This window comes from Pedobacter miscanthi, from assembly GCF_032678605.1.
GTDB lineage: Bacteria > Bacteroidota > Bacteroidia > Sphingobacteriales > Sphingobacteriaceae > Pedobacter > Pedobacter miscanthi_A.
In genome coordinates this window covers 1-104,463 of record NZ_JAVTSU010000023.1, presented here as the reverse complement: position 1 = coordinate 104,463, position 104,463 = coordinate 1, and the positions used below count along the sequence as shown (strand labels likewise).

The following is a 104,463-nucleotide window of genomic DNA, read 5'->3' as shown; positions in this document are numbered from 1 at the left end:
CCTGAAAAACGGCTGAAAAGTTGTGGTAGGCAGTATGATTATGGGGCAAGGTTCTATGATCCAGTGATTGGCAGATGGAATGCGATTGATCCGCTGGCGGAAGTTTATAGAAAATGGTCGCCATATAATTACGCAATGAATAGCCCAATCAATTTTATAGATCCTGATGGGATGTCTACAGAAGATTGGATGAAAGAACATGGTGTTACATCGGACGATATGATAACCATCTATCAAGCGCCTGCTACGGCGCAAACACAGTCAGGAAATGAAGTTTCATGCTGTGAAATCAAACCAGCTCCTATAGTCAAGAGTAACACTTTTGTAAATAAAAATGGCGAATTAGTTAAGGCAGGGGGTAAGCTTGCAGCAGGGATGTTAGAACTGCTTGGTTATATTACTATAAAACTTTTTTCTTCTAATGATAATCCGGGAGAAAGCCTTCAGCTGGCTTACAACAGTGCCGCTAAGTATAATTTTAGAAACGCCGAAGCAAACCAAGGTTTGTTTAATGAGCTTATGAGGAATGGCTACAGAGCACCAGGCGCTGACGAAGAAGAAGATGATAAATATATATATCGTGGCGGCGCACCGACAAACTCAAATCTTACTCCTCGGCTTACAGATTTGGATGGATTATCAACTTTTACAACCGCGGCTCAGGCAAAAGCGAAATTAGGTGTTAAGATTGTAACTAAGATTAGTGTCAATTCTTTACGAAATCTAGGTTTACAGGTAGACTATAAGGGTAGTCATGCATCAATAAGACCTGCCACCGCTAAGGAATTAGCAGAATGGTCTGCTACAAAAGCAGGGTTAGCAGAAGGGGGAAATACTCACATAAATACAAAAAAAGTACAAGCATCAGTAAGAGGTATTGAATAGATATGAAAAATAAGGATTTTATTCCAACTAGCATTTATGATATTGCGGCAGTTGAACGCCTAAAACATTTACGATTTGAGTCAGTTAAGGAAGATGTTCCAGCATTATTAGAATGGTTGCAAGATACGCACTGGGATGTGGCTGAAGGTATTGCCAATTATTTGGTGCCCCATGTTAATGAGATCAAACAAGAATTATTGTTTATACTTAACTCCAATGATGGTATGTGGAAGTATTTTGTTATTTATATATTGATTGCACGTTCGCAGGATAAACTTGACCCGGCATTAATAGAAGTTTTAAGAAGGATTGCTGAACATCCATCAGATATTGATGCAGAAGATGCCGTTGATGAAGCGGCAAAGGATATACTCATGAATGAATTTTTATGTGGTTAGAAGTCAAGTGTGATGCCATTTTTTACAAAACAGTTATTCTACGATGCCGCAAGGCAGAAGTTGGACAAGAGCCATCAATTGGTCTTAGCGTTTCGCTAAGACCAAATTTAACAAAGTCCCGCAGTTTAAAAAGAGGGCACTGAAAAAGTTCCTTGTAAAAAATGTCGTATTAAACATTGAGAAAAACGGCAGATAAGGCCTCTTAGAATTGTCTAATTGCGAAATAAAATTTAGGAGATTGCGAATATCACAAAGAAAAGGGCTTATGGAATAAAATATTCATAAGCCCTTTTTCAATGGGTAGTTTTTCAGTGCCCTCTCTAAAAATTGCCAGGCTTTGTTGTTCTGTAGCAATCCAAATTTAAGAAGTCTTGCTTTAATGGCTCTATAAGTCCTGGAGTGGAGTTTGGCAAGCTGGGTAATCTTGATGCCTTCGGCGAAACGTTCTGCAAGCAATTCATCTTCTTCTTCATTTCATACCAAACCCTGATTACCTTTCTCGGCGAGGGGCTTCGAGGTGAATAATGGCAAAGAATAGTGTTCTGATAATTTCAGGCTGGTTGTATGGGCTATGGGCGGGGGACACTTCTCTGGTTACGGGATCGGTGCCGGCGACTAGCGCCTGGACCTTCTCTAGCCCAAGGTTACGTGTTTATCACTCTAACGCATAGCGTTCGCTTGTGCTTAAAATAGTATATAAAGGGGCTGTATTTACCTACAAAAATGCCCCAAATAGTGTCTAACTTTTTGGCGGCGGTGTGATGAAATGATTATCCTCTTTTTTGTCAGTGTATTTGTTTGGATTTTTAGGTTTTTTTTGCACTTGAGTTCTGATGTCAGTTCTTAGTGAGCTTTATTTGAATATTTTAGCTAAAATTCATATATTTACTAATAGCATTTGCAGCTAAAATGTATGTTGAAAAAAGGTGCGTCATTCGGGGAGTCGAATTACAAAACCAGCCAAGATATTGTTTTATCGCTGATTTTCGGACTAAGTTCGAATCCCAGCGGGATCACAAAAAGCCTCACAGAAATGTGGGGCTTTTTGCATTCAATACCTATTCTATATCAACTATCAATTGTTAAAAGGTTACAACATTCAATTGTTCGCTCATGCACACTTCCTGTTCGATAATGGACGTTTTGGTTGGTGATTAAATTAAAAATACTTTCTTTTTAGAATGTATGGTGTGTTTTTTCTTCTTGGCACGTCATTGGTGATGCCCTGTGTAGTTATATTTGTTTAACGGATAAACGATCGCTGCCATGTTCAGTCTCAATTTAAAAATTGCTTTACGTAACCTTTGGAGAAATAAGATTTTCTCAGTAATCAACATTGTTGGTTTGGCTGTTGGTTTATCTGCTTGTTTGCTTTTATTGTTATATGTAAACTATGAAATGAATTTCGACCGTCATTTTAAAGATGCAGATAAAATCTATCAGGTGATGACCAATTTTCAGGATGCATCAGGGAAAATTACCAGTACAAGTGGCGTACCCGGAAACGGAATCGCAATGGCCATAAAATCAAAAATACCAGAGGTTGATGCCATTACGCGGATAGGTGGGGGAGATAACTCGCTTATAGCCAGCGGACAAAGAAGTTTTAAAAAGACAGATTTGTTTGGTGATCCTGAGATTCTGAAAGTTTTCAATTATGATTTTATCGTTGGTAATCCGGTTACTGCTTTAAATACACCGAATTCGATTGTATTAACAGCAAACATGGCCAAACTATTATTTGGTACCACAGATGTACTGAATAAAACAGTGAGGTATAAGGATGCTTTCAATTTAAAAGTGACGGGTGTAATGAACGATTTACCTTCCAATACTACATTGCGCTTTGATTATTTAATGCCGTGGTCTTTTTTTGCCAGTATAAATCCTGATGTTAAAAATCCTGGATGGGGTAATTTTAGCTTTCTGGCGATAGCAAGGGTGAATAAACCGGTACTTATTAAGCAAATTAATGCTAAAGTAGAAAAACTCTTTAATGAAAATTACAAGGAGCAAAAAAATCAGAATTTTTTGTTTCCTTTCGCAGATCTGCATTTGCATGGCGAATTTAAAAATGGCAAAAGTGTGGGTGGCGATGTCGAACGCATTTATCTTTTTGTAGCCCTGGCCTTTGGTATTTTGCTTGTTGCCTGTATCAATTTTATGAATATGGCTACCGCTAAGTCAGAGCGGAGGGCAAAAGAGGTTGGCATCAAAAAAACCATTGGCGCAACAAGAGTATCTTTGGTGCTACAGTTCCTTACCGAAGCCATGGTGCTGGTGGTAGTGGCTATTTTATTTGCTGTGGTAATTGTTGAAGTTACCCTGCCCATTTTTAATAATTTGTTGGATATCGAGATTGTAATAGGCTATACCAATATAGGCTATTGGATCGGTATTTTAGGTGTCGCAATGCTTACCGGTCTGCTCTCAGGGTTATATCCGGCATTTTTTCTTTCTTCGTTTAACCCCGTTCAAAATTTAAAAAAGAAAGCAGCAAGATCAAAACTCATTCCTATAAATTTGAGGCAGGTGCTGGTAGTCAGCCAGTTTTGTTTTGCCATCATGTTGATCATTTCTACCCTGGTGATTTATAAACAAATGCAGTTTATTAAAAACAGGCCAATAGGATATAATACCAGTCTGCTTGCAGAAATGGCGCAGGATGGTGATCTGTTTAGTAAATTTGACCTGTTTAAAACAGAGGTAATAAAAAGTGGTGCTGCTGTAGAAGTTAACCAGACTTCGCAAAGTATGACCCAGGTGGGCAATTGGTTTTATGGACTAAAATGGCCTGGAATGGAAGAAAAAGGAAAAGAGATTGTATTTAACCGGCTTCAAACCCAATACGATTTTGTAAAAACCAGCGGTGTGCAATTATTGACCGGAAGGGATTTCTCCAGAGATTTTGCTTCTGATAGTGCCGCAATTATGTTAAGCAGCAGCGCCGTAAAAGTAATGCAGCTAAAAAATCCGCTGGGGAAAATGCTTGATTTATTTGGAAATAAAACTAAAGTGATTGGTGTTTTCAAAGATTTTTTGTGGGATTCTCCTTATCATTCCGGTAAGCCGATGGTTATTAATTTTAGTAAAAAGGAAGGTGGCAACATCAATTTCAGGCTAAATCCTAATAACAGTTTGAGTAAAAATGTGACGCTGATTTCGGCAATTTCCAAAAACATCAATCCGAAATATCCGGTAGATATTAAGTTTGTAAACGATTTATTTACAAAGAAACTGCAATCAGAAAAAATCCTGGGGATCCTGGCCAATCTGTTTGGTGGTATAGCGGTATTAATCTCCTGCATGGGACTTTATGGTTTAGTGGCCTATAGCGCAGAACAACGAACCAAAGAGTTTGGTGTTCGCCGTGTACTAGGTGCCTCAGTGAGCAGTATTATGCAGCTGCTTTCGGTATCGTTTTTAAAAATGGTATTGATTGCAGCATTTATTGGTGTGCCGTTAGCATATTACCTCATGAATAAATGGCTTTCCGGTTTTGAATTCAGAACAACTATATCATTCTCAATAATATTAATCTCCATACTAGGAACTGCAATTGTTGCCTTTTTAACGGTGGGTTTTCAAGCATATAAAGCAGCAATAGCCAACCCGGTTGAAGCCTTGAAGTATGAGTAAATTAAAAGGACGTTAACCATGTAAGAGATTAATTTTAAGGTTCTTATGTGGTTTTAATTGTTGACTAATGTAAAGGTTACCTTTTAGCAAATTGAGTATTTTATCCAAATCATGACATTCCAAACAAAGTAATATTGGCATTTTGAACAAAGCATCGCGTTGATGGAGTAATTATTTTTGTTGAGTATTAAAAACAATAAAAAAATGAAAAATAACAATTACAACGGTGCATTACAACAACCTATCGGATCGGGGTTTAACGCAACCTCAACAACAACTGATGTTATAAAAGGTATTCATCTTAAAGGAAAAACGGCAATCATTACCGGTGGTTACGCCGGTATCGGTTTAGAAACCACTAAAACATTGATAGAGGCAGGAGCTACGGTGGTTGTACCAGCGCGCGACATTGAAAAAGCCAGAAAAAACCTTGCAGGATTGGTTAATGTAGAAGTTGAAACCATGGATTTAATGGATTTTAACTCCATTAAAACTTTTGCAGAGAAATTTTTAGTCAGTGGCCGCCCGCTCGATCTCCTGATCAATAATGCGGGCATTATGTGGGTACCATTGCGCAGGGATGCTCGCGGTTATGAATCACAGCTGTCTACCAATCATTTAGGCCATTTTCAGTTAACAGCCGGGTTATGGTCCGCATTAAAAAAAGCAACTGGTGCAAGGGTAGTCAATGTATCCTCTTACGGACATCAGATTGCTTCATTTAATTTCGATGATCCTAATTTCGAAAAACAAGAATACCAGACCCTGGTAGGCTACGGGCAATCAAAATCAGCTAATAACCTGTTTGCTGTAGAACTTGATGCACGCGGGTCGGAATCTGGTATCCGTGCATATTCATTGCATCCAGGTTCTGTTAACCATACCGACCTGGGTAGGGAAGCCCCTATGGAACTTTACCAGCAAATGGGTACGCATGATGTTAATGGCAATATTTTCCCGGAAGTGGAAAAGAAGTTAAAAACACTTCAACAAGGTGCTGCTACTACGGTTTGGTGTGCAACAAGCCCTTTATTAAATGACATTGGTGGTGTTTATTGTGAAGATGCCGACATTGCTGAGCTTGATTTAGGGAATATCGAACATCTTATTTCCGAACCATCTACTTTGCGTGGGGTAAGACCATATGCTGTAGATCAAGAAAACGCAAAACGCCTTTGGGATTTAAGTGAGAAAATGACTGGCATAACATTTAATGCAGATTAATTAAAATCAATTATTTGTATTTTAGCGACAATGGAATTTCAGACAAAATACATCACACCCGAAATTAAACTTTCCTGTTATGAAGATAAATTGTTTAAAACAGAAGTGGTGTTTGATAACCATATGCTGATTTGGTTTATATCAGGCGAAACTAAAATTATAGAGGCCGATAAGGAACATGTATTTACTGCCGGCGATATTTTTTTGATCCCCAGGAATCAATTAGCCACCATTATCAATTATCCAAAAGACGGGCAACCGCATAAAACAGTGGTGATGCATTTGTCGGCCAAACGTTTAAGAGATTTTTATGCGAACATAACACTTAAACCACAAGTACAGGTATCGCAGAAAATTTTGAGTTTTAGTCATCATCCTTTACTCAAAAGCTGTTTGGCATCTCTTATACCATATTTCGATGTTCAGGAATCTTTTCCTGAACATATTGCGGCAATGAAAATTAATGAAGCAATTAACATCCTGCGTTTTATTGATGAAGGAATTGATCATGTACTGGCCGATTTTCAGGAACCCGGTAAAATCGATCTGGTCGACTTTATGGAAAAGAATTTTATGTTCAATATGCCTCTTGAAAAGTTCGGTTACCTGATTGGACGTAGCCTATCTACTTTTAACCGCGATTTTAGAAAATCCTTTAACCTTTCGCCGCAGAAATGGCTGACTAAAAAAAGATTGGAACTGGCACATTATAAGTTAAGAGAAAAGCGCAAAAAACCTGTTGAAGTTTATATGGAATCGGGCTTTGAAGACCTTTCGCATTTTTCTTTTGCTTTTAAAAAAGAATTTGGATATGCACCTTCCGCCCTGATAAAATGAGGTTGTGCAATAGAATGGTCGCCATTGCTTCGTCGGCTGAAAAAGCCTTCTCGCAATGGCGATTTATCGAGGAATATTGCCATCATAGAATTCCGCTGTCACTCATATTAATTTTGAAGAAATAAATTAATCCTCGGGATGACAATTCTATATTTATGATACAAACTCATCTCATTCCTGTATTTTTATTCTGCTGGTCAGCTCTCTTTCTTCTTAAGCCAGGCAACCTGTTGGTTACTATCATGTGGCTTACCAATTATATTTTTATATAAATCAGGTTTTCTGGCCTCGATATACCTGTACCCTCCGGCATCTGTAAGTTTGTCGGAGCTTAATTCTGCTATTACAAATTCGTTGCTCAACGCTCTGCATTCGGCTGAAGTTGTGTAGTTAAGTTTTCTTCGTTCCACTGCAAAAACGGATCTTTTAAATGAAAAACAATACCCGGGTTAACGTCAGAAAACATACGGTAGGATTGCGCAGTACTGATTTTTTGGTCTATAATTAAATAATGTTTAACCAAACCCTTAAGTAAATCCTGAGGAGGTAACTGCATACGTAAATAAATGTAAGAGAATAAAAGAGAGACAAATCGTTTAATGCAATATAATTGTGCCTGTAGAAATAAGGTATATCTTTGCGGCTGGCACATTTAAGTATTTAAAGTTCACGAAGCATTTTCTTGATAATTTTAACTGTTTAATGGTCAAAATGATTTTCTAAATGATACAATAAATGGATTCTACCCAGTTTTACGAACGCCTAAGTCAGCAATTAACGGTTTTACCCCAAGTTAGGCTAATTGCTTTCGGATTAGATATATGTGAAAGACTTTTGCCTGATTATATTGAGTTTAATCAAGAATTTAATTGGGGAAATCCTGAAATTTTAAAAGAATCCATCCAATACATCAAAAATTCGACTTCGGGTTCGATTGATCAAGAAAAAGTAAATCAGCTTTTAAGCAACCTGGAAGAAGTTTTACCTGATACCGAAGAATTTACCGATCCTTTAGGAAGTTATGCCCTGAATGCTGGCTGTGCCATATTCGAGCTATTGGAATATCTGATCGATCCGGAGACTGACCATTTAATGAACATTAGCAGTGTAATTACAGATACCATCGACTTTAAGCTGAGTGAGTTAGCAAGTGATTTAAGTGAAGAAGAAATACTAAAACACCCCGAAATGATTAAAGAATGGAATTATCAGCTAGAAATAAGTAAATAAGCTAGCTGATAAAGGTTTCATCACAGTATTCTTATTATTTCTTCTTCGATTCAAAACCGTAAAGGCCTTTTTGATATAGGTATGAGGCCATTTGGTAATTCGATATCGCCTCGTTAATCAATTGCTGATCTGCTGGCAAGGCTACTGCACTTCCTGTGGTAAAATCAGGTTTATAAGTTGCTGCTTTCTTGTTAGGATCAAGAATCACCAGTTTGTTGTTTTTAATGTAGCCCAAACTTTGGTAAGTGCTGATAAAAGCACGTTCATCACGCTCATTCATCTTAAATACGTCCTGTCCGAAAAATTTACTGTCGTAACTGAAATTCAGGTAACCCAAAATAGTGGGGCCGATATCGATCTGTGCAGTAAGTTTTTCAAATTTGCCAGGCGTGATGTGCCCCGGGCTGTAAAAAATCATCGGGATATGGTATTTATCTACAGGTAATTCTACTTTACCCGCGCTAGAGGCACAATGATCGGCTACAATAATAAACAAGGTGTTAGAAAACCATGGTTTCTGTTTGGCCTCGCGGATGAATTTTCCGATTGCATAATCGGTATATTTAACTGCACCTTCTCTGCCTGTGTGCGATGGAATATCAATCCTTCCATCAGGATAGGTGTAAGGACGGTGGTTAGAAACCGTCATAATCTGTGCGAAAAATGGCTTGTTATTTTTGTAATCTTTATCCAGTTCACGTAGTGATAAGGTAAAAAGGTCCTCATCAGCCACACCCCAGATGTTGGAATAATGGATTTCTGAATCCTGAAGTGCGCTTCTATCTGTTACCTCATAACCATTATTAGAGAAAAATTCGTTCATGTTATCGAAATAACCATAACCGCCATAAATAAACCTGCTGTTATAACCTTTTGAGCGGAATACGCTGCCCAAGGTAAACAGGTTTTTATTATCCGGACGTTTAACAATCGATTGACCCGGGGTAGGTGGGATGCAAAGCGAAAGTGCTTCTAAACCACGTACTGTCCGCGTTCCCGAAGCATATAAATTATTAAAAAGCAATCCTTCTTTAGCCAGTGAATCGAGTTGTGGCGTAATGTGTTGTGTATTGCCAAAAGTACCTAAAAACTCGGCGCTCAAACTTTCCACACTGATCAGTACCACGTTCATTTTATTTTCGGCACCTACATTGCTGATCGTTCTTGAAGTATTTTTAAATCTACCGTTTTTAGTAGCATCTTCTTGAAGCAGATGACTGAGGATAGATTCAGCATTTTTAATGGGAAGTGTTTTATAAAAAGTATTGTAATCAAGCTGGTTATTCCAGAAAGCAAAGCCAAAATCGTACATCCCATTACCTGAAAGTTCGTTCACATATTGATTTTTGCTCAGGTATTTTAATTTATGGCTCACACAGAAATAGGTAAAAACTGGCAGGCATAGAAGAATCAATGCGATTTTTGTACGTTTACCAAATGTGCTTTTAACAGTAGTTGATTGTGTAATGTAATTTCTTAACAAGTAAATAACCAGGGCGGTAATAATTACCAAACCTATCATAATACTATTGATGGGGTACGACTGACGGATATTTCCAATCACTTCAGTAGTGTAAACCAGATAATCAACAGCTATAAAGTTGTAACGTACTGAAAACTCTTCCCAAAAGAACCATTCTGAAATGGCATTGAAAATAAGGCTGAAAACAACAAAGAAGAAATAAATAAACAATAATACCCTGTTGAATTTACGGGCATGCCACTTTGAAGGAAGCAACCATAAATAGATTACAATCGGAATTACTGCAAAAGATGCAGCAGCAAGATCGTAAAACAAACCAATGATGAAAATTTTGAGGAGGTTTAGTACCGACCAATCAACAGAAGTTGCACTATAAATCAATAAGGAAAGTCTGGTTAATAAAGATATGCCGCATAACAGTACGGTAACTAAAAAAACCGGACCGAATCTGTTGTTTAGTAATTTATTTGTTTTGGCTTTAATGCTCATAGTTAATGATGAATCCAAAGTTTTGACTTAGCTGCCTTACTTTGTATCAGTAAAGGGCGAAGGTAAGGTTCAATTCTGAAGGAATTCTGAAGGTTTGGTTAGCGCTTAAAGATATTAATAAGTTGTTAACTTTAGGGATAAAAGTTAGTTACGCTTCAATATTTGATGTACGGTTAAATTCTGTAGCAATTCTGAAGTTGTGAATGTAACGCCCTTTTTATCTAAAAATATCATGATGTTGGTAACATATAAATGCTGGCAGAAACCTGTATCTTCAGATTTAGGTTTTAAACGGGTGTAGAAAAGCATATTTTTATCGCTATGAAAATTTTAGTCATCGAAGACGAACAGGCTTTATTAGAAAGTATTCTGGCTTATTTTACAGGGGAGGGGAATATTTGCGAACATGCTTCTGATTTTGCTACTGCCAGCGAGAAAATATCACTCTATAACTACGATTGCATTCTTTTAGATTTAGGATTGCCTGGAGGCGAAGGACTTGAATTATTAACCAAGCTTAAACAGCTGAAGAAAAGAGAAGGGGTACTGATTATTTCTGCAAGGCACTCTTTAGATGATAAACTGGCCGGCCTCGATCTTGGTGCCGATGATTACCTGGTAAAACCTTTTCACTTATCAGAACTTAAGGCCCGGGTAAGTGCCATTATCCGCAGAAAGAATTTTGACGGCGACAATGTGATTGTTTTTAATGAAATCACTGTAGATGTATCGGCGATGAAAGTTGCCATTAAAGGAAAACCTGTAAATCTTACTAAAAAAGAATATGATCTGCTGGTGTATTTTCTTTCTAACCGCAATAAGGTAGTAACCAAAAATGCAATGGCTGAACACCTTTGGGGCGATGAAATGGATTTATCGGATGATTTTGATTTTATTTATACCCACGTTAAAAATCTCCGTAAAAAACTGCTCCAAGCCGGGGCCGCCGATTATCTTCGGTCTGTTTATGGCATTGGTTATAAATTTGGTGAGATATGAAACTATCCAACCGTTATAACCGCGTAAATATTTTAACTTCTATTGTAGTGCTGATCATTACAGGGGTTATTTATTATGTGGTGATCCATTTTATTTTAACAGAAAAACTGGATCGTGATTTGGCAGTAGAAGAAAACGAAATCAGCCAATATGTACGTACTTTTAATAAACTACCTTTACCGGCCAGTTACCTCGATCAGCAGATTTCTTATAAAAACCTCAACGGGGCAATTCCCGAACGCGAATTTTTATATACCAGTTACTATAATCCCAAAGAACAGGAGAACGAACCGGGTAGAAGTTTAATTACCATTGTACAGCTAAATGGAAAAGCCATTGAAGTCACCATTACCAAATCAAGGGTTGAATCGGAAGACCTGGTAAGGATTATTTTGTTCATTACCCTTGGCATTACCATCGTGTTACTTTTATCATTATTATTAATTAACCGCTTTGTATTAAACAGGCTTTGGCGGCCTTTTTATTCAATTTTAAACCGCATGAAAGCTTTTGAGGTAACCCGGATGGATACCATTGAGCACGAACCGACTAAAATTGATGAATTTAACGAGCTTAGTAAATCGGTAAATGCCATGGCCGAAAGGGTAAGGCAGGATTATAAGGAACTGAAAAGTTTTACCGATAATGCTTCGCATGAAATGATGACGCCACTGGCTGTAATTAATTCTAAATTAGATTCTTTATTGCAAACAGAATCGTTTACGGCACAGCAAGGCGCTTTACTGGAAGATATTTATCATGCTACCGGCCGCTTATCGAGGTTGCACCAGTCTTTACTGTTGTTGGCCAAAATAGAAAATAACCTGATCCCCGATTTTCAAACCATCGAACTTAAAGAAATGGTAGAGGCAAAAGGCCGCCAGTTTCAGGAGCTTTTTGAAAAAGATGGATTAGTGTTTACCGAAAAGTTAGCACCCGTAGAAATTAAAATGAGCCGGTACCTGGCCGATATCCTGCTGAACAACCTGTTTAGCAATGCGGTAAGGCACAATATTGCTGGCGGATATATCCATGTAGAATTAAACCAAAAAGCTTTAATGGTTGCTAATTCGGGAAAAATACGTCAATTTCAAACCAAAGTTTTCGACCGCTTTTCAAAATCAGCAGAATCAGAAGGTATGGGCTTAGGCCTGGCCATTACCAAACAGATTTGTAATTTGTATGGCTTCCGGATCGATTACCAGGAATTAAACGGCGAGCATATTTTTACTGTTTATGTTGAAAGTAATGGTTAGGTTGTTTAAAAGTAAGAATCACTCGGCAAAATTAATTCCACCTGTTCTAGTTTCTTCAAAAATTTCCTTAAAATCGTTGATGCGGTAATAATTTTGTTTTTCAAATTCCTTTTGATAAACTTCTTCATTTAATTTTGTGAAAAACTGGTAAGTTTGATAATTATCAAGTTGAGCTAACTTCTCTGCATTATAGGCTATTTTTCCTAAGATTTCAGCTTTTTGAGAAAAGGTAATATCTGGATTTTCGGTTATAACCTTTTTTAGTTCAATAATTTTAACTGATAAATTGTCTAAAAAATCATGTCTGTTTTTCTCATCATAAGTAACTAAATTAAATACTTCTTGATGGAATACGACTTTTCCATCGCATTTATAATTCCATAATATTTTAGAAAGCTCTTGTCCAACTTTAAGGTTTTTGGATAACACAAATGATAATAATTTTTTATCCTGAACATAGCCGAAAATCTTTACCAGATCATTTAAAAATTTAATATCGTTAAACTTTAACCATGCAAAACTTGCTTTATCATCATTGAATAAATACTTATTACGATTTACTAACGTAAGAATGTTCTTTTCTCTTTCTATAGTGAGTTCTTTTAAATTGTCTTTCCATTGTGATGCTCGGACTTTTGTATTCTCTACCGCATCATAAACTTCAATATCTTTTTTCTCGTATTCTAATATTTCAGGATAGAGTTTTAAATAATCCAAAACTTGTGGAAGTGCATAAAAATCGGTTATGAACTGTTGTCGTTTTATAATGTAAAGGAATTGTGCATCAGCAGTGTGTGGAACATAGATTAGTTTCTTGTTACATTTATTGTCATTATATGTCTCCAGTTTAATATATTCATTTTTTGAACTTGGATTAATATTCCTGTCAAAAATTTCTTCAACTTTCTGATTAAATAGTTTTGTGTCAATTTTTTTATAGCCATTGTTATTTAATATACTAGCTTCTATTAAAACAAGTGCATTTAGATCTTTCTCACCGTAGTCATCGAACCCACCATAAGATTGATCATTGCCAGATTTTATCTGCTCTATTAAAATTGGCCTAATATTTAAATCTATCATTGTGTTTTTTTTATTGGTGTGTTTTTTTTCTTGACAAGAAAAAAGAATTACTGCAAACGAGAGAAGCAAAGCGATTTTTTTTTTTTTTTTTTTTTTTTTTTTTTTCATTTTGTGATTTTTTAGTTATCTTTTTCTCCAATGGTAGTTTTTATTGATGATAATCCGATTTTTTTATTGGCATCATCAATATTATTGTAATTATCTGGGTTGGTTAATTTGTCAATTTCTTTGATTGCATATCCTATTGGTTTGAAAAAACCTCTGAATTTTTTATATATTTTAGTTCCATTTTTCTTTTTGTAACTAAAAAAAGCATTTTCGGAACAATCATATTGAGATACCTTAATCATTTTATTTTGATTTCCTCCCAACACAGCATAGATTTTATCGCCTCGTAATTTACCGTATACAAAAGTTACGTGCCCTTTACCTGTTGTTATATTTCCTTGTGAATCACAATCAGAAAAAGTTGCAATAGCGCCATAAAAAGCTTCACATTTCTCAACCGTTTTATGGTTTATAAATGATTCCGAGCCAGGTGAATGCGGGGTTTCAAATTTTGGATCGCTGCTTTCTAAACACCAATAAGCAAATGAAGAACACCATGCATCCTCAACATTTGAATAACTAGCTCCAACTTTATGATAAATAGATACCCTACTTTGAATTATACCCTGGTTTTTACCTCCATAAAGTTGTGCTTCATTAATTACAGTTTTCATCCATGGTGCCCTTTTGCCAATTAATCCTTTCGGTTCTTCTTCTGTAATATTTTCACATCTACCCCACAAGTGTTACATGTCATCCAGTCGCATGGATCAGAGGTACAGGTACATACGCCTATTTTATATCTGATACATATCGATATGTTTCCATTGGGCGTTAAGATTAGTTCCTCGGCTACCGACATTAATTTTTCCCTTGAGCCGGAGGATGCCTTTGAAGATTTGTTTGCTGAAATATGTCGCGGAAAGGACAGTTTTTTAATAGGTTTTCCGTTCCAGTCACTCACGTAGACTTCACCATGATAAGTATACCTCGATCCATAAAGCCATAGAGAATCCGGTTGCAGAAATACCCATTCGGCATGTATCTGCTGAAAGCTGTCTCTGTACATCAATAGATAGTTCAATGAACTCATTGGTAGCACATCTTTTTTTGCGCCAACCACTGCAAGGGCCTGGTTAAAGTCTATCGGGATTTTTACAGATATCCCATTCGAGATCATCATTTGTTGGCTTTTTCCCAGATGGGCTGTTTGTTGTTCCTTACATCATCAAGTGTAAGTATTTTAGTATCTTGGACTCCCGAACCATACCCATGAGTTTTTTCGATTTTGCCAGCTGTTTTAGATTTGGCATCGAAGTACTGTTTAGCCTCGACAATAGAAAGCTCATTTTGAATATCGTTTGAATTTGGCTGTAATAGTTCCTTTTTACAGCCTTGTACCAAGGTCAGGCACATTAGAATTAAGCAAGCTATCGCTTTGCCTTTAAAGAGTGTTAATTTTTTCATTGTTTGGTTAGTTTTGTTATACCTAGGCAAAACTGAAGCTGATGTTGTTGGTGTTAAATTGTAAATAATTTTTTTTAGTGCGTTAAGTTATTATAGTTGCTTCTTATCGCCATATAGCCATTTTTGATAATCAATTTTTTTAAAAGAACTATCTAATTTTAGGTTGGCTAAATAGAATAAGTTTGGGGAAAGGGGGCATACTGCTTTTAGCTGTGGAATACTTCTACATGTTTTTAAATTAGTTAACATAAAAAACTCATATTAAATTAAGTTTTCATAGTTTTTAAACTCTCCATTAATAAGCCAGCCTTTCAAAAATCATTTTATTTCTTTAAAAATGGTTTAAACCGAATGGCAAAATAAACATGTGGTTTAGGCTTAATTAAAATGTGTAATATAAAAATTAGTCAATCGTTTGCGCTGATATTTATGTTGTTTTGCTCATTTGCTTGTTCTACTTTTAAAAATACAAATCAACAAAACCCAGCAAAACCACCATAAATGCGTAGCCATTTGTTTAAAAAAATACTTCTTATAGGGCTGTTATTTAGCCTATCCATTAATGGCTGGGCACAAAAGGCAACAACTTTTGTCATTGGTGCCGAAGCTTTTGAGCTTAATGGCAAACCATATGTAATCCGTTGTGGCGAGATGCATTTTGCCCGTATACCTAAAGCAGAGTGGAAACAGCGTTTGCAAATGGCCAAAGCTATGGGCTTAAATACGGTATGCGCTTATTTATTTTGGAACATGCATGAAAAACAGCCCGATCAGTTTACATGGGCAGGGCAAAGCGATGCTGCGGAGTTTTGTAAACTAGCCAAAGAGGTTGGTTTATATGTAATATTAAGGCCAGGGCCATATTCTTGTGCCGAATGGGAATTCGGTGGTTTCCCCTGGTGGCTGCTTAAAGATAAAAACATCCGTTTGCGCACACAATATCCATACTTTTTAGAAAGATCGAAAAAATACCTGTTAGAAGTAGGTAAACAGCTCGCTCCTTTACAGGTTACCAATGGCGGTAACATTATTATGGTGCAGGTAGAAAATGAATACGGCAGTTATGGCAACGATAAAGATTATATGAACATCATTAAAGCCGATTTAAAAGAAGCTGGCTTTACTGTTCCTCTGTTTCATTGCGATGGCCCGTCGCAGTTAAAAAATGATCATCCTGATGATTTATTTGCGGTGGTAAACTTTGGTAGCGGTCCCGAAGCCAATTTTAAGGCTTTGAGGGCTATACAACCCACCGGGCCATTAATGTGCGGCGAATATTATCCCGGCTGGTTTGACAGCTGGGGCAGGCCTCACCACCAAGGCGATACCCAACGTATAGTAAATGAACTAAAATATATGCTCGATCAAAAAGCATCTTTTAGTATTTATATGGCACATGGCGGTACAAGTTTTGGTACCTATAGCGGTGCCAATGCACCGCCTTATTTACCACAAACCAGTAGTTACGATTACGATGCACCTATTGATGAGGCAGGTAACGCCACTGGGAAATTTTATGCCATCCGTAAGCTCTTTGGAAATTACCTTCAGGAAGGAGAGGTACTGCCCGATGTACCTGCGGCAAACAAGATCCAGAAATTACAGCCCGTTACATTTTCATCAATAGCGCTGCTTACTAAAAATCTCCCTAAACCTGTATTGGCGGATACAGCCATGTTAATGGAAGATTTAGATCAGGATTTTGGTTGTGTTTTGTACGAAACAGCATTAGCCGCAGGCAAAAAAACGACTCTGGTTTTTAAAGATATTCATGATTATGCCCTGGTGTACATCGATGGAAAAAAGATAGGTGAGTTAGACAGAAGAAAGAATAAGTTCAGCATAGAAATTCCCGCCCGGACAACTAAAAGTACCCTCAGGATTTTGGTTGAAGCTACCGGCAGGGTAAACTACGGCTACCAAATGCACGATAGAAAAGGAATACACGGTGCGGTATACCTATCAGAAAACGGAAAACAGACAGCTTTAAAGGGTTGGAAAAATTACCCGGTCAGGATGGGGGAAGTAAATATTCCGTTGCGTTACGAAAAACTTAACAATCAGCCTGCAGTTACAGCTTTTTATAAGGGAAGTTTTAGCGCAGATAAATTGGAAGATACTTATCTCGACATGAGCAAGTGGAATAAGGGATTAGTTTGGTTAAATGGAATGTGCCTGGGCAGATACTGGAATATCGGCCCTACACAAACCATGTTGGTGCCAGGTAGCTGGCTCAAAAAAGGTAAAAATGAAGTGCTTGTTTTTGATCTTTTTGGTGCTGAAAAACCAACATTAGGCTTTTTAGACAAACCCATTCTTGATGTTGTGAATGAAAAACAGCCCGAACTACACCGCAAAGCTAACCAGAAATGGGTTTCGGAAGCACAGCAACCTTACGCTGAAGGCAGTTTTGCAAACGACAATAAATGGCAAACAGTAAGTTTTAAGCCCGTAACCGCGAGGTATTTCTGCTTAGAAGCGCTATCGGAACAAAAAGGACAACCATATACCTCCATTGCGGAAATTGTACTGATTGATGATAAAGGCAATGAAATTCCACGTAGCGATTGGAAAATTGTTTTTGCCGATAGCGAAGAGCTAGGTAGTGATGATGGAAATGCGGCCAATGTTTTCGACCTGCAGTTTACCAGCATATGGCATACCCAATGGGAAGATAAATCACCAAAACCACCACATCAGATTGTAATCGATCTGGGCAAAAACTACATTATTAAAGAATTAAAACTCTTGCCAAGGCAGGATAATGCAAACGGAAGGATTAAAGATTACAGGTTATATTTTAACCAAACACCTTTTAAAAATCTTTAGCTTAAAAATAGCGATTAAAATGCTGTAGATGAAGCGGTTTTGTGGTAGAAAAAGGGCGAAATAATAGCTAGTAAAACGTTTGTTCAAAAATAACCGGATCAATTAAAAAATTAAACAATAAATTATTAAACAACACAAATGGAACGTAGAGATTTTATCAAAAATGGTGCATTTACGGCTGCTGGTTTAACCATCCTGCCAACCGGAAGTTTATTTGCATCATCAGACAGTGGAAAAGTAAGATTAGGCTATATTGGTGTAGGTGCCCGTGGAATGAGCCATATCTCTGAAGGTGCGCTAAGAGACGATGTAGAAATTGTTGCAATTTGCGATACCCAGGAAAGCTCACTTAAAGTTTGTCGTAATTTTATTGCTAAAAAAGGCCGTCCTGCTGCAACCGAATACACTGGTGGCGTAGATGCTTATAAAAAACTGTTAGATCGTAAAGATATCGATGCCGTAATTATCGCCACGCCATGGCAGTTTCACAGAGACCAGGCGGTTGATGCCATGAAAGCAGGTAAATATGTAGGCTGCGAAGTAATTGCAGGTTTAACTGTTCAGGATCACTGGGATATTGTAAATACTTCCGAAAAAACCGGAATGCCTTATATGACTTTGGAGAACGTTTGTTACCGCAGAGATGTTATGGCTGCTTTAAACATGGTTAGACAAGGGCTTTTTGGTGAGCTAGTGCACCTCGAAGGTGGTTATCAGCACAATTTAAGAAACGTACTTTTTAATAATGGTAAAGATTATTATGGCGGTGGGGTAGAGTATGGACCAAAAGCTTTAAGTGAGGCCCAATGGCGTACTCAGTTCAACATCGATCAGGATGGCGATTTATATCCAACCCACGGTGTAGGGCCGTTAATGCAATACACCAACATTAACAGGGGAAATAGTTTTACCAGTTTGGTATCCTTCAGCTCTAAAGCCAAAGGATTAGCAGCCTATGTAGAAGAAATGTCTCCAGGCCACCCAAATGCTAAAATCAATTATAAAAACGGTGATGTAACCACTACAATGATCAACTGTGCAAACGGCGAAACCGTATTGTTAAGTCACGATACACACTTGCCACGCCCTTATTCCATTGGTTTCAGGGTACAGGGAACAAAAGGATTATGGATGGATGTAAACAAATCTGTTTATATCGATCACAAATCGAAAAAAGACGATGTATGGGATCCGGCTCAGGAATGGTTTGCTAAATACGATCACCCACTTTGGAAAAAATACGAAGCGGAAGCTGTAGGTGCTGGTCACGGTGGTATGGACTGGTTTGTGTTTAACGGTTTTATTCAGGCCGTAAAACAGAAAAAACAAACGCCGATTGATGTTTACGATTCAGTTACCATGAGCGTAATTACACCACTTTCTACCAAATCGTTAAAAGAAGGAAATATGCCACAAAAATTCCCTGATTTTACCAAAGGAAAATGGAAAGACCGTAAAAATACTTTCGCTTTAGACGATAGCGGCTTTTAGTCTCGGCTGCGGGTAGTGCCTTAAAGCCTGCCCGCATATTTTAAAACGCAACTTTATCCAGGTATATCAATGTTGGTTGGCCTGGAACAATTTTCATTCAAATATATTAACATCTTATGTTTCAAGAAGTCTTAGGTGCTTATGGACTTAACGTAGAAAAATTTAAAATTGAACCTTTCGGCTCGGGTTTAATTAACCATACCTGGAAAGCTTACAGTGAAGAAGTAGCCTATATTTTACAGGAGGTAAATACTGAGGTTTTTCGTCAGCCTCAAAATATTGCCCAAAATATTGAGACGATAAAGAAATACCTGGATCAAACTGCGCCGAAGTATTTATTTGTTGCGCCAATATCCACATCTAATGGGGATGATTTTGTAGTTCTGGACGATCATTTTTACCGGATTTTCCCTTTTGTCGAAAACTCTTGCTCAATTGATTTTGTGCACCATCCCGAGCAGGCTTATCACGCTGCAAAGCAGTTTGGTAAATTTACCAGGATGTTAGGGGCCTTCAATGTGAAAAAGCTAAAGCCAACTATCGAAGATTTTCATAATCTGCCCTTGCGTGTAGAGCAGTTTAAAACTGCTTTGGAACAAGCCTCAGCCGAAAAAATTAAAGAAGCAAAATTTGCGATAGAAGAAATTATCAGACATTACGATATTGAAGAACAATACGGACACATGGTAGATAGCGGCGCACTTAACCTGCGTGTGGTGCACCATGATACCAAAATTAGTAATGTGCTTCTGCAGATAGATACCGGGGTAGGTTTATGTGTAATAGACCTGGATACCGTGATGCCTGGTTACTTTATCAGTGATGTAGGGGATATGATGAGAACTTATCTATCTGAAGCTAACGAAGAAGAAAAAGATTTTAGCAAAATAGCCATCAGAGAGGATGTATTTGCCGCCATACATAAGGGGTACATGGAAGAAATGGACCAGGTTTTAAGTTTTACTGAAAAACAGTTTTTTATTTATGCCGGTAAATTTATGATTTATATGCAGGCAGTAAGGTTTATAGCTGATTTTTTAAATGGCGATACTTACTACAAAACTAATTATGCAGACCATAACCTGGTTAGGGGGCTAAACCAGATAGATTTATTAAATAAATATATCGCAAAAGAGCCTGGATTTGAAGAGGTTATTACTAAAATAAATCAGGATCGGGTAAGCAATTCTAAAACAATATTAAACTGATAAGGTAAAGGTAAGGTGTTCGGTTTTTATGCTTCATCGTTTGGGCTGGACATCCTTTTTACCTTTATTGCCAATAATTATTGTTATTAAGGGGAGACCACAGATACAAAACGAAGTGCCGCTGTTTTTTTGATGTGCATGGGATTGTGCAAAAGGCTCACTGCCGGATTGACAAAAAGCTTTGGGTACTTTGGCGCTTTTAATCCCGATGAAAAATCGGGACTTGAACACCGTTAAAAAACAATATTAACTGTGAAAAACTACCTTGCCGCCGCGGTACAGAGCGGTAGAATAATTTTATATCATTTCTACACCCGGCTTAATATGTAATTAATTGTGAACGTAACATGGCTAACTGACGTGCTAAACTTCAATACTTTAAGTAGCTAAACCCTTTGTTCTCTTCCAATCTGATCAAAATACTCTTCCTCATCGTAATCAAAATTGCTTGATTTATTAATCTTAAATACCCAGTATTTCATTAATGGATAATTAAAGCCATAAGAAACAATACTGTCGATCAATAATCTCCCGATTTTATAATCTACATTTAAGCTTTGGTGTAACAAATAAGTGCCTCCTGATTTTAGTGAAATACTGCCCAAAACTACCGTGAAAAAGCGAATGAGTTGCCCCCTTGCAGAACTGCAATAATCATCATTACTTTTAAATGCCCAAAACCGGTTGATACAAAAGTTAACAATGCCGCCGATAGTACCCGAAATTAAGATTGAAATGGTAAAATGGATATGAAGCCATTCCGTTAAAAGTACCATTAAGCCATAATCGGTTACCCCACCAGAAAATGCCGATACCTGGGCTTTTAAAAAAAGTTTTACCGATGCCCAGTTGATCATGCTTTTTCCTCCCTGTCTTTAGCATCACCCGCTTTTAAAAGCTTAAAAGTATCCTTAATGTTGATCGTCAATAATAAAGCTACCACTGCAACCGCAAAATAGGTAATGCTGCCTTCAAACAAGGTTTCGGAGATCAGAATCAACGAAATGATGACGCGCAGTTCAGTTGGCCCTAAATGGCCGGAATCAATCTGGTAATGTCCGGTTATTTTGTAGCGAAGCTGACTAATGATCATCGACCAGCCATAAAGCACTACAAACAAGAAGGCAAAAATCTGGGTGAGTCCTTCAGCATAAAAATAATAGCCAAAACCGATGAGGATGATGCTGAGCCAATCCATAATAATATCCAGTGCAAAACCGTACCATTTTCTGGGTATTTCACGATAGTAAGCCAATCTGCCATCCAGCGAATCGCCAAGCCAGTTAATGCCGAAACCCAAAATACCAATCAGTAAATAGTTTCTGTTGTAAAAATGAGCCAAAATGAATGCGGTAAACACCAGTAGCGATCCAAACATCCCTATCCCCGTCATAATATTAGGTGAAATCCAATTTGGAACTTTTTTCAATAAGAAAAGAATCAGGCTTTGTTCTCCTTTACGTAAAATGTTGGTCCGTTCCCGATCTGCAAATACCCTTTTGCCCTTGCTATGGTCTTCGTTCTTTTTAATATGAGCCTCCAATTTATGCCCCAACCAATATTACCCCAAAAAGTATAGCGGTTTCCGGCCGGTAAAATTTTAAACTGATTTTCTTAGGTATCGCCTTCGAAAAATCGGTAATTCGCTTTAGTTTCCCTGATCTGACCAGGTAACTGATTAATAACACAAATAACATCTATTTATTTTACAATTCCTGCAAAGCGCTGGTAAAACACCGTCGGACTATTCTCATTTTTTGGCGCATACTTACCTGCAATAATCGGTACATAAATTACACGTCTTCTGCTTTCTTCCCCCCGAACGGCAGATTCTGCAACCCGGTGCCACAATCTGCCATCATGTATGGTTAAATCTCCTGCTTCGGGCAGTATCGATACTTCTGCTGCATCTGGTTTATTATCAAGGAAATATTTCTTGCGGAACAACATCTGGTAGATGCTTTGTTTGTGCGTACCCGGAATAATCTTTAATCCACCATTTTCTGGCTTTAAGGTGCTTAAATGGATACCTACATTCAGCATCGGATTTAGTTTTGCCCCATAAAAAATATCTCTCAAACCATCAGTATGCCAACCCATTTTGCTGAATTTACTCTCAGGTCCGTTAATGTAGTGGTTAAACACCATGCCGTCTTTTTCTTCGGTACCCAAACGTGCACCATCTCCTGCCAGTTGAAGCAGGGCATTAAAACGCGGATCGAGCAATAGGCCACTTAGCGTTTGGTGTTGCTGATTAATAAAAGCAAAACGCTGTACAATTGCCGAGCCATCAAGATCTTTCCCATATTTAATCGGTACGCCATTTATTTTTTTAATATCTTGTTCAATCCATTTCTGTTCTACCTGTTTAGAGGCATTAATAATGGAAGAAACAGTTTCGGGTTTGATAAAATTCTTGAAATGGATGAAGCCGTGGGTATTGAAAAAATCAAGTTGCTGCTCGGTTAATTGATCGGATAGGGTAAAGGTTGGATACGATGTGGCCATTGTAGAAAAAATTAAAGGTTAAGAAAAGGATAAGTTGAAAATAGATTTATGCGCAACAACAGCACATCCGCATTGGCGAGTGGTTCGGTACTGAAGGAAAATAAAACGGATTAGTTTTATTCGACATAGTCTATAGAATTAGTAGTATTTAATACAAACGTAACATATTTTTAATATTCCAAAGAATTTAATTAGAAATATTTGAAAATAATTTCTTTCTGTTGGTAATTGAGATCATTTTTGCGCTGTAGATATTTCCGTAGCAAAGAAATTTCATCATCTCGAGCGCATTGGAGAGATCTTTTAACCATGCAATTTCGTTTAGACTTCTATACACTTGTATTTCTTTAAATGGTTAAAAACTTTTCAATGCCAGATGGTAACATCTGATATCATAAATCAAACTCTGAGCCTTCGGACTTTACTACGTTTTGTAAATCCCTGCTGCTATTTTCTCAATAAATTGCTTTGGTAAAATGCGGTTGGCATACACACTGATGATATTGGTAAAGCCAGGAATAATCTCCGATTTTTTCGCAAACATTCCTTTAACCGCAATTTCGGCTACTTCATCTGGTTGCATGTTAAATTTTTCAGCCATTTTATTAAAAGCATCCAAACCCGCACGGTGTGCAAAGCCCGTATCAACCGGCCCCGGGCTTAAACAACTAACAGAAACCCTACCACCTTTAAGTTCGAACCTTAAGGCCCGTGTAAACGATAAAATATAGGCTTTAGTTGCCGAATAAATAGCCAATGTAGGTACTGCCTGGTAAGCTGCAGTGCTTGCAACATTCAGGATATAGGCTTTTTCCTCTTTTAAAAGTACCGGAAGCAATAAATGGCACATCGAAGTAACGGTATTCATATTTAACTGGCACATTTCTAATTGCGCAGCTAAATCCAGTTCGGCAAATTTTCCCCATAACCCATATCCTGCATTGTTGATCAGGATATGAAGCTGATAATTGTTTTTCTTTATCCAATCCAATACCATTTTTGGCGCATCTGGAATGCTTAAATCAATTGGCAGGATATCAACCTCAACACCATACTGACTTTTGATTTCGCTTTGCAGAATGCTTAATTCGTCACCCGAACGGGCAATCAGGAGCAGATTGATTTTTCTTTTAGCCAGGGCAATGGCCATCGATTTACCAATACCCTTACTGGCACCGGTAATCAGCGCGTATTTTGTCGTTATATCTGCCATGCTTATTTAATATCTATAAGGTTTGGCACAAATATCAAATAAAATCGGCTTTTGATCTTATTTTATTTCAAATGCACTGTGACCACGAATTATTAGCATCTTTTTAGAATTATTATCCTTAACCAGTCTAAATAATGTTAAATTTGACAAAATTTTAAGCTTTATGAAGCAATCAATACGGCCAACACACATTTTTAAGATCTTATTTGTCGCATTTTTTAAAGAATATGCGCTTAACTGATGAAAAACAGAAATTTTAAAAATGTTGTCAGGAATATTCACCTTTGGTTAGGTTTAACTACCGGTTTAGTAGTCATCATCATCAGCATTACCGGGGCACTTTATATATTTGAAGAAGAAATCAGGGATTTTACCCAAAAAGATTTCCGATATGTAACCGTTCAGCAAAAACCTTTTATAGGTTTAGCGCAAATTATTTCAAATTTCGAAAAACTTTCGCCAAAAGATCAGCTAAGGTTAATCCGGATTGAAGATGCCATACCGAATGCAACGGTAGAAATTACTTCTAAAAAAGCCGCTGTTTATTACTTTAACCCCTACGATGCTTCTTTAGTAAAAAAAGGAAAAGAAGACTGGCTGGAAGTGGTTGAACATATTCATACTTCATTGTTATTGGGTAAAACCGGTGAGTTTATCATGCAGTGGTCGGTGGTTATTTTTGTAATTATGCTTGTTACCGGCCTGGTACTCTGGTTCCCCGGACAAATGCGTTTATTAAAACAATCGTTAAGCATCAAAAGAAAAGCTTCTTTTAAACGCTTCAATTACGACCTGCATAATGTATTGGGTTTTTACGCATCCATTGTACTTTTGATTACGGCCCTAAGCGGTTTATATTTTGCTTTTAAAGGAGTGAAAAATGCCGCAAGTTTTTTTACAGGTAGTAAACTAGGTCAGGGGAAGGCAATTGTTATGGCTAAACCCTTACAAATCGATTCGTTACCTGTACGCTACAATAAAATTTATACAGAGGCCAAAGCCAAATATCCTGGTGCAGTTTCAAGCAATTTTTCACTGCGTGGTAAAGGAGAATTGCGGTTAAGGATGATTTATCCTTACCGTTGGGCACGCAACCAGAATACTTTTTTCTACGATGCAGCTACAGGGCTAATGATCAGGGCTAAATTATATCAAAATTTTAATGGTGCCGATTTGATTGAGGCCACCAATTACGATTTGCATACCGGCAGGCTTTTGGGCTTGCCGAATAAAATTGTTTCTTTTTTAGCCGCTTTGATTGCAGCAAGTTTGCCCGTTACCGGCTTTATCATCTGGTGGAAGAAAAGGAAAAAGCCCAGAAAAACAAAAGCTTAGTTTATCCAGTTGGAGGCAATCGTGTAAAAGGGTTAACAGGTTAATATTTGGCTTAATTCTGATAATTACAAATCATCCTGATCCGTCTTTTTTTGCAATTTTTGATCTTTATTTAATAAAGATACACCAGCAAATGAAGCATAACGTCAACCTTTATTTATCTATAATTTTGTTACTGTGTTTAGGTTTAAATAGCTATGCTCAGAAAATTATAATCAGTACCGGTCATTCGGCCCTGGTATACCATGTAAATAAACAAAAACAGTTAGAGCAAACTTATTTTGGTGAAAAACTTCAGGATTCTGCAGCTTACAGAAATGCAAATACGTACGAGTTGCCAGCCCTTGCAACAGGAGGCGCTACTTATTTACAGGAGCCTGCCCTCGAGGTAAGCCATGCCGATGGCAATATGTCATTGCAGCTGGAATTTGTATCAACAACCGTTAAAACGGAAGATAATTTAACTGAAACGGTTATCCGTTTGAAAGATCCTGCCTATAATTTTTTTGTAAACCTGCACTACAAAGCCTACCAAAAGGAAAATATAATCGAAACCTGGAATGTGATCGATAACCAGGAAAAAGGAGATGTAATACTACACCGCTATGCTTCTGCATTTTTAAATTTTCCGGGGGCTACCAACTATCTTACCCGTTTTAATGGCGATTGGGGAATGGAAGCGCAGATGGAAGAATTTTTATTGCCAAATGGACTTTACAGCATACAATCAAAGCTTGGGGTTAAAACAGTTGAAAATGGCTTGTCGTCTTTTATGCTGTCTAAACAAAAGCTTGATGATGAAAACCAGGGGGAAGTATTTGGCGGTTCGCTGGCCTGGAGCGGTAATTTTAACCTCCAGTTTGAAACATTTAAAAATAATTCGCGAATGGGCGACGCATTAAAGGTAATTTGTGGTATTAATGCCTACGCTTCAGATTATCGCCTCAAAAACAAAGAAAATTTAACCACCCCTCATTTTATTTTTACCTACACCAAAGGCGGTCAAGGCCAGATGAGTCGTAACTTTCATCATTGGGCCATTAAATACGGTATCTGGAAAGGTGAGCAACGCAGGCAAACCTTACTGAACAATTGGGAGGCAACTTATTTTAAGTTTAACCAGGATACTTTGGTGAATTTGTTCGACGGGGCAAAAAAATTAGGTGTCGATCTGTTTTTGCTCGATGATGGCTGGTTTGCTAATAAATATCCACGTGATAATGATAAGGCTGGCCTTGGCGATTGGGAAGTGAATAAAAGGAAATTATCCAATGGCATTGGCTATCTCGTAAAAGAAGCTCAAAACAAACAAATTAACTTTGGTATCTGGATCGAACCCGAAATGGTAAACCCCAAAAGCGAACTGTATGAAAAACATCCCGATTGGGTATTAAAAGCACCAAACCGGCCCGAAGATCTTCAGCGGACGCAGCTGGTGCTCGACGTCACCAATCCGAAAGTACAGAACTTTGTATTTGGGGTAATCGATAATTTGATGAAAGAAGCACCGGGTATTACTTATATGAAATGGGATTGTAACCGGACCATGAGCAATCCGTACAGTGTTTTTATGGGTAAGAATCAGGAGTCCATGTTTGTTAAATATACTCAGGGCCTTTATCATGTATTGGATTTGGTAAGGGCAAAATACCCTGATCTAGAACTGATGCTGTGTGCAAGCGGCGGGGCAAGGGTAGAGTATGGTGCCATGAAATATTTTAATGAATTTTGGGCCAGCGACAATACCAGCCCTTTCGACAGGATAAAAATACAGTGGGGATATTCTTATTTCTTTCCGGCACTTACTATTTGCAATCACGTTACCGAGTGGGGCAAACAATCCATAAAATATAAACTGGATGTGGCCATGTCTGGTAAAATGGGCTTTGATGTACAGGTGAAAAAAATGAGCGTGAAAGATCTTGAATTGAGCAAAATTTCCTTAGAGAATTACAAAAGACTGCAACCTGTAATTAACTATGGAGATTTATACCGTTTGGTATCGCCTTATCTTACCAACAGTGCCTCTTTAATGTATGTAGATAGTACGATGAACAAAGCGGTGTTGTTTGCCTATAATTTAACCGTTAGCGAAGCGCAAAATTATCCTATATTAATTTTAAAAGGTTTAGACCCTAAAAAGAAATATAAAATTAAAGAAATTAATTTATTGCCGGGCACCAAGCCAAAGTGCGCGGATGATGCGCAGGTTTACACGGGGGAAAGCTTGATGAATACAGGTTTAAAATGGTATTTAAACCGTAGCGAAACCAGTTCGGTGCTCGAGCTGGAGGCTATTTAGCAAATATATACCTCTTAAATAAGCTGTTCCGCATAGTCTTTAAGCTGGTTCAGGCCTGATTGGCAAAACGCCTGTTGCATGGTTAAATCCAGAGCTGAAACAGGTTCAAAGATTTCGGTAAGTGTAACCGGGCTGCTTCCTGTAAAGGTAATTGTTGTTTTTCTGCCATCATCCAGCGTGTAAGAAATGCTTTTATGTTCTATAATTTCGGTGTAAATTCCTTTAAAATTAAATTTTTCACTACCGTCTTTTTTTACCATCACATACAAAAAACCACCTCCTATAGTCAGGTTGTTTTCAATTTTTAAATTTACCCATTCTCCTGATGGGGCATTCCATTTGAAGATGTGTTCGGGCTCATTCCACACTTCCCATACCAGGGCAATGGGTTGGTTAATCGTAATACTGGCCGTTAATAAATTTGCGTGATCCATATTATTTTTATTATAGCATAAAATTACGGTTGTTATGCTACTTTTAGGTGGCTATTGAAGACATAAAACAGGGTGATTCGGGTATATTAATCAATTCCTTATTATCGCGGTTTTTAAAAAAAAAGATATTCCTTTTGGTTGTATTGCCGGTATTATTTTTATGATTTTTCGTTCTCTAAAGTCCTTAATCTATATTTTAGAGGCGGTAGGCTTTAATAAGTTTATTTGAAGCAGAATTAGCCTGAAATGCCAATTTGTTGGCAGTATAATTGTTAAAAAATGGAATCCTGTGTTTTTCCCGGCACAGGCTTACTCCAAAAATGATAGTCGGAAATGTCAGAAATACGAAATTACGATGCAGAATTCTGTGGAAATCTGCCCATACACCACATTAACTCTATTCAGGACTATGGATACCTGCTTGTTCTGGATAATAAAACACTGAACATTATTCAGGTCAGCGAAAACCTGAGTATCATTACTGAGCAAACACCAGCACAAATCATTAATAAACATTTGTCAACCTGGTTTAGCCAACAGGATATAGAAAATATTACCAGACTGATTAAAGGTGATGCGAAAGACAGGATCCCGTTAAATCTGGTATTTGAAAATGATGGCAAACAATTGCTATTTGATGGCTTGATTCACATCAAAAACGATTATTCCCTGTTGGAAATAGAATTGGCATCAAAAGAAGGGCAAAAAAGTTTTTCAGCTGTTTTTCAGGAAGTAAGGCAGTTTATATCTGCAATGGAAAATGCTTCAACTTTAACCGAAGTTTGTAATGTAGCCATTAAACAATTGCGTAAAGTTTCGGGTTTTGATGGAGTTAGGATGTACCAATTTGACGAAAACTGGAATGGGACGGTGGTTGCCGAAGACATTTCGGGCGCTTTAGAAAGTTACCTCGGGCAAACTTTTCCAGCCTCTGATGTACCTAAACAAGCAAGGGCACTTTACCTTAAAAATCCCTTCAGGCTGATCTCAAACCGGGAATATCAACCGGTTCGATTATATCCGGTAATAAATCCCTTAACCAATGCATTTATCGATCTTTCTGACTGCAATTTACGTGGCGTAGCCTCGGTACATTTAGAATATATGCAGAATATGAATGTAAGCGCATCCATGTCGATCAGGGTTATGCGTGAAGGCAAACTTTGGGGATTAATTTCCTGCCACCACATTAGCCCTAACTACCCGACTGTAGATATGCGTTACATTTTCGAATGGCTTTCGGTAGAAATATCAAATAGGATTGCCGCCATTTTAAATCAGGAAGATTATAACCAATCAGCCACCAGGTTAGCAAAACGAACAACTATTACTGATTTTATTTATGCTAAAGATGATATTATCGAAGGATTACTGGATGACCAAAACCTAAACATCCTTTCTTTGTTTAATGCTGGTGGTGCAGTTGTAAAAATAGGTAACCGTACCGAGTACCGGGGCGAAATTCCGGATAAAAGCGAAATTTATAACCTGATGCTCTGGCTTGAAGGGAAAGAAATTGAAAAGGTTTTTGCCAGTAGCCACCTTAGCGAACTATATGAGGAAGCCAAAGCTTACGAAAAAATTGGAAGTGGTATTTTGGTCATCCCCGTTGATGGCCGGAGCGGCGATTATGTAATTTGTTTCCGGCCGGAGGTAATACGGCAGATTAAATGGGGCGGAGATCCCGAGCAGGTGATCAATTTTGATCAGGATGGGAAAAATTATCATCCACGAAACTCCTTTAAACTTTGGCTGCAAACAGTTTATGGCCAGTCTTTAAACTGGAGCCAAAACGAGCTTGAAATAGCCGAATCGTTAAGGAATTTTATATTTGAATTTAGAACAAAGCAACTTTATAATTAACCTGATGGAAAAAAAGCAGGAAAAGGAGGATCTGGTATTGAACAAGCGTTACGATAAATACATCGTGGCCGTTGGTGCTTCTGCCGGTGGGTTAGAGGCTATTCACGAATTTTTCGACCACATGCCCGCAAACTCGAGTTTTTCTTTTGTGGTAATCCAGCATTTATCTTCAGATTATAAAAGTTTACTGGTCGAACTGGTGGGCAAACATACCCACATGAAGGTTTTTGAAGCGGCAAATGATATGGCCATTCAGCAGGATTGCGTATATATTATTCCCAATAATAAATTAATGACCTTGGTAAAGGGGCGGCTAAAACTGGCAGATAAATCGCAGATTAAAGCACCTAATACCGCAATTGATCATTTTTTACATACCCTGGCCAAAGATAAAAAAGAGAAAGCCATCGCCATTATCCTATCCGGAACGGGCACCGATGGCACCAAAGGCATACAGAGCATTAAAGAAAATGGCGGAATGGTGATTGTTCAGGATCCTGCTTCTGCCAAATTTGATGGAATGCCCAATTCGGCCATTGCATCAGGTAATGCAGATCATGTAATGATCCCTTCTCGTATGCAGGAAGAACTTTTTAGTTACGTAAACGAAGAGCCTGTTAAAGTACTCGAAAACGGTAAAGTAAATGAAGAACTGCTCGACGAAGTATTTAAGCTGGTGCACACCAGCAGCGGGAACGATTTTAACCTGTATAAAACCCCAACCATCATCAGGCGTATTGGCCGGAGGATGAACGAAAGGGGAATTAAAAAGTTAGACCGTTATGTAGCCTTTTTGCGCGAAAATGCAAACGAGGTGAAAATTTTAGCGCAGGATTTTTTAATCGGAGTAACCAAGTTTTTTAGAGATGAACAGGCCTTTGCACAGCTTAACGAATATGCCCTGCAGGATATTGTAGACCGGAAAGAAGATGGCGATGTAATTAAAATCTGGATCTGCGCCTGCAGCACCGGTGAAGAAGCGTATTCTGTTGCCGCAATGGTAAACGATTGTGTAGACCGTTCGGGTAAAAACATCGAGATTAAAATATTTGCTTCCGATATCGATGAAAAAAGTATCGAAATTGCTTCCAAAGGGCAATATCCGCTTTCAGTGAAAAAAGAAATCCCGGTTAAATTGTTCAAAAGATATTTTGTACAGGAAGGTAAATACATCAGCGTGGTATCCAGTTTGCGTAAACAGGTGGTATTTGCCAAACACGATGTAATTAAATCGCCGCCATTTATTAAAAACGACCTGGTTACCTGCCGGAATATGCTGATTTATGTAAACAGCATCCTTCAGGAAAAAATACTGTCGATATTCCATTTTTCACTTTTGCCAAACGGTTACCTGTTTCTCGGATCGAGCGAAACGGCTTCTTCCATGAAAGCTGGCTTAACGGAAATTTCGGGTAAATCGAAAATCTATCAAAAGACCGGAAAAATCAATTATTCTACCTACAATACTTACAATACAGGTGCCAGAACAGCTACTGGTATAGATCGGAAAAAAGGAAGTACCACCGAAACGATACAAAGTCCGCTCGAAAAACGCCTGGCTGATTTTCTTTCATCAGATCTGGGTTATGTAGCTGTATTTATTGATAAAGCATATATTATGCAGGATGCTGTTGGCGATTACCGTCAATATTTATCGCTGCCCGAACAAAGTATTGAGCTGAATATATTAAAAATGGTGCCAAGAGAGGTATCTGTGGTAATTAACACCGGGTTGAGAAAAGCCTGGAAGGAAAACAAAAAGGTTCAGTTAAAAAAAATACGTTTTAAGAATAATGCATTTGTAAATATTGCTGTTATACCTTCCGATCCAGCAAATACCAATGGTTTTACCATGGTTGTTTTTGCCGAGCATGTGTTAGAAGTGGTTGCCGGCAAAGATGAGTTTGCTCTGCCTGGTTTCCATGATGCTACGCAAGCCGAATACGTGTTTGAACTGGAAGCAGAACTGAACGAAACGCGTTCGAACCTGCAGATGGCGGTTGAAGAAATGGAGACCACCAACGAAGAACTCCAATCCAGCAACGAAGAATTACTTTCGGCTAATGAAGAGCTGCAATCCAGCAATGAAGAATTGCAATCCCTCAATGAAGAACTTCATACCTTAAATACCGAGCATCAGCTTAAAATTAAGGAACTTATTGAGCTGAATGACGACCTGGACAACTATTTCAGGAGCACCGATATCGGGCAGGTATTTCTTGATGCCGGAATGGTTATCCGGAAATTTAATCCTGCGGCAATCAGTATGGTTAACCTGATTGAAGCCGATATTGGTCGTTCAATTGAACACATTTCGAATAATATTAAAGCCGAAAACCTTACCGGCGATATCAGAAAAGTATTATTAAACGCCCATATTATTGAAAAAGAGGTTCAGTTAAAGAACAATACCCGATGCCTGATGCGTATTATGCCTTATTTAAGGAAAGATAAGCGGGCAGATGGCGTGGTGATCTCTTTTGTGGATATTTCTAAAATTACCGAACTTAATAACATCATCAGTGGTGTTTTTAATGCCAGTTTAAACGGGATTTTAGCTTTCAGGGCAGTAAGGGATGCCAAACACTTTATTGTAGATTTCGAATGCAGCACTTATAACGACTCGGCGTTACATATTTTAAAGAAAAATAAAAACGAATTAACAGGTGCAAGGCTGGTTAAAATGATACCAGAACTTGCGGTGAGTAATCTTTTTAATAAATATGTTGGCGTAGTAGAGAATGGGAAAGTGCTCGAAACGGAACTTCAGTTTTCTAAAGAACAGTGGTGCCAGCTTATTGCGGTAAAAATGTCGGATGGTTTCGTAGCTACTTTGACTGATATCAGTCAGCAAAAACTTGCAGAGCAAAAACTGAAAAAAAATTATAACGAACTTTTAGGTGCACGCGAAAACCTGCGCCAGCTTAATGCCGAGCTGGAGTTAAAGGTAAAAGAGCGTACCATGAAACTCTCTGAAAGTGAAGAACGTTTTAATCTGGTTTCGCATGCCACCAACGATACCATCTGGGATTGGAATTTAGCCAATAATACCATGTGGCGGAGTGATAACTTTACCATTATGTTTGGTTATGCAAAAGATGCCCATACCGAGAATATTGCGTTTTGGTTTGATAAAATCCATCCGGACGACCGTGAACGTGTAAAAACCAGTGTTTACGACGCCGTTAACCATAACGAAACGCAGTGGACATCGCAGTATCGTTTACAAAAAGCCGATGGTAGTTACGCCACCTTGCTCGATCGTGGAAGCATTTTGTTAGACGATTTGAAAACCCCATACCGTATGGTAGGTTCTATCGTGGATATCTCAAAACTGGTAGATACTGAAGTAAGATTAAATTCGACAGAACGTAAATTCAGAAAGATTTTCGAATCCAATGTCATCGGAATCTTATTCAGTAATACCGAAACAGGTAGAATAGATGATGCAAATGATATTTTCTTAAAATTATTAGGTTATACAAGGGCTGATTTCGAAAACGGAAATATCGATTGGATGCACCTTACACCCGAAGCTTTTATGCCGATTAGCAAAATATCGGCAAAACTGTTAAAAGAAGAAGGTTTTTGTCCGCCATTCGAAAAGCAATACCTCAATAAAGCAGGTGTTCCTATTGATGTATTGGTTGGCTCTGCCTTACTCGATGAAGAGGTGCCAAATGGAGCTGTAACTTATGTAATCGATATCAGCAAACAGAAACATACCGAGAAAAAACGTGGGGAACTGCAAAAACTGATTAAAAAACAACAGGACGAGTTCAATAGTATTTTTAAAAATGCCCCTGCTTTAATTACTATTCGGAGGGGAAAAGGGCTTAAATATGAATTCGTGAACGAAGCCTTTAAAACTTTTGATGGTGGAACAGATTATATCGGTCGTTCAAGGATTGGGAATGGCTCTAAATTCGAATCCCCCGAACTGCTGGAAATTGAAAATCGGGTAATACAAACTGGCGAAACTTATGTCGCCAACGCTTACCGCATCGATCAGTTAAATAAAGCAACCGGTACATCTGTAGAAAAGTGGTTCGATATGATTTTAAACCCAGTGTTTTCTGATAAAGGTGTAATCGATGGAATTGCTTTCTTTGGTTTCGAGGTAACCGATTTAATGAAAGCACAACAGGCCACAAAAGAACTCATGCACCGTAAGGATGAATTTATGAGTATTGCCAGTCACGAGTTGAAAACACCCATCACCAGCATTAAAGGCTTTTTACAGTTCGCTTTGAGGATGGCTGAACAACAGAAGTTCGAAAAAATCCATGAATTTGTAGATAAAGCAAACCGGCAGATTGGAAAATTGACGGAACTGGTAGAAGATTTGCTTGATGTAACCAAGATACAGGCAGGGAAAATGACTTTTAACTTCTCTGATTTCAATATTGCCGGAGTAATTGAAGATGCTATTGATGGTTTACAGGAGAGCATGCACGGACATCGTATTGTACAGGAAATAACCGATGTAGAGGTACATGCCGATCGTAACCGGATTGAACAGGTATTGAGCAATTTTATCTCAAACGCCATTAAGTATTCGCCCGATGCTAATAAAATTGTGGTGCGTGCAAAAGCAGAAGGTAAACACTTGCTGGTTTCGGTGCAGGATTACGGTATTGGTATTCCTCAGGATAAATCGCAGTTTGTATTCGACCGCTTCTTTAGGGTAGAAGCCTCATCGCATAGTTTTTCGGGACTAGGCCTCGGCTTATATATCTCTGCCGAAATTGTAGAAAGGCATGGTGGCCAAATTGGCGTAAACAGTAAGGAAGGCGAAGGATCTGAATTTTGGTTTAGAATTCCATTGAAGGAAAAATAGTTGATCAGGCTTCTTTATATTAAGATTGTCATCCTTGAGGGATAATTTATGGTATAAAAATCAATATTTGTAAAAGGCAGATTTAGCGAATTGATAAGCCTTCAAAAATCGTCTCTGCCAGAAGGCTTTTAACCGACAGCCCGTCACGATTTTCCGGAAAGCAATCTTAAAACGATCGCATGTAGCGTGCGCTTTAAGATTGCTTTATTGTTCCTTCTCGCCATGGCGGCCATTCTATTGGAATCTGTCAATGATAGCCTGGTCGAAGGATCTTTTATCTCTTTTTTGAATTTTTAGCGTATGATAATCCAGACAAAGCAAACAAAATGTGCTTAATCATTGTATTTATAATTCCTCTAACACGGGAGTAATTGGAAATGGGGTAAACATGGATGTGGATACCCCTTTTCTGTTTGTACAACATTTAAATACTAAAACTGTTTAGTTCATTTTATTCAGTATCTTATTTTTTACTCTCTCAGGTTGTGTATTAATCTCAACTATTTTGGTGTAAGTGTGTTCTTTTACCATGGATGATAGGGCGAATTTAATATTAGGTATTGTTTTTTTGTTGGCGGGAGTTTTTGTATTCTATATTATTTTCAGGCCTGATAGGGAAAAGAGAAGATAGATTTTTATCATTAAGGTTAATCGTAATTATTCACTTCTTATTGTTTGACCATGAGAAGTGAAGATCATTAAGGTTTTATTGATAGAGGCAATTGGTTATTGAAAATTGATCCATTGGTTATTAATAATCCATCCTCCGTTTTCCATCTTACCCCTTCCATTTTTTTACCTGTCTCCGAACTTCAAACCCGACTATTTCCGTATTCTTGTAAGAAAAAATACAATGGAGAAACCGCTTATCAATATTACCTACTGCCCTAAATGTGGCTGGATGTTGCGTTCGGCCTACATGGCACAGGAAATTTTAACCACTTTTGTTGATGAAGTGAAAGGGGTGACCTTATTGCCAAGCGAGATTTCAGGTGTATTTACCATAACGATAAACGATAAATTGATATTCGATCGGAAACAGATGCAGCGATTTCCGGAGATTAAAGAATTAAAACAGCTTATCCGTGATGAGGTAAACCCATCAATGAATCTTGGTCATTCTGATCTGAAGCAACCGTAATACAGCTCATTACCTTAAAGCCAAAATCAGTTTCCCCGATTTTATCCTGAAATAATAAATTAAAGAGGTTTTGTGCTTTAAAATTTCAATACTTTTAATCGTACCAGAACTGCCGAATGTATCTGAGATAACATCGCCAACTTTTAGTTGCTCTAATCGATGTATAGGGGTTAATGCATCAATAAGTGTCATAAACAAAATTAAACCAGGAAAGATACTTTGGATAGCATTTTTGTGTCAATATAATATTTCACGTTTATGTGTAATAAAACATCATACACTTATATTCGCTAAGGGAATTGTTTTTAACAAAAAAAGCTGGACCATTTAATTGATCCAGCTTTTTATAGGTGTTATTTGTGCTTACTTCTGCACTTTAATTTCTGTTCTACGGTTTAAAATTCTGCCTTCGTCGGTATCATTCGGGCTGATTGGGTTTTTATCGCCATGACCAACAATGGTAAAGTTATCGCCTTTTAAACCTGCATTAACAAAGTAAGATTTTACTGAATTTGCACGGTCGATTGAAAGCGACATGTTGTGCTCTGGCGTTCCTTCAGCAGATGAATACCCATTCAGAATAAATTTAGTATCCGGCGATTTTTTCATTTCCGATACCGCTTTATCTAAAATTGCAAACGAAGAAGTTTTAAGTACGAACGAATTAAACTCGAACTGGATGTTATCTAAATTAAAATTTGGTTTTTCAACTGGAGCTGGTTTTTCTGGTTCAGGCTCAGGAGCTGGTTTTTTCTCTTCAACAGGTGGCGCTGGCTTCTCAACAGGTGCCGGAGCCGGTTTTGCTACCAGTTTTTTGGTTTTACAAGAGTACATAGTAAGCGTACCTAAAGCAATAAGCGTAGTAAACAGGAGATTTTTGGTAATGTTCATGTTTTAAAATTAATTTAAGTTTATTGTGTGTTTGTTGCCCAAACATACTAATAAATGATTATACGTATAACGGTGTTTTTTTTAAGAAGTTATATTTTGACAATTAATCATTCATGCTTTACCCGTAATTTTAATGTAGTTTCTGCCTAACTTATTTTAAATCAGCACCGTTTTAATGCGGTTTTCTTCAAACATATTTCCATCAATTTTCTTTATCTATTATAAAATATAGATATGGATCGTTTTAAAAACAAAGTAGCTTTAATTACCGGGAGCAGTCAGGGCATAGGTGCTGCATGTGCCTTAAGATTAGCAAAAGAAGGCTGTAATATTATTTTAAATGGACACAAATTTGATGAAAGAGGTGAAAAACTGATTGCGCAGATCGAAAAAATGGGACAAAAAGCCTCTTTTTTAGCTGCTGATTTAAGCAAGGCCAAAGAAGCTATTAAACTGGTAAACGATGCAGTTGCTGAGTTTGGACAGCTGGACATCCTGATTAATAATGCTGGCATAGAAAAAAAGGCCGATTTTTGGAAAGTAACAGAAGAAGATTATGATCTGGTAATGGATACCAACTTAAAAGGTGTTTTTTTCGGGACCCAGTCTTTCGTAAATTATTGCCGGGAGCATAAAATTGCAGGTACGGTAATTAACATGAGCTCCGTGCATGAAGAAATTGTATTCCCGCACTTTGCAGCTTATTGTGCTAGTAAAGGTGCGTTAAAAATGCTCACCAGAAACCTGGCCACAGAATTGGCTCCATTTAATATCCGGATTAATAATGTTGCCCCCGGAGCCGTTTCTACGCCAATTAACCAGGATTTGTTAAACAATAAGGAGCAGCTGGAAAAAGTGTTGCAAAATATTCCGTTAAGAAGAATGGGCAAAGTAGAGGATGTAGCCGCTGTGGTGGCTTTCCTGGCTTCTGATGATGCGGCCTATGTAACTGGTTCAACTTATTTTGTTGATGGAGGTTTAACCTATCATTACGAGGAACAATAGGTTAATGGGTTGTGCGACTGAGTTGTTTGTTTAATTCTACGGCCGCGCTGATTAATGCAAGATGCGTAAAGGCTTGGGGGAAATTACCCAGGTGTTCACCTTTTCTGCCCAGTTCTTCACTAAACAATAAAAGGTGATTGGAATAACCGATCATCTTTTCGAAGTTTTCTACCGCACGTTCCAGTTCTCCGCTTTTCGCCAATGCTTCGATAAACCAGAACGAACACATGTTAAAAGTGCCTTCTTCACCTTCAAGACCGTCAATTTTGGTCATGCCGTTTTTATAACGGTAAACCAACACATCCAGCAACAGCTCTTTGTCGATAACTTTCATGGTAGAAAGCCAACGCGGTTCTAATGGTGATATGAAATGTGTTAAGGGCATCAGCAAAGCGCTGGCATCTACATGTGTAGCACCTTTATACTGTACCCATGCGCCCAGTTTCCCGTTCCAGAAATGATGGTAAATATCTTCGTAAATTTCACTGCGGATCTTGTGCCACTCACTTTCGGGGTAGGGGAAAGATCGGTTTTCAGCAATTTTAATTGCCCTGTCCATCGCAACCCAACACATCAGACGCGTATGTAAAAATTCCTTTTTTTCGTTCCTGATCTCCCAGATGCCGTGATCGGGTTTTTTCCATTGTTTAATCACACACTGCACCTGCTTTTCAATTAAAGTCCAGAATTCGTAAGTAATCGGTTTGTGCGATTTGTTGTAAATATATACCGTGTCTATCAATTCGCCATAAATATCTATTTGTAACTGGCTTGCGGCTTCGTTGCCAATGCGCACAGGTTTCGAGGCACGGTAACCTTCAAACTGATTGGCTTCTACTTCTTTTATTTTTGCATTGCCATCAATCTGATACACCAACTGCAAATCCACTTTCTGGCAAAGGTTAAATATCCAGTCCATAAAGGCTGTAGCCTCCTCAAAAAAGCCAAGTGTTAAAAATGCATACATCGTAAAGGCCGCATCCCTGATCCAGGTGAAACGATAATCCCAGTTCCTGTTGCCGCCAATGGTTTCAGGCAGTCCGAAAGTTGGTGCCGCCACTACAGAGCCAAATTCGGCTGAGGTAAGCAATTTGAGCGTAATGACCGATCGCCTGATAATTTCATCATAACGGCCTTTATATGTAGTCTGGTTAATCCATTCCCGCCAGTAATCTACGGTTTTGCGGTAGCCATGTTTAATATAATGATCTAAATCAGCTGTTGGTTTGTCGTCTTCAATCATTTCGATGATGATGTGCGCCATTTCTGATTCCTGAAGCGTAAACTCGGCGTAACCTGTACGTTTTTCTATATGGAAAGGCACATCGGCCTTTAACCTGAGGCTAATTTTTTCAGTTTTGGAAAAAAATATCAATTCATCTTTTTCGTGTTTCACGGTGTGCTTACTTTCAGTATAACCAAAACTCGGTACACAAAACACCTTAAAAGTAATATCGCCCCTAATGGATTTAATTTGTCGTACAATGGCGCTGGGGAAATCGGTTTCCTTTGATAGGGGCATGTAATCGGTCAGTTCTGCAATGCCCTGTTCGGCAAAAAAACGGGTAAGCAGCACCGCTGTGCCTGGTAGATAAAGCTGTTTGCTGGTACAGTTTTCCAATTGAGGCTCTACAGAAAAATAACCGCCTTTTTCAGAGTCGAGCATGGAGGCAAAAACAGTGGGCGAATCAAACCTTGGTGCGCACAAAAAATCAATCGACCCCTGGAGCGAAACCAATGCAACGGTTTTCAGGTTGCCGATAACGCCATAGTTTTCTATAGGCTGAAAAGGTCTTTTTTTGTGCTTTGCCATATTTAAGGTATCAATTACCTAAGCAAAGGAATAATGATTCGCTTTTGTTTTACCTTTTACAGCGCAATTAGAAGTATAAACCTAAAAATGGACTAAACTTTTAAATTTGGCATCAGGTTTAAGAAAGCCTGCGCATTGGCGGCATATTTCTTTTTGTCGAGTTTGAAATAAAATGCTCCTTTTTTCGAACCCGTTCTATCTTTTTCGGCCAGTTTAATCAGCAATCCTGTTGAAGTAATCTTCCTGCTGAAATTCCTGGTGTCAATTTTAGTATCGTTTACTTCTTCAAAAAGGATATGTAATTGCGGAATGGTAAATTTTTTAGGTAACATTTCGAACAAAATAGGATGGAGGGCTGCTTTGTACCTCAGCTTTTTCCGTGCATCTGCAACCATCTGGTTATGATCAAAAATAAGTTTGGGCCTTTCGTTAATCAAAAACCATTCTGCCTCATAATCGTCGTTTAATTGTGCTTCATATTTATGAATATCAATTAGGGCAAAATAACCAACTGAAAGCGTGCGCTCTATCGGATCGCGCTTTGGCTCCCCGTAAATCTGCATCTGCTCCAGGTAAACACCTTCTAATCCCGTCATTTTTTTTAGCACCCTGTTTGCGGCATCATCCGGACTTTCGTCAGCCCCAACAAAACCGCCCATCAAACTCCATTTATTTATTTCGGGCTCTAAACCCCGTTTAACCAATAGAATTTTAAGGTGCTCGCCATCAAATCCAAATACGATACAATCAACAGCAACAAGGTAATGCGGCTGTCCCGAATATTCAATCATTTTTTTTCAGAGGTTTTAATGGCTTAATATGTTCAATTTTTCACGAATATAAAAATTATTATTAATTGTCGTTTTGACAATTAATAATAATTTTATAATTTGGCAGCTTAGATCGGTGAAGTAAAGTAGCTTCCTTTTTCTAACCAATTGAAAATATAAGATGAACCAGACATTCGAACTCGACAATAATCCGCACACCAGGTTAAATATATTAACCGGAGAATGGGTTTTAGTTTCACCCCACCGTACTAAAAGGCCCTGGCAGGGTAAGGTTGAAGAGGTAACACCAGATAACCGCCCTGAATACGATCCTAAATGTTATTTATGCCCCGGCAATGGCAGGGCAGATGGCGATACCAACCCGGATTATACCGAAAGTTTTGTTTTTAACAACGATTTTGCCGCTTTGCTGGAAGATACTCCTGCCGGTAATATGAACGAAAACGATTTATTGGTAGCCAATAATCAGCGCGGACTTTGCAAAGTCATCAGTTTTAGTCCAAAACATAACCTTACCCTTCCTGAAATGAGTGTAGAAGCCATCACGGCCGTGGTTAATGTTTGGCAGGACGAATTTAACAGCCTGGCCGAAAACGACTGGATTAAATACATTCAGATTTTTGAAAACAAAGGTGAAATCATGGGTTGCAGCAATCCGCATCCTCATGGCCAGATCTGGTCGCAGGGTGATATTCCTTTAGAAATTGCCAAAGAAACCGAGCGTCAGAAAACTTATTATGCCATCCACAGAAGAAGTTTATTGGCCGATTATTTAAAACTGGAATTGAAAAAAAATGAACGTATCGTATTTGAAAACGATCATTTTGTGGTGTTGGTTCCTTTCTGGGCAGTTTGGCCTTACGAAACCATGATCGTCAGTAAACGACATGTAAACAGCATTAAATTGTTTAGCGAAGCGGAAAAGAAATCGTTGGCTGAGGCTATTAAAGTGTTAACAACCAAATACGATAACCTCTTCGAAACTTCGTTTCCGTACTCAGCAGGGATGCACCAAACACCTGTAAATAATGGTTATTATCCTGAATGGCACTGGCACATGCATTTTTATCCACCCTTGCTACGTTCGGCAACAGTTAAAAAATTCATGGTGGGTTACGAGATGCTGGCCAATCCTCAGCGCGATATTACACCTGAATTTGCCGCAAACCGTTTAAAGGAAATGTCGGCAATACACTATAAAAACAGCAAAAGCGAAGACTAAAATTTTGATCATGAATCCACAACATTTAAAAAATACATTTAAAAAACTTTTCAATGCCGAGCCGCTTTTAGTCCGCTCACCTGGAAGGATCAACATTATCGGCGAGCATACCGATTACAATGGTGGTTTTGTAATGCCCGCTGCTATTGATAAGGCCATTTACGTAGCCATAGCTAAAAGAGCGGATGATGAGATTCATTTATTTTCAGAAAGCTACCAGCAATTTGATTTTTCATCTGTTAAAAACCTGAAAAAATCAGAAAACAGCTGGGCCAATTATATTTTAGGCGTAGCCGACCAATTAAAGGAAAGAGGTTATAAACTTGGTGGTTTTAATTTTTATATTGATGGCGATGTGCCCTTGGGCGCTGGTTTATCATCTTCAGCTGCGGTAGAGTGTGCCACAGGTTTTGCACTCGACCAGCTTTTCTCCCTTTCTGTTCCTCAAATGGATATTGCCTTAATTGCACAAAAGGCTGAGCAAACATTTGCCGGTGTTAATTGTGGCATTATGGATCAGTTTGCCTCTGTATTTGGGAAAAAAGACCAGGCCATCATGCTCGATTGCAGATCAATGGAGTATAATTATATTCCTTTAAAACTGGATGGCTATAAACTGTTGCTTTTAAATACCAATGTAAAGCACGCACTGGCCGATTCGGCCTACAATAAAAGGAGGGCGCAGTGTGAGCAGGGCGTTGCCTGGGTAAAGGCATACCATCCAGAAGTAAACACCCTGCGTGATGTGGATTTAAACATGCTTGAAACTTACGTTAAGCCAAAAGATGCAGAAGTGTATAATAAATGCCGTTTCGTGGTAGAAGAAATCAGCCGGTTGTTAAGCGCAGCAGCGCAATTAAAAGATGGTAACCTGGAGGCCTTGGGGAAATTGATGTTTGAAACACATGAAGGTTTAAGCAAAGATTATGAAGTAAGTTGTAAAGAACTTGATTTCTTAGTTGAAGCCGTTAAACCGCTTGATTTCGTTTTAGGAGGTAGAATGATGGGTGGTGGTTTTGGTGGTTGCACCATCAATATCGTTAAAGAAGAAAAAATTGCCGATCTCGTTGAAGAACTTTCCTCAAAATATTTACTGGAGTTTGGATTAAAGCTAGACAGCTATACTGTACAAACCGATAACGGAACCAGTATATACAATTAAATAAAATTACCTCAGGATACTAACCAAGATAAATCAATGAAGAACAATTTATTAGACACGAAGGATTACATTGTATTTGCAATTTACTTCGTTATTGTAGCGGCTTATGGGCTCTATATTTACAACAAGAAAAAATCAGAATCAACAGGTTCTAAAGATTATTTTCTTGCTGAAGGCTCTTTAACCTGGTGGGCCATAGGTGCATCATTAATTGCCTCAAATATTTCTGCTGAGCAATTTATCGGGATGAGCGGCTCTGGTTTTAAAATGGGTTTGGCCATTGCAACCTACGAATGGATGGGGGCGGCAACCTTAGTGGTAGTAGCGGTTTTCTTTATCCCGGTTTATTTAAAAAATAAAATTGCCACCATGCCGCAATTCCTGCACCAGCGGTATAATGGTACCGTAGCTATGATTATGGCGGTATTCTGGTTGTTGTTGTACGTAGTGGTTAATTTAACATCAATACTTTATTTAGGAGCTTTGGCGGTAAGTAGTATTTCAGGTTTCGATCTGCGTTTCTGTATGTATGCCATTGCCATTTTTGCCATTATCATTACTCTTGGCGGGATGAAAGTAATTGGATATACTGATGTAATCCAAGTATTTTTCCTAATTCTGGGCGGTTTAGCAACTACATATTTAGCTTTAAACCTGGTTTCTACCCATTACGGTACAAGCGGCGTTTTTGAGGGTTATAGCTTAATGACTTCAAAAGCCTCTGAGCATTTCCATATGATTTTAAAGCCTGATAATGAAAATTACATCGATTTACCTGGTTTAAGTGTATTGGTAGGTGGAATGTGGATTGTAAATTTGAACTATTGGGGTTGTAACCAATACATCACTCAACGTGCCTTAGGCGCTAATTTAGAAACCGCCCGTGGAGGGATTCTTTTCGCAGCTTTTTTAAAATTATTAATGCCGATTATCGTGGTATTACCTGGTATTGCAGCTTACGTTTTATATAAAGACGGTGCTTTCCAGTCTGAAATGATCCAGGGTGGGTCGGTAAACCCTGATCGTGCGTATCCGGTATTATTAAACTTGCTTCCTGCAGGCTTAAAAGGGCTTTCTTTTGCTGCGTTAACCGCTGCGGTTGTGGCTTCATTAGCAGGTAAAGCAAATAGTATTGCAACCATTTTTACCCTGGATATTTATAAAAAAGTATTAAATGTTGATGCCTCTGAGAAAAACCTGGTAACAACAGGTAAAATTTCAATTGTTGTGGCCATGATCCTTGGGGTGGTAATTGCACCATTTCTGGGGATTGATAAAAAAGGTGGGTTTCAATACATTCAGGAATATACCGGTTTTGTATCACCTGGTATTTTTGCCATGTTTATCCTTGGTTTCTTTTGGAAAAGAACAACTTCAGGTGCTGCTTTATTTGCTACCATTGGTGGCTTTGGCCTGTCGATTTTACTTAAATTCTTACCTAACCTTACCGATCTTTCGTGGTTATCCGGAATGGGGTTCTCTGTAAAAAATGCGGCAGGGGTTTATGAAATTCCATTTTTAGATCGTATGGGCTTTGTATTTGTATTTTGTATTGCCGGTATGGTCATCATCAGTTTATTAAGTAATAAAGCTAAGGCAGAAGCAAAAGGGCTTGCCATTGATGCTAAAATGTTCAAAACATCAACCAGTTTTGCTGTTGGTGCATTATTAATTATTGGATTATTGGTTGCGCTTTACAGCGTATATTGGTAATTCAATAATCTTTTGCTTTGACAATCTTCTGTGTAGCATGCCGGTAAGATTGTCAAAGTTTTTTAACCACCTTAATTTCTTAATGATAAATGAAATTAGTCCGAAAGTCAGGTGTCCGAGGTCCGAAGTTTAGGGTGTAAAAACCCAGCTCTGTGTGCTCTGTGATCTTTTCTCTGTGAACTCGGTGGTTATATGGCGGAAAATGGAATTAGTCCGAAAGTCAGGTGTCCGAGGTCCGAAGTTCAGGGGGTAAAAAAACCAGCTCTGTGTGCTCTGAGATCTTTTCTCTGTGAACTCGGTGGTTAAATAGTAGAAAATAGAATTAATTAACCATTCAGCTTTGCGAATTTCTTTCTGCGCCCTTTGCGGTTAAAAATACAAAACTATCCTTCATCCTCCGTAGCCAATTTCTTTACCAGCCATGGTAGAGTAAGTCCTTGCCCGATAAGCGTAAAAAGTACCACCACTACAGCTATAAAAATGATAGCATTGCGCTGCGGAAAAGCACTTCCATCTGCTAAAGTTGCCGGCAGTCCAATCGCAATTGCCAATGACACAATCCCCCTCATGCCCGACCAGCTGATAATCAAGCTGTTTTTAAAATCTAACAGTGCATCTTCAGTAATCCTGTGTTTACCTTTCTGAAAAGCCTTCTGTAGGTTCGATCGCTGTAAAAAAACACGCGCCATTCTCAGCAATAAAGCCACTATGGTAATCACAAACGAATAACCAATATAAGGCAAAATATCAGCGCTGTTAATGTTTTTATATACATATGGAAACTGTAGTCCGATTAAAATAAAAATCAATCCGTTTAATAAAAAGATTACAATATCCCAGATGTTTTTCGATTGGTTTTTAAGTCTTTCCGGAAATACCTGGTGGCTAAACCTCGAAATGCCCAAACCCAACATCACTACCGCAATTACACCAGAAACATGTATTTGCTCGGCAATTAAATACGTAACAAAAGGCATCAGTAACATAAAACTAATGGTAGCCAATGGATTATCCTGAATTTTTTTAAGAATAAAAGCTAAAATCCTCGACATTACCATGCCCACGAGGAAACCTCCGGCCATTAAAACGGCAAAATCTAACGATGCTTTCCAAAACACAAAAGCAGTTCCGGTTACAGCAGCTACAGCGAAACGATAGGCTACTAGCGCAGAAGCATCATTAACCAAACTCTCGCCCTCTAAAATGGTATTGGTTTTATGCGATAAACCCAATCCTTTAGTAATACTCATGGCAGCAACCGCATCGGTAGCAGAAAGAATTGCACCCAATACAAAAGAGATGGGCCAGCTCATCCCGGGAATCATATAATGAGCCACCACCGCAATACCTATAGCAGTAATAAAAACAAGCGATATTGCTAGGGTGAGTATGGTATTAATATTGGTTTTAAACTGTTTGAAAGAGATATTAAAAGCAGCATCATAAAGCAGTGGAGGTAAAAAAATCAGAAAAATTATCTCCGGATTAATATCAATCGGTGGCAAAGAAGGTATAAACCCAACGGCTATACCTGCAATAATTAATAAAACAGGATAGGGAATTTTAATGTGGTCGGCAATTGACGATAAACCGATCATTACCGCTAAAATGAATATTACAATAGCATAATTTTCCATATTTGTTTATGTCGATTGTTTTAAATGAGTATCAGAACAAAAGCCACAAAATATAGGTTTGCCATCAGATTACAAAGTTTATCCTTAAAATAATCCAGATAAAAAGAAATTTTTAAAGCATAATAAGCAGCTGAGAATCGTTATTGCAAAGCAAATTAGATTTTAAAACAAAAATTACCGCTGTAACCTCGGTCTCTTACTTTTAAAAGGCTGATTGGTTTTTGGTTTAGGCGCTTTGGAAGTATCTTCTTCTGATATCTTTACCGTAATCACATTGCCCTTAAAAGTTTCGTCATTTAAGGTCGATACAATGTTTTTGGCATCAGGCAAACTGTATATTTCTAAAAAAGCATAACCCTTACACTTGCCCGTAGCCCTGTCGCGCACAATTTTAATTGTTTCTACCCTGCCGTGAAGACTAACCAGTATTGCCAAATCCATTTCTTGGATGTTGTCGGGAAGGCCGCCTATAAAAATCTTAACCATTAATTCAGTATTTGAGAGAACGTCCGGCAAATTCGATCTTGAACCCAGAGCTGTTCTTTTAGACCTGCAAAATAAGCAAAATGATGTTCTTACCCAAACAATTAAAAGAATTTTGCCACATTTTTAATATTAATTTGCGAAGTGCTGATATATGTGTTGATGTTGACCTGTAGAAAATGTAAATTCGCTTTCTAATCATCAAAAAAGGTTAAATATGAGCATCCAAAGGTTAAAATCTTTATTCCTGGCCGCATTACTGCTATTCAGTTTCCAATTTTTGCAAGCTAAAATTTTATTACCGTCTGTTTTTAGTAACAACATGGTTTTGCAGCAAAAAACAAGCGCTGCCATTTGGGGCAAAGCCACTGCAGGTAAAGCCGTTAAAATTACGGTTTCATGGAATAAAATTAATTATGGCGCCATTGCAGATGCAACTGGCAGTTGGAAAATTAAAGTTGCAACACCAGGTTATGGCGGGCCATATACCATCACCATTTCTGATGGGGAGTTATTGGTACTGAGTAATGTTCTCATCGGCGATGTATGGATTTGTTCCGGCCAGTCAAACATGGAAATGCCACTCGCCGGATGGGGCAAAATCAACAATTATGAAAAGGAAATTGCCGATGCTAAATTTCCAGAGATCCGTATATTACAGGCTGAACATATTACCAGTAATCTTCCGCTCAGCGATGCCAAAGTAAGCAACGATGGCTGGCAGGAATGTAGCCCGAAATATATTGCAGAATTTTCTTCAACAGCTTATTTCTTTGCCCGCGAAGTCTATCAAAAAACAAAAATTCCAATCGGTTTGATCCACACTTCATGGGGAGGAACCATTGCAGAAGCCTGGACAAGCGCCGAATCACTCAAAAAAATGACCGATTTTTCTGCTGCAGTTGATAAAATTCAGCAGGCTGCTAAAAATCCTTCAACAGCTTCTTATGATGAAAAATTACAGAACTGGGTTAAAATGACCACCGAAAAAGATTCTGCTTATCAAACAAGCAAAGCTGGGTGGGCTACAGCAGAAACTGCCGGCTGGAAAAGCATGACTTTACCAACTTTGTGGGAAGATGCCACACTTAAAAACTTCGACGGTATTGTGTGGTTCAGCAAAAAAGTTACGGTTCCTGAAAATTGGAAAATGAATGGTGTAAAACTTAACCTGGGTACCATAGATGATAACGATATTACTTATGTAAATGGCGTAAAGGTTGGCGAAACCGTTGGTTATAACGTTGGCAGATCTTATGCTATACCAACAGATTTACTTAAACCAGGCGAAAATATCATCACTGTGCGTGTTTTTGACAGCGGTGGTGGCGGGGGCATTTATGGCGAGGCCAAAGATTTAAATTTAAACAATAATGCCGCAGAGAAAATTTCGCTTACCGGCGACTGGAAATATAAAGTTGGATTGAATTTTAATAAAATCGGTGCAAAACCTTACGAAGAAAGTGGTCCTAACCGCGCTACAGTTTTATACAATGCCATGATTCATCCTTTTATCCAGTTCTCTATCAAAGGAGCCATTTGGTATCAGGGAGAAAGCAATGCCGATAGGGCGTATCAATACCGTGAGTTATTCCCGGTAATGATTAAAGATTGGCGCCAAAAATGGGGGCAGGGCGATTTTCCATTCTATTTTGTACAGCTGGCCAATTTTATGCAGGTAGATAATACCCCGGTTGAATCGGCCTGGGCAGAACTTAGAGAAGCCCAGCAAAAAACACTGGCTTTACCTAATACCGGTATGGCTACCATTATAGATATAGGCGATGCCAAAGATATCCATCCCAAAAATAAACAGGAAGTAGGAAAAAGGCTGGGATTAATTGCGCTGGCTAAAACTTATGGCCAAAAAAATAATTATTCAGGTCCGGTTTATCAATCGGCTAAGGTTGAAGGAAAACAGATTCGTTTAACATTTGGCAATACCGAAAATGGATTAAAAGCCTCAAAGGGAGAAATACTTACTGGTTTTGCCATTGCTGGCGCAGATAAGAAATTTCATTGGGCAAAGGCCGCTATCCAGGGTAACCAGGTTATTGTTAGTAGCGATGAGGTCGCAAATCCTATTGCTGTGCGCTATGCCTGGGGCAATAATCCTGTTGCCAATCTGGTTACTAACGATGGTCTTCCGGCATCACCATTCAGAACTGATACCTGGCAAGGCATTACTTTCGGAAAAAAATAATTTTTATTAACACCTTTTCTAATGGAAGGGTTGTATAATACATATAGATTTGTCATCCCGTGATTGTATGCCATAAATGGTCGTTCCTCTTCGCAATGACAGCCACTCTATAAGAGGCTATCAGTAACAGATTTAGAAAATCGATCGTCATTCCCACGCAGGCCTATCGTGTGGACACATCTTTTTTAAATTTTTGTGGCGTTATGCTAGCTTGCTTTGAAATAACCCGGCCCTAACCGAAGAACTCCGTCAATCCCAAGTGGCGGAAGGATCAAAAAAACAGTTTCACAATAAGAGAACTTGCGCTACCAAACCTGAAACGCAGTGGTTTTGTGAAAATATCACTCAAACTTTCATTGAGCAGAAACGAGCAAAACAATTGCCGCTTGTTTTTTTGATGAGCGTGGGATGGTGAGAAGCCACATTGCCGGATTGACAAAGCGCTTTGGGTAATTGGCGCCCCAAAATGCGCAGCATTCTTGAGCACCATTAAAAACAACATTAACTGTGAAAAACTACCTTGCAGCCGCGGCATAGAGCGGGAAAAGAATCTTTATAATTAATTGTGTCCACACGATAGGCGCAGGCGGGAACCACGAAGTGCTCAGCGAAGCTAATCTTAATGCAACCTGCAAACCCTAGCAAGGCATTACGGTTCCCAATCAAGTTGGGAATGACGAAACTACAAATGCTATCATCAATACTCCGATGCATTTGAAAAATTGATTCTATCGGTTGGTGTCTCACCGACCGAAAATGTAAAAACTTCGACTTTGCCAATATTTCTAATAAAATGGTCGTCAAAAGCCTTCTCGCAATCAGTATCTACAGCAGGCTATCGGCATAATAAAAATCACCTATCACCTATAATTTTTACATATCAAATTATGCTTCAGGGTGACCATGCTTTCTTAATGATTTAATGTAAATATTTGATTGTTAGTCTGTTGTTTGGTGTTTATCGATATTTACTAAATCGTTTTATTATTCGTTCATATTTGTTAGTTTTATAAAAATAAAGATCTAACCAATAATCCCTTTATGAAGAGAATAGTAACGCCAATTTGTTTCTTGGTTTCCAGTTTAGCGATCCAAAATTTACAAGCCCAAAGTTTAACCGAATTTAATAAATCACCATTAAAACAACAGGTTTATGTGCAGTTGCCACTTGGCAGCATCAAAGCTAAAGGATGGTTATTAAAACAGCTAGAGCAACAACGCGATGGGGCAACAGGAATGGCAGAAGAGCTGTATCCTGAAAAAGATAACCTGGGCAAAAATACCGATTGGCTTGGTGGAGATGGAAATGGATGGGAGCGTGTACCTTATTACGTTAAAGGTTTAGTGGCTTTAGCCTATACGTTGGATGATGCCCCACTTAAAGCTAAGGCACAAAAATACATCGACTGGACATTAAATAATCAACAACCTAATGGCTTATTTGGTCCTCCAAAAATGAAAGACTGGTGGCCACGCATGCCCATGATGTACGCTTTGCAAAGTTATTTCGAAGCTACAAACGATAAAAGAGTAATTCCGTTCCTTTCCAAATACTTTAAATATGAACTGGCCAATCTCGATGCCGATCCTTTAAAAGAGTGGGGCAAATCAAGAGCTGCCGACAATATGGAAATTGCGATCTGGCTCTACAACAAAACAGGAGATCAGGACTTGTTAAAACTGGTCGAAAAATTAAAACAACAAGCCTATCCATGGATTGATATCTACACCAATAACGGATTTTATTTTTACGGCGATGATTTTCAACCAAAGCACATGGTTAATGTGGCCCAGGCCTTAAAATTTCCTGTCGTTTATGCACAGCTGAATGATCAGCCTGCCAATCTCGACGCACTTCAAAAAGGAATTCAGCACATTATGCACGATCATGGTCAGCCGGAAGGTTTAGGGTCCGGAACGGAATTTCTTGCAGGCACCAGCAGTATAGAAGGGGTAGAAACCTGCACCGTGGTAGAGTGGATGCAAAGTTTAGAAACTGCTGCTAAAGTAATCCACGAGGCTAAAATTGGCGATCAGCTTGAAAAAGTGGCATTTAATGCCTTGCCCGCTCAATTTAGCAGGGATTTTAAAAACCATTCTTACTATACTCTGCCTAATCAGGTACAGAGTGTACATGGCGAGCATGGTTTTAATCAGGATTATGGTTCTGGCATTGTTTCAAGTCCATATTCGGGTTATGGTTGTTGCCGCTATAATATGCACATGGGTTGGCCTTATTTCGTAAAAAGCAGTGCAGTGGCTACGCCAGATCATGGTATTGCCATAATTACTTATGGGCCCATGGAAATAGAAACTTTTGTAGCCGGAAACAAAAAGATAAAAATTACCGAAGAAACCAATTATCCTTTCGAAGAGCAGATTAAATTAAAAATAGAAATTGCAGCTTCAGCTTCGTTCCCATTGATATTGAGAATTCCGTCCTGGAGTATTAAACCAACGGTAAAATTAAATGGAGAGGTGTTGAATGATGTAAAAACAGGAGCAATGTTTAAGATCACCCGTGAATGGAAAAATAACGATCAATTGGAGCTTAACTTCCCGATGCAGATCGCTACCCAGAGCCAGGTAAACAATTCAGTAAGCATAACACGCGGGCCTATTGTTTACGCATTGGAGATTGAAGCCGAAAATAAAGTTACCAAAACACATCCGGTTGCTGGTTTTACCGATTATGAAATCCGTCCTGCATCACCTTGGAATTATGGTTTGTCCCTAGGTAAAGGGAATTTAAACAGTATTGTGAAAGTCGTAAAATCTGCCATGCCTCAAAATCCTTTTATTGCAGCACAATCTCCTGTAAAATTGAAAATTCAGGGTAGAAAGATCCCGTCATGGGGTTTAGGATATAATAAAGTAACGGCTTTTGATGTACCTTTCAGTCCGGTCGCTTCAACAGAAAAGGAGGAAGAAATAACATTAGTGCCTTATGGATCAGAAAATATCAGGTTAAGTTGTTTTCCTGTAATAGGGCAGCCTAAAAAAACAAATAAAAGTCTTGTCGAAAACTTTGACAAAGGAATGGCTGCCGATTGGGTTTTTTACGGAGGCGGCTGGTTCTGGAAAGAAGGACAAATTAATTCAGCCTCAAACGCTGGTTCTGGTGGTTATGGCATCAATGGCGCTAAATATGTTGCCAATGGAACCGATTTTAAAGATTTCACTTATCAGGCCGATGTAAAAATTAATACGGCTGGCGATGCAGGTTTAATGTTCAGGGTATCCAATCCTGCAATCGGACCTGATGCTTACGAAGGTTATTACGTAGGCCTTAACCAGGTTGACGGAACTGTGTTGTTGGGCAAAGCAAGCGATCAAAAATGGATGGTTTTAAGTTCAGCAAAATATCCTGTTGAAATGAACAAAATGTACACCATAAAAATTGTTGCAAGAGGAGATAAATTTGATATTTTTATAAACGGATCAGCAAAAGCCATTCTTTCTGTAACAGATAGCCAATATCAATCTGGTAGCATAGGATTAAGGGCATATAAAGCACTCGCCAGCTTCGATTCAGTAAAGATTAACGCTTTTTAACATCAGTTAAAGCAGGTATTAAACTTTACGGCAGGAAATTTGTTAACCCATTAGCAATAAAAAAAATAAAATTATGAAATTTTACAGATCAATCCCTATAATGCTCTTTGGTCTTGCGCTTGCCACCGGTTGTGTAAGCAATAAAAAGTATACTGAACTGCAGGATACTTATGCAAAACTGAGAGAAAGAAACCAGGAACTAAGCAATAAATACCAGGATAGCCAACGCGAACTGAGCGGAAGCACCAGCCGGGTAAAAAGTTTAGAAGAACAGATTTCATCCGAAAGGGCTAACGTTACTGCCTTACAAGATGCCCTGAACAAATGTTTAAACTCAAGTAACCAGGGTAATGTTAATATTTCAAAGCTGGTTGATGAAATTAACAGTTCAAACAAATACATTAAACAACTGGTAAATGCCAAAAATAAAAGTGATTCACTTAACATGGTGTTAACCAATAATTTAACCCGATCTTTAAGCCGGGAAGAACTTGGTGATGTTGATGTGCAGGTACTTAAAGGTGTAGTTTACATTTCGTTGGCTGATAACATGTTGTATAAATCAGGCAGTTACGAAGTTTCTGATAAAGCTGGCGAAACCTTAAGTAAAATTGCTAAAATCATCAAAGATTACGATACCTACGATGTATTGATTGAAGGTAATACCGATAACGTGCCGATTACGCAAACCAATATCCGTAACAACTGGGATTTAAGTGCTTTACGTGCTTCATCAGTGGTGCAGGTGCTTCAAACCAAATACGCCGTTGATCCTAAGCGTTTAACAGCAGGTGGCCGTGGCGAGTATAACCCGATTGCAGATAATACAACTGCTGGTGGGAAAACCAAAAACAGACGTACACAAATTATCATTACGCCTAAGTTAGATCAGTTTATGGATCTGATTGGAAAAGCGCCTGAACAGTCGCAAAAATAAAAATATTATAACAATGGTGTTAAAGGCCGGAATTAATTTTTCGGCCTTTTTTTTATTTGTGATGATTTTCCGCTCTTAGCTGGCGTTTTAAAATATATCCCGATAACTATAATTCTATGACGGTTTTAGTTATTTATAAATGTATATTTGATTATATCAGTAATCTAATTACTATTCTTTTCTCTCACTGATGTACCATTACGGTATTCTCTAATCTTTTTATTTAGAAGAGTATTTCTTATTCCAGTCACCGAATTGTTTATGCAATGATGATTGGTCTTATTCAAATATAAATAATTAAGATTCATGAGTAGGGACAAAAAGAAAGAGGCCAGTGTAAACAAAAAAGCACCCTCAGATTATCAGTCGGGAAAAGGTAAATCAGCAAAAACTGAAATTGATCTATTCGCCAAAAAAACAGGTAAAAATGGCCAATAACGATCAAAAAGTTCAGGCAAAGGTTTTTTTGTACGAACTGAACAATACCCGGCACGAATATGGTTTTACCGTAAATGAAGAGTGGACACTAGATTTGGCAACGAATGCGCAAAGAAAGGATCTGGAGAATAAATTTTATCCCATTTTATCATTAACTGTGGTACCAGAAAATATTATGGGCATGCTTGATCTTTTAGAAGGACAGCTTGGAAATGCGGTTAGCCATATCAAAAATAGCCTTGAAAATAAGAAAATTTCAAAAGAGAATACCAATTTATTGGCTTATTGTGTTGCCAGATTGAAACATTAGCAATCATAGCAGATAAAAGGTAAAGTGCTTTAAAACAATGTTGTTAATTTAAAATATAAGTATTGTCAACCTGAGCCTTCTATTAAAAGCAGAAGGCCCAGGTTGACAATTTTTTCTGTTTTCTCCTTAATTTCATTATGTGACGTGTAAATGAAACCACTCTATTTATAAGGAAATCAACATTTATTCGGCTGCTGCCTCCTCATTTATAAAACTTTCGGCAACCTTTGTTAAAGCAATATCGGTCGCTTTTTCATTCTCTAATGTTTTTGCTAACAAATCAGCAACTTCATTATGTCCCATGTTTTCAGCAAAAACTTTTAAAGTTCCGTAGGTCGCAATTTCATAGTGTTCTACTTTTTGTGCTGCCAAAATTAATCCTGCATCGCGGATCATGGTACCTTTGTCGGTTTCTTCAATAATACCATTTGCTTCTTCCAGTAAACCTGCCATCGCATCACATTTTTTAGCCACTGCTTTCTCATCCAGCAATGAAAAAATCTTTTCTAATGTTTCAATATGGGTTTCAGTTTCTGCCGTATGTTTATCAAAAGCATCGGCAAGTTCGTTACTTGTTGCTGCTTTTTTCATTTTAGGTAAAGCTTTTACAAGGTGTTTCTCCGCCCAATAAATGTCTTTCAACTCATCAACAAAAAACTTATGGAATTCTGAATTTTCCATTTTACCCGTTTTGTTGTTAGCTGTTGTTTTTAATCCTACCGGTGATGTAGTTTTTTTAACTGTTTTTGTTGTAGTTGCCATAGGTGTAATTCTTTATTTTGTACATAAAGAACCATCCCTTTAAACAAAAGGTTTAAACAATCTCAAAAACATTAAACAAATTTTGATTTTAGCAAAATCAGGAAATACTGATCGTTTTCTTCTGTTGGTTTAAATAAGCCGTAATTTGATTTAGTGTAATACACCTGGTAGCCCTTACAGCCGATTTTAATACCTCCGAACTTACTCCTAGTCGGTTTGCCCAATAGTTACGGTCGGTTTCTTCAGATAATAGAATGATTTCTTCTTTATTGCCTGTGGTTGGATGGAGATTTTTCATAGATGGATGATTGATTCATAGTAACAATTACAAGCTCGTTTTGTTTGATGAAAATAATGTTTTTTATTTGAAATAACAAGCTGTAAAGCAGTGTGTTGAGTGGTTTTGCCTTGGGCGACTATATTTTTTATCCCTTTATCATGGTAAAATCAAACCTTCTTTAATGCCAAAATGAATGTTTTCAAATGTTTAACGAATAACTAAAAACTTTTTTTTGCAGAAATGATCATTATAAATGATTAGCTACTATAAATTAGATATATTACCTTAAAGAATTAAAAGAAAACGTTTTAGTATAGCTTTTGGTTGTGCATATATTCGTTATTATGTATTTTTAATTATACGTTTTTTGCTTATAATTGTCGGATTTCTTTATAAATATTTATGACTGATAAAAGGAGGGGAGAGGTTATTCAGATCGATAATGAACAAGGCATTGGAATCATAATAGATGAAAATGGTCAGGATATTCATTATAGGCTAGACACGATACCCAATGATATTGAACTAAATTCGAAGGTAACCTTTGAGATACAATTAACTGCACAAGGCCTTTCGGCCATGAATATCGAAGTAGAAAATGAGAAAATTCTGGTCCGGTCTGTATAAATGGTAACGCTTATGATTAATCAGGAGTAGGCAGGCTGAAATAAAAAGTAGAACCTTCTCCGAATTTACTTTCTGCCCATATTCTTCCCTGGTGTCTTTCAACTACTTCGGCGCAGATATATAAGCCAACGCCAAAACCAGCAATGGTTTGCGTAACTGAACTCTCTACGCGGAAAAACCGGTCGAAAAGTTTTGGAATATCACTTTCCTTAATCCCGATCCCTTCATCTTCTACACTTACCACGAGTTCACCTTTTCCTTTTCTACATTTTATGGCAATTAATGACTCTTTTTTTGAGTATTTTGCTGCATTGCTGATCAGGTTGTTTACCACATTGCCGATTTTTTCCCGATCAGCATTTAAAATCTGCCCCTCTGAGCCAATTACCTGGATAAAATGACTTGGTAAAATTACCCTGTTTTCTTCCGCAATGGTTTTAATCAAATCTACCAGGTCGAAATCTGTTTTGTTTAATAAAATTTTGCCCGATTCCAATAAGGATACATTTAAAAACCCATCAATCATTAACGACATTCTTCTCAACTGGATATTAATTTTATCCAGCGTTTCTGTAATAAAATCGTTTTCAGTTTCCTTCAGTCTAAATTGTAAAAGCTGCACGTAAGCATTTAAAGCGGTCAGGGGTGTTTTAAGTTCGTGACTCACCATACCTATAAAATCATTTTTCCTGATTTCATCTTGTTTGTGCTCGGTAATATCCAAAACCGCACCAGCAATGTAAACACTCTTTCCTTCTTCGTTATAATAAGCTTTTCCTGCTGTTCTTAGCCATTTTGTTTTGGTTTTGCCTCCATTTAACTTAATCTGGTATTCAATATTAAATGCTTCTTTGTTATGTAGGGCTTTCCTGATGCTACTGGTCAGAAAAGTTAAATTATCCGGACTGATAAGTGATTTTGCTTCATCGAGGCTTAATTTATTGTTTTCCAGTTCATAAATCTGTTGCGCTCTTTCTGATAAAAGCACTTTTTTGCTTTCGATATCAATATTCCAGGAACCCATTTCCGAAGCATCCATGGCAATTTTCAGGATATCTTTTGCCTTGAGTAATTCTTTTTTAAAATTTACCTGTTCCGTAATATCTTTAATAATCACTAAAATGCTGGTTACCTCATTTTTATCATTTTTAAGGGGTTGATACATGGCTATAAAGTAACCATCGGCAATAGGTGTCGAAATCTTGTGTTCGTTTAATGTTAAAGGCTCGCCTGTTTTGAAAATATCCTTTACACGACTTAGGATTTGTCTTTGCAAACCAAGTTCCTGGCGGGATTCTTCCTGTGGGATACCAATAATTTCTTTTCTGGTTTTTCCCCAAAGCTTTAAAATGTTATCATTAGCATACTCAGTAACCAGTTCTTTGCCCCTTAAAACGCACATACCTAAAGGCGCTTGTTCAAAAAAGCCCCTAAATCTTGCTTCACTTTCAGAAAGTTCGAATAAAATATGCTCCAGGTCATTTTCATTAGTGGGAATCTCTTTAAGCGAACAAACAATGTATTCAACAGGGTTATGTCCCTGTATTACCGGAGAAAATTCCAGTTCCCATTTTACATTTGGCGAATTGGAATAAATAGGGTGAATGATTAAACTACCTGTAGTTTTAAATTCACTTATTTTATGTACTGTTTTAAAAAGTAAGTCTTTTTCTCGGTCAGATAACAGATTTGGGATGGCATCAATATCGTAAAATTTCAATTTCCCTCCAATGCGCTCTATTAAAGCCATATATGCATCATTATGCTCCACCACCACCAATACTGGCTTTATTTTAAAAACGATTATCGGTGATTTTGAATGTTTTAATATTGCTTTTAAGAATGAAGAGCTTAAATCGATCATAAAATTGAATTGACACTTTACCAAATATAATCTTTAAGGTGCTAATTGCCAATAGATTTACTATGAATGCATACTATTTATACTACAAAAATGTAGTTGACTGCGGGGGATGATGTAGTTTTTTGATATAAAAAGTACACTAAAATAGCTGCCCGCAATTATTTTTGCAGTAAATGATTTTTTCGCTAAACATTTTTCACACATCTGTGTTTTACAATCAGGTAGATAAAATTTTCGTTTGTCGTTCTTTTGAACGATTAGTTTGCAGTTACACAATAGATAAAACATGAGTCCCGAGAACATTTATTCAGAAAATAAGTGGCTACCTTTTAATGGAATTTCACCATTAATAAATGTATATAGATCGTTTCACGATTTAACGCCCGATATAGAATTTATCATCAATACCCATACTTTTCCCGTCAACTTTAAAAAAAATAAGTTTATCACATCACCTTTGCATCGTGATAAATGTACATACCTTATTATAAATGGCATTGCAAGGGGTTTTATGAAAGAAGATAACCTGGAAATAACCACCTGGATTGCAAAAGAGAATGAATTTATAGGCAATATCAGTAATTTTTGGGATGAAAGTGAACCTTCCGAAGAGTATGTGCAGGCCCTTGAGGATGTAGTGGCTATTGGCATTCCCTACACCATGTCGAAGCTGTTATACCTCAATTATCATATTGTAAATTACGTAAGCCGGAAAATGACCCAGCTACATTATCTTCAGGCTTGTGAAAGGGCACTTGTTTCGCGGTTACAATCAGCAGAAAAACGATACCTCAGGTTTATGAAATCATATCCTGAACTGGTTAACAGGGTTCCGTTAAAATATATCGCTTCCTTTTTATGTATGCGCATGGAAACCTTAAGCCGTATCAGGTCTAAATTAGCCATGTCGTTTACAGAAATTCAGTCATCTTAAATAGATATTAATTGTTTTTTAATCACAATTTGCTCCTGGTTATTAATGGTATAAATGTTATTTTAATATCAAAAAAATGTAAAGCCAATAATCAAAATAAAGACGAAGAATTTTAAATGTATTGTCATACTGAGTAAAAGTGACTGATTTGTAATACAATTTTTCATATAATGTTATAGAAAACATCATGTTTTTAACTGATAAAATGGTTTTTTAATATTTTTTATGAAAATTATTTATCTGTTAATCAGTTAGTTGTATTTTGTTTTTGATTTAAATACGTCATTTAGACGATTTAACATTTCTTGCTTATATTTTTTTAAAAATTTATATATATTTGTTCTTACCCTTTCGAGGGTATGTTTTTCATAGGTAGATGTAGGGTCAGAACAATGTTCTGGCCCTTTTTTGTTTTTAATCACCCTTCAGAAAACCTATTTTTGTTTCATGATAAAAAAGAAAGTGGTTGTTGCAGTTACAGGTGCAAGCGGATCTATATATGCCAAAGTTTTATTTGATCAGTTATCCGCACTAAAAGATCAGATTGAAGCAGTTGGTGTGGTGATGAGCGATAATGCAAAAGAAGTTTGGCAATTCGAATTGGGTAACCAGGACTACAGCGATTTTAAAAACTTTACTTTTTATAATAAGAATGATTTTAATGCGCCTTTTGCTTCAGGATCGGCAAAATACGATACCATGATCATCGTTCCATGCTCAATGGGTACTTTGGGTCGCATCGCGCATGGAATATCCAACGACCTGATTTCAAGGGCTGCAGATGTGGCGTTAAAAGAACGCAGAAAATTAATCGCTGTAGTAAGGGATACACCTTTTAGTTTAATACACATTAATAATATGAAAACGGTTACCGAAGCTGGTGGAATGATATGCCCGGCAAATCCATCCTTTTACAGTTTACCGAAAACCATAGAAGAAGTTGCGGGTACGGTAATCAGCAGGGTGCTGGATTTGGCAGGTTTTGAGCAGGAAAGTTATCGCTGGCAAGAAAATTAGTTGGGAGTTGCGGAGCGGTGCGTTTGGAGTAAATTAATCCATTCCGTAAACTTTCCAAACTCCAAACGTCCAGCTCCAAACTAATCATTTGTTAACTTACTGTAATTTGTGACGTAGGCCGGCTCCAGCCTCCTAACTACGAACAAATTTCTTATCTTTGCAGGCTCAATGAAAAAGGTCGCATTTTATACATTAGGTTGTAAACTAAATTTCTCTGAAACCTCAACCATCGGTCGTTTATTTACCGATGCAGGTTATGCCGTGGTAGAATTTCAGGATCAGGCCGATGTTTATGTGATCAATACCTGCTCAGTTACCGAGCATGCGGATAAAAAATGCCGTAAGGTTGTTAAAGAAGCTTTAAAATATTCTCCAAATGCATTTGTAACCATTGTAGGTTGTTATGCGCAACTAAAACCACAGGAAATTGCCGAAATAGAAGGTGTTGATATGGTTTTGGGGGCTGCAGAAAAATTCAGGATTGTAGAATATATTACCGATTTAACCAAACAGCCTAAAGCGGTGGTTCATCAGCAGAATATTGAAAAAGTAAACCATAATTTTATTGCTTCCTATTCAATCGGAGATAGAACACGTACCTTTTTAAAAGTTCAGGATGGTTGCGATTATCCATGTACTTATTGTACTATTCCCTTGGCACGTGGCGCAAGCCGTAGCGATACCATCGGAAATGTGGTTAGCCGTGCAAAAATGATTGCAGAAAGTGGTGTCAAAGAAATTGTATTAACGGGGGTAAACCTTGGAGATTTCGGGATTCGTAACGGAGAGAGGGAAGATAAATTTTTTGATCTGGTAAAAGCATTGGATGAGGTTGAAGGTATCGAAAGAATCCGTATTTCATCAATAGAGCCAAATCTTTTGAGTAACGAAATCATCGAATTTGTTTCTACCTCTAAGCGTTTTGTTCCTCATTTCCATATTCCTTTACAATCAGGTTCTGATAAAATTTTAGGTTTAATGCGCCGCCGTTACCGTCGTGATTTATACGTAGAACGTGTTGCCAAAATTAAAGCGGTAATGCCTCATTGCTGCATCGGTGTAGATGTAATTGTTGGTTTTCCTGGCGAAACCAAAGAAGATTTCTTAGATACTTACCAGTTTTTAAATCAACTTGATATTTCGTACCTGCACGTATTTACTTACTCTGAACGCGAATTAACAGCTGCAGCCGAAATGAAAGGGGTTGTGGCAGGAAGCGAGCGCAACGAACGCAGTAAAATGCTCCACATTTTATCCGATAAAAAACGCAGGGCCTTTTACGAATCTCAGATTGGTACCGAAGGTGAAGTGCTTTTCGAAGCCGATCAAAAATCAGGTTATATGCATGGTTTTACCAAAAATTATGTTAAAGTAAGAGCCAAATACGATCCGGTGATGGTGAACGAATTAAAAGCGGTTAAACTGCTGGAGATTACTGCCGATGGTGAAGTAGAAGTTGCCGAACTAGAGACAGCTTACGCACATCATTAGTTTAGCCTAAAGTCCATAGTCCGATGTCTCAATCAAAATTTTCATCCCTTCCGAATTGTCATACTGAATGCAATGAAGGATCTCCCGGCTATGAAAGACTCGGCCCTTGAAAGTGCTTAGATGAAATATAACATAGATAATAAACATTTTCCATCACAAGATAAATCCTTCACTTGTTTAGGATGGCAAATGAGGCGAAATGGAAGACCCGGTTTTGGAATCTGTCATTTTAAAATCTATTAAAAGCGGAGTGCAGGACTGTAGCAACCAATAAACTACTGGACCACTTTAGCCTTTCTGCTTTAGTCTTTAAGCTTTGGTCTTTCAGCTTTCAGCCTTGGTCTTTCAGCTTTGGTCTTTAATCTTTCAGCTTTGGTCTTTCTTTACTATCTTCGCTTCAAATTATTTGTATGTTTCCTACCGTTTCACACTTTTTAGAATATCTTTTTGGTATTAATTTACCGCTTCCATTTAATACTTTTGGTGTTTTTGTGGCCCTGGCATTTGTGGCCGGGTATTGGGCTTTTACCAAAGAACTTAAGCGTAAAGAAGCGCTGGGTGTACTCCATCCAATTAAAAAAACGGTTGTAATCGGTAAGCCTGCTACAACATCAGAGCTCATTATGAATGGCCTTTTTGGCTTTGTAATCGGCTATAAACTGGTATATGCGCTGTTAAATTATAAACTTTTTGTAAGTGATGCACAAGGCATATTAATGTCGGCTAAAGGAAATATCATTGGTGGATTGTTTTTTGCCGGCTTGTTTGCTTATTGGGATTATACCGAAAAAAATAAGCATAAATTAGATAAACCGAAAGAAACGCTGGTTACTATTCATCCATACCAAACCATGAGCAACCTGATTGTTTGGGCGGCTATTTGGGGCTTTTTGGGTGCCAAATTTTTTGATAACCTGGAGTATTGGGATGACTTTGTTCAACACCCTATTGAAAGGTTATTATCCTTTAGCGGTTTAACTTTTTATGGCGGTTTAATTTGTGGTGGTGCAGCAGTACTGATTATTGCTAAAAGAAATGGAATAAAACCCTTGCACATGCTTGATGTAGGTGGGCCCGGGATGATGCTGGCTTACGCCGTTGGTCGTATTGGCTGTCATTTGGCTGGTGATGGCGACTGGGGAATTGTAAACCTTAACCCGAAACCTTTTTCAGGGCTGCCAGATTGGTTATGGTCTTACAAATACCCAAACAACGTTGTGGGTGAGGGAATACCGATTCCGGGTTGTAGCGGTAAATTTTGTAACGAACTGGCACAAGGCGTTTATCCAACACCCATTTATGAAGTAATTATTTGTCTGATCCTTTTTGCTTTCTTATGGAAAATCAGGGATAAAATCAAAGCTCCGGGCTTAATGTTTGGTATTTACATGATTTTAAATGGTATAGAACGTTTCTGTATCGAATTAATCCGTGTAAATTCTAAATACCATGTTTTTGGCCTGTCATTTACACAAGCCGAAATGATTTCTACATTCCTTGTAGTGGGCGGTATTGCATTATGTGCTTATGCCTTACGAAATAAGAATCAACTGGCTTAATACACTTTTTATAAATTCATTTAAAATCCAACAACAACTTTGTTTGGTTGTTAAATAACTATGAATTACGAATTACTATGCAATAAAGTGATCTCTATTGTAAGGCTTACCGGAAACTTTATCCGTAAAGAAGCCATGCAGTTTGATGCACAAAAAATCGAATACAAAGGCTTAAACGATATGGTGTCTTATGTTGATAAAACAGCAGAGCAGAAACTCGTTCAAAACCTCGAAAAACTCATTCCTGATGCCGGTTTCATTACTGAAGAGAAAACCATCAGCAGAATTGGTAAAACTTATACCTGGATCATCGATCCTTTGGATGGTACCACCAATTTTATCCACGGCATCCCAGCTTATGGGATTAGTGTGGCCCTTTACGAAGATGGTTTACCTGTTGTGGGGGTAGTTTACGAACTAAACAGGGGAGAAATGTTTTATTCATACAAGGGCGGTGCTGCTTTTATGAACAAAAAAGAAATTAAGGTTTCAGTTAATCCCGATTTAAAATCGAGTTTACTGGCTACAGGCTTTCCTTATTATCAGTTTGATAAACAGCCTCAATATTTAAAATTATTGGCCGAAATGATGCAGAAAAGCCATGGCGTGCGCAGAATTGGTGCGGCAGCGATTGATTTGGTATACACCGCATGCGGACGTTTTGATGCTTTTTTCGAATTTAACCTTCAACAATGGGATTTTGCTGCCGGATGTTTCATTGTTCAGCAAGCTGGTGGAGAAGTTTTTGATTTTGCAGGAGGTAATGATTACTTTGAGAAAAGAGAAATTTTAGCAACCAATGGTAAACTTACTACTGAAATGTTAACGGCGATTAAGCAGTATTTTTAATAATAAGACTCGTCACGCTCAGGTATCGTCATGCTAAATTTATTTCAGCATCTTTTCTGCAACTAAGGCCCTGAAATAAATTCAGGGTGACGACTGGATCACATAAAAAAAGGTCCCGATTTACACCGGGACCTTTTCACTATATATGTACTATGAAAAATGCTCAATTAAAGCGCTTCAGAAACTACTTCTGTAACTTCTGGTACCATTCTTTGTAATAAATTCTGGATACCTGATTTAAGCGTAATGGTAGAAGATGGGCAGCCACTGCAAGAACCACGAAGTTCTACCGTAACCACTCCTTCATCAAAAGATTTATAGGTAATGGCACCACCATCCTGCTCAACAGCCGGACGAACATAATCGTGCAAAATCTGCTGAATTTTAATTTCAGTTTCCGAACCTTCAAATGCAGGTGCTTCTTCAGAAGTCGCTTCTTTAATTTTTAATTCAGATTCTACCGCTCCTTTTACAAATTCTTTTAAAATGGCTTCAATATCGCCCCATTCAGCATCATCCGTTTTAGTTACAGTAACAAAGTTACTGGCGAAAAACACACCAGAAACAAAGTTGAACTTAAATAACTCTTTAGCAAACGGAGAATGTTCTGCACTTTCTTTAGTCGCAAAATCCTCACTGCCATTAATTAACAGCTTGTTTACCATGAATTTCATGGTTGCTGGATTTGGAGTCTGTTCTGTATATACGTTAATCGTCATGTCTTAATCAATTTGAATAAACAAAATTAACAATAAGTCATTAATAAAACCTGTAACTGCTGTCTGCTTAACGTCAATTTAATCTGCTTAGAAAACACCGGTATAATTAAATGGCGTAATCACCCTTAATTGCACTTTTATCTCTTCAGAAACCGCTAAACCCTCAATAAACGCCGCAATACTCGCTGCGTTGATTTTTGAGTTTGTTCTGGTCAGTTCTTTTAAAGCTTCATAAGGATTAGGAAAATTCTCTCTTCTTAATACCGTTTGTATCGCCTCCGCCACAACAGCCCAGTTATCATCTAAATCGGCGTGTAAGGCCGCTTCATTCAACAAAATTTTATTTAATCCACGTAAGGTTGAATTAATGGCAATTAAAGTATGACCAAATGGAACACCTACGTTTCTTAAAACGGTAGAATCGGTTAAATCCCTTTGTAAACGCGAAATTGGTAATTTAGCAGCAAAAAACTCGAATAAGGCATTGGCAATTCCGGCGTTTCCTTCTGCATTTTCAAAATCGATAGGATTAACTTTATGTGGCATGGCTGAAGAACCAATTTCTCCTGCTTTAATTTTTTGTTTAAAGTAGTTTTTAGAAATATAGGTCCAAATATCCCTGTCTAAATCGATAATAATGTTGTTAATGCGTTTTAAAGCATCACATTGGGCTGCAAACTGATCGTAATGTTCAATCTGCGTGGTGTGTTGTGCACGGGTCAATCCTAAAGTTTCATTTACAAACTGATTTGAAAAATCAACCCAGTTTACTTCAGGGTAAGCAATGTGGTGTGCATTGAAGTTTCCGGTTGCACCGCCAAATTTTGCACTGTTCGGGATATTTTTTAAACTTTCCAGCTGAATGCTCAGGCGTTCGGCAAAAACCAAAAACTCTTTACCTAATTTAGTAGGAGAGGCTGGTTGACCGTGCGTGTGTGCCAACATCGGGATATCTTTCCACTCCGTTGCAAGTGCATTTATTTTTTCGATTAAAGTATCAATCGCAGGATAATAACTTTCATTTAAAGCCAGTTTAATAGAATATGGAATGGCTGTGTTATTAATATCCTGAGAAGTTAGGCCAAAATGAATAAACTCTTTATAGTTTTGAAGTGAAAGTGCATCGAATTTATTTTTGATAAAATATTCAACAGCTTTAACATCGTGATTGGTTACTTTTTCGGTTTCTTTAATCTCCAATGCATCAACTTCGGAGAAATTTTCGTGGATTTTGCGTAATTCTGCATAAAGATTTCTGTCAAAATTTTCCAAGCCTGGCAAGTTGATCTCACAAAGTGCGATAAAATATTCGATTTCTACAAAAACACGGTATTTAATCAGTGCTTCTTCCGAAAAGTAGGCAGCTAAACTTTCGGTTGTTTTTCTGTAACGACCATCAACAGGTGAAATAGCTTGTAGTGATGTTAAATTCATTATGCGGATTATATTTTTGCCGCAAATTTACTACAATTGATGGATTTTAAGGTCTTGATGTCTAAATAAAAAAAGCCTTAGGTTACTAAGGCTTTTTCTAATGGGTTGATAAAACTACTTTTTAACTTTAGTTGTATCAGTTTTAACGATAGTGTCTTTAACAGTGGTATCTTTTACAGTAGTATCTTTCACTGTAGTATCTACTACTGTAGAATCAACTTTAGAAGAATCAGCGCCGCCATCTTTTTTTTCCGATTTACAAGCAACAACTGATAAAGATAAAGCAAGAGCTAAAAAGCCCATTTTGAATGCATTTTTCATTGTTTTTTTAATTTGTTTGGTTTTTAAATTAATTACTTGCCAATTTATACAAAAAACTTAAAAAAGTAACCCGATATTTTAAATAAAAAAGGTCCCGATTTAAAATCGAGACCTTTTTTATGTTATTTAGCTAAAAAAAAACTAGTGTTTAACTTCTTCTTTAGTAGTTGTAGCTTTAACTGTAGTGTCTTTTACGGTAGAATCTTTAACTACAGTATCAACAGAAGTTGTATCAGTAACAATTGTAGAAGAATCTGTAACTGTAGTGTCAGTGCCATCAGCTTTTTTGTCTGAACCACCACAAGCAGCAACTGTTAAAGATAAAGCCAAGGCTAAAAAGCCTAATTTGAATGCATTTTTCATTTTGTTTTATGTTTTACGGTTAATATCTACTATTAATACACAAAATTTAAAAAGGTAACCCTGTAAAATAAAAAACCCTCACGATTCATCATCGTGAGGGTTTTTTTATGGGTAAGTTAGACTAGTGTTTAACTTCAGTTTTCTCAGTAGTAGTTTTTACCGAAGTATCTTTTACTGTAGAATCTTTAACTACAGTATCTTTTTTAGTTGTATCAGTAATTACAGTTGAAGAATCAGTAGCTGTAGTATCAGCACCTTCTGCTTTTTTTGTAGAGTTACAAGCAACAACTGATAAAGATAAAGCTAAAGCTAAAAAGCCTAATTTGAATGCATTTTTCATTTTTGAGTATTTTTTAAGTAATTAATTAATTTACCTGTTAATGCCTGTTATTTGAAAAGGTAACCCAAAAAAAAATAAAAAAATAAAAAAGGCCCTGAATGTGTATCCAGGACCTTTTTTATATGGTAAAGTTAGACTAGTGTTTAACTTCAGTTGTAGTAGTAGTAGCTTTTACAGTAGTGTCTTTAACTGTAGAATCTTTAACTGTAGTATCTTTTGCAGTAGTATCAGTAACGATAGTAGAAGAATCAGTTAAAGTAGTATCAGCACCTTCAGCTTTTTTCTCTGAGTTACAAGCAACAACTGATAAAGATAAAGCTAAAGCTAAAAAGCCTAATTTGAATGCATTTTTCATTTTTGAATTTTTTTAAAGTAATTAATTTCTTATTAATGCCGCAAAGGTAGAAAGGTAACCCGATAATTTGAAAAAAAGTTGAAATATTTTTTTACCCTTTCCTTTGGGTTACCGTATGGGGGTATTTTGTATTAAGCAAGTATAGTAGCTATAAATATTTTTTTGTCTAATATTGGGTTACTATTTACCGAAAAATGTATTAACTAGTGAATAACAGTTTAAAAGGTTCAGTTCCAACAGATAGAGAGGTTATTTTAGGTATTCTAAATAACTCCGAAGATGCACTTAACAAGTTATACAAAGCCTATTATGCGATGGTTTTGCAGTTTATCCTCAATAACAATGGTGATGAAGATGACGCAAAGGATGTTTATCAGGAGGCCATTATCATTTTGTATAATAAAATTAAGGAGGGAAATTTTGAACTAAGCAGCAAACTTAAAACTTACATTTATTCGGTTTGCCGGCGCATATGGTTGAAAAAACTCAACCTAAACAGTAAAAAGGCTGGTAATATTACCGATTACGAAGATGTATTTGCTGTAGAAGAAGATGTAGAGGAGCATGAAGAAAAAGATCTTCAATTTGTAAAGATGCAATCAGCACTTGATCACCTTGGCGAACCTTGTAAAACCATTATTCAGGATTTTTATATCCACAATTTATCCATGCAGGATATTTGCGAAAAGTTTGGCTATACCAATACCGACAATGCAAAAACACAGAAATACAAGTGCCTGCAACGGTTAAAGAAAATATTTTTTCAACCATAATAATTGAAATGAGAAACGATTTGGAGTTAGATGCAATTATTGAAGATTATCTTTTGGGTAAACTTAATGCACAGGAAACTGAAGCTTTTGAACAGTTACGTCGTAATGATGCCACAGTAGATCATAAAGTAGTTTCGCATAAATTCTTTTTAGAAACTATGGGGACATTTGCTGAGCAGTTGCGTTTAAAAGAACAATTGAACAAGATTCATGCAGAAATTGATGTTGATGGGCTCGCTAACGCACTTAGGCCGCATCCATCACGTGTGGTACAATTGTGGCGTAAGCATAAATCAGCTATTGCCGTTGCAGCCTCATTTTTAGTATTATCGTTGGTTTCTATTTATTCCATCCAGCATAACAGTAAACAGGAAGAACATTACAGGCAATTAAGCAACCAGGTAAATAAAGCCATAAAAACGCAAAACAGCCTGATCAGAAAAATCAACAATAATACAACTACATCTGATAAACCAAGTGTACAGAACAGCTTTGGCGGTACAGGTTTTGCTATTTCTACCAATGGTTACATTTTAACTAACCTTCATATTATCAATGGTGCCGATTCTTTATATGTGCAAAACAGTAAAGGAGAATCTTTCAAAGTAAAATCTGTTTACACAGACCCACAGAATGATATCGCCATCTTAAAAATCAGCGATAAACATTTCAGTAATTTATCATCTATCCCTTATACAATTAAGAGGAATATGAGCAGCATTGGTGAGATAGTATATACTTTGGGCTATCCAAAAGACGATGCGGTGTTGGGAGAAGGTTATGTAAGTTCGAAAAATGGTTTTATTGGTGATACGACACAGTATCAGGTGGCAATTTCGGTTAACCCGGGTAATAGCGGCGGACCTGTTTTAGATAATAACGGAAATTTAGTTGGTATTATCAGTGGTAAACCAGATCAGACTGAAGGAGCGGCTTTCGCTATTAAATCAAAATATATTTTAGAAGCCATGAGGGCAATTCCTCAGGATTCGTTAGGATCAAATAAACTTTCTGCTAATAAAAAAAGTTTGCTTTCAGGTTTAAAACGGACCAAGCAGATCGAAAAAATACAGGATTATGTATTTATGATTAAAGCATATTAAGTTAAAAACCCAAACAAATTAATATTCTTAAACCCTGTAGATCAAAAATCTTCAGGGTTTTTTATTGAATTGTAATTTGGAGGTCTTAAATTAATATTATGTCTATGTATTTACTATACTATTGTTTAGATTTGTTTAATCAACTTAAAAATTATCATATTATGAGCATAAGATTAGGCGATACCGCACCGAACTTCCAGGCCAATACCTCTATTGGTGAAATCGATTTTTACGAATATTTAGGTGATAGCTGGGGTGTATTATTCTCTCACCCTGCAGATTATACGCCCGTTTGTACAACAGAATTGGGAAGAACGGCCGCTTTAAAAGGTGAATTTGAAAAAAGAAACGTTAAAGTTTTGGCATTAAGTGTCGATTCTGCCGAATCACATAAAGGCTGGATCAATGATATTAATGAAACACAAAATACTTCAGTTGAGTTTCCGATTATTGCGGATCCGGATAAAACGGTAGCCAATCTTTATGATATGATCCATCCAAATGCTTCAGAAACATTAACAGTAAGGTCTTTATTCGTGATTAGTCCGGATAAAAAGGTAAAATTAATCATTACCTATCCAGCTTCTACCGGAAGAAACTTTAATGAAGTATTGCGTGTAATCGATTCATTACAGCTTACTGCAAATTATAGCGTGGCAACACCTGCTGATTGGCAGGATGGAGAGGACGTAATTGTAGTAAACAGCATTAAAACCGAAGATATTCCGGCTAAATTTCCAAAAGGACATCAGGTAATTAAGCCTTATTTACGTACTACACCTCAACCGAATAAATAATTTGAACAATTGCCTTTTTTTGAAACGCAACATTATTGTTGAACAGCCAAAAAGGACTTGTATTACAGGTGCTAATTATTATATTTGGTTGTTTTGTTTCAATATTAACGCTCAAACTGATTGTTTATCCCCAATTTAATAGTCAATTGGTTGAATGAAATGCTGATCAAGGCGTAAAAGGTTTATTTATTTTATACAATTTTTTATTTTTTTATGGCAACCGGAAAAGTTAAGTGGTTTAACACTCAAAAAGGCTTTGGATTTATTGTGCAAGAAGACAATAAAGACTTATTTGTACATTTTAAAGATGTTTTAGGTGGAATCGAAAGCTTGAAAGAAAACGACACAGTAGAATTTGAAGTAGCTGAAGGCAGAAAAGGTTTACAGGCCGTAAACGTTAAGAAGGTTTAAGCGATAATATACTACACTATTTCTTCATCCCTACAAAAAGCCTTTCGAGAGAAAGGCTTTTTGTATTTGTAGCGCCTTGTTTGTCATTCTGAGTAAACTGGGATTTTATCGTAAAGAGCTTCTCGTTTGCAGATTCTTCACGAATACCATTAATAATACTGAATAATCGAAGCTTTCAAAATCACATTTTCTCCATCAGCAATTTTAGTAAAGATCAAAAACTGCTCCTGATCGGCTTTAATTTTATATTTTTTTACTAAATCTTCAGGTTTTGCCGGGTAGTTACGGACAATTACATTAGCTTTTAAGTTATTAAGTTTTTTCAGTTCACTGGTGCTTAATATGGCCTCAATTTTGAATATTCTGCCCGGAAATTCTTTATTTATTGACTTAAAGGTATACAGCTGAGTTTGTGAATGCAATTTTAATAAACCATAAGTAGCGCCAATTAAATTAAAGGCACCTGATTTTAGTAAAGCAGCATCTGGTTCATATAAATATTCACCAATGCTTAAATTGTCTGTAAACTGCACTGAACTATTTGATGCGGATTTGTAAAAAGAAAAATCTTTTTCAATCCCGATATTTAAGGTTACTGCTATCACTTTCGTGTCATCATGATAACCTTTGTCGATTACCCACAAAAGTTCTTTACACTCATTTTTTACACTTAAGATGTGGATCTCACTCACCTGCTTTAATTCTGATAATCCTGCAGAAATATCAAGTAAGGGAGCAGTTTTGATGATAATTCTTGATGATTTTTCTAATAGCGTATCCAGGTTGCTTACCACATCAGGTGTGCAATCTTTTAGCATAAAAACTTTACCTTTTTCGGCACGTCGGGCAGGATCTACGTAAATGGTATCGAAAACGACCTTATTATCCTGAATATAAGCTATTCCATCTTCAGATTTAAATTTGATATTATCAGCCTGCAGCGCTTGCGCATTATGTTGGGCAATGGCTGATAATTCAGGGTTAATTTCGCAATGTATAACCGCTTTTATCTGTTTTGCAAAGTAATAACTATCAATACCAAAACCTCCGGTAATATCGATTAAAGTATCTCCTTTAACCAGTTTGGATTTGTATTTCGCTGTAATTTCGGAAGAAGTTTGCTCGATGGATAATACCGGAGGATAATAAATATTGTGGGTATTAAACCAAGTCGGTAATTTTTTTTCTGATTTCTTTTTGGCAGTAATTTGAGTGGCTAATTCTGCAGCAATAATACCTTCGAACGGACTTCTAGCTAAAGCAATCTGATTTACATCGGCATTTAGATTTGCGCTGATGTAATCCTGGACGGGTTTGGCTAAAAGTTTGTTGTTCATGTGGGGTATGGAGTATCAAGTAAGGAGTATCAAGTATTAAGTATCAAGTATGGAGTATTAAGTATCAAGACAATATTTATCTTGTGGCATCGGACCTCTAGCCTCTAACTATTTATTCTTCATCACCATTTGGCAGGTATGGCGACTTTTTACTTCGAGTAAGATATCTTTTTCGACCGTTACGCGTTCGATGGTTTGCTGGTTGTAATAACGGATGGTGACCAACTCCAGGCCTTTGTTGTATTTTACTGTAAACTCGTCTGAAAGATCCTTAATCAGTTTTTCAATCTGGACAGGATGATCATCAATACTTACCGAGAAACTGATTGCAGAGTTGAGCATGGTATTGATTTTGATTTTATGCCTGTGGAAAAGCTCAAAAATATTGCTCAGGTTTTCTTCAATAATAAAGGAATAATCTTTCGGGAAGATGGAAATCAACGCCTGGTTCACCTTGAAAATAAAAGAAGGAATAGGCAGTGGATTATTTTCTTTGGTAATGGCTGTTCCTGAGCCTTCTGGCTGAATAAAAGATCTTACAAATAGCGGAATCCCTTTATTTTGAAGCGGTTTTATGGTTTTTGGATGAATTACCGTAGCGCCATAATAAGTAAGTTCTATCGCATCATGATAGGACAGCTGAGCAATTTTTTCAGTTTCATCAAACCATTTCGGATCTGCATTTAATACCCCGGGAACATCTTTCCAAATGGTTAAAGCCACAGCATCTAAACAGGATGCGAATATGGCCGCAGAATAATCAGAACCCTCACGACCTAGTGTAGTGGTGTAATTTTCACTGGTTCCACCAATAAAACCTTGGGTTACAATAATGTTATCGCTTAAAAGTGGCAATAAATCTTTCTGTATAATCTGGTTGGTTTTAACCCAGTCTACCTTTCCTTCGCGATAGGTATTATCGGTTTGGATGTAGTTGCGTGCATCAGCCCAAAGTGCTTTATTGCCGGTTTCATTTAACCACGCCGACACAATTTTAGTAGAAACTACCTCACCAATGGATACAATCTGATCATAAATGTAATCAGGATTGTTATCTGGTTCATCTTCAATCAGCCAATCGATTTCCACAAAAGTATTGGCCACATCATCGTAAACCGGATGGTGTTTTCCCTGAAAAAGTTCGTCTATAATATTGAAATGAAAATGTTTAATTTCTTCAAAAATAGCATGTGCTTCGTCGTTCTGAGCTAGAAATGCTTGGGTAAGGTCTTCTAATCGATTAGTGATTTTGCCCATTGCTGAAATTACAATCAGTAGATTGGCTTTTTTGTAATCGCGTACAATATTGGCCAGATTTTTTACACCTGCCACATCTTTTACCGAGGCACCTCCAAACTTAAAAATATCCATAATTAAAATGCCTTGATTTGTTCTGTAGAAAGGGCTGCGTTTAACCAGCCACTCTCCAAATGCGCTTTGTATTTATTATAAAAATTGATTGCTGGTTCGTTCCAGTCGAGTACTTGCCATACCATGCCGCTGTAATTGCCATTTATGGCTTCTTCCATTACTTTTTCGAATAATATTTTACCTAATCCTTTTCCTCTGAATTCTTCTGTTACGATAAAATCTTCGAGGTATAACCTACAACCTTTCCATGTTGAGTAGCGCGTGTAATACAGCGCAAAACCAACAATTATATGATCCACTTCGGCAACGAAAGCCTTCCAAACCGGGTTTTTACCAAAGCCAGCATCAACAAAATGTTCTAAAGTAACCGTTACTTCTTCAGGAGCACGCTCATAAATGGCGAGTTCATTAATTAACTCCAATATTCTTGGACAATCTTCGGCAGTGGCAAATCTGATGTTTAAATTCATATTAATTGGCCGTAATATCGTTTTTGAAATGTTTAATTACTCTTTTTCCAAAAATACTGCTGCCGATACGAACCATGGTGCTTCCTTCTTCAATGGCAATTTTGTAATCAGCGCTCATTCCGGTCGATATTTCTTTAAAAGAATCTTCTTTACGGAAAAAACTGGTTTTAATGCCATCGAAAAATATCTTTAGTTCATTAAATTCGATGGTAATCTGTTTTTCGTTTTTGGTGTTGGTGGCAATGCCCATTAATCCGACAATACGGATGTTTTTCAATGCAGCGTATGCTTCATCACGTAGCAATTCGATTACTTCATCAAAACCGAGTCCGAATTTAGTGTCTTCATCGGCAATGTAAACCTGCAGCAAACAATCGATTATACGTTTGTTTTTTGCCGCTTGTTTATCAATTTCCTGCAGCAGTTTTAAACTGTCTACACCGTGGATTAATTTTACAAAAGGTGCAATATATTTTACTTTATTGGATTGAAGGTGGCCAATAAGGTGCCACTCGATATCTTTAGGAAGCTGTGCTTCTTTATCGACCATTTCTTGAACATGGTTTTCTCCAAAAATGCGCTGTCCGGCATTGTATGCTTCTAAAATTGATTCTATTGGTTGTGTTTTTGAAACTGCAATCAGTTTAACCCCGTCCGATTCAACTTCGCTTTTATATTGTTTAAGATTATCAGCTATGCTCATTTATAACTATTTTTGGTAAAATTAATAACCTTGCCGCAATTTGGGCAAAAAATAATATTTTAATTAAACATGAAGAGATTAATATGGGTTTTAATGACAGCTATATTATGGTTTGGCTGCAAACCAGGGATACCTGATGGCATTATTAAACCCGATAGAATGGAAAAGATTTTATATGACATGCATATTGTGGATGGCTATATTTCCAATATCTACGTGGCAGATTCAGCCAAAAAGGTAGCAGCAGCTTATTATAAAGGTATTTATAAAAAATTTGGGACAGATTCTGCCGAATACAATAAAAGTTTGATCTGGTATAATACAAACCCGGTTGAACTTGAAGCGATGTATAAAAATATACAGAAAGCCTTAGCCAAGCAGAAAAAAGCTGTAGATCTTGCCGACAAGATGATTCAGAAAAAGAAGTTTAAAGCAGATTCATTGGTGATTGCGAAGAAATTTAAGGCCGATTCCCTCGCCATCAGGAAAAAAATGAAACCTGATTCTTTATCAAAAGTAAAAGCTACGGCAGAAATCGCAAAAAAGAAAAAACAGGCCGATTCACTCATTAATACAAAGAAAACCGGGGCGTTACAAGTGGTTTCAGCCACTACTCCGGTACAGGTAAAATAATATGTTATATCCCGATAATTGTTTAGAACGTTTAGGTTTTGTAGAAATCAGGCAGCTGATTAGCAAACATTGCTTGAGCCCAATGGGCCAGGCGATGGTGGGCAAGATGCAGGTGATGAACCGTTTTGATCAGATTGATAAATTTTTACGCCAAACAAACGAGTTTAAAAGTATCCTGCAAAATCAGGAGCCACTACAGATCAATACATTTTTTGATATCAAATCACTGGTTGATAAAATCAGGGTAGAAGGTACTTATCTGTTAGAGGATGAGTGGTTTCAGGTATATACTTCTTTGCAAACCGTTTTTTCGGTACTCCGTTTTTTCGAAGAAAGGGCCGAAGTATATCCAACACTCGAAGCTTTATTTGAGCATTTGCCTATTGAAAAAACAATCCTCCGGAAAATAGAAACCGTAATAGATGCCAAAGGAAAAATCAAACCAAATGCATCGAAAGAATTACAGGAGATTACTTCTGCTATTGCAAAAGCTGAACAGGATGTACGTAAACGTATGGATTCTATTTATAAGCAGGCCATTGCCAACAATTGGGTTGCCGATGGTAGTTTAACCATTCGTGATGGAAGGATGTGTATTCCGGTTTTGGCCGAGAACAAAAGAAAGTTAAAAGGTTTTGTACACGACGAGTCAGCGACCGGGCAGACCGTATACATCGAACCGGAAGAGGTTTTTACCTTAAATAACAAACTCCGCGATTTAGAATTTGATAAACGCAGGGAAATTATTAAAATTTTGATTGCACTTACAGATGATTTACGCCCATATTCGCCGTTGTTGCTTTCTTATCATGGTTTTCTTACCAAATTAGATTTTGTACGGGCGAAAGCCTTGTTTGCAATGGATATTGAAGCAGAGATGCCTGGTTTGTTAAAAGAACCGAAAACTAAACTGATCAATGCAAGGCACCCTTTGTTATCGATCTCTTTTGCGGCAGAAAAGAAAACCGTTACCCCATTAAATATCCATATTGATGCAGAAACGCGTGTGGTATTGGTATCAGGACCAAATGCCGGTGGTAAGTCAGTTTGTATGAAAACGGTTGGTTTATTGCAAATTATGCTGCAAACAGGTTTGTTGATTCCGGTTGATGCGAATAGTGAAGTGGGAATATTTGAAAACATTTTTGCCGATATCGGCGACGACCAATCAATAGAAAGTGATTTGAGTACCTACAGTGCCCATTTGAAAAAAATGCGCTATTTTGTAGAGCACGCCTCGCCAAAAACCATGGTGCTGATTGATGAATTTGGTACCGGTACCGATCCGCAGTTTGGTGGGCCAATGGCTGAAGCGGTTTTAGAAGTACTGAACAATAAAAAAGTTAGAGGGGTAATTACGACCCACTATTCTAATTTAAAGCTTTTCGCAGGCAATACCCCAGGACTTGAAAATGCATCGATGCTTTTTGATAACGCAAAGATGAAACCGCTTTACATTTTGGAAATGGGCAAACCTGGTAGTTCTTATGCCTTTGAAATTGCGCAAAATATCGGCTTGCCAAAAGAGGTGATTCAACTGGCCAGAGAAAAAACGGGTTCAAACCAAAACAGGGTAGATACGATGCTGGTTGATCTGGAACGTGAAAAGAAAAATGTTTATGATGCTAAAGTAAGTTTGGCCAACCAGCAGAATAAGGCGAAAAACCTTGTTGTCGAAAATGAAAAGTTAAAAACGTTTTTAGAAGAGAACAAGAAAATCCTGATTAAAGAAGCGAAGCAAGAGGCACAGAATATTATTAAAAACGCCAATAAACTGGTGGAAAATACCATTGCTGAAATTAAAGAAAAGCAGGCGGATAAAGAAGTAACGAAAGTCCTCCGTCAGAATCTGCAGCAAGAGCTGGTTAAAAATACAGTTCCGAAAGAACGTCCGAAACCAGTGCCGGTGGTTTTAGGCGGTGAAATTGAAGTAGGCGATCTGGTTAAATTTACGGATAGTGAAACCATTGGTCAGGTTTTAGAAATTAACCGGAATGAACTGATTTTAGCGATTGGCGATTTACGTTCAACAGTTAAAAAGAACCGTGTACAAAAGGTAAGTAACCGGGAAGCTAAAAAAGTAATCCAAAGCAGTGCAAATTCTTTTGCCGGGCGGATGAATGATGCTGTTTCGGGCTTCAGGGCTGAATTGGACCTCCGCGGAAAACGTACTGAAGATGCCCTGCACGAAGTTGAAAAATATCTGGATAAGGCCATTATGCTAGGTTTTCCTTCTATCAAATTGATCCACGGTAAAGGTGATGGGATTTTGAGAAAAATGATCAGGGAATATTTACGGAAGTATAGCCAGGTGAACAGGATGGAAGATGAACATGCGGATAGAGGTGGAGATGGGATTACCTATGTTTATTTGAATTGATCGTGGTGTAGGATGTTACCATCAGACACTGTAAATAATATTTCGCGATAAAATCGCAAGGCTATTTATGACGGTCTACTAATAGTTGTGGTGTCGGATGTTACCATCCGACACTAAATATTTTTTTTGAAAATCTGTCAGATGGTAACATCTAACAGCACATCAACATCTAATGGCACGCAAGAAAAACAAAACTTTTATAGCCGTAACTGTGTTATTTCTAAAACGTTACGGCTATGAAAAAACTCTTACTCTGCCTTTTTGTGGTAATGGTTGCCACAACTTGCAAAAAAACTGATGATGGTAATGAAGATCCCGGAACCCTGCCTGATGTAGAATTAAAGGCAAAAGTTGTGGTTTCCGGCTTAAATCTTCCCTGGGAAATGGTTTACGGACCGGACAATTTTATCTGGTTTACCGAAAAGGCTGGTAAAATCAGCCGGTTAAATCCTGCTACTGGTCAGGTTACGCCATTACTTACTATTTCTGAGGTGCGTACCAACGGCGAAGGTGGTTTGCTGGGAATGGCTTTACACCCCGAATTTACTTCCAATCCTTATGTTTATGTTGTTTATGATTATGGAAATACTTATAAGGCTAAAGTTGTGCGTTATACTTATGGCGGGGGAAATTTAAGCAGTCCGCTGGTGTTGTTAGATCAGATTCCTGCTGCCTCCATTCATAATGGGTCTCGTTTGTTAATTAGCGGTGGTAAGCTTTTTATCAGTACTGGGGATGCATCCGACACGGCCAATCCTCAAAATATAAATTCACTAGCCGGTAAGATTTTAAGGATTAATTTAGATGGTTCTATTCCGGCAGATAATCCTTACCCAAATAACCCGGTTTGGAGTTTAGGGCATCGCAATGCGCAAGGTTTGGTTCAGGTAGGCAATAAAATATTTTCTTCAGAACATGGTCCGGATTCGGATGATGAAATCAATATCATTGAAAAAGGAAGAAATTATGGCTGGCCTAATATTAAAGGCTTTTGTAATGAGAGTGGGGAACAATCTTTCTGCAGTGCCAACAATGTGGCAGAACCTTTAATCAACTGGACGCCAACCATTGCACCAAGTGGTTTGGCCTATTACAACAATAATTATATTCCGCAGTTTAAAAATTCGCTGTTATTAGCCGTGTTAAAAGGGACTAAATTAATGCAGTTGAAATTAGATGATGCACAGGCGAAAATCGTTTCGACGAAAGATTTTTATGTAAATACTTATGGTCGGATCAGGGCTGTTTGCCAATCGCCTGAAGGGAAAATTTATATCTGTACGAGTAATGGAAGCGATGATAAAATTGTAGAAATTGCCAAATAGCTATTTCTTTTTATTATCCGGGCATTTTTTACAGCGTTTACCTTTTTTAAATTTCTCGCAGCATTTTTTGTGCTCGGCGGTACAGCTGAAAATAAAACCCATGCCCTTTTGAAATTCAGGATCGGTGGGTAATATAAATAAACTTTCTTCTCTCTCGTAAATCATTGCTGCACAAAGGTAATGGTTATTTAGATTAATTCCAATTGATAAATATTCCCTGTAGATTTAAAAATTATAATTGCGGCATTTTTGATGGCAATTTGTAATTTAGCGAACTAACCAAAAATTCATAAGATGATAAATAAAGTGGTATCCGGTGCCGAAGAGGCCATCAAAGATATATCAGATGGGGTAACCATCATGCTTGGCGGTTTCGGCCTGTGCGGTATTCCGGAAAATTGCATTAATGCTTTAGTCAGTAAGCAGGTGAAAAATTTAACCTGTATCTCCAATAATGCCGGGGTAGATGATTTTGGTATCGGTTTAATGTTAAAGCAACGTCAGGTAAAAAAAATGATTTCTTCTTATGTGGGCGAAAATGCCGAATTTGAAAGGCAGTTATTAAGTGGCGAACTGGAAGTAGACTTGATTCCTCAAGGTACTTTAGCCACCCGTTGTTTGGCGGCCGGATATGGCATGCCTGCAATTTTTACGCCTGCTGGTGTAGGTACAGAAGTGGCAGAAGGTAAAGAAGTGCGCAATTTTGATGGTAAAGACTATTTGATGGAATATGCATTTGATGCTGATTTTGCCATCGTTAAAGCCTGGAAAGGTGATACTGCAGGTAATTTAATTTTCAGGTCTACCAGTCGCAATTTTAATCCGGTAATGGCAATGGCAGGTAAAATAACCATTGCCGAAGTAGAAGAACTGGTAGAAGCCGGCGAGCTTGATCCTGATTATATCCACACCCCTGGTATTTATGTCCACAGGATTTTTCAGGGTAAGGATTATGAGAAGAGAATTGAACAACGTACGGTGAGGAAGTCTGGAGTTTGAAGTCGGCAGTCCGAGGTTTAATAGCAGATTAGAACATGCACTCATTCTAAACCCAGTCATTCAAGATGCACTCATTTTATCAATCAAAATTCAATCATTAAAACCTTATGTTTTCAAAAGAAGAGATCGCGCAACGTATTGCTAAAGAAATAAAAGACGGATACTATGTTAACCTGGGCATTGGTATACCAACATTAGTGGCCAATTATATTCCAAAAGGGATCAATGTGGTATTACAATCAGAAAACGGTTTATTAGGCATGGGACCATTTCCTTTTGAAGGAGAAGAGGATGCTGATTTAATTAACGCGGGAAAACAAACCATAACCACTTTGCCGGGGTCATCTATTTTTGATTCGGCCATGAGTTTTGGGATGATCCGTGCTCAAAAAGTAGATTTAACCATTTTAGGGGCCATGGAGGTTTCAGAGAACGGCGATATCGCTAACTGGAAAATTCCTGGTAAAATGGTAAAAGGAATGGGAGGGGCAATGGATTTAGTAGCCTCAGCCAAAAATATTATTGTGGCCATGCAGCATGTTAACAAAGCTGGTGAAAGCAAATTATTGCCAAAATGTACTTTGCCTTTAACCGGGGTAAAATGTATTAAAAAAATTGTAACAGAGTTGGCTGTACTGGATATTCTACCAGAGGGCGGTTTTAAACTCTTAGAACGAGCACCTGGCGTAAGTATAGAATTTATACAGCAATCAACAGCAGGGAGGTTGATTGTAGAAGGGGAGATTCCTGAAATGAGATTGGATTAAATTGACGGTTTGCGGGGATACAGACTATGCGCAAGAAAAATCGTCATTGCGAGGAGGAACGACGAAGCAATCTGTTATGCTTGCGAGTCCTGCTATAAAGATTGCTTCATCCAATGAAAAATTGGCTCGCAATGACGGTTTTTGATGTTACTGTATATCTACCAGAATACTATTTCTTAAATCATTCGAAATATCTTCGGTTATGGCAATAATCTCATCTGGCTCATTAGTGTTATTCATCACTACCTTGTTGCATTGTTCGCGATAAGGTAACAGGTATTCTTTATAGGCCGGCACAACATGGTTTTGCCATTTGTATAATACATCTTCTTCAGGGTAACCACGCTCTAAACCATCGCGTTTAATGCGGCGATCTAACGCTACCTGTTCATCGGCATCCACAAAAATGGTATGATCCAGTAACGCAGCTATTTCTTTAAAGTGCAGAATGAATAATCCTTCTACAATAATGATCGGTGCCGACTTAATTTCAAGTATTTTAACAACAGCTAATGGATTATTAAAGTTGTATTCTTTTTTATAAACCACTTCGCCGCTCATTAACTGCTTAATGTCTCTTAAAAATTGTTCGCTATCAATGGTTGACGGCAGATCGAAGTTGTACAACTTATTTTCTTCCTGTGTCATTTCACCGGCAGGGATGTAATAATCATCCTGCGATACCAGCGTTACTTCATCCTGTTTAAAATGATGAAGGAAGCAGTTTAAGAAAAATGTTTTGCCCGATCCGCTACCACCGGCAATACCAATTATAAAGGGCTTTTTGTTTGAACTCATTGAGCACTATATGTTAAATTGCAGAAAAAACGCTTGTCTAAAGCACCTAACGAATCAGCTACAGCTTTAGTCATTACAATGATAACATCTTTTGTAGATTCGTTCTCTGTAAATTTACCAACAACTTTGGCGAAAGTGGTGCGGTTGGTCATTGGGTTGGTAATTTTAATTACCCTGCCCACAGGTGCTGTACGGTGTAAAACCAGCATTTTAGTGCCATCAAGATCCTGATCTGCTATCCACACAGCAGTCCCTTTTTCTTCAATCTGGCTTAATCCGTAAACGCTTGGGTCGCGACGGAGTTTAGGATCCTTAACCATTGTACTGTCCGGCTCATTCTGCTGGTCCTCTTTTGATGCATCATTTACCGATTTTGGCTGTGGTGGTTTAGGGATGATCAGTTTTTGATCTACCTTAATATTATTATCGTCGAGTTTATTTGCGGTCCTGATCTGGTAAGCCGTTAAATTGTATTTTTTTGCAATCGAAAAGATATTCTCGCCTGTAGCTACCGTATGAATAAAGCTTTCTTCTTTTGCTGCAACAGGAGCCTCTTTCGTTTTGGTTTCAGCCTGTTTTTCTTTTGGTACCTGAACATCAGCAACAATGCCTCCGGGTACTTTTAAAACCTGTCCGATGGTAATTGCATTATCCGGAAGGTTATTCAGCGTTCTGATCTGATAAGCTGTAATGCCATATTGTTTGGCAATGGTAAAAATGGTTTCATTTCTTAAAACCGTATGTGTACCAGCTGCATCAGTGGATTTATTATCCTGCACAGGCTTTTCTTCAACAGCAGCAGAAACTACTTTATTTTCGTCGATATTTTTTGTGGCAGGGATTTTTAGTTTCTGGCCTATCTTCAGGTTATTGCCCGAAAGGTTGTTGGCTTTTTTTACTTCTTCAACGGTTGTACCATATTTTTCGGCAATTTTTCCTAAAAACTCTTTCGGCGCAACGGTATGCTCGATCATGGTTTGATCTGCAGGCGAAGGATTTGCCGCCGGCGTTTCCGCATTGTTTTTTGCCGGTGGATTTACCGGAGGAGCTGTTGCAGTTTGTTCTCCATTTTTAGCCGGGATTTTTATCACCTGGCCAATACTTAAGTTATTGCCGGTTAAGTTATTTAAGGCTTTAATCTCATTAATGGTGGTGCCGTATTTTTCGGCCAGCATGTTTAAGTTTTCTTTAGGCTTAATGGTATGTTCAATCACATTCGCATTTGAAGAAGAACTTTCCGTATTTGATGATCCGGTACCAGTGAAAGGGATATTGGTTGGTACCTTAATAATTACCCCAACCTGCAGGTATTTATTATCGTTAAAGGCCATAATATCTTTTGGCGATACGTTGTACCTTCTTCCTATTGAATAATAAGTGTCTTTTGCTACAGTTTGATGAACGATCAGTTTTTTGCCTTTATTATTTTCTACACCGATAGAGTCTCTTGCTGTATTGGCTTTGGCATTTGCAATATTCAAGGCAAATAACACTACAGCAGATAAATATATTTTATGCATTTATTTTTATGTAAATTTCTAAGTCAAAGGGAGCAATTATACGAATAATATTGTTAACCATCTTATGTTCTGTTGTTCGTTTTTACGTAAAAATAAGATGACTTTACTATCGTAATGCCGATATAATATTCATTAACAAATGTTTATAAAATTGCTGTTCCCTGCAATATTGAATATTAAACGATGTATTAAATAAGGTATTGTACAAAAGCATTATTTGAGCAAAACTTTTCTAAATTTGAGTTGTTAGGTACACATTAAAATACACCATAAATCATAATAAAATGGACGCTAAAGAAATAAGCTTAAACGAAAAAGAAGTTAAACCAGTTGTAGATCTGTTAAACGATTATCTGGCTAACTATCATATTCATTACCAAAAACTAAGAGGCTGCCACTGGAATATTAAAGGACAAAACTTTTTTACGCTTCATGTTAAATTTGAAGAGTTATATACCAATGCACAGCTTACCATTGATGAAATTGCTGAACGTGTTTTAACCTTAGGCAAACCACCTCATAGCCGATTTGCGGATTATATTAAAGAATCAAAAATTAAGGAGATTGATACCATTAGACTGAAAGATCTTGATATGGTTGATGCCATTTTAGATGATATGGCTTCGCTGATTGAACTGGAGAGAGAACTTTTAGAAGCTACCGATGCTGCCGGAGACGATGGATCGAACGATATGGTAAACCGCTTTATGCAATTTAAAGAGAAAAATACCTGGATGTTGCGCTCTTTTGCCGGGAAGAAATAATAATATAATAGTAGGTTAAGGGCCTTATATAAGTAGCTTTATTGTAAAATCTGCTTATATGAGGCTTTTTTGTTTCTTAGAAAACCAAAATATTTATCTTTGGGCATGGCGTACAAAAGTTTAGCAGAATGCGTATCCGATCTCGAAAAGCATGGTCATTTAATCAGAATTAAAGAAGAAGTAGATCCCTATTTAGAAATGGCAGCCATCCATTTAAGGGTTTACGAAAACCAGGGACCAGCATTATTATTCGAAAAAGTTAAAGGAAGTCCCTTTCCTGCAGTTTCCAATCTGTTCGGAACTTTAGAACGTTCGAAATTTATTTTCAGGGATACCTTGCCCAAAGTGCAACAATTGGTTTCGTTGAGGAACGATCCGATAAAAGCATTAAAAAATCCCTTTAAATATGCGGGTTCAGCCATGTCTGCATTGTCGGCTTTGCCGTTGAAAACACCTTCTGCAAAAAGCAAATTTTTAAAAACGAGTATCAGTCAGTTGCCGCAAATTGTAAACTGGCCAATGGATGGAGGCCCTTTTGTTACCATGCCACAGGTTTATACCGAAGATGTGGATAAACCGGGAGTATTAAATGCGAACCTGGGGATGTATCGCATCCAATTGGGCGGAAATGATTATATTCAGGATAAAGAGATTGGCTTGCATTACCAGATCCATAGGGGGATAGGGGTACATCAATCGAAAGCAAATGCTTTAGGCCAGCCTTTAAAAGTGAGTATTTTTGTTGGTGGTCCGCCTTCTCATCCTTTAGCCGCCGTAATGCCTTTGCCCGAAGGTTTGTCGGAAATGACTTTTGCAGGTGCTTTGGGTGATAGACGTTTCCGTTATTTCTACGATGATGAGGGTTTCTGTATTTCTGCAGATGCCGATTTTATCATTACCGGCACGGTTTATCCTAATGAAAATAAACCAGAAGGCCCTTTTGGAGATCACTTAGGTTATTATAGTTTAACCCACCCTTTCCCTTTAATGAAAGTGCACAACGTGTACCATAAAAAGGATGCGATATGGTCGTTTACCGTTGTTGGTCGTCCACCCCAGGAGGATACCAGTTTTGGTGCGTTAATTCACGAAATCACAGGTTCAGCCATTCCACAGGAAATACATGGTTTAAAAGAGGTTCATGCTGTAGATGCTGCTGGTGTACATCCTTTGCTTTTTGCTATTGGCAGTGAGCGTTATACGCCTTATCTGAAGGAAAGAAGACCGCAGGAGGTTTTAACAATCGCTAATCATATTTTAGGTAAAAACCAATTGAGTTTGGCTAAATACCTGTTTATTGCTGCAAAAGAAGATGACCAACAGTTAAGTACGCACCATATTGAAGATTTTATCAAACATATATTGGAGCGGATTGATTTAACCAGGGATATTCATTTTTATACCAATACGACCATCGATACCCTTGATTACAGCGGTGATGGCTTAAACAGTGGATCGAAAGTGGTAATTGCAGCGGCAGGTGATCAAAAGCGCCAACTGTGGAATGAAATACCTGAAAATCTGAAGTTAAGTGATGGTTTTTTTGAACCTAAAATTGCCATGCCCGGTGTGTTGGTTTTAGAGGGGAATAAATACCTTAATCCGGAGAAAACAGCTGCCGAAATTGCTTTGTTAAATATCGCATTAATCGATCAGAACCTGTCGGGTTTACCTTTAATTATATTGGCTGATGATGCTACATTTACTGCAGCAAATATTGATAATTTAGTTTGGGTAGCTTTTACGCGGAGTAATCCGGCAGCTGATATTTATGGAATTAACGATTTTACGATCAATAAACATTGGGGCTGTAAGTGTGCTATGATTATCGATGCACGGAAAAAGCCCCACCACGCACCCGAATTGATTAAGGATGGAGTGGTAGAGGCTAAAATTAATGAAATGGGTAAAGAGGGTGGAGCGTTATTTGGGGTGGTGTAAATAAGTGTGATTATGGAGCAGTATTCCAAACAGCTTGAAGATCATTAATGGAATTTGCAATCTTTAGTGGCGATTTACTGATGATCGCGGCACCTAAATTAATAATTGACGTAGCAATATTTATTGCCTTTTGGACACTTTGAAGCGTTTTATATGTCTCGTTAATTTGAGTAGTTATATGGTTGATCGAGGTCAGAGATTCTTTAACATCATCCATTACCAATATTGCTGATATTGTATAGAGATTATCAGCATAATTCAGAATTGTCAAATGTAATTCTTTTATCTTTTGGTAATTAGATTTGGATAATTTTTCGAAATTTTTATACCTGTAATCACCAATAGATTGAGCTAAAGCTAAAAAATTGCCTGCAAGTTGATTTACTTGTTGTGATGTTAAATTTGCCATCCTTTTATTTATTTAGTTTGTTAAATTCTGATATAATTTCACGGATATTACTTGCGTACTCTGTTAGAAGTTCTTTAACTTGCTGTTCCTTAATATTGTCAATATTGTCTACAAGCTTTTGATGTCCTTCTGCAATCTTTTTTAGTGCTTTTGAAAAGATGATTAATTCTTTCTTTTTATCTTCAATTTTTGCCAATTGCTGGTAATATGCTTCAACTGCTTTTCTTTTCTCAAACGTAGATAGTGTTTTGTCTTTAGTTAAATCAAAATAGTAGCTTTCGATTCTTTGTTTCTGGACATTTAATTTGCCAATAAGATTGTTAGATAAATTAAAATCTAAGAAACTAATTAATACGTTAAAAGGCTGATTTGCATTTATTATGTATTTTTTGATTTCCTTTTTTCTGTATCCATCGGTGAGCGCTCTTAAAATTATTTTTGAAATTTTGGAATAGGCTTCAACCTGCGGCTTTTCTATTTTGATAGACCCAAAATCATTTTCCGTCAAAGCCTTTGTAAGCTCGTCTATTTTATAATCGGTTAGTTCATTGTTAGAAAGATTAACCAAGCCATCTATATACCCTTTTGCCGCATTGTAAATCACTAAGGTTACGCTATCGGCCTTTTCGTTTAATTTACAGTCACAATCTGCAGCCTTTAAGTTTAGATCGTTAATTTTCTTGTCAAAACAATTGTCCCAACAGTTTTGCTTAAAGCTATACTTAATATCTTCAAACTGGTTAATGCTTTTTTGCGACGCTGTAGCATAATTATTAACTGGTTTAAGGCTAATACAACTGCTAAATGCTATTGGGAATAGAATAAGCATAAGCCCAATATTTCGAATTTTGTTTCTCATTTTTTTATCGTTTTGAAAATTAATTATTTAATAGTTTATTGATTAATAGTTTATTATGTGTTGCTTTTCGTTTTTTATACTAAGTGAGTTAGATAGTGATTATTACATTGACTAATCTCCTTCCTGGGTGCTGGCAGTAGGAGCAAGCAATCCCGCTAATGCCCCAATTACGGCAGAGCCGATTGAGGCTATAATGGTAATTACTTTATCAGCAGCCTGTATTTCTTTAACATTGATTAAAATGCCGGTAGTAACTATCAATAAAACAAGGCTTAATGCACTAACCACCAGCCGATATATCCAGACATCATTTTTGGGATTAGATGCTGCTTTTTTGATTAGTGTATCCTTTGGATCAGCATCAAACTGCTGCCTTAATTGAGGATTTTGGTCTAGGTCTTTAATAAAGGATTCGACTTTGTTTAATGAGAGTTTTGTCATGATTTTAGGTTTTTTGGTTTCAGATTAATTTTTCATCTTTTCATTTTGTGGGTTTATAAATGATCAGTTTTATTTAGCCATTTTTCTTAATCAAAGCTAGTTTTGAAAGCCTATCCAAATCAAGCGTGAAAACATTCGAATTTATACGCGTGAAAAGCGCAATGGGATACCGTAAAATCGCGGTATTTTAAAATAAATAGATATTGATGTAATTGGTTAAAAACTTAGTTTGAAGCTAAGTGAATGAGTTTTAAGGCTTGGTAGTAAGTTAGTTATGTACTTGTTTAACAATTGTTGATTTTCGAATTCAAATAAGGTTAGTGTATATTTAGGAACAAGTTATTTTATAAACCAAAAACTAATTAACGCTATGAAAACTTTAAAACCTTTACCAATTACCTACATTACCGATAGAGAAAGTGAAAATCGGATGAAATGGTTTGATAAATACAAATATCCGCTACTTAATGCCATTACATTAGAACAAGAAAAAAAGGAAGAATGTAGGGGGATTGATTTCTTGAGCCTTCAATCGGCAATTACTTTCTTTGGCGAACTTACCACTGGACTTAATGCGGGAGATGGTGTAAGGGTGTATTTTGCCTCTCCATCGGGTGATGGTACTGTTAATGAAGATCGTTGTGGTACACTTACGCTCATTTTTGTAAAAACGAAGGGAACATCTGATGTTCCACCTTATTTTTATATCAATGATCAGAAAACTTCTGCTCAAATTTCATCGAATGGCGCAAAAGAATGGGTTCATAATTATCAATTGCTCAAAAGAGATCGCATGTTTAGAACCCTATCCCATAACGATAGGTTAGGCGGCCATAAAGAAACCAAACATATTTGGTTTAGCTTGAAGCAAATGGAACAAACACTTGATGAAATGAAATATCAGGCTAAAGAGCATGGTCACATCGTAAGCTGTTTCGGTATCCGTTTTACCTCTTATACAAACAAAGATTATGTTTTTCTGGATTCCAAAATTCCTAGCTATAAACGAAGGGAAAGGCTAACCATTTGCTTTACTTTTATAGGTGCCAATGGTGATATCGGGATTAAAGATATCGATCCTGTAGAGTTTGCCCAAAGACTTAAATTAACAAAGGATAAAAGTTTTGGCGATACATTTGACACAGGAATACCTGCTCCACCTCCGTCAGATACAAAAGAAGCGTTAGATTCTCAGATTTAATAAAAAATTATCATGCCTATTTTAACATATTTCTATCTTACATCACTAGCTGCGGCGGTAATAACAGGATTGTTAAAACTCCGTATAAGCTTACCCATTCATTTAAAGGGCATCATTTTGATGATGCCCTATATCTTATTAGTAGAAATTGGCGCAGCTTTTTTTAGAAACTTAATTAAAGGTCAGAATGTATTGCCCCAATACAATATTGTCCTGCTGATCGAATTTTTGGTATATGCCTGTTTTTTTAAAGAAATTATTATTTCTGAATGGATAAAAAAGATAATATCCATTTTTATGGTCTTATTCCCTGTATTTTGGTATATTTCAGTATTCTTTATATTTAAGATAACAGAATGGAATAGTTATATTTTTTTGGTAGGCGGCACTTTCACTATCGTTTGGGCTTTAATTTACTGTTATCAGTTGTTAACCTCAATAGAAAATATCAGTCTTAGCCGCTGTAGCGAGTTTTGGATTGCACTTGGTATTATTATTTTTTATGCTTGCGAGGTGCCCTTTATGGGGATATACAACTTTCTGATTGTTAACTACCCTTCGTTAATTATGAACTTTCAGATCGGCCTCCAATTAACCAATATAATCATGTATTCTCTGTTTACCTACGCTTTTTTATGCATAAAGATCAATACAATGAAGTATTCTTAGCTGTTTTGCTCACTACATTTATATTTCTGATTCTCTCTATAGCGATCGTTTTCCTGATGCTCTATTTTCAGAAAAAGAAATTTCAGTATGCTAAAGAAAAGGGGGAGCTTGAAAAACAATATGGAGAACAACTCCTACAATCGCGACTCGAAATGCAAGAGCAAACTTTTGAAACGATAAGCGATGAAATACATGATAATGTGGGGCAATTGTTAAGCCTGGCTAAATTGCAGCTGAGCATTGCAGAACAAAATGAAATTATCGATAAATCGTTAATTGCCGAAATAAAGGGCAATGTTGGTAACGCCCTTACCGATTTACGGGATATTGCCAAAAGCCTCAGTACAAGTCGTATCCAGGAGTTAAGTTTGTTTCAGGCCGTAGAACAAGAATTACAGCGCATTGGCAGGGCAGGCGCAATTGTTTGCAAGGTTGAAGTAACCGGTAACGAACAGCAAATTGCAGAGCAAAAGAAAATCATCATCTTTCGGATTGTGCAGGAAAGTTTACAGAATATATTAAAACATGCCCAGGCCACTACAATTAGTGTGAGATTTAATTTTTTAACCGGGGGGGTAAAAATAACTATTGAAGATAATGGCGTCGGTTTTAGTGCAGTCGAAAAAGTTAAGATTGAAAGCGGCCTTGGACTTCAGAATATTGTAAAACGTGCTACATTGATTATGGGGGAAGCCACCATTAACAGTGTTATTAATAAAGGAACCATCATCACCATAATTATCCCTTATGTCTGATCAGATTAAAAATATAGCCCTGGTTGACGATCACGTCTTATTCAGGAAAGGATTAGCTGCATTAATCAGCTATTTTCCCGCTTACAATATCTTATTTGAAGCTGCTAACGGTAAAGATTTTATCAGGCAATTAAAAATATACGGTTTACCTGATATTGTGTTGCTCGATATTAATATGCCCGAAATGGACGGTTATAGTACCGCTTCATGGCTTCGCATCAATCATCCGGAAGTAAATATACTTGCACTAAGCACCATGGATGCAGAAACAGCCATTATAAAAATGATTACCAATGGTGCCAAAGGTTATGTATTAAAAGATGCCGAGCCAGAAGAATTAAAGCGCGCTTTTGATGAGGTAATCAGTAAAGGGTATTTTTATAATGATTTGGTTACCAGAAAGGTAATGCAGTCGCTAAGCTCCTTGTCTACAAATTCAAAACTATCCGATTTTGTAAAACTGACCGAAAGGGAAATGGAATTTTTAAAATATACCTGTACCGAAAAAACATATAATGAAATTGCCGCAGAAATGTTTGTAAGCCCGCGTACCATCGATGGTTATAGAAATTCGTTATGCGAAAAATTACAGCTAAAAAGCCGGACAGGATTGGCATTGTATGCGGTTAAAAATGGAATAGTTAAAATTTAGGTCAGTTTTAACGGCTACGATTTAATAGGCTGCTCTGATATATATAAGTCACTATTTAGTGATAATTTGAAAATCCAGATTAAAATTTAGATTTTTAGCTATATCAATCCCAATATGCTTTCAAAATTTCGCCTTATTCTAGTCTGTTTCATACTTTTTTTTGTGAATGCAATGGCGCAGGATGCAAAACTGGATAGTGTAGCATTAAATATTAATCGCTATGGTTTAAAAACGGTTCAATCCAATTTATTTATCCATTTTGATAAAAGTATTTATACCAATAATGACCAGGTTTGGTTTACCGGATACCTGCTCAAAACCATTACTGATTTAGATCAGTACCATACCCTTTATTTGTCGCTGATTAACAATAGAGACAGCAGTATCGTGCTTCAGGATAAATTTCTGATTGATAAAGGCTTTGCATTTGGGGCACTTACCTTGCCTGATTCATTACCGGGTGGCTCTTATCGTTTTGTGGCCAATACCAACATTAAAAGAAATGATAAACCAGCTGGCGAATTTGTGCAGCCCATTACCATTAAATCTACAACTGTAAATCTATTAACCGCCAGTATTTCTATTTTTAAAGCTTATGATGAGCAAAGCAAAAACGGAACAGCTTTATTAAAAGTTTTATCAAGTGATAACCGGTTTGTTGAAAATGCAGAAATCAAATATCAGATCGGTAGGGATAAACAAACTTTGTTAAACGGGACGGCTAAAAGCAGCGTTATAGGTGAACTGATGATCAACTATCCTGCAGATAAAATTACAACAGACAATAATCAGCTTCATGTTTCTATCAAAAAAGGAAAAGATACCAGGTATGTAAAGTTTAATCTTCCGGTGATAAATCGCTCAAATTATCAAATTCAATTTTATCCCGAAGGTGGCTATCTTGTTAATAATTTAATATCAAAAGTGGGTTTTGAAATTAAAGACGTGGAAGGCTCTGTTATAAAAGCGAAAGGTGTTTTGTATGAAAATGATACCGTAGTTGATACCATTCAAAGCAATTCTACCGGTATTGGTTCATTTTCAATACGTCCGTTGCCCTCCAAAAAGTATTACGTTAAACTTTTTGGGGATGTAAAGCAGGAGCGTAAGCATGCCTTACCTGCAGCACTAAAAAACGGAGCTGTTTTAACTGCAGGCACGGCAATATCGGAGAACGATTTCAGGATGCACCTCGAAGCCAACAGTAATAAAAAAGTACATGTTTTAGTCCATAATTTCTCTGATGTTTTTTTACATACGAATTTAGCATTAGCGGCCAACAAAACACAAAACATCAGGTTTAAATTAGATTCGGTTCCTGCAGGATTAAATACGGTTACCATTCTGGATAGTAGTTATAGGCCAATTGCTGAAAGAATTTTCTTTGCACATTACGATCAGCTTCCTCGTGCCGAATTATCGACCGATAAAAATGAATATGGTACCCGAGATCAGGTAAGTTTAAAATTGAATGTACTTGGGAAAGATAAAATACAGCATCCGGCAATGGTTTCCATTTCCTGCGTACAAAGCAACCGGGTTTCGGCGAATAACAGCCAGAATATTGCCGATTATTTTTATTTACAACAATATTTGAAACCGCTTCCAGGCCACCCAATGGGTTTAAAATACATCGATCAGGATTATATCAATGATGTATTGCTGGTTAAAACCTGGAGCAGGTATAAATGGCCTGAAACAAGAGTAGAAAAGCCCGGTAAAGAAGAAATACTTTCGAGCTTCGAATACCGTGGTGAAATAACCAGAAGAAATAAGCCATTGGATAAGCCGATAGAGTTAACAATTATTGCAGGAGAAAATTTGAATTTTCTGAATACTGATAGCATGGGTAAATTTAATTTACCTTTTCCCAATCTTATTGTTAAAGAATCAAAAACGCCCGTATTGTTAGGGATGGCAACAGCTAAATACAACCTGTATAAAGTTAAAATAGACGATCCGCAGGATGAACTAAAGAAATATCTGGTACAACAAAATTTAGAACAGCTACATGTAAAAGGTGATGTGTTGAGTGAAAATAATCAAAGCCTGACTTCAATTACTGGCACCAGGTTAAAAGAAGTAATGATTATAAAAAAAAAGGATGAAAGAATTGATTTTATTAAAAATTCTTACGCCAACAGGTGTGGTGATTACGTTTGCATGTACAATATTTTGAATTGTCCTAATCATATGTCCGATCCGGGTAATAAAATCCCTGTAAAAGGTAAGGTCTATAATAATGAAATTGGACTTGCCACTATGTACTCGGGATGTATGGAATATGAGTCTAAGCCCAATGTGACTATTTTGAAAGGAATAAACCTTCCTAAAGAATTTTATGCATCCGACATTGCCAATAAAAATGAACCAATTAATCTGGCTACAGTTTACTGGAATTACCAGGTGTTGGTAAATGGAGAAACTTCTTTAAGTTTTAATACTGGTGATTTGACCGGGCAGTTTAAGATTATCGTGCAAGGAGTAACTGATGGGGGAGTGGTTTATGGAGAGCAGGAGATTATGGTAAGGAATAAATAAGAAAGGCCCTGGTTTTTTAACCAGGGCCTTCTTTATATTGTATTTAAGAAAACCTAAAATCTTACTCCAAAAGTTAAGAATACGTTATTTCTATTGCTTTTTATATCTGCAACAGGCTCACTGTAATCATCTAATAAGTATGGACTTGAACTAAAATTGGTTTTATAATTTTGGTATGCTACATCAAAATAATAGTTGTCGATGCGATATCCAATACCACCAGTATAATATTCGCCCTGATAAAATTTATTATCACCACCTTTAACACCATTACCGTTTACGCCATAACCTGCACGTAAGCTCAATTCGTTGGTTACTTTAAACTCTGCACCCACTCTGTAATTAACAGCCTCCTTATAAGATGCTTTAATAAATGCATTGTTATCATTGATGGTTGCACGGTCAGATCCGTTAGAATCAGAAAAACGCATTGAAGAATAATCTACATAATCAACATCGGCAGATATTAATGCAGTACCTGCAATTACATAACTGATACCAGCAGAAGCTTTTAAAGGTGTACGTAAATTATAAGTAAAGGAATAATATTGAGTTGGATTATTTGATTTAGTTGGAGCAGTATTTGCATTTCCAGAAGTAGTGGACTGTAATGTTTCGCTGGTATTATCTTCAATGTTCATCCAGGTAGGTGTTTGGAAATTTATACCAATCCTTAATTCGCTCACAGGTCTGAAGATGGCTCCCAGTTTTAAATTAAAACCACCACCTTTAGTTTCCTGATTTCTAAAGTGGGTAAGGTTGTAATTTTCATTTCCGTTGTACTTGGGTACATTGGGTAAAGTTGCATTATCATCATACGAATTAAGAATACCAGATTCGGTAAAAGTAGCATCGCTGGTATATTTAACATTTACAAAACTTGCTGTTGCACCAATATATACTTTGTTGCCAAAGTTCAGCGCACCTGCCACGTTAAATTCTGAAGTAGAACCTAAACGTGCTTCATCCCAGTTTTGATTAAAGTTAGTGCCTGATGGCTCTGCAGAAAATTGATTGGGAAAAGTAGGGGTATTTTTATTAATTAAATAACTGTTGTAAGCATCGCCGGCTATACTATTATCAACACCATAATTATTAGCCTGCTCTGCATAAGAGTTTCTTATCGAATTATTTCTGTTAGTACCGCTGTAGTTAAAGTTATTTAGAAAATCGTTGTTACGGGTATAACTCAAGCCAAATACACTACTTACCAATCCTTTATCTACATCAGCACCTTTCATTTTGGCAGCAGGGCTATAAAATACCACACCAATGTTATTCAGGTTTAACTGACTTTTATTTGTTGAGGTATTATTTCCTAAATAAGCACTACCGTTGGATACGGAATTGAACTCAGGGGTGATGCTGAATTCTGATTTGGTAAATAAACCTAAACCAGCAGGGTTAGCGTTAATGGAACCAATATCGCCACCAACACCAATCTGGGCACCGCCCATTCCTTTAAACCTTGCCGAACTTCCGTAATTGGTTTGCGAGAAACGGAATGCATCGGGTGCGTAACTTTGAGCATATGTTGTTCCCATAGCAGCTACTGTAGCTACTAGAGAAGCTAAGATGATTTTTTTCATTTTGTGTGTTTAGAATTTTTAATTAACCTCTGCCTGCTCTTGATGGTCTCGAACCGCCGCCGCCGCCGCCACCACCTCCAGTTGAACCGCCGCCGCCGCCATTTGATGGTGGAGGTGAATAACTTGGTCTGCTTTCAGTTCTGGTAGGTTGTTGAGGGGTATAGTTTTCGTTTCTGGTTGGTCTGCTGCTTTGTGTACCTTGAGGTGCATAACCATCATTTCTGCTCGGTCTGCCGCTTTGGTTACCTTGATTTTGCGTATAACCACCTGATGCCTGAGTTCTTGATGGTCTGCCAGCATTGTTATTAGGTGCATAAGATATACCGCCATTTTGATTTACCACACCCGATCTGCTTGGTCTGCCTACATTTCCACTATTACCATTTCCATATCTTGGCACTCCTCTGTCATCGCTTCCTGGTCTTGCTCTGTAATTTCCTCTGTTGGTGTAAACTCCACCGCCATAGTATCCGCCGCCGATACCCCAGCCTCCGCCGTAATATCCGCCTCCACCCCAACCATAACGGTCGTAGTAAGAGTTAGGTCCCCAAGAGTTCCAGCCATAAGGATTATTCCATCCATAACCAGCGTTGCCATAGTAGAATGGGTTATTCCAGATACTTCCGTAGCCATATCCAAGGCCACCGCCCCAGCCACCTAAGCCGTAACCGTTGCCCCAGCCAATACCTACACCTAAATAATTAGATGGTCCGTAACTGCTGCCATAGTAATAATTATCAAAATAAGGATCGTAATAGCCCTGAAAGCTGTAACCATTGTAAAAACGGTTTATTCTTGATGAGTAGTCCATATCGTAATAAGGATTACTGGTACCATAATACTCGTCGTATTCTTGCTGACCCTGGGCCTGATACTGCTGGCCCTGTTGATTTTGAGGTTGCGGTATTATTTCAACCTCCCTGGCTTTCGCCACAGAATTATAAACATCATCAGCCGGCTTGGTTTGAGCCAATTTTGATGTAGCGCATGAAGCCACCAACCCAGCAGCAGCAATCATAACAATGGGTAAAAATTTAATTGGTTTCATTGTGTTTATATTTAGTTGTGTGTGTTCACGAAATATGATAAACAGGTTTCAAAAGTAATTAATTCTTAACTATTTAGTTGTTAAAAAATACAATGACTCACAATTGATATTAATTGTTAGTCGTTTGTAGGCATAAATTTATAAATTTGCTATCGAATTTTACACTTTTTAACACACAAATTACGTTCCAAATACATAAGATGAGTAAAGAAATTACAAGTAGAGAAGCAGATTATTCCCAGTGGTATAATGATATCGTGATCAAAGCAGACTTAGCAGAACACTCTGCGGTACGTGGTTGTATGGTTATAAAGCCCAATGGCTATGCTATTTGGGAAAAAATGCAGGCTGTTTTAGATAAAATGTTTAAGGATACAGGCCATCAAAATGCCTATTTTCCATTATTCATCCCAAAGTCATTTTTCTCTAAGGAAGCTTCTCATGTTGAGGGCTTTGCGACAGAATGTGCTGTTGTAACACACTATCGTTTAAAAAATGACGGTAACGGGAATATTGTGGTTGATGAAACTGCCAAACTGGAAGAAGAATTGATCGTTCGCCCGACTTCTGAAACCATTATCTGGAATACTTACAGAGGCTGGATCCAATCGTACCGCGATTTGCCAATATTGATTAACCAATGGGCCAATGTAGTGAGGTGGGAAATGCGTACCAGGTTATTTTTACGTACCGCCGAATTTTTATGGCAGGAAGGTCATACCGCACATGCTACAGCACAAGAAGCGATTGAAGAAACGGAGCGCATGTTACACATTTATGCCGATTTTGCTGAAAACTGGTTGGCAGTTCCGGTGATAAGGGGACGTAAATCACCAAATGAAAGATTTGCAGGTGCACTTGATACGTATTGTATTGAAGCATTGATGCAGGATGGCAAGGCTTTACAAGCCGGTACTTCGCACTTTTTAGGACAAAATTTTGCCAAAGCTTTTGATGTTAAATTTACAGGTAAAGATGGGAAATTAGATCACGTTTGGGCATCTTCATGGGGTGTTTCTACCCGTTTAATGGGTGCTTTAATTATGGCACACAGTGATGATTCGGGATTAATTATTCCTCCAAAATTAGCGCCAATACAAGTCGTTATCGTTCCGATTTATAAAAATGATGAAGATCTGGCCAAAATCTCTACATACGTAAACGAGTTAACCATGCGTTTAAAAGGTTTGGGCGTTTCTGTAAAATACGATGACAGGGATACGCAACGCCCGGGATTTAAATTTGCTGACTATGAACTAAAAGGAGTGCCAATCCGCATTGCAATCGGTGGACGTGATTTAGAAAATAAAACGGTAGAAATTGCCCGCAGGGATACAAAATTAAAACAAACCATACCACAGGATGGATTGGATATTTACATTGTAAAACTACTGGAAGATATTCAGCAAAGCATGTTCAACAAGGCTTTGGCTTATCGTGATGAACACATTACAGAAGCAAATTCTTACGAAGAGTTTAAGAAACTGTTGGATACGAAAGCAGGTTTTATTTCTGCACACTGGGATGGAACACCAGAAACAGAACAGAAAATTAAAGAGGAAACAAAAGCGACGATCCGTTGTATTCCTTTAGAGAATAAACTGGAAGATGGCGTTTGTATCTATTCTGGTCAACGGTCTATTCAGAGGGTATTGTTCGCAAGAGCGTATTAGGTGAGTTCTGAGTTGGGAGTTGGGAGTCTCCGGGCAAGCGATTCAAAGGTGAGTTTAGAATCGTTAGTCGGAAGTTTTAACCTTATAGCTAAGGGTTTAATGTGTTAATTAGACAGGAGATTTGAGACATGAGATTAACTTATCTTGTGTGCCGGATCCAAATAATTTAAAATAGATGGGAGATTTGAGGCATTAGATTTGAGATTTACATCTCACCTCATGTCTGAAATCTCCTATCTCAAATCAAAAAAAAAATGAAATTCGCAACTAAAGCCATACATGCAGGCCAGGAGCCTGATCCAACAACGGGTGCGGTAATGACCCCGATTTATCAAACGTCAACCTATTGGCAAAAATCACCGGGCGATAATAAAGGCTACGAATACTCCAGGGGAACTAACCCTACACGTAAAGCTTTGGAAGATTGTTTGGCCGCTTTAGAGAATGCTAAATATGGTTTGGCTTTTTCGAGCGGGATGGGTGCTACGGATGCGGTACTGAAGTTATTGCAGCCTGGAGATGAAGTGATTACCGGAAACGACCTTTATGGTGGTTCTTATCGGATTTTCACTAAAATTTATACTAAATATGGCATCAAATTCCACTTTTTGGACCTTTCGAAGCCAGAAAACATGTTGCCTTACATTAACGATAAAACTAAGCTGGTTTGGATTGAAACACCAACAAATCCAACCATGCAGATTATCGATATTGAAGGAGTTGCCAAAATTACCAAAGAGAAAAATTTAATTCTTACGGTTGATAATACTTTTGCTTCGCCATATTTACAAAATCCAATTGATTTAGGCGCTGACATCGTTATGCATTCGGTAACCAAATATATTGGCGGACACTCTGATGTGGTGATGGGCGCTTTGGTAACCAACGATGAGCAATTGTATAAAGACCTTTGGTTTATTTACAACGCCTGTGGTGCAACACCAGGTCCACAAGATGCTTTTTTGGTTTTAAGGGGGATTAAAACACTTCACTTAAGAATGAAAGCGCATTGCGCAAATGGTGAACGTATTGCGCATTACTTAAAAACACATCCAAAAGTGGATAAGATTTACTGGCCGGGTTTTGAAGACCATCCTAACCATGATGTTGCTAAAAAACAGATGCGTGGCTTTGGAGGTATGATTTCGATTACGCTGAAAGGAGCCGACCTGCAAGAAACATTCAGGATTTCATCTAATTTTAAGGTGTTTACCTTGGCTGAATCATTGGGTGGGGTAGAATCACTGATCAATCATCCTGCTACCATGACACATGGCTCGATCCCGAAAGAGGAAAGAGAAAAAGTTGGTGTTACTGATAACCTGTTGCGTTTAAGCGTAGGGGTAGAGGATATCGATGATCTTTTAGAAGATCTGGCAAATGCATTAGCGTAATGTTAAATCATGCTAAGGCACGAAGCATCCCTTAAGCGGGAGCAGATGCTTCGTGCCTCGGCACGATAGTTATGTGGTAAATGCTATTCGCGTTTAATCAAAATACATGCAATTTCTAGAACTGAAAAATTTTCTTGACAGTAAAGTTGATCAGTACAACCAGCCCAATTTTATAGCGAACGATCCCGTTTGTATTCCGCATTTTTTTGAAAAAAAGCAGGATATAGAAATATCAGGTTTCTTTGCAGCAATTTTGGCCTGGGGGCAACGGAAAACCATCATCAATAAATGCAGGGAGCTGCTTAACCGAATGGATAATGCGCCATACGATTTTGTGCTCAACCACACAGATGATGATTTAAGACGTTTGCTGAACTTTAAACACCGCACCTTCAACGATACGGATCTGCTCTATTTCATCTCATTTTTTAAACAACATTATCAACGTTTTGATAGCCTGGAACAGGCTTTTGTTCCGCAGGGGGATTTCCGTTCAGCGTATCTGGAGGTTACAGCAGAAGGGCGGGAAGCAGCATTATCATCTGCTGTTTGTTATGCTGCTGAACTCAATTTTTCGATTGAGCAGGCACTTAACCATTTCAGGTCTTATTTCTTTTCGTTGGAAGATTTTCCACACCGCACTAAGAAACACATCTCTTCTCCAAAGCAAAAATCGACCTGTAAACGTTTAAACATGTACTTGCGGTGGATGGTAAGAACAGATAACAATGGCGTTGATTTCGGGATTTGGAATACACTTCAACCGAAAAACCTGATCTGCCCATGCGATGTACATGTAGACCGCGTAGGAAGGTTATTAGGTTTGATTAACCGGAAGCAGACTGATTGGCTGACTGCAGTGGAATTAACCGAAAATTTGAAGCAGTTTGATCCAAACGATCCTGTGAAATACGATTTTGCGTTGTTTGGATTGGGCGTAGAAAAGGTGTTTTAGTGTTGTTGAAACCGGATAAATTGAAAAAAATTCTTTTTTCAATTCTAATCTTCCTATACTTACTTAGTAATTGCAATTTTTTTTTGTAATTATAGTCTATCCCAATCGTTATCTCTATGCTAGCAGTTAATTTATCCGATGAAGATAGGTGGAAAAAATACAATAACTTTTCTCCTCTAGTCTCGATTTTTAAAAAATTTCATCCCCTTAATGCTGAAATTGAAAAACGCATCAACCAGCATACATTTCCGGTAAGTTATAAAAAAAATAAATTCCTGGTTTCTCCGGTAGACCGTAATAAGTTCCTTTTTTTAATTATAAAAGGAGTGGTTCGGGGTTTTATTAAAGATGGCACTACTGAGATTACCACCTGGATTGCCAAAGAAAATGAGGTGATTGGTACCATCCGTAATTTGTGGATAGAAGGCGATTCGGAAGAGTACCTCCAGGCCCTGGAAGATGTTGATTTAATTGCCATACCGCACGTTTTATCGGAGTATTTATACGAAAATTTTGCTGAGGCTAATATTGTAGGCCGGAAGATGATGGAGCTTTACTATCGTTCTGCCGAAGAGCGGGCTTACCTTTGTCGCATTTCTTCAGCAGAGAAAAGATACAAACGTTTTCTGGTGTCTTTTCCTGGTTTAATTAACCGGGTTTCGTTAAAACATATCGCTTCATTTTTAGCCATCAGGTTAGAAACCCTCAGCAGAATCAGGGCTAAAATTTAATACTCCGCTTGTAGTAATTTCCTTGTTTTTTCTTAATTAAGATGGGTTAAAATGCTGAAACATTTTAGCCTTTTTTTTGTTTCCCGAAATTTCAAATTTTCAGGTTAACTGTAGGATAAATAAGTCAAGTTGTTATATAGTTGTTGATTATTGTCAAAAAATGCTACCCGCTGCAGGTGGTCGAAATTGTACCCTTTGGGAGCTAATTTCTTTTTTTGCCTTGTTTGTAGTATTGGAAAGACAGTTTTTGGTTGCTTTGGTATTAAAAACACAGTCAATTTTAGCTCTTTTTGCCACTTGCAGGAGTGTAAAAAATAATATACTTTTGCCGCCCTTAAAAACGAGGTTTTTTTATAGCGTCTATCCCTTCAAAAGTGTTTTATAATCAGCGTATATACGTTGTTTTTTACTGCATTTCCTAAAGAGAATCCTTAGCTCATAAATGGCCTTTTTAGGAAGATTTTGTGCTCATCGGATGAGAACAATTTTATGTAGTAATAACCCTATTATCCCAATGGGAAGAATGAATAAATTTAAACAACGCTTTTTCAACAGTTTTCAGAAAGAAACATGGTTTAAACTAATGGTTTTGCCTTTGCTTTTACTTGTTGCTGTCTCCTCAGTTAGTGCACAAACTTATAAGAAACATTATATCGCACCTGCGCCATGGCAATACTTTACCGTGGCAAATGAACTAATCGTTTCTACGGTGAGTACAACACCTATTTCTGTAACGGTAAAAAAGAGCGATGGAACTTTAATTACTACGCTAAATAACGTGGTGGCAGGTTCTCCGGCGAAATACAGATTTGCGGGTACAGTTACCAGTTTTCCTTATTTTAGTTTAAATACGAATATTAATGCTGCAGGACTGATTGTAGAAGCTGCTTCAGCAATCAGTGTTAACATCAGGAATGTTGCATCCGATCAAAGTAACGACGCCTATATCAAAGGAAACTCTTCCCTGTTCAGCTTTGGTGATGCTGCCATTGGAAATAAATTCAGGGTAGGTTATTATAGGGATGGTGAGATTTACACCAGCAATAACCCTGATTATAACATCAGACAGCATTACGTGATTTACAGTGTGATGGCTATCGAAAATAATACTGTAGTAAGCATAAATGGTGTAGCAACCACGACCTTAAATGCGGGACAGAGTTATTTGTTCAATGCCAATATGGGATCGTTGGTAGAAACATCTGGTCCTGCGGTGATGAATACCAATGCCCAGTTTGATGCACCTACTTATTCTACTGAATGTTATGACAGTGCGAGTAACCCGGTTCCGCCAATAACAGCCCTGGGGAATGAATATGTGGTGGTTAGGGGAGCAGGAAACAATATTGCCGAACAAACTACGGTAATTGCATCAGAGGCGAATACTTCAATCACGGTTTATAATTTTAATACTGCTGGTGTTTTACAGAGTACAAACACCTATAATTTAGTTGCTGCAGGTAGTTTTGTTACTTTTCCGAATGGAATTGCCGGAGCTGGAAACATCAACGGACAAGATGGGCAGGTTTATTCTGCAAGTAGGATTGTAGCCAATAAAAATGTAGTGGCCTATTCTGGTACCGCACAAAAATGTGAGGTTGATGTGGCAACACTTGCACCGATATCTTCCTGCGGAGGATCGAAAAGGGTAGAAACGGTTAAATTCCGTGATTTAAACGAAACGACGAATCTGCCTTATTTTTCTTATATCATTTTACAGGATCCTACTGCTCCTGTTTTATTGTCGACTGATAATGGTTATACCAATAAAAATATAGAAACTATTCCGGGTGTAGGTATCAGAAGACAAATGGGTTCTACCGGTCAATATATCATTGATTTTGATGATACGGAAATAGGAACACCAGGGGTAATTACCTTAACCAGTACAGCAAGGCTAACGGTTAATATGGTTCAGCAGGGTGGGGGTTTTTCGATGTCGAACTTTCTCTCGCCTTTTCCTGAAAAAGCTTTAAAACCAACTTTCACACAAAGTGATTGTGCTTCGGCATTGTTAACAGCCGACCCTTCGAGCGTTGCACCTTTTCAATGGTATTTAGATGGAACGGCTATTGCCGGCGCCACCAATAATACTTATGTGGCACCGGTTTCGGGAACTTATACGGTTACCTCGAAATTAGATTGCGGAATGAGTGCACAATCTTTACCTGTTACGGTTGCTTTGTGTAATGTTGATCTGATTGCAGGTAAAACCGTTAGCGATTCATCGCCAGGTATTGGTACAACTGTTGCTTTTACGGTAACCGTTAAAAATTCGAATGTTGCATCTGGTACAGTTACGGGCACTGGTAATGCCATTGGTGTTTCTGCTACAGATTTATTGCCTGCGGGATATACTTTTGTTTCGAGCACAGCCAGTGCCGGAACTTCATATAATGCATCTACAGGTTTATGGTCGATAGGGCCGATGGCTGCGGGTGAAACCAAAACATTAACCATTAATGCGAAGGTTGTTTCATCAAGTGTTGCCAATGCGTATAAAAACACGGTAACTGTTACCGGACCTCAAAATGATCCGGTTTTAAGCAATAATACAGCATCTGCAATGGTAACGCCATCTACAATATCGTTATACAGTGGCAATGATGCGCAGGTAGTTTGCGCGGGAAGTGCGATAACTGATGTTGTGTATCAAATGCCCGCTTCTGCAACTGCGGGTAATGTAAGTGTTGATAATTTACCACTGGGTATTGGTGGCACCTTTGATCCGGCTACAAAAAGATTCACCATCTCAGGTACCACGAGTATATTGTTACTGGCTACAACTGTATATACTTATACCGTTAAATCAGGTTCAATTACTACTGAAGGTAGAATAACTGTTATGGCCGCACTGGGTAATCCTTCATTTACACGCGGTTCTTCTTCAAGCAGGTGCCAGGGTGCGGGAACGGATAATTATAGCGCTACTGCGGCAAATAACACTTCAATAACTTATAGTTTATCTCCTTCAACTGCAGGGGTAATTAATGCTTCAACAGGTGATGTAACCTGGTCGGCCAATTATAATGGTACTGCAACTATTACGGTAACGGCAGTTAATAGCTGTGGAACTAAAACGGCAACACATACGGTAACGGTAACCTCAACGGGCACTATAGCAGGAACTGCGACACAGTGTTCAGGATCAAATGGAACATTAACGTTAAGCGGGGCTCCTGCCACGGTAGTACGTTGGGAATCATCAACAGATAATGGTATCAGCTGGACTACGATTTCGAACACGACAAAAACTTTAAATTATAGCAATATTGCAATTACGACGATTTACAGGGCAATTGTATCAGGAAACGGTTGTACAAATGCGATATCGGGAACTGCTACAGTAACGGTAACGCCTCGTCCGGTAATTGCCAATCAAACTTATTACATCTGTAAAGCTGGAAGTTTTACTTTTGCTCCGGTTGATGTGCCAAATGGTACAACTTATACCTGGGCGAGCCCGGTGCTTTCTTCTTCAAATATTACAGGAGGAACTGCTGGATCAGGCCAGCTTTCGATCAATCAGACTTTAAGCAACTCGGGTACCACTTTGCAAACGGCAACTTATACGGTAACGCCTACCTACGCATCGTGTAGTGGAAATTCATTTACCATAACGGTATATGTGGTACCAACGCTTACGGCTTCTGCAACGGGCAGCACCATCTGTTCGGCAACACCATTTAGTATAACACCAAATAGTAATGTAAACGGAACGAGTTATACCTGGACTGCTGCTTTGGTTAACGGAACTGCAACTGGATTTTCAAATCAATCAACAGCGGTAGGAGCACCAATTTCGCAAACTTTATTAAATACTTCGGGTGCTGATGCTACGGTAAGGTATACCGTAACGCCAGTTTATAATGGCTGTACCGGAGCAACATTTACTTTCGATATTATTGTAAGGACTGCCACGCCTGCACCTACAGCAAGTAGCCAGACTTTCTGCGAAATCTCAAATGCCACGGTTGCCAATTTAGCGGCAACAGGAGCGGGAGTAAAATGGTACTCACAGGCTTCAGGTGGAACAGCTTTGACTTCAACAACTGCTTTAACCAATGGAACCTATTATGCAAGTCAAACGGTTAATGGTTGTGAGAGTGCTACACGTGCTTCTATTACGGTAAGCATTACTGTTACAGCAGCACCTACAGCAAGTAACCAGACTTTT

General features: G+C 37.7%; 89 protein-coding genes. 52 read left to right on the top strand and 37 right to left on the bottom strand.

Annotated features, from left to right (window positions below):
- The 5 genes from R2R28_RS25520 to R2R28_RS25500 form a co-directional block, all read left to right on the top strand.
- Positions 1–885 (top strand): RHS repeat-associated core domain-containing protein (locus tag R2R28_RS25520; protein ID WP_316828482.1); only part of this gene is annotated, 885 nt, incomplete at its 5' end.
- A 2-nt stretch (positions 886–887) separates the two neighbouring features.
- Complete coding sequence (locus R2R28_RS25515; RefSeq protein ID WP_316828481.1) at positions 888–1,283, top strand: DUF5071 domain-containing protein; 396 nt, start codon at positions 888–890, stop codon at positions 1,281–1,283.
- Positions 1,284–2,549: 1,266 nt separating this feature from the next.
- Complete coding sequence (locus R2R28_RS25510; RefSeq protein ID WP_316828480.1) at positions 2,550–4,922, top strand: ABC transporter permease; 2,373 nt, start codon at positions 2,550–2,552, stop codon at positions 4,920–4,922.
- Between the two features lie 204 nt (positions 4,923–5,126).
- On the top strand, positions 5,127–6,146 hold the full coding sequence (locus R2R28_RS25505) for an SDR family NAD(P)-dependent oxidoreductase (protein WP_316828479.1): 1,020 nt from the start codon (positions 5,127–5,129) through the stop codon (positions 6,144–6,146).
- Positions 6,147–6,176: 30 nt separating this feature from the next.
- The gene (locus tag R2R28_RS25500; RefSeq protein ID WP_316828478.1) at positions 6,177–6,983 is read left to right on the top strand and encodes a helix-turn-helix transcriptional regulator; all 807 of its coding nucleotides are present in this window, start codon (positions 6,177–6,179) and stop codon (positions 6,981–6,983) included.
- Between the two features lie 358 nt (positions 6,984–7,341).
- On the opposite strand, the gene R2R28_RS25495 is transcribed toward R2R28_RS25500, so the two are convergent.
- Complete coding sequence (locus R2R28_RS25495; protein WP_316828477.1) at positions 7,342–7,539, bottom strand: hypothetical protein; 198 nt, start codon at positions 7,537–7,539, stop codon at positions 7,342–7,344.
- Between the two features lie 179 nt (positions 7,540–7,718).
- Here R2R28_RS25495 and R2R28_RS25490 point away from each other — a divergent pair, with 179 nt between their 5' ends.
- A complete protein-coding gene (locus R2R28_RS25490) occupies positions 7,719–8,213 on the top strand; it encodes a DUF416 family protein (protein ID WP_316828476.1) in 495 nt (164 codons plus the stop codon).
- A gap of 34 nt (positions 8,214–8,247) precedes the next feature.
- On the opposite strand, the gene R2R28_RS25485 is transcribed toward R2R28_RS25490, so the two are convergent.
- Entirely contained in the window at positions 8,248–10,185 is a 1,938-nt protein-coding gene (locus R2R28_RS25485) for an LTA synthase family protein (protein ID WP_316828475.1), read from the bottom strand.
- Between the two features lie 321 nt (positions 10,186–10,506).
- Between R2R28_RS25485 and R2R28_RS25480 the strand changes: the two genes are divergently transcribed.
- The gene (locus tag R2R28_RS25480) at positions 10,507–11,184 is read left to right on the top strand and encodes a response regulator transcription factor (RefSeq protein WP_316828474.1); all 678 of its coding nucleotides are present in this window, start codon (positions 10,507–10,509) and stop codon (positions 11,182–11,184) included.
- Entirely contained in the window at positions 11,181–12,440 is a 1,260-nt protein-coding gene (locus R2R28_RS25475; RefSeq protein WP_316828473.1) for an ATP-binding protein, read from the top strand. Before R2R28_RS25480 ends, R2R28_RS25475 begins: the two co-directional genes overlap by 4 nt.
- 18 nt (positions 12,441–12,458) lie before the next feature.
- On the opposite strand, the gene R2R28_RS25470 is transcribed toward R2R28_RS25475, so the two are convergent.
- From R2R28_RS25470 to R2R28_RS25455, 4 genes are read right to left on the bottom strand one after another with little or no spacing between them, the layout of a single operon-like run.
- A complete protein-coding gene (locus R2R28_RS25470; protein WP_316828472.1) occupies positions 12,459–13,631 on the bottom strand; it encodes a hypothetical protein in 1,173 nt (390 codons plus the stop codon).
- Between the two features lie 11 nt (positions 13,632–13,642).
- Entirely contained in the window at positions 13,643–14,245 is a 603-nt protein-coding gene (locus R2R28_RS25465; RefSeq protein WP_316828471.1) for a hypothetical protein, read from the bottom strand.
- A 20-nt stretch (positions 14,246–14,265) separates the two neighbouring features.
- Complete coding sequence (locus R2R28_RS25460) at positions 14,266–14,754, bottom strand: hypothetical protein (RefSeq protein ID WP_316828470.1); 489 nt, start codon at positions 14,752–14,754, stop codon at positions 14,266–14,268.
- On the bottom strand, positions 14,751–15,038 hold the full coding sequence (locus R2R28_RS25455) for a hypothetical protein (RefSeq protein WP_316828469.1): 288 nt from the start codon (positions 15,036–15,038) through the stop codon (positions 14,751–14,753). Before R2R28_RS25455 ends, R2R28_RS25460 begins: the two co-directional genes overlap by 4 nt.
- 501 nt (positions 15,039–15,539) lie before the next feature.
- Here R2R28_RS25455 and R2R28_RS25450 point away from each other — a divergent pair.
- From R2R28_RS25450 to R2R28_RS25440, 3 genes are all read left to right on the top strand, one after another.
- Complete coding sequence (locus R2R28_RS25450; RefSeq protein WP_316828468.1) at positions 15,540–17,867, top strand: beta-galactosidase; 2,328 nt, start codon at positions 15,540–15,542, stop codon at positions 17,865–17,867.
- A 138-nt stretch (positions 17,868–18,005) separates the two neighbouring features.
- Positions 18,006–19,358, top strand: a complete 1,353-nt coding sequence (locus R2R28_RS25445) for a Gfo/Idh/MocA family protein (protein ID WP_316828467.1) — start codon at positions 18,006–18,008, stop codon at positions 19,356–19,358.
- A gap of 116 nt (positions 19,359–19,474) precedes the next feature.
- A complete protein-coding gene (locus R2R28_RS25440) occupies positions 19,475–20,566 on the top strand; it encodes an aminoglycoside phosphotransferase family protein (protein ID WP_316828466.1) in 1,092 nt (363 codons plus the stop codon).
- Between the two features lie 386 nt (positions 20,567–20,952).
- Here R2R28_RS25440 and R2R28_RS25435 read toward each other — a convergent pair whose 3' ends face one another.
- The 4 genes from R2R28_RS25435 to R2R28_RS25420 all read right to left on the bottom strand — a co-directional run bounded on the left by R2R28_RS25435 (position 20,953) and on the right by R2R28_RS25420 (position 24,287).
- On the bottom strand, positions 20,953–21,423 hold the full coding sequence (locus tag R2R28_RS25435) for a GtrA family protein (protein ID WP_316828465.1): 471 nt from the start codon (positions 21,421–21,423) through the stop codon (positions 20,953–20,955).
- Positions 21,420–22,109: a CDP-alcohol phosphatidyltransferase family protein gene (locus R2R28_RS25430; RefSeq protein WP_316828464.1), complete on the bottom strand. Its 690-nt coding sequence runs from the start codon at positions 22,107–22,109 to the stop codon at positions 21,420–21,422. Before R2R28_RS25430 ends, R2R28_RS25435 begins: the two co-directional genes overlap by 4 nt.
- A 158-nt stretch (positions 22,110–22,267) precedes the next feature.
- Positions 22,268–23,074, bottom strand: coding sequence for a phytanoyl-CoA dioxygenase family protein (locus R2R28_RS25425; protein WP_316828463.1), 807 nt, complete (start codon positions 23,072–23,074; stop codon positions 22,268–22,270).
- A 424-nt stretch (positions 23,075–23,498) separates the two neighbouring features.
- The gene (locus R2R28_RS25420) at positions 23,499–24,287 is read right to left on the bottom strand and encodes an SDR family oxidoreductase (RefSeq protein WP_316828462.1); all 789 of its coding nucleotides are present in this window, start codon (positions 24,285–24,287) and stop codon (positions 23,499–23,501) included.
- A gap of 240 nt (positions 24,288–24,527) precedes the next feature.
- Here R2R28_RS25420 and R2R28_RS25415 point away from each other — a divergent pair, with 240 nt between their 5' ends.
- The gene (locus R2R28_RS25415; RefSeq protein WP_316828461.1) at positions 24,528–25,622 is read left to right on the top strand and encodes a PepSY-associated TM helix domain-containing protein; all 1,095 of its coding nucleotides are present in this window, start codon (positions 24,528–24,530) and stop codon (positions 25,620–25,622) included.
- Between the two features lie 133 nt (positions 25,623–25,755).
- Positions 25,756–27,924 carry an alpha-galactosidase gene (locus tag R2R28_RS25410; RefSeq protein WP_316828460.1) on the top strand — a complete coding sequence of 723 codons (2,169 nt, stop codon included), beginning with the start codon at positions 25,756–25,758 and terminating at the stop codon, positions 27,922–27,924.
- A gap of 14 nt (positions 27,925–27,938) precedes the next feature.
- On the opposite strand, the gene R2R28_RS25405 is transcribed toward R2R28_RS25410, so the two are convergent.
- Positions 27,939–28,358, bottom strand: a complete 420-nt coding sequence (locus tag R2R28_RS25405; protein WP_316828459.1) for an SRPBCC domain-containing protein — start codon at positions 28,356–28,358, stop codon at positions 27,939–27,941.
- Between the two features lie 333 nt (positions 28,359–28,691).
- Here R2R28_RS25405 and R2R28_RS25400 point away from each other — a divergent pair, with 333 nt between their 5' ends.
- The 3 genes from R2R28_RS25400 (at position 28,692) to R2R28_RS25390 (ending at position 36,202) form a co-directional block, all read left to right on the top strand.
- Entirely contained in the window at positions 28,692–30,221 is a 1,530-nt protein-coding gene (locus R2R28_RS25400) for a GAF domain-containing protein (RefSeq protein ID WP_316828458.1), read from the top strand.
- Between the two features lie 4 nt (positions 30,222–30,225).
- On the top strand, positions 30,226–35,061 hold the full coding sequence (locus tag R2R28_RS25395) for a chemotaxis protein CheB (RefSeq protein WP_316828457.1): 4,836 nt from the start codon (positions 30,226–30,228) through the stop codon (positions 35,059–35,061).
- A gap of 853 nt (positions 35,062–35,914) precedes the next feature.
- Complete coding sequence (locus R2R28_RS25390; protein ID WP_316828456.1) at positions 35,915–36,202, top strand: SelT/SelW/SelH family protein; 288 nt, start codon at positions 35,915–35,917, stop codon at positions 36,200–36,202.
- Positions 36,203–36,211: 9 nt separating this feature from the next.
- Here R2R28_RS25390 and R2R28_RS25385 read toward each other — a convergent pair whose 3' ends face one another.
- Positions 36,212–36,394 (bottom strand): hypothetical protein, encoded by a 183-nt coding sequence (locus R2R28_RS25385; RefSeq protein ID WP_316828455.1) that lies wholly within the window; start codon positions 36,392–36,394, stop codon positions 36,212–36,214.
- Between the two features lie 171 nt (positions 36,395–36,565).
- Positions 36,566–37,093: an OmpA family protein gene (locus R2R28_RS25380; protein ID WP_316828454.1), complete on the bottom strand. Its 528-nt coding sequence runs from the start codon at positions 37,091–37,093 to the stop codon at positions 36,566–36,568.
- Positions 37,094–37,327: 234 nt separating this feature from the next.
- On the opposite strand from R2R28_RS25380, the gene R2R28_RS25375 reads away from it, so the two are divergent.
- On the top strand, positions 37,328–38,098 hold the full coding sequence (locus tag R2R28_RS25375) for a glucose 1-dehydrogenase (RefSeq protein WP_316828453.1): 771 nt from the start codon (positions 37,328–37,330) through the stop codon (positions 38,096–38,098).
- A gap of 1 nt (position 38,099) precedes the next feature.
- Here R2R28_RS25375 and R2R28_RS25370 read toward each other — a convergent pair whose 3' ends face one another.
- Together R2R28_RS25370 and R2R28_RS25365 are read right to left on the bottom strand one after the other, a co-directional pair.
- Positions 38,100–39,911: a glycoside hydrolase family 15 protein gene (locus tag R2R28_RS25370; protein WP_316828452.1), complete on the bottom strand. Its 1,812-nt coding sequence runs from the start codon at positions 39,909–39,911 to the stop codon at positions 38,100–38,102.
- A 92-nt stretch (positions 39,912–40,003) separates the two neighbouring features.
- Complete coding sequence (locus R2R28_RS25365) at positions 40,004–40,702, bottom strand: NUDIX hydrolase (RefSeq protein WP_316828451.1); 699 nt, start codon at positions 40,700–40,702, stop codon at positions 40,004–40,006.
- Positions 40,703–40,862: 160 nt separating this feature from the next.
- Between R2R28_RS25365 and R2R28_RS25360 the strand changes: the two genes are divergently transcribed.
- From R2R28_RS25360 to R2R28_RS25350, 3 genes are read left to right on the top strand one after another with little or no spacing between them, the layout of a single operon-like run.
- The gene (locus R2R28_RS25360) at positions 40,863–41,924 is read left to right on the top strand and encodes a UDP-glucose--hexose-1-phosphate uridylyltransferase (RefSeq protein WP_316828450.1); all 1,062 of its coding nucleotides are present in this window, start codon (positions 40,863–40,865) and stop codon (positions 41,922–41,924) included.
- A gap of 10 nt (positions 41,925–41,934) precedes the next feature.
- Positions 41,935–43,086 carry a galactokinase gene (locus R2R28_RS25355; protein ID WP_316828449.1) on the top strand — a complete coding sequence of 384 codons (1,152 nt, stop codon included), beginning with the start codon at positions 41,935–41,937 and terminating at the stop codon, positions 43,084–43,086.
- Between the two features lie 36 nt (positions 43,087–43,122).
- The gene (locus tag R2R28_RS25350; RefSeq protein ID WP_316828448.1) at positions 43,123–44,799 is read left to right on the top strand and encodes a sodium/sugar symporter; all 1,677 of its coding nucleotides are present in this window, start codon (positions 43,123–43,125) and stop codon (positions 44,797–44,799) included.
- 383 nt (positions 44,800–45,182) lie between these two features.
- On the opposite strand, the gene R2R28_RS25345 is transcribed toward R2R28_RS25350, so the two are convergent.
- Together R2R28_RS25345 and R2R28_RS25340 are read right to left on the bottom strand one after the other, a co-directional pair.
- Complete coding sequence (locus R2R28_RS25345; protein WP_316828447.1) at positions 45,183–46,436, bottom strand: Na+/H+ antiporter; 1,254 nt, start codon at positions 46,434–46,436, stop codon at positions 45,183–45,185.
- Positions 46,437–46,610: 174 nt separating this feature from the next.
- Positions 46,611–46,922, bottom strand: coding sequence for an RNA-binding protein (locus R2R28_RS25340; protein WP_316828446.1), 312 nt, complete (start codon positions 46,920–46,922; stop codon positions 46,611–46,613).
- A 214-nt stretch (positions 46,923–47,136) separates the two neighbouring features.
- Between R2R28_RS25340 and R2R28_RS25335 the strand changes: the two genes are divergently transcribed.
- The 5 genes from R2R28_RS25335 (at position 47,137) to R2R28_RS25315 (ending at position 54,362) form a co-directional block, all read left to right on the top strand.
- Positions 47,137–49,122 carry a sialate O-acetylesterase gene (locus tag R2R28_RS25335; protein WP_316828445.1) on the top strand — a complete coding sequence of 662 codons (1,986 nt, stop codon included), beginning with the start codon at positions 47,137–47,139 and terminating at the stop codon, positions 49,120–49,122.
- Positions 49,123–50,163: 1,041 nt separating this feature from the next.
- Positions 50,164–52,677: a beta-L-arabinofuranosidase domain-containing protein gene (locus R2R28_RS25330; RefSeq protein ID WP_316828444.1), complete on the top strand. Its 2,514-nt coding sequence runs from the start codon at positions 50,164–50,166 to the stop codon at positions 52,675–52,677.
- Positions 52,678–52,750: 73 nt separating this feature from the next.
- Positions 52,751–53,614 carry a flagellar motor protein MotB gene (locus R2R28_RS25325; RefSeq protein ID WP_316828443.1) on the top strand — a complete coding sequence of 288 codons (864 nt, stop codon included), beginning with the start codon at positions 52,751–52,753 and terminating at the stop codon, positions 53,612–53,614.
- A 306-nt stretch (positions 53,615–53,920) separates the two neighbouring features.
- Positions 53,921–54,052 (top strand): hypothetical protein, encoded by a 132-nt coding sequence (locus R2R28_RS25320; protein ID WP_316828442.1) that lies wholly within the window; start codon positions 53,921–53,923, stop codon positions 54,050–54,052.
- Complete coding sequence (locus R2R28_RS25315; RefSeq protein WP_316828441.1) at positions 54,042–54,362, top strand: hypothetical protein; 321 nt, start codon at positions 54,042–54,044, stop codon at positions 54,360–54,362. Before R2R28_RS25320 ends, R2R28_RS25315 begins: the two co-directional genes overlap by 11 nt.
- 183 nt (positions 54,363–54,545) lie before the next feature.
- On the opposite strand, the gene R2R28_RS25310 is transcribed toward R2R28_RS25315, so the two are convergent.
- Entirely contained in the window at positions 54,546–55,124 is a 579-nt protein-coding gene (locus tag R2R28_RS25310) for a ferritin-like domain-containing protein (RefSeq protein WP_316828440.1), read from the bottom strand.
- Between the two features lie 97 nt (positions 55,125–55,221).
- Positions 55,222–55,422: a DUF3606 domain-containing protein gene (locus R2R28_RS25305; RefSeq protein ID WP_316828439.1), complete on the bottom strand. Its 201-nt coding sequence runs from the start codon at positions 55,420–55,422 to the stop codon at positions 55,222–55,224.
- A 384-nt stretch (positions 55,423–55,806) separates the two neighbouring features.
- On the opposite strand from R2R28_RS25305, the gene R2R28_RS25300 reads away from it, so the two are divergent.
- Positions 55,807–56,031 (top strand): hypothetical protein, encoded by a 225-nt coding sequence (locus tag R2R28_RS25300; RefSeq protein ID WP_316828438.1) that lies wholly within the window; start codon positions 55,807–55,809, stop codon positions 56,029–56,031.
- 16 nt (positions 56,032–56,047) lie between these two features.
- On the opposite strand, the gene R2R28_RS25295 is transcribed toward R2R28_RS25300, so the two are convergent.
- A complete protein-coding gene (locus tag R2R28_RS25295; protein ID WP_316828437.1) occupies positions 56,048–57,895 on the bottom strand; it encodes an ATP-binding protein in 1,848 nt (615 codons plus the stop codon).
- Positions 57,896–58,181: 286 nt separating this feature from the next.
- Here R2R28_RS25295 and R2R28_RS25290 point away from each other — a divergent pair, with 286 nt between their 5' ends.
- From R2R28_RS25290 to R2R28_RS25270, 5 genes are all read left to right on the top strand, one after another.
- On the top strand, positions 58,182–58,829 hold the full coding sequence (locus R2R28_RS25290; RefSeq protein WP_316828436.1) for a Crp/Fnr family transcriptional regulator: 648 nt from the start codon (positions 58,182–58,184) through the stop codon (positions 58,827–58,829).
- Between the two features lie 447 nt (positions 58,830–59,276).
- Entirely contained in the window at positions 59,277–59,846 is a 570-nt protein-coding gene (locus R2R28_RS25285) for a UbiX family flavin prenyltransferase (RefSeq protein WP_316828435.1), read from the top strand.
- A 168-nt stretch (positions 59,847–60,014) separates the two neighbouring features.
- Positions 60,015–61,337, top strand: coding sequence for a tRNA (N(6)-L-threonylcarbamoyladenosine(37)-C(2))-methylthiotransferase MtaB (gene mtaB / locus R2R28_RS25280; protein WP_316828434.1), 1,323 nt, complete (start codon positions 60,015–60,017; stop codon positions 61,335–61,337).
- A gap of 410 nt (positions 61,338–61,747) precedes the next feature.
- A complete protein-coding gene (locus R2R28_RS25275) occupies positions 61,748–62,896 on the top strand; it encodes a prolipoprotein diacylglyceryl transferase (RefSeq protein WP_316828433.1) in 1,149 nt (382 codons plus the stop codon).
- A gap of 60 nt (positions 62,897–62,956) precedes the next feature.
- Positions 62,957–63,745: an inositol monophosphatase family protein gene (locus tag R2R28_RS25270; protein WP_316828432.1), complete on the top strand. Its 789-nt coding sequence runs from the start codon at positions 62,957–62,959 to the stop codon at positions 63,743–63,745.
- A gap of 167 nt (positions 63,746–63,912) precedes the next feature.
- Here R2R28_RS25270 and R2R28_RS25265 read toward each other — a convergent pair whose 3' ends face one another.
- The 6 genes from R2R28_RS25265 to R2R28_RS25240 all read right to left on the bottom strand — a co-directional run bounded on the left by R2R28_RS25265 (position 63,913) and on the right by R2R28_RS25240 (position 67,277).
- A complete protein-coding gene (locus tag R2R28_RS25265) occupies positions 63,913–64,464 on the bottom strand; it encodes a NifU family protein (protein ID WP_316828431.1) in 552 nt (183 codons plus the stop codon).
- Positions 64,465–64,551: 87 nt separating this feature from the next.
- On the bottom strand, positions 64,552–65,898 hold the full coding sequence (purB, locus tag R2R28_RS25260) for an adenylosuccinate lyase (protein ID WP_316828430.1): 1,347 nt from the start codon (positions 65,896–65,898) through the stop codon (positions 64,552–64,554).
- Between the two features lie 114 nt (positions 65,899–66,012).
- Positions 66,013–66,219 carry a hypothetical protein gene (locus R2R28_RS25255; protein ID WP_316828429.1) on the bottom strand — a complete coding sequence of 69 codons (207 nt, stop codon included), beginning with the start codon at positions 66,217–66,219 and terminating at the stop codon, positions 66,013–66,015.
- A 141-nt stretch (positions 66,220–66,360) separates the two neighbouring features.
- Positions 66,361–66,582, bottom strand: a complete 222-nt coding sequence (locus tag R2R28_RS25250) for a hypothetical protein (protein ID WP_316828428.1) — start codon at positions 66,580–66,582, stop codon at positions 66,361–66,363.
- Positions 66,583–66,703: 121 nt separating this feature from the next.
- Positions 66,704–66,922 (bottom strand): hypothetical protein, encoded by a 219-nt coding sequence (locus tag R2R28_RS25245; protein WP_316828427.1) that lies wholly within the window; start codon positions 66,920–66,922, stop codon positions 66,704–66,706.
- Between the two features lie 136 nt (positions 66,923–67,058).
- A complete protein-coding gene (locus R2R28_RS25240; protein WP_025142863.1) occupies positions 67,059–67,277 on the bottom strand; it encodes a hypothetical protein in 219 nt (72 codons plus the stop codon).
- Between the two features lie 206 nt (positions 67,278–67,483).
- Between R2R28_RS25240 and R2R28_RS25235 the strand changes: the two genes are divergently transcribed.
- The 4 genes from R2R28_RS25235 (at position 67,484) to R2R28_RS25220 (ending at position 70,361) form a co-directional block, all read left to right on the top strand.
- Positions 67,484–68,050, top strand: a complete 567-nt coding sequence (locus tag R2R28_RS25235; protein ID WP_316828426.1) for a sigma-70 family RNA polymerase sigma factor — start codon at positions 67,484–67,486, stop codon at positions 68,048–68,050.
- Between the two features lie 8 nt (positions 68,051–68,058).
- Positions 68,059–69,153, top strand: coding sequence for a S1C family serine protease (locus tag R2R28_RS25230; protein WP_316828425.1), 1,095 nt, complete (start codon positions 68,059–68,061; stop codon positions 69,151–69,153).
- Positions 69,154–69,314: 161 nt separating this feature from the next.
- Entirely contained in the window at positions 69,315–69,950 is a 636-nt protein-coding gene (locus R2R28_RS25225; RefSeq protein ID WP_316828424.1) for a peroxiredoxin, read from the top strand.
- A 213-nt stretch (positions 69,951–70,163) separates the two neighbouring features.
- The gene (locus R2R28_RS25220; protein ID WP_029276380.1) at positions 70,164–70,361 is read left to right on the top strand and encodes a cold-shock protein; all 198 of its coding nucleotides are present in this window, start codon (positions 70,164–70,166) and stop codon (positions 70,359–70,361) included.
- Between the two features lie 149 nt (positions 70,362–70,510).
- Here R2R28_RS25220 and R2R28_RS25215 read toward each other — a convergent pair whose 3' ends face one another.
- The 4 genes from R2R28_RS25215 to R2R28_RS25200 all read right to left on the bottom strand — a co-directional run bounded on the left by R2R28_RS25215 (position 70,511) and on the right by R2R28_RS25200 (position 74,242).
- Entirely contained in the window at positions 70,511–71,698 is a 1,188-nt protein-coding gene (locus R2R28_RS25215) for a THUMP-like domain-containing protein (RefSeq protein ID WP_316828422.1), read from the bottom strand.
- 108 nt (positions 71,699–71,806) lie between these two features.
- On the bottom strand, positions 71,807–73,069 hold the full coding sequence (locus tag R2R28_RS25210; protein WP_316828421.1) for an aspartate kinase: 1,263 nt from the start codon (positions 73,067–73,069) through the stop codon (positions 71,807–71,809).
- Positions 73,070–73,071: 2 nt separating this feature from the next.
- Positions 73,072–73,539, bottom strand: coding sequence for a GNAT family N-acetyltransferase (locus tag R2R28_RS25205; RefSeq protein ID WP_316828420.1), 468 nt, complete (start codon positions 73,537–73,539; stop codon positions 73,072–73,074).
- 1 nt (position 73,540) lies between these two features.
- Positions 73,541–74,242 (bottom strand): YggS family pyridoxal phosphate-dependent enzyme, encoded by a 702-nt coding sequence (locus tag R2R28_RS25200; protein WP_316828419.1) that lies wholly within the window; start codon positions 74,240–74,242, stop codon positions 73,541–73,543.
- 69 nt (positions 74,243–74,311) lie between these two features.
- On the opposite strand from R2R28_RS25200, the gene R2R28_RS25195 reads away from it, so the two are divergent.
- The 5 genes from R2R28_RS25195 (at position 74,312) to R2R28_RS25175 (ending at position 80,346) form a co-directional block, all read left to right on the top strand.
- The gene (locus R2R28_RS25195; protein ID WP_316828418.1) at positions 74,312–74,875 is read left to right on the top strand and encodes a DUF4296 domain-containing protein; all 564 of its coding nucleotides are present in this window, start codon (positions 74,312–74,314) and stop codon (positions 74,873–74,875) included.
- Position 74,876: 1 nt separating this feature from the next.
- Positions 74,877–77,255, top strand: coding sequence for an endonuclease MutS2 (locus R2R28_RS25190; RefSeq protein WP_316828417.1), 2,379 nt, complete (start codon positions 74,877–74,879; stop codon positions 77,253–77,255).
- 236 nt (positions 77,256–77,491) lie between these two features.
- Positions 77,492–78,580, top strand: coding sequence for a PQQ-dependent sugar dehydrogenase (locus tag R2R28_RS25185; protein ID WP_316828416.1), 1,089 nt, complete (start codon positions 77,492–77,494; stop codon positions 78,578–78,580).
- Positions 78,581–78,874: 294 nt separating this feature from the next.
- Positions 78,875–79,579, top strand: a complete 705-nt coding sequence (locus R2R28_RS25180) for a CoA transferase subunit A (protein ID WP_316828415.1) — start codon at positions 78,875–78,877, stop codon at positions 79,577–79,579.
- A 107-nt stretch (positions 79,580–79,686) separates the two neighbouring features.
- On the top strand, positions 79,687–80,346 hold the full coding sequence (locus R2R28_RS25175) for a CoA transferase subunit B (RefSeq protein ID WP_187594345.1): 660 nt from the start codon (positions 79,687–79,689) through the stop codon (positions 80,344–80,346).
- Between the two features lie 147 nt (positions 80,347–80,493).
- On the opposite strand, the gene R2R28_RS25170 is transcribed toward R2R28_RS25175, so the two are convergent.
- The gene (locus R2R28_RS25170; protein WP_316828414.1) at positions 80,494–81,144 is read right to left on the bottom strand and encodes a uridine kinase; all 651 of its coding nucleotides are present in this window, start codon (positions 81,142–81,144) and stop codon (positions 80,494–80,496) included.
- The gene (locus R2R28_RS25165) at positions 81,141–82,664 is read right to left on the bottom strand and encodes a LysM peptidoglycan-binding domain-containing protein (protein WP_316828413.1); all 1,524 of its coding nucleotides are present in this window, start codon (positions 82,662–82,664) and stop codon (positions 81,141–81,143) included. Before R2R28_RS25165 ends, R2R28_RS25170 begins: the two co-directional genes overlap by 4 nt.
- A 284-nt stretch (positions 82,665–82,948) precedes the next feature.
- Here R2R28_RS25165 and R2R28_RS25160 point away from each other — a divergent pair, with 284 nt between their 5' ends.
- Together R2R28_RS25160 and R2R28_RS25155 are read left to right on the top strand one after the other, a co-directional pair.
- A complete protein-coding gene (locus R2R28_RS25160; protein WP_316828412.1) occupies positions 82,949–83,428 on the top strand; it encodes a DNA starvation/stationary phase protection protein in 480 nt (159 codons plus the stop codon).
- A gap of 105 nt (positions 83,429–83,533) precedes the next feature.
- Complete coding sequence (locus R2R28_RS25155) at positions 83,534–85,369, top strand: UbiD family decarboxylase (protein ID WP_316828411.1); 1,836 nt, start codon at positions 83,534–83,536, stop codon at positions 85,367–85,369.
- 10 nt (positions 85,370–85,379) lie between these two features.
- Here R2R28_RS25155 and R2R28_RS25150 read toward each other — a convergent pair whose 3' ends face one another.
- The 3 genes from R2R28_RS25150 to R2R28_RS25140 all read right to left on the bottom strand — a co-directional run bounded on the left by R2R28_RS25150 (position 85,380) and on the right by R2R28_RS25140 (position 87,078).
- Positions 85,380–85,778, bottom strand: a complete 399-nt coding sequence (locus R2R28_RS25150; protein WP_316828410.1) for a hypothetical protein — start codon at positions 85,776–85,778, stop codon at positions 85,380–85,382.
- Positions 85,779–85,782: 4 nt separating this feature from the next.
- A complete protein-coding gene (locus R2R28_RS25145) occupies positions 85,783–86,637 on the bottom strand; it encodes a hypothetical protein (protein ID WP_316828409.1) in 855 nt (284 codons plus the stop codon).
- Between the two features lie 111 nt (positions 86,638–86,748).
- Entirely contained in the window at positions 86,749–87,078 is a 330-nt protein-coding gene (locus R2R28_RS25140) for a hypothetical protein (RefSeq protein WP_316828408.1), read from the bottom strand.
- Positions 87,079–87,448: 370 nt separating this feature from the next.
- On the opposite strand from R2R28_RS25140, the gene R2R28_RS25135 reads away from it, so the two are divergent.
- The 5 genes from R2R28_RS25135 to R2R28_RS25115 all read left to right on the top strand — a co-directional run bounded on the left by R2R28_RS25135 (position 87,449) and on the right by R2R28_RS25115 (position 92,896).
- The gene (locus R2R28_RS25135) at positions 87,449–88,279 is read left to right on the top strand and encodes a hypothetical protein (protein ID WP_316828407.1); all 831 of its coding nucleotides are present in this window, start codon (positions 87,449–87,451) and stop codon (positions 88,277–88,279) included.
- A 12-nt stretch (positions 88,280–88,291) separates the two neighbouring features.
- Positions 88,292–88,948, top strand: coding sequence for a hypothetical protein (locus R2R28_RS25130; RefSeq protein ID WP_316828406.1), 657 nt, complete (start codon positions 88,292–88,294; stop codon positions 88,946–88,948).
- Positions 88,915–89,703, top strand: a complete 789-nt coding sequence (locus R2R28_RS25125; RefSeq protein ID WP_316828405.1) for a sensor histidine kinase — start codon at positions 88,915–88,917, stop codon at positions 89,701–89,703. Before R2R28_RS25130 ends, R2R28_RS25125 begins: the two co-directional genes overlap by 34 nt.
- Complete coding sequence (locus R2R28_RS25120) at positions 89,696–90,355, top strand: response regulator transcription factor (RefSeq protein ID WP_316828404.1); 660 nt, start codon at positions 89,696–89,698, stop codon at positions 90,353–90,355. Before R2R28_RS25125 ends, R2R28_RS25120 begins: the two co-directional genes overlap by 8 nt.
- A gap of 114 nt (positions 90,356–90,469) precedes the next feature.
- Entirely contained in the window at positions 90,470–92,896 is a 2,427-nt protein-coding gene (locus tag R2R28_RS25115) for a hypothetical protein (RefSeq protein ID WP_316828403.1), read from the top strand.
- 53 nt (positions 92,897–92,949) lie between these two features.
- On the opposite strand, the gene R2R28_RS25110 is transcribed toward R2R28_RS25115, so the two are convergent.
- Positions 92,950–94,485, bottom strand: coding sequence for a hypothetical protein (locus tag R2R28_RS25110; protein ID WP_316828402.1), 1,536 nt, complete (start codon positions 94,483–94,485; stop codon positions 92,950–92,952).
- A gap of 22 nt (positions 94,486–94,507) precedes the next feature.
- A complete protein-coding gene (locus tag R2R28_RS25105) occupies positions 94,508–95,533 on the bottom strand; it encodes a hypothetical protein (protein ID WP_316828401.1) in 1,026 nt (341 codons plus the stop codon).
- A 200-nt stretch (positions 95,534–95,733) separates the two neighbouring features.
- Between R2R28_RS25105 and proS the strand changes: the two genes are divergently transcribed.
- The 5 genes from proS to R2R28_RS25080 form a co-directional block, all read left to right on the top strand.
- Complete coding sequence (proS, locus tag R2R28_RS25100) at positions 95,734–97,206, top strand: proline--tRNA ligase (protein ID WP_316828400.1); 1,473 nt, start codon at positions 95,734–95,736, stop codon at positions 97,204–97,206.
- A gap of 254 nt (positions 97,207–97,460) precedes the next feature.
- Complete coding sequence (locus R2R28_RS25095) at positions 97,461–98,600, top strand: cystathionine gamma-synthase (RefSeq protein ID WP_316828399.1); 1,140 nt, start codon at positions 97,461–97,463, stop codon at positions 98,598–98,600.
- A gap of 106 nt (positions 98,601–98,706) precedes the next feature.
- Entirely contained in the window at positions 98,707–99,555 is an 849-nt protein-coding gene (locus R2R28_RS25090; protein WP_316828398.1) for a TIGR02757 family protein, read from the top strand.
- A 116-nt stretch (positions 99,556–99,671) separates the two neighbouring features.
- Complete coding sequence (locus R2R28_RS25085; RefSeq protein ID WP_316828397.1) at positions 99,672–100,286, top strand: Crp/Fnr family transcriptional regulator; 615 nt, start codon at positions 99,672–99,674, stop codon at positions 100,284–100,286.
- A 523-nt stretch (positions 100,287–100,809) separates the two neighbouring features.
- A partial coding sequence (locus R2R28_RS25080; protein WP_316828396.1) for a PKD-like domain-containing protein occupies positions 100,810–104,463 on the top strand: 3,654 nt, incomplete at its 3' end.

Coding starts and splice junctions, on each gene's coding strand:
- R2R28_RS25295 (WP_316828437.1), bottom strand. CDS start 57,895: ATGATCGATTTAAGCTCTTCATTCTTAAAAGCAATATTAAAACATTCA.
- R2R28_RS25440 (WP_316828466.1), top strand. CDS start 19,475: ATGTTTCAAGAAGTCTTAGGTGCTTATGGACTTAACGTAGAAAAATTT.
- R2R28_RS25335 (WP_316828445.1), top strand. CDS start 47,137: ATGAGCATCCAAAGGTTAAAATCTTTATTCCTGGCCGCATTACTGCTA.
- R2R28_RS25415 (WP_316828461.1), top strand. CDS start 24,528: ATGAAAAACAGAAATTTTAAAAATGTTGTCAGGAATATTCACCTTTGG.
- R2R28_RS25490 (WP_316828476.1), top strand. CDS start 7,719: ATGGATTCTACCCAGTTTTACGAACGCCTAAGTCAGCAATTAACGGTT.
- R2R28_RS25290 (WP_316828436.1), top strand. CDS start 58,182: ATGAGTCCCGAGAACATTTATTCAGAAAATAAGTGGCTACCTTTTAAT.
- R2R28_RS25155 (WP_316828411.1), top strand. CDS start 83,534: ATGGCGTACAAAAGTTTAGCAGAATGCGTATCCGATCTCGAAAAGCAT.
- R2R28_RS25405 (WP_316828459.1), bottom strand. CDS start 28,358: ATGGATCACGCAAATTTATTAACGGCCAGTATTACGATTAACCAACCC.
- R2R28_RS25350 (WP_316828448.1), top strand. CDS start 43,123: ATGAAGAACAATTTATTAGACACGAAGGATTACATTGTATTTGCAATT.
- R2R28_RS25305 (WP_316828439.1), bottom strand. CDS start 55,422: ATGAAAAATCTCCATCCAACCACAGGCAATAAAGAAGAAATCATTCTA.
- R2R28_RS25130 (WP_316828406.1), top strand. CDS start 88,292: ATGCCTATTTTAACATATTTCTATCTTACATCACTAGCTGCGGCGGTA.
- R2R28_RS25095 (WP_316828399.1), top strand. CDS start 97,461: ATGAAATTCGCAACTAAAGCCATACATGCAGGCCAGGAGCCTGATCCA.
- R2R28_RS25115 (WP_316828403.1), top strand. CDS start 90,470: ATGCTTTCAAAATTTCGCCTTATTCTAGTCTGTTTCATACTTTTTTTT.
- R2R28_RS25460 (WP_316828470.1), bottom strand. CDS start 14,754: ATGATGATCTCGAATGGGATATCTGTAAAAATCCCGATAGACTTTAAC.
- R2R28_RS25330 (WP_316828444.1), top strand. CDS start 50,164: ATGAAGAGAATAGTAACGCCAATTTGTTTCTTGGTTTCCAGTTTAGCG.
- R2R28_RS25465 (WP_316828471.1), bottom strand. CDS start 14,245: ATGAAAACTGTAATTAATGAAGCACAACTTTATGGAGGTAAAAACCAG.
- R2R28_RS25410 (WP_316828460.1), top strand. CDS start 25,756: ATGAAGCATAACGTCAACCTTTATTTATCTATAATTTTGTTACTGTGT.
- R2R28_RS25480 (WP_316828474.1), top strand. CDS start 10,507: ATGAAAATTTTAGTCATCGAAGACGAACAGGCTTTATTAGAAAGTATT.
- R2R28_RS25500 (WP_316828478.1), top strand. CDS start 6,177: ATGGAATTTCAGACAAAATACATCACACCCGAAATTAAACTTTCCTGT.
- R2R28_RS25090 (WP_316828398.1), top strand. CDS start 98,707: ATGCAATTTCTAGAACTGAAAAATTTTCTTGACAGTAAAGTTGATCAG.
- R2R28_RS25230 (WP_316828425.1), top strand. CDS start 68,059: ATGAGAAACGATTTGGAGTTAGATGCAATTATTGAAGATTATCTTTTG.
- R2R28_RS25125 (WP_316828405.1), top strand. CDS start 88,915: ATGCATAAAGATCAATACAATGAAGTATTCTTAGCTGTTTTGCTCACT.
- R2R28_RS25085 (WP_316828397.1), top strand. CDS start 99,672: ATGCTAGCAGTTAATTTATCCGATGAAGATAGGTGGAAAAAATACAAT.
- R2R28_RS25105 (WP_316828401.1), bottom strand. CDS start 95,533: ATGAAACCAATTAAATTTTTACCCATTGTTATGATTGCTGCTGCTGGG.
- R2R28_RS25395 (WP_316828457.1), top strand. CDS start 30,226: ATGGAAAAAAAGCAGGAAAAGGAGGATCTGGTATTGAACAAGCGTTAC.
- R2R28_RS25315 (WP_316828441.1), top strand. CDS start 54,042: ATGGCCAATAACGATCAAAAAGTTCAGGCAAAGGTTTTTTTGTACGAA.
- R2R28_RS25185 (WP_316828416.1), top strand. CDS start 77,492: ATGAAAAAACTCTTACTCTGCCTTTTTGTGGTAATGGTTGCCACAACT.
- R2R28_RS25420 (WP_316828462.1), bottom strand. CDS start 24,287: ATGGCAGATATAACGACAAAATACGCGCTGATTACCGGTGCCAGTAAG.
- R2R28_RS25325 (WP_316828443.1), top strand. CDS start 52,751: ATGAAATTTTACAGATCAATCCCTATAATGCTCTTTGGTCTTGCGCTT.
- R2R28_RS25470 (WP_316828472.1), bottom strand. CDS start 13,631: ATGAAAAAAAAAAAAAAAAAAAAAAAAAAAAAAATCGCTTTGCTTCTC.
- R2R28_RS25275 (WP_316828433.1), top strand. CDS start 61,748: ATGTTTCCTACCGTTTCACACTTTTTAGAATATCTTTTTGGTATTAAT.
- R2R28_RS25370 (WP_316828452.1), bottom strand. CDS start 39,911: ATGGCAAAGCACAAAAAAAGACCTTTTCAGCCTATAGAAAACTATGGC.
- R2R28_RS25200 (WP_316828419.1), bottom strand. CDS start 74,242: ATGAGCATAGCTGATAATCTTAAACAATATAAAAGCGAAGTTGAATCG.
- R2R28_RS25150 (WP_316828410.1), bottom strand. CDS start 85,778: ATGGCAAATTTAACATCACAACAAGTAAATCAACTTGCAGGCAATTTT.
- R2R28_RS25390 (WP_316828456.1), top strand. CDS start 35,915: ATGGAGAAACCGCTTATCAATATTACCTACTGCCCTAAATGTGGCTGG.
- R2R28_RS25485 (WP_316828475.1), bottom strand. CDS start 10,185: ATGAGCATTAAAGCCAAAACAAATAAATTACTAAACAACAGATTCGGT.
- R2R28_RS25255 (WP_316828429.1), bottom strand. CDS start 66,219: ATGAAAAATGCATTCAAAATGGGCTTTTTAGCTCTTGCTTTATCTTTA.
- R2R28_RS25455 (WP_316828469.1), bottom strand. CDS start 15,038: ATGAAAAAATTAACACTCTTTAAAGGCAAAGCGATAGCTTGCTTAATT.
- R2R28_RS25505 (WP_316828479.1), top strand. CDS start 5,127: ATGAAAAATAACAATTACAACGGTGCATTACAACAACCTATCGGATCG.
- R2R28_RS25425 (WP_316828463.1), bottom strand. CDS start 23,074: ATGGCCACATCGTATCCAACCTTTACCCTATCCGATCAATTAACCGAG.
- R2R28_RS25140 (WP_316828408.1), bottom strand. CDS start 87,078: ATGACAAAACTCTCATTAAACAAAGTCGAATCCTTTATTAAAGACCTA.
- R2R28_RS25475 (WP_316828473.1), top strand. CDS start 11,181: ATGAAACTATCCAACCGTTATAACCGCGTAAATATTTTAACTTCTATT.
- R2R28_RS25165 (WP_316828413.1), bottom strand. CDS start 82,664: ATGCATAAAATATATTTATCTGCTGTAGTGTTATTTGCCTTGAATATT.
- R2R28_RS25445 (WP_316828467.1), top strand. CDS start 18,006: ATGGAACGTAGAGATTTTATCAAAAATGGTGCATTTACGGCTGCTGGT.
- R2R28_RS25285 (WP_316828435.1), top strand. CDS start 59,277: ATGATAAAAAAGAAAGTGGTTGTTGCAGTTACAGGTGCAAGCGGATCT.
- R2R28_RS25220 (WP_029276380.1), top strand. CDS start 70,164: ATGGCAACCGGAAAAGTTAAGTGGTTTAACACTCAAAAAGGCTTTGGA.
- R2R28_RS25510 (WP_316828480.1), top strand. CDS start 2,550: ATGTTCAGTCTCAATTTAAAAATTGCTTTACGTAACCTTTGGAGAAAT.
- R2R28_RS25300 (WP_316828438.1), top strand. CDS start 55,807: ATGACTGATAAAAGGAGGGGAGAGGTTATTCAGATCGATAATGAACAA.
- R2R28_RS25365 (WP_316828451.1), bottom strand. CDS start 40,702: ATGATTGAATATTCGGGACAGCCGCATTACCTTGTTGCTGTTGATTGT.
- R2R28_RS25135 (WP_316828407.1), top strand. CDS start 87,449: ATGAAAACTTTAAAACCTTTACCAATTACCTACATTACCGATAGAGAA.
- R2R28_RS25320 (WP_316828442.1), top strand. CDS start 53,921: ATGAGTAGGGACAAAAAGAAAGAGGCCAGTGTAAACAAAAAAGCACCC.
- R2R28_RS25120 (WP_316828404.1), top strand. CDS start 89,696: ATGTCTGATCAGATTAAAAATATAGCCCTGGTTGACGATCACGTCTTA.
- R2R28_RS25380 (WP_316828454.1), bottom strand. CDS start 37,093: ATGAACATTACCAAAAATCTCCTGTTTACTACGCTTATTGCTTTAGGT.
- R2R28_RS25210 (WP_316828421.1), bottom strand. CDS start 73,069: ATGGATATTTTTAAGTTTGGAGGTGCCTCGGTAAAAGATGTGGCAGGT.
- R2R28_RS25250 (WP_316828428.1), bottom strand. CDS start 66,582: ATGAAAAATGCATTCAAATTAGGCTTTTTAGCCTTGGCTTTATCTTTA.
- R2R28_RS25205 (WP_316828420.1), bottom strand. CDS start 73,539: ATGAATTTAAACATCAGATTTGCCACTGCCGAAGATTGTCCAAGAATA.
- R2R28_RS25190 (WP_316828417.1), top strand. CDS start 74,877: ATGTTATATCCCGATAATTGTTTAGAACGTTTAGGTTTTGTAGAAATC.
- R2R28_RS25400 (WP_316828458.1), top strand. CDS start 28,692: ATGTCAGAAATACGAAATTACGATGCAGAATTCTGTGGAAATCTGCCC.
- R2R28_RS25225 (WP_316828424.1), top strand. CDS start 69,315: ATGAGCATAAGATTAGGCGATACCGCACCGAACTTCCAGGCCAATACC.
- R2R28_RS25310 (WP_316828440.1), bottom strand. CDS start 55,124: ATGGCAACTACAACAAAAACAGTTAAAAAAACTACATCACCGGTAGGA.
- R2R28_RS25355 (WP_316828449.1), top strand. CDS start 41,935: ATGAATCCACAACATTTAAAAAATACATTTAAAAAACTTTTCAATGCC.
- R2R28_RS25170 (WP_316828414.1), bottom strand. CDS start 81,144: ATGAGTTCAAACAAAAAGCCCTTTATAATTGGTATTGCCGGTGGTAGC.
- R2R28_RS25385 (WP_316828455.1), bottom strand. CDS start 36,394: ATGACACTTATTGATGCATTAACCCCTATACATCGATTAGAGCAACTA.
- R2R28_RS25435 (WP_316828465.1), bottom strand. CDS start 21,423: ATGATCAACTGGGCATCGGTAAAACTTTTTTTAAAAGCCCAGGTATCG.
- R2R28_RS25175 (WP_187594345.1), top strand. CDS start 79,687: ATGTTTTCAAAAGAAGAGATCGCGCAACGTATTGCTAAAGAAATAAAA.
- R2R28_RS25340 (WP_316828446.1), bottom strand. CDS start 46,922: ATGGTTAAGATTTTTATAGGCGGCCTTCCCGACAACATCCAAGAAATG.
- R2R28_RS25240 (WP_025142863.1), bottom strand. CDS start 67,277: ATGAAAAATGCATTCAAATTAGGCTTTTTAGCTTTAGCTTTATCTTTA.
- R2R28_RS25195 (WP_316828418.1), top strand. CDS start 74,312: ATGAAGAGATTAATATGGGTTTTAATGACAGCTATATTATGGTTTGGC.
- proS (WP_316828400.1), top strand. CDS start 95,734: ATGAGTAAAGAAATTACAAGTAGAGAAGCAGATTATTCCCAGTGGTAT.
- R2R28_RS25245 (WP_316828427.1), bottom strand. CDS start 66,922: ATGAAAAATGCATTCAAATTAGGCTTTTTAGCTTTAGCTTTATCTTTA.
- R2R28_RS25495 (WP_316828477.1), bottom strand. CDS start 7,539: ATGCAGTTACCTCCTCAGGATTTACTTAAGGGTTTGGTTAAACATTAT.
- R2R28_RS25515 (WP_316828481.1), top strand. CDS start 888: ATGAAAAATAAGGATTTTATTCCAACTAGCATTTATGATATTGCGGCA.
- R2R28_RS25270 (WP_316828432.1), top strand. CDS start 62,957: ATGAATTACGAATTACTATGCAATAAAGTGATCTCTATTGTAAGGCTT.
- R2R28_RS25215 (WP_316828422.1), bottom strand. CDS start 71,698: ATGAACAACAAACTTTTAGCCAAACCCGTCCAGGATTACATCAGCGCA.
- R2R28_RS25360 (WP_316828450.1), top strand. CDS start 40,863: ATGAACCAGACATTCGAACTCGACAATAATCCGCACACCAGGTTAAAT.
- R2R28_RS25265 (WP_316828431.1), bottom strand. CDS start 64,464: ATGACGATTAACGTATATACAGAACAGACTCCAAATCCAGCAACCATG.
- R2R28_RS25180 (WP_316828415.1), top strand. CDS start 78,875: ATGATAAATAAAGTGGTATCCGGTGCCGAAGAGGCCATCAAAGATATA.
- R2R28_RS25110 (WP_316828402.1), bottom strand. CDS start 94,485: ATGAAAAAAATCATCTTAGCTTCTCTAGTAGCTACAGTAGCTGCTATG.
- R2R28_RS25450 (WP_316828468.1), top strand. CDS start 15,540: ATGCGTAGCCATTTGTTTAAAAAAATACTTCTTATAGGGCTGTTATTT.
- R2R28_RS25345 (WP_316828447.1), bottom strand. CDS start 46,436: ATGGAAAATTATGCTATTGTAATATTCATTTTAGCGGTAATGATCGGT.
- R2R28_RS25145 (WP_316828409.1), bottom strand. CDS start 86,637: ATGAGAAACAAAATTCGAAATATTGGGCTTATGCTTATTCTATTCCCA.
- R2R28_RS25375 (WP_316828453.1), top strand. CDS start 37,328: ATGGATCGTTTTAAAAACAAAGTAGCTTTAATTACCGGGAGCAGTCAG.
- R2R28_RS25160 (WP_316828412.1), top strand. CDS start 82,949: ATGGACGCTAAAGAAATAAGCTTAAACGAAAAAGAAGTTAAACCAGTT.
- purB (WP_316828430.1), bottom strand. CDS start 65,898: ATGAATTTAACATCACTACAAGCTATTTCACCTGTTGATGGTCGTTAC.
- mtaB (WP_316828434.1), top strand. CDS start 60,015: ATGAAAAAGGTCGCATTTTATACATTAGGTTGTAAACTAAATTTCTCT.